We start from the raw sequence: 89658 nt of genomic DNA, 5'->3' as shown, positions 1-89658 counted from the left end.
GGTGTGTACAAGGCCCGGGAACGTATTCACCGCGGCGTGCTGATCCGCGATTACTAGCGATTCCGGCTTCATGCAGGCGAGTTGCAGCCTGCAATCCGAACTGAGAGAAGCTTTAAGAGATTTGCATGACCTCGCGGTCTAGCGACTCGTTGTACTTCCCATTGTAGCACGTGTGTAGCCCAGGTCATAAGGGGCATGATGATTTGACGTCATCCCCACCTTCCTCCGGTTTGTCACCGGCAGTCTCGCTAGAGTGCCCAACTAAATGATGGCAACTAACAATAAGGGTTGCGCTCGTTGCGGGACTTAACCCAACATCTCACGACACGAGCTGACGACAACCATGCACCACCTGTCACTTTGTCCCCGAAGGGAAAGCTCTATCTCTAGAGTGGTCAAAGGATGTCAAGACCTGGTAAGGTTCTTCGCGTTGCTTCGAATTAAACCACATGCTCCACCGCTTGTGCGGGCCCCCGTCAATTCCTTTGAGTTTCAACCTTGCGGTCGTACTCCCCAGGCGGAGTGCTTAATGCGTTTGCTGCAGCACTGAAGGGCGGAAACCCTCCAACACTTAGCACTCATCGTTTACGGCGTGGACTACCAGGGTATCTAATCCTGTTTGCTCCCCACGCTTTCGAGCCTCAGCGTCAGTTACAGACCAGAGAGCCGCCTTCGCCACTGGTGTTCCTCCATATATCTACGCATTTCACCGCTACACATGGAATTCCACTCTCCTCTTCTGCACTCAAGTCTCCCAGTTTCCAATGACCCTCCCCGGTTGAGCCGGGGGCTTTCACATCAGACTTAAGAAACCGCCTGCGCTCGCTTTACGCCCAATAAATCCGGACAACGCTTGCCACCTACGTATTACCGCGGCTGCTGGCACGTAGTTAGCCGTGGCTTTCTGGTTAGATACCGTCAGGGGACGTTCAGTTACTAACGTCCTTGTTCTTCTCTAACAACAGAGTTTTACGATCCGAAAACCTTCTTCACTCACGCGGCGTTGCTCGGTCAGACTTTCGTCCATTGCCGAAGATTCCCTACTGCTGCCTCCCGTAGGAGTCTGGGCCGTGTCTCAGTCCCAGTGTGGCCGATCACCCTCTCAGGTCGGCTATGCATCGTGGCCTTGGTGAGCCGTTACCTCACCAACTAGCTAATGCACCGCGGGTCCATCCATCAGCGACACCCGAAAGCGCCTTTCACTCTTATGCCATGCGGCATAAACTGTTATGCGGTATTAGCACCTGTTTCCAAGTGTTATCCCCCTCTGATGGGTAGGTTACCCACGTGTTACTCACCCGTCCGCCACTCCTCTTTCCAATTGAGTGCAAGCACTCGGAAGGAAAGAAGCGTTCGACTTGCATGTATTAGGCACGCCGCCAGCGTTCGTCCTGAGCCAGGATCAAACTCTCATAATAAAAGTTAGAACAATCTTGCGATTGTTAAGCTCAATTTGTTTGCTAGCATATTGCTTGCTTGTTAAAAATGTTTGTTGTCTTGAATTGAATCAAAACGCCTTACACATTTGGTTCGTCTATTCTTTGTTCAGTTTTCAAAGGTCTACGTTACCTCGCAGCAACTTTTATATCATAGCAAACTTTCGTTTGAATGTCAAGAACTTTTTTAAAAAAGTTCTTTAAGTTGTTTTGCTCGGTTGTTGTTGTCTGTTGTGACAACTTCTATATCTTATCATCTCGCTTGTTATTTGTCAACAACTTTTTTGTTGTTTTTTCAAACTTTTTTCGAGAGATTTGAAATCAAGAATTGTTATTTAATTATTGATTTCTGAATCGCTCAGCTGTGTGACTCGCCTTGCGACATGTAATAATATACCAAGATTTCAAGCATTGGTCAATCATTATTTTCACTTTTTTTAAACTTTTTTTCAATACCGATTATTCTTTCTTATCCGATTAGATAAAGTTCGTTTTTTTATCATATTACCCATTCTTTTTATTACTCATCTTCGATTTTTTTAGAAAAAAAGAATTGGTTTCAATTGTTTTTCTATTCTTTTTTATTTAATTTTTTGCGAATACAAAAAAAGATGCCCTTAAGGCATCTTTTTTTATCTCATTGTTGGGAATAATAATACATCACGAATTGATTGTGCATCGGTTAATAACATAACTAGTCGATCAATCCCAATACCTAATCCTCCGGTTGGTGGTAAGCCATATTCTAAGGCTTCGATGAAATCTTCATCTACTCCGTGTGCTTCATCATTTCCTTGTTCCCGTTCTTTTTCTTGTTCTTCAAAACGTTCACGTTGGTCAATCGGATCATTTAATTCTGTAAATGCATTAGCAAACTCTTTTCCGATAATAAATAGTTCAAAGCGGTCAGTGAAACGACCATCTTCTGGATTTTTCTTCGCTAATGGTGAAACAGCGACTGGGTGACCATAAATAAATGTTGGTTGTTGCAATGTATCTTCTACAAATGTTTCGAAAAATTCATTAATGATATGACCGACTGTCATCGCATCTGTAATTTCAACATTATGTTCTTTAGCCAACGCACGGGCTTCTTCTATCGTCATCTCTTGCCAAAAATCTACGCCCGTTTGTTCTTTGACCGCATCTACCATGTGTAGACGTTTGAAAGGACTTCCTAAGTCAACAGCTTGACCATCGTACGTGATATCAGTAGTTCCTAAGACTTTTTCCGCAGCATTACGAATAATTCCCTCTGTTAAATCCATCACATCTTGATAATCAGTATAAGCGGTATAAGCTTCTAGCATTGTAAATTCTGGGTTATGAGTGGTATCGATTCCTTCATTACGAAAGACACGACCAATTTCATATACTTTTTCCATGCCACCGACAATTAAACGTTTTAAATGTAACTCTAGGGCAATGCGTAAGTATAAGTCCATATCTAATGCATTATGGTGTGTGATAAACGGACGAGCAGCAGCTCCTCCTGCTTCGTTATGCAAGACAGGCGTTTCTACTTCGACATAGCCATTGCCATCTAGATAACGACGGATTTCGCTAATAATTTGACTGCGTTTCATGAAACGATCAAAACTTTCTTTGTTACTGATTAAATCCAAATAGCGTTGACGATAGCGTTGTTCCACATTCGTTAATCCATGGTATTTATCTGGCAATGGACGCAAAGCTTTAGTTAATAACGTAATTGTTTGAGCTTTAACAGTAACTTCCCCCGTATTGGTTTTCATTACTTGACCTGTCACACCAAAGAAGTCGCCTAAGTCAGCATGTTTAAATAGTTCGTAGGCTTCGTCTCCAACTTGGTCCTTCCGAACATAAATTTGAATTTGGCCTTCACGGTCTTGCAAATGGGCGAAACCAGCTTTTCCTTTACCACGTTTTGTCATCATACGTCCAGCAACGCTGACTTCTGTATTCATTTCACTAAGTTCTTCTTTTGTATGATTATCATATTGTTCATGAAGTTCTGCTGAATTATGAGTGCGATCGAAACGTTTACCGAAAGGATCAATCCCTTCTTCACGTAAAGCTTCCATTTTTTCGCGGCGCACGAGCATTTGATCATTTAAATCCTCTAAATGCGCTTGTTGTTCTTCTGCCATTGTTGTTCCTCCATTCTTGATTTTAACCTATCCTAATAATGCCACAGTAATTCGAAAAAAAGCAAGCCGAATTTTACTTTCGGCTTGAATTTTTTATTCTTCTATAGTAGTTACAGCAACTTTGGAAATTTTCTCTACAAAGGCATCCAGTAAATCGACAACTGCTTGTTGTGTTTCGACTTGGTTAATCGCAACTTTCACTTTGGCTGCTCGCGAGATTCCTTTTAGATAGTAAGAAGCATGTTGGCGAAACTCACGGACCGCAATTTTTTCGCCTTTTAAATCCACTAATCGTTGTAAATGAACTTTTGCAATATTGATTTTTTCAGCTGGTGAAGGCTCAGGCATCAATTCGCCCGTTTCCAAGTATTCTTTCGTCCGTTGAATCATCCAAGGATTGCCCAAAGCAGCTCGACCAATCATCACACCATCCGCTCCAACATATTCTAACATGCGTTTAGCATCTTCAGGCGTTTTGACATCGCCATTTCCCATAAAAGGAATGGTTAAATGCTTTTTCACTTCCTTTAAAACGTCCCAGTTGGCTGTCCCTTCGTACATTTGGACACGTGTCCGACCATGCATAGCAATTGCCGAAGCACCTGCTTGTTCGGCAGCCAAAGCGTTGTCTACAGCATATAGATGATCTTCATCCCAGCCTGTTCGCATTTTTACAGTGACAGGCAAAGAAACTGCCGAAGAGACTGCGTGAACCATCTCATGCACTTTATTCGGATCCAGCAACCATTTCGCACCAGCTTCAGCTTTAATTATTTTATTGACAGGGCAACCCATGTTAATATCAATAATCGCCGCTTGCGTATTTTCTTCCACAAACTTAGCAGCTTCCACTAATGTTTCTTTATCTCCACCAAAAATTTGTACACTTAAAGGATATTCTCGCTCATCAATATATAGCATTTCTAAGGTTTTTTTGTTTCTTAATTTAATCCCTTTATCACTAATCATTTCACAAACGACTAATCCTGCGCCAAATTCTTTTACAGTCACACGAAAAGCGGCGTTACTAATACCCGCCATCGGAGCTACGACAACACGGTTGGGGATTTCAACGTCTCCAATTTTCCACATAGTCTTTCCTCCTACTTTTGTTTCGTATTGCGAATCGCTTCATCGCGAAGTTCAATTAATTCTTCTTCACTATAGTGATATTTATTGTTACAGAATTGACAAACTGCTTCTGCTCCATGATCTTCATCAATCATCGCATTTAATTCATCGATCCCAACGGCAATCAAAGCGGTCGCAAATTTTTCTTTGGAACAGTCACATTTAAATTGTACAGGCATTTTTTCTAAAATTTCTACTTCGTCTTCTCCCAATAAGCGATACAAGACTTGTTCAGGTGTTTCTCCATTTTCTAGTAATTGTGAAATCGGTGGCACTTCCGCTAGACGCTGTTCAATAAAATCAATGGTACTTTCATCGGCACCTGGCATTACTTGAATCATAAAACCACCGGCTGCTTTCACAGATTCATCCGTGTCCACCAATACACCTAAAGCGATAGCTGAAGGAACTTGTTCAGAGACCGCCATAAAATATGTAAAGTCTTCACCGATTTCACCAGAAACAATAGGTGTTTGTCCAGAAAAGGTTTCTTTTAATCCTAAATCTTTAATGACTGTGAAAATTCCTTCGTTACCGACAGCGCCACGTACATCAATTTTACCTGTTGCATTCAACTTTAAGCTGACATGTGGATTTTTAATGTAGCCTTTTGTTTCTCCACGGCCATTACTATCGACAATAATAGCGCCAGCTGGGCCATTCCCTTGTACTTTTACAGTTAATTTATCGTCACCTTTTAAAGTCGCTCCTAGTAAAAGGGCTCCAATCAATGTGCGCCCTAACGCTGCGGTAGAAGAACTCCATGTATCATGTCTTCTTTGCGCTTCGCTAACAGTTTCAGTGGCACTGATGGCATATGCTCGAATTGAACCTTTATAGCAAAGGGCTTTTACTAAATAATCTTCCATTCTTTTTCCTCTTCTCTTGGTGCTTTTTTGTCCATTAGTCAGATAATACTAGGAATCAGGTGTTTTTTCAACCAAATAATCTTCCTTCTATAGAATATCTTAATATTATAGAAGGTGCAGTATTCGTCATCTCGACAAATACTGCACCTTCTACTAATTGGTTATTTATAACGATCTTCGTAGTTATTGCGATCATATTCAGAATTGGAATCTGAATCTTTTTTCTCTTCAGATTGGACTTCTTTTTCTGTTTGTTCGCTTTCTACTTTGACTTCTTCTGCTTCATCATGTAATTCTTTTTTCGCTTCTTCAAAGTCTTGCTTTTCTTCAACTTGTTTTTGCGCTTCTTTTTCTTCTAAAGCACGTTTTGCTTCTTCGAATGTTTGCGCTTCTTTTTCACTAGGATAGTCGCTGTCAGCACCTTCAGGCATTTTACCTGTTTCAAATAATGATTTGATTGCTTTTGCATCTAATGTTTCATATTCTAATAGTTTTTCAGCAATTAGTTTATGTTGTTCACGGTGTGCTTCGATAATTTCATGCGCTTTTGTATGAGCATCCATTAAGATACGGCGAACTTCCTGATCGATTTCAAACGCCACTTGTTCTGAGTAAGCTTTTGTTTGACCATAATCACGACCGACAAAGACTTGATGGTTTCCTTCATATTGAACAGGTCCTAATTTGTCGCTCATTCCATATTCCGTTACCATGCTACGGGCAATCCCTGTTGCTTGTTCAAAGTCATTTGAAGCCCCTGTTGATTGAACGCCAAAGATAATTTCTTCTGCTGTACGTCCACCAAGTAAGCCAACGATTTGTTCAAACATATCTTCTTTAGTCATTAAGAATTGATCTTCTTTTGGTAAAGCAATCATATAACCGCCTGCGCGACCACGAGGGATAATTGTTACTTTATGGACAACGCGGGCACGGCTTAAGACTAAACCAACAATTGTGTGTCCTGCTTCATGGTAAGCCACCATTTCGCGTTCTTTTTTATTAATCACGCGATCTTTTTTAGCTGGACCAGCAATTACGCGGTCTTCGGCTTCATCCACATCAGAAGCATCAATTTTTTTCTTGTTACGACGAGCGGCAACTAAGGCTGCTTCGTTTAAGACATTTTCTAAATCAGCACCAGCAAAACCTGGTGTTTGTTGTGCAACAACTTTCAAATCAACGTCATCAGCTAACGGTTTGTTTTTCGCATGAACACGTAAAATCGCTTCACGACCTTTGACATCTGGACGTCCTACCAAGATTTGGCGGTCAAAACGACCTGGACGTAACAACGCTGGGTCTAACACGTCTGAACGGTTCGTTGCAGCAATTACGATAACTCCTTCATTGCCATCAAAACCATCCATCTCAACTAATAATTGGTTAAGGGTTTGTTCACGTTCGTCGTGTCCGCCACCCATACCAGCACCACGTTGACGACCAACTGCATCGATTTCATCGATAAAGATAATCGCAGGCGCGTTTTTCTTCGCTGTTTCAAATAAATCCCGGACACGGCTAGCACCGACCCCGACAAACATTTCAACGAAATCTGAACCTGAGATTGAGTAAAATGGCACACCTGCTTCACCTGCTACGGCTTTAGCAAGTAACGTTTTACCAGTCCCTGGAGGTCCTTCTAATAGTACGCCCGCAGGAATCCGTGCGCCTAATTCAGCGAAACGACGTGGATCTTTTAAGAATTCCACTACTTCAACTAATTCTTGTTTTTCTTCTTCCGCACCAGCTACATCTGAGAAGCGGACACGGTTAGCTTTTTTATCGGCTTCTTTGGCTTTGGATTTACCGAAGTTCATCACACGGCCACCGCCGCCACCGCCTTGTTGGCTCATCATCATGTAGAAGAAGAAGAAAATAATCACTAATGGTAAGAAACTAAACAACAGTGACAACCAAGCACCACTTGTTGATTGTTCTTTGACAACTAGCTTCACCTTGTTATTTTGTGCCGCATCTTGAATGCCAGCTAAGGTTGTATCACTAGGTAAAACGGTTGTTGTGAAGCCTTTTGACGACGCTTGCGTTGAGCCCCACAATGACAGACCACCTGTGTCTTTCACTTCTTGTTTTTCTTTATACTGACCTTCAATCCGGTAAACCCCATTGGTTGGTTGAATGGTCATGTCTTTGACTTTTCCGTCTTCCAATTGTTGTTGGAAGGTTGAGTAATCGATGTCTGGCGATTGTTGGTTGTTATTTCCAAAAATGAAATAGACAACCATGACCATGGCAAGTACTACTAAGACGTAGTATAAACCATTTTTCATGCCATTATTCTTTTTGTTCATGCCTGTCCTCCTTATGCTCATCATTACAATTCATGTTATTCTTTTATCAATCCTGACCTTTACATTGTAACACAATTAATTCCTTGATAGATATTAATTTGATTCGTAAACTTCAGGTTTTAAAACGCCAATATAAGGCAAGTTGCGGTACGTTTCTGCATAGTCTAATCCGTAACCGACCACAAACTCATTGGGCACATCAAACCCTACGTAGTCAGCTTTAATGTCTACTACACGGCCTTCTGGTTTATCTAATAAGGTAACAATTTTCACAGATGCAGCTTTACGGTATCTAAACAAATCTACTAAATACGCTAATGTACGACCACTATCGATGATATCTTCTACGATTAAAATATGTCTACCTTCGACATTTGTGTCCAAGTCTTTGACAATTTTTACTTCGCCTGAAGAAACTGTCGCGTTGCCGTAGCTAGATACATCCATAAAGTCCAATTCTAAATAAGTATTGATTTCACGAGTCAAATCAGCCATAAATGGTACTGCACCTTTTAAAATACCGACCACTAAAGGATTTTTCCCTTGATATTCTTCTGTCAGTTGCTTGCCAAGCTCTGCAGACTTCGCAAGAATTTCTTCTTTGGAGATTAGGACTTTCTCAATATCTTTTTCTATCATAGTGCGCTCCTTTCAGCATTACTCCTTTGTCTTAAAAAGGAGTCTGTAGTGTATTTTATCAGTTTCTAAAGGAATACTCAAATAGGAATTTGCAAATTTTGGTACCCAAATGATTTCCTCTTGCTCATCCGTAATGACCCAAGCACTCTCTCTCGCTTCATTTGGCACTTTTTGATCAATAAAAACTCTGCTTAATTTTTTCGTAAACCCTGGTTTTAATGTAATCCGATCACCACTTTGGCGATGACGAACGGTCAAAGGTGTGGCTGTGGTCAACGGGATTGCCAACAACTGGCCCGCCCATTGATTAATCTCTTCAGGAAGAGGAAACGGTTTGTCTGTCGCAATTAATCCTAGCCACTCGGTTTCCGATAAATAAATCCCCGCACCAGGTACTAATAAATGTGTAACTTCTTCTCGCAGTGCAGCCTGTTTTTGTTCTAAGCACAGCCAATCGTAACTTTTAGCTAGTTGCCATTGCTGTTCTAACATAACCGAGCCTTGCGGTTGGCGTTCATCATTCAAAACTTTTAAAATTTGTGTCATCTGGCGTTGGTTTAACGAAACTCCTAACGGAACTAATGTTTTTTGGAAAAACGCAGTTAAAAAGAAGTGCTGGTACGCAGGCGTTTCTTTTAATAATCTCTTCAATGGAATGCGCCAGCCTTGTTGGGTCGGTTCTACGGCTTCAGATAATTGAGGCTCAATTTGTTCCTGAATAAATTCTTGGGCAAAACGTTGTTCATTACTAAAAGAAGCAATCTGATCTAAGAATTGCGGATTTTCCTGCTTCAATAGCGGCAAAACCTGATTACGGAGTCGATTTCTCAAATATTCATTGGTTTGGTTCGTTTCGTCCTCAAAATAAACGAATGCTTGGCGCTGTGCAAATTGATACAATTCTTCTTTTGGATAAATGAGTAACGGACGAATCAATTCCCCTGTCGCAAAAGGACGTCTCTCTTTAATGCCTGCGGAATGGGAAAAATTAGTTCCTCGAATCAGTTTCATTAAAATCGTTTCCGCTTGATCGTCTAGATGATGTGCCGTCATTAAGACCGCCGCACCTTCAATTTCCATGACTTCTTTAAAAAATTCATAACGAAATGTGCGCGCTTTTGCTTCTAAATTCCGTTGCTTTTCAAGGTCTTCCCAACGTGTTTCATAATACGTTAGCTCTCGCTGCTGACAATAGGTAGCGAGATATTGCGCTTCCTGTGCCGACGCTTCTCGCAATTGATGATTGACATGTGCAACAACCAATTGTAATTGTTCTTTTTCTGCCACCTGTTCCATTAACGTCAAAAGGGCCATGGAGTCTACACCACCAGAAACGGCGACCACGATTGTTTGATGCGGTTGCCAAAATCCTTGTTCTTTTCCTCGTTTATAAAACTGCCAAAACATTGTTCGCCCTTCTTTCTTCCTTAGAATAAAAGAGGAACCGAGAAATAACCCATTCGTTATCCCCAGTCCCCCTATTTGTTTGTGCTTAGCCGCGACGTCCGCCACGTCCGCCACGTTTGCCTTCAGTATTACGTTTTAATGAAGATAAACGGTCATCACTATCTTTCAAGAAAGAGCTCATCAATGAGTCAAAATCTTGTTTATTGTTATTGTTATTTGCTTGTGGTTTATTGAAAGGCTTTTTGCCCCCTGCGCGTGGATTACGGTCACGATTCTCATAATTGTTTTCACGACGTTGAAATTCACGTTTTGGTTGTTGCCCTTCTGCTGGCTCTTGTGCTTTACGGATCGATAAGCCAATTTTGCCGTCGTCACCAACTGAGGTTACTTTCACTGTTACTTCGTCACCTACTGTTAATACATCATGAATATCTTTAACGAATCCATTAGACACTTCACTGATGTGTACTAACCCAGTTTTTCCTTCTCCTAAATCAATAAATGCACCAAAGTTAGTAATCCCTGACACTTTTCCTGGCAATTTAGCTCCTACTTCGATTGACATAAAAAAATTGTTCCTCCTATTTTTTCCCTAATTATAATTGCAGTTTATTCAGCTGAAGACTTAGTTGTTTCAGTTGAAGACTGTGATTGACTATTTTTTTCTGAACTGCTCTTGCTTTCTTCCGCTCCAGAAGTCTGTGTTTTTTTCATTTGTTCTGGTGTGGGATAAATCTGTTCGCCTTCTTTTGAGAGAAGGAAACGGCTACGTGCTAATTTTGCCACATAATCATCATCTTTTAACAAAGCAACGTCTTTTTTTAAATCCTTGACCTTCTTATCAACTGCTACGGATTCAGCAATTGCATCTGCTCGTTCTTGTTTGAAAGCACCTAAGCGATGATAATCTTTCATCAATTGGATGCCAGAAAAGGCAAAAATAATGAAGGCCACGAGAAAAATCGCTGCCAAGCGTCTGCGTCTAAAAATCAATTGTTTCTGTTGTTTTTGGAATTCGACATACTGTTCTTTCGTGTAGTCATTTTCCAATGCCGCAACTTTCTTCGAGTTTTTTTCATTCTTTCCCATCGTCTCGCTCCACTCGCTTTGGATTGTCCGTTTTATTATACCAACATCTAAGAACCTTGTCTAATGTTAATTTCAGAGAAGTTAAAGAAAATCAAGCTTTTTTCTAAAATATTCTTTGCTTTTGAAATAACAGCGGTTGATTTATTAATTTTTTCAAAAGCGGCGCGTCTGTTTCATTAAAACGCTGAAAGGATGAAGCGCTTGGAATATTCATCTTTTCAATGAACTTGCCAAGCGCTCCATCCTCACCTGTTTATTCTTCAGAGACACGTGTTTCTGATTTTATTTCATACATTTTTGTGGCATCTTCTTTTTTCGTAGAGTCATTTAGTTGCAGGACTTCTACTTCTAAAATTCTGTTCCCAAATTGAATTTTGACAAGGTCACCAATCTTCACAGTACTAGAAGATTTGGCTAAGACTCCGTTGATTTGAATCCGGCCTTTATCAGCGACTTCTTTGGCAACTGTTCTTCTTTTAATAATGCGAGAAACTTTTAAAAATTTATCTAACCGCATCACATTCACCTCTTTTATTTTTTTTGTCTCATCCGTAAAATTTTTGCGCCATACGGTAAACTTAACCATTCACGTATCGTAAATAATTCTAACTTAATGATGGTGCTAATAAAAACTGTACCACCCACTGCAACGCCTAAAACTGTAACGAAAAACGCTTGACTTCGGTGATGCACACCTTGGAACAAGATGGAGATAATTCCTTGATAGACCAGCAATGACAGCATCATGATTGCTAAACTAAGCAACAGTTTTTTCAAAAAGTTTCGTTCTCGAACAAAACAATTAATCGCTGCATCCGATTGTCGGACTAAAACGAATAACGTCGCTAGTAACCCAAGAATAGTAGACCAACTAGCACCTAATGTTCCCCAACGAATGGTGAAAAAGCCTGTTGTCAGTAACTTCACTAATAAGCCCACACCAGCTGCCACTAAAGGACCTTTAAAACGATTGCGACTTTGTTCAATACTTTGGTAGGCCTGAATAATGGCCATAAAAGCGATGGATAAAACATACACCCCTAAAACATCGTTGCCTTTATAATCTTTAAAAAGCGTAAAGTTCATGTACGGCAATAACATCATCAGACCAATCGAAGCCGCCGATGCCAAGGTTGTGGTAAGACGCAAAAAGATTTTTGCAACTTGTAAAAATTGTTGACGGTCTTTTTTCATAAAATATTTTGTCAAACCTGGTAAAAAGGTCGAGCTTAAAGCTAAAGCAATTACCAACCCTAATTGAACTAGTGGTTGTCCTCTATCATAGACCCCTTTGTCCACTTTCGCAGCTAAATCAGAGAGCCCGAAAAGCATGAGGGCATTTTTTACTTTAAAGGAATCAATTAATTGAAATAGAATCAGAAAAGCACTATATAAAGAGACCAAACCACCCTCAATCATTAAACGTTTAAATAGTTCTTTAGTTTGAGGCATAATCTTCCATTGATGCAAGTATTCCGTACTTCCACTAAGAATTTTTCGATTGTAGTACCATAAGACAAGTACCGCTAAGATACCGCCAGCCAACGCACCACTCATGGCCACCGTCCCCGTTTGGTAAATGGAGCCACCAAAGTAATGATAGGACAACGCAGCTACTAGAATAACCCCGACACGCACAAACTGTTCCATCACCTGTGAAATACCACTAGGCACCATCAACAAATGACCTTGAAAATTCCCACGATAGAAAGAAAGAATTGGAACGAGTAAAAAGGTAAAGGAAACAACTTCCATTAATGGTTGGAGTGCAGCATCCCCCATACTAATAGCAATTTCTTGACTACCAAAGAAAAAGAAGGCCCAACAAGCAATCGCTAACCATAACACATAGGGATATAGTTGGCGCAACACTTGTTTTTGACTCCGAATATCTGGTTGTTCAGCAACAATTTTGGAAATAAATTGCGGTAAGCCTGACAATGCTAATGTCATCGCAATCCCATAGATTGGATAAACTTGCTGATACACGTAAAATCCTTCATCCCCTACAAAGTTCTGAAAAGGAACGCGATAAAACGCACTCAACACTTTTGCAATGAAGGAAGCAATGGTTAACACAACGGCACCTTGCATCATTCGTTGCATTTCTTTTTGTGCCATCTTCTAGGCCTCCTTTTAAAGGGAATCCGTTTCTTGCGAATGTTTGTATTTTTCTTGTCGCAATGCGGTTGTAAAAGTAGCAATTTCTTGAATCCAAACAGCTTCTTTACAATCTTTCGGCAACTTCAAGGAAATAGTCATTTGTTCTTTCTCAACTGCTAGATCCGCTTTTAAGCTGGTTGCCGATAACGCTTCAAACAACTGCTCCACAGAGTATGTTTTTGTGCCAATTTTACTTAACACAAACTTGACTTTTTGGTCGCGTTTACGAATACTTTCTAACAAGGCACGGTCGCCATCCATTTTGATACGGCCAGTGGTTAATAAATGCGCCACTTCGTCAGGATACTCTCCAAAGCGGTCTAACAAGTCCGCTTCTAATTCTTCGTACATATCCATATTTTCTAATTGACGAATCCGTTTATAAATTTCAATTTTTTGTCGTTCATCTGTGATGTACGTTCCTGGAATATAAGCATCAATGCCCAAATCAATTTCAACAGACGTTTTTTGGTCTTGGATATTTTTTCCTTGTTTACGAGCAACTGCCTCAGATAACATCTGTGAGTACATATCAAACCCAACCGAATCAATGAAGCCATGTTGTTGGGCACCAAGAAGGTTTCCGGCCCCTCGAATGGAAAGGTCACGCATCGCAATTTTGAACCCAGAACCTAATTCCGTAAAGTCTTTAATTGCTTCTAAACGTTTCTCACTAACTTCGTTTAGGATTTTTTGCTGTTCGTACATAAAATAAGCATAGGCCACTCGATTGCTACGCCCCACACGACCACGTAATTGATACAACGTAGATAAGCCCATGTAGTCCGCATTTTCTACAAACAAGGTATTAGCATTAGGAATATCTACTCCTGTTTCAATAATCGTTGTAGTGACTAATATATCATATTGTCCTTCAATAAAATCAAACAAAGTATTCTCGAGTTGTACTTCTGTCATTTGACCATGTGCATACGCAATTCGTGCATCTGGAACTAGTGCTTGTAACTCTTCAACTTTTCGTTCAATCGTATCTACTCGATTGTATAAATAAAAGACTTGACCATCTCGGGCCATTTCTCGCTCAATCGCTTCCCGAATCGCCCCAGGATTATTTTCCATGACATACGTTTGGATCGGATAACGATTCTCTGGTGGGGTTTCGATGACGGATAAATCACGGACACCTAACATCGACATATGAAGGGTCCTTGGGATTGGCGTTGCTGTTAACGTCAAGACATCCACTTGTGAACGCAATTGTTTTAGTCGTTCTTTATGTTTCACTCCAAACCGTTGTTCCTCATCAATAATCAACAAGCCTAAATCACTAAAGTTAATATCTTGCGACAATAAACGATGGGTACCAATCACAATATCTACTTGGCCATGTTTAATTTTTTCAATTGTTTCATTTTGCTGTTTTTTCGTGCGGAAACGACTTAATAAACCAATTTCTACAGGAAAGCCCTCAAACCGCTCTTGAATCGTTTCGTAATGTTGTTGCGCTAAAATAGTTGTTGGCACTAAAAAGGCAACCTGTTTATTGTTGCTAACAGCTTTGAAGGCCGCTCGTAAAGCCACTTCTGTTTTACCAAACCCTACATCGCCAACTAACAAACGATCCATTGGTCGAGATTTTTCCATGTCGTGTTTAATTTCGGCAGCACTACGTAATTGATCATCTGTTTCAGAATACGGAAAAGCCTCTTCAAATTCTTTTTGATACGCATCATCTGGCGGAAAAGCATAACCTTTTTCCGATTCTCTTGTCGCATAAAGTAAGATTAAATCATCCGCGATATCTTCAATTTTCGAAGCAACTTTTCGTTTGGTTTTCGTCCACTCACTGCCGCCTAGCTTGTTAATTTTCGGCGTTTTAGACTCGGAAGCAACGAACTTTTGAATCAAGTTCAATTGTGTTACTGGAATAAATAACTTGTCATCATTTTGGTACAAGATAGTCATGTAATCTTGATGAACCCCATCAACTTCTAAGGTTTCCATACCAATATATTTACCAATCCCGTGATTCGCATGAACGACATAATCGCCCGTTTTTAAGTCGCTATAACTTTTCAAACGTTCCGCATTAGAGATTGTTTGACGACGTGCCCGTTTTTTGGTCGTTGTATGAAAAATTTCTTTTTCCGTAATCGCCACGAGCTTGTTTTTAGGTAATTCAAACCCTGTTTGTAATGCACCTTGGACAATTTGGACATGCCCATCTAACAGCTGATCCCAATTGCTTACTACGCTAGGTATATCAAAGTCCTGAAATAGCTCTTCGACTTTTTGAATCCGTTCTTTCGTAGGAACAAAAACAACGACCGTTTGGTTTTGCTTTTGCCAACGGTCCACTTCCGCTTTTAGCAACGGCATTTGCCCGAAGAATTGTTGCATTGAACGATATTGAAAATTATGGACTTCTTGGAAACGAAGATTCCCCATTCCTTTTTGAAAAAGTGAAAAGAAGGTCGTATTTCGTGCAGTTTTTCGCAATTGATCATGAAAGTCTACGCCAAAAGTTTGTTCAGAAAACACGCGCATTTCTTCAATTTTCAGGGTTTGCCATTCCGCTTCCTCTCTAGCAATCTCTCGCTCCGTTTCCATCATACGAGAATAATCATCCACAAAAAGCAAACTATTTTCTGGTAAATAATCTAACAGCGTAGTTTTTTGTTGGTACAGAAAATCTGTATAATAGTGAGCATTTTCTGTAGGAATCCCTTGTTCCCAAGAAGACAGCAACTGACCAAAATATTCTTCTAAAAAATCGGTCTCCGTTTGATCTTTAGCTGTCGCTAAACGTTTTTCTAGAGCATCTTGTAACCTCATCATGCCATGATTCATATCTGACTTTGAGAACACTAAATCAGTCATTGGTGAAATCGTTACTTCTTCAAGATTTTCTAATGAACGTTGGGTATCCGCTTCAAAATAACGAATTGAGTCGATTTCAACATCAAACAGTTCCACACGAACAGGGTATTCGGCATTTAGCGGATAGACATCAATAATGCTTCCACGAATACTAAATTCGCCGGGTTTTCCGACCATCGATTGGCGTTCATAGCCCATTAACACTAAGCGTTGCGCGAGGATTTCAGGTTCTACTTCTGTCCCGATTTCCCAATGGAGTTGCGCATTTTGCCACGTTTCTTTCGTTGGCAAATATTTTCGTAGTCCAGCTACTGGCACGACCACAATTCCTGCATTCGCTGTCATCAGGAAATTTAACGCACTCACTCGATCTGCGCGCGCTTCTGGTGAAGAAAAGGCCATTTCGGCGGATAACACTTCATCTACTGGAAATAGATGAACTTGTTCTGAAGGTAAAATATTTAAAAAATCATCTACTAATTGATTGGCATAGTATAGGTTTGGGACCGCAATAACAATTTTTTGATGCGTCTTTTGTAAAGCGCCTGCCATCAGTAATGTTTTAGCAGAGCCTGATAACCCAGTAATTAGTTGGCGCGTTCCTGTTGTCATTAGTTGACTGCGCCATGATTTAGCAATTTCTGTTTGGCTAATTCGTTCGATAATATTCAAACAAGGGCCCTCCTTTCTGCTATTTTCCATTAAATTGATTCATTGTTTCAACAAACGTATGTCCTTCGCATGCATATAAAGCGGCATCGGCTGCTTTTTTTACAGCAAGTAACATCTCTTCGTGTGTTTCTTTGGGAAAAGTACTTAGTACATGGTGGATAACTGTATCATTTTTTGAGGGCCGACCAATGCCAATTTTAATTCTAGGAAAGACATTAGTTCCTAAATGGGCAATCAGACTTTTTATCCCATTGTGGCCGCCAGCACTACCTTTTTGCCGTAAACGAATTTTACCGACCTCTAAGTCTAAGTCATCATAAATAACAATCAAGTCTTCCTCATCTACCCCAAAGTAGGTCAACAACGGACCAACAGAGCGACCTGATTCATTCATAAATGTTAATGGTTTCACTAACAATACTTTCTCAGTCCCTATAAAAAACTCTGCAATATCTGCTTCAAAATTACTATTATTAAACGAAACATTCTGCCGATACGCAATTTCATCTAGCGTAATAAAGCCAATGTTGTGTTTTGTTTCTTTGTATTTACTACCGGGATTTCCCAGTCCTACGATTACTTTCATCTTTCATTCTCCTTGGATTATAAGCTTGCCAACACAAAATGGCTGGGAAGCGTATGCGCTACCCAGTTTTATTCATTATACCATAGAAATAAAAAAACTCGCAGTCTTTGAAGATTAAGAAAGATGTAAAAAAATTTTTTAGAAATTTAAATATGCGTAAGATAGTGAAATTACGCACATGTAAGAGCTACCATTTTGAAACAGGTCTGAAAACTGTATCATTTTTACAATCAAAGTTCGTGACATTTTTTACAAACCATGTTACTATCACTTTAGCAACAGGAAATAAAAACTCGTTGCTCACGAAAAAGAATGTAGAGGAAGGAATGGTACACATGACTGCAGCCGCAGGAAATAAAGATCACCAAAAAGTAATTTTAGTCGGGGACGGTGCCGTAGGTTCTAGCTATGCCTTTGCTTTAGTAACTCAGAATATTGCTCAAGAAGTTGGGATTATTGATATTAATGTACCAAAAACTGAAGGAGACGCGTTGGACTTATCTCACGCATTAGCATTTACTTCTCCTAAAAAAATCTATGCTGCTACTTATGACGATTGCCATGATGCAGACTTAGTTGTCTTAACAGCTGGCGCGCCTCAAAAACCAGGCGAAACTCGTTTAGACTTAGTTCATAAAAACTTGAAAATTAATAAAGAAATCGTTACAACAATTGTTGATTCTGGTTTCAACGGTATCTTCTTAGTTGCCGCAAACCCAGTTGATATTTTGACTTATTCAACTTGGAAATTCTCTGGCTTCCCGAAAGAACGAGTAATCGGTTCAGGAACTTCACTAGATTCTGCTCGTTTCCGTCAAGCAATTGCCGAATTAGTTGACGTTGATGCACGAAATGTCCATGCCTACATCTTAGGGGAACACGGAGATACAGAATTCCCAGTTTGGTCACATGCGAATGTCGCTGGCTTACAAATTTACGAATGGGTGAAAAATAATCCTGACGTCGATGAAGAAGCAATGGTTAATTTATTCTTCAACGTACGCGACGCTGCTTACACAATCATCGAGAAAAAAGGAGCTACTTTCTATGGAATCGCGGTGGCACTAGCGCGTATCACTAAAGCTATCCTAAACGATGAAAACTCTGTGTTACCATTATCTGTTTATTTAGAAGGTGAATATGGTCAAAACGATATTTATATCGGTGCACCAGCGATCATCAACCGCCAAGGAGTTAAACAAGTCATTGAAATTCCATTAACAGATGCTGAACAAGAAAAAATGGAAGCTTCTGCTTCTGCATTAAAAGAAGTTATTGAAACAGCTTTTGCTAAATTTGAAGCAGAAGAAGCAAAATAACTCCTTCTATAATATTCAATATTCGAAAATTAAAAACAACCAAGAGTGAACACTATTGTTACTCCGCTTTAAAGCCTGGTACAAAAATCCAAAGTGATTTTTGCACCAGGCTTTACTTTTAATTTGTTTTACTTTACTCATCACCCAATTTTTTCAAAAAATTATTGTTTTGTTTAGCTCTAAAAATAACAATAACCAAAAATAAGTTTATTATCTAAAATTCACTACACTACTTAATACAGTCCATCTGCTTCTTCTTTTGTCACAATGTAAATATTTTTCATTTGCGTATAAGCATCTAGCATTGATTTATGCGTTTCTCGACCAATTCCTGATTTTTTATAACCGCCAAATGGCGCGCCCGCAGGCAATTGATTGTATGTGTTGACCCACATCCGACCTGTCCGTACACCACGAGCAACCCGTAATGCCACATTGATATCTTGAGAAAAGACGGCGCCACCTAGGCCATATTCAGAATCATTAGCTAAACGAATGACTTCTTCTTCCGTTTCAAATTTAATCACTGTTGCAACAGGACCAAAGATTTCTTCTTGGGCCACACACATTGTATTCGTGCCGTTTGCTAATAACGTAGGAGCTAAAAATGCCCCCTTGTCTAGCCCATTTTCTGTTAAACGTTGCCCTCCAGTAATCAGCGTAGCTCCTTCCTTCACACCAATTTCGACATATTTTAAAATTTCTTCCAATTGATGCTCATTGATCTGAGCGCCCATTTCAACATCTTTTTCCCACGGGAAACCAACGTTCACTTGTTCAAATTTTTCCTTTAAAGCTTCTACAAATTGATCATAAATACCTGACTGAACGAACACACGAGACCCAGCACAACAAACTTGCCCTTGATTGAATAAAATCCCTAACTGCACGCCTTCTAATGCTCGTTCCCAATTAGCATCTTCAAAAATAATGTTGGCTGATTTTCCGCCAAGTTCTAAAGTGGCTGGAATTAGGCGGTCGGCCGCCGCTTTAGCGACAGTGTACCCCACCTCTGTTGAACCTGTAAAAGCTAACTTATCAAACCCTGGATGCGCCAACATATAATTTCCTGAATCAGAACCACGACCGGTGATTAAATTCACTACTCCTTTCGGCAAGACTTGATCAAAAATTTTAAACAATTCCAACAGACTTAATGATGTGCTCGAGGATGGATGAATCACAACAGTATTACCTGCTGCCAACGCTGGCGCTAATTTCCAAGCGCCCATTAATAAGGGGAAATTCCACGGAATAATTTGACCCACAACACCGATAGGTTCTTTCACAACAATGGATAACGTATCCTTATCAAATTCTTTGACAGACCCTTCTTCTCCACGAATCACACTAGCAAAATACCGAAAATGGTCTGCACTGGCAGGAACATCAATCGATTGCGTTTCCCGAAGCGGTTTTCCATTATCTAAAGTCTCCACCATAGCCAAATGTTCTTGATTTTCTTCAATCAAATCAGCAATTTTCAATAAAAGATTGCTTCTTGTTACAACATCAACATCTTTCCATGTCTGAAACGCTTCTTGAGCTGCTTCTACAGCTCGATCCACATCTTCATTTGTGGCATCAACAAATTCTGCTAATTTTTCGCCATTACTAGGATTGTAACTAGCAATCATTTTGTTACCACTACCTGTTGTCCACTCTCCATTAATATACAATTGATAGCTACTGGCAACTACTTGATTTATTTCTTTTTTACTCATTTAACCACCTCTTTTTTTATTTTTTGTATCCGCTTACAATTATAAGACATCTTTCACCTAAAAGTAAATGATTCTACCTAAAAAAAATATAGTTCTCGGCGACTGTTGCTAACTTATCCCGACCTGAAATCTCCTGGCAATAACTGAATGTATTAAACTTTATTGGAGAAACTTTTTGCCACAAAAAAAGCTAGCACTGAAGAATTAAAATTGCTTCTTCAGTGCTAGCTTTGATTTTTACAACTCATTCGTTCTTATTGACAAAGAGCTGATTTTTTTATTTATCCTTTGGAACGATATAGTTCATTAAATGTGTTTCATCGGCTGAGATTGTACGTGTCGAAACAACGTTTAATCCCTTCACGTTCATTTCAGAAATTAAGATGCTACCATCTTTAAAGACTTTTTCCACAAATGCGACATGACCATAAGTATTGTCTGCGCCTAAAACGCCAGCTGGGAAGGAAACCGCTGCGCCTGCTTTTGGTGTACGACTTACTTTGTACCCGCGTGCACGACCTGTTTCGCCCCAATCTTGACCATTCCCCATTGTTAAGTCCACACGTTTACCTAATTGCGTAATACGGTTGTAGACATATTGTGTACAGTTGCCCCAAGCATAACTATTAAAGGTGTCATAGTTTTTGCCATTATAGGCTGGGAAATTTGATTCCATTGGTTCAACGGTTGCTTTTTCTTTATCATAATAAGTTAAATCGTATGTTTTAATTAACGCATTTAATTTCTTATGATAATCTTTGTCCGTTGCGTATTTTCCTGTTAGGAAACGTGTCGCTTCTTTGTATGTTTTGGCTTCCGTTTTCCAGACACCATGATAGAAATCTTTATTGGAATCTAAACCATTTTTCAATAATTTCGCATAATCTTCCATTGATTCTTTATACGTTGGATATTGACGGAATTTTGCTTCTACTGTGTATAGGTTACCGAAACCATTGTCTTCATAGGTAATAAAAGAAACAGATTGACCTTTGTAATCGCCTTTAATACCAAACAAATTGTAGTTTGGTTTCTGGCTTAATTTACTATTGCCGCTGCCACTTTCTAAAATTGCTTGAGCAATCATCACACTAGCATATAAGTTTTTGTCCTTGGCCACTTTCCGAGCAGATTCACCGATTTCTTGAATAAACTCTTCTGTCTTCTTCGTTTTGCTGACCGTAAACGTCTCATCGTCTTCCACTAACCCAACCGTTTCATTTGTAACTGGTGGGACTATTTCAGGCTGCGGTGTTGACGCTGCTGGTTGTTCTACTGGCTTTTCAGCTGGCGCTGTTGGTGTCACTGGTTTCGCCGGCTGTTTTGATTCAGAAGTACTCGTGCCAGGTTTTGGCTGTTCTTTAGAAGAACTTGGTGTGGTCGACGGCGTGGTACTTGATTCAGTTGTACTTGTTGACGTAGAATCTGTGGTTGACTCTGTTGTACTCGTCGAGGTGGAGTCAATAGTCGATTCTGTCGTACTTGTGGATGTAGAATCCGTTGTGGAATCGGTCGTTTCGGTTCCTGACGTTTCCGTGGACTCCGTGGTTGCAGATTCACTTGATTCGGTTGAACTTTCTGTTTCAGTTGTTGATTCTTCTGTCGCTTCTGTTGTTTCACTAGTCGCTGTCGTTTCAGTGGCTTCAGCAGTTGTTGCTTCTGCGGTTGTTTCTGCGACAGAACTATTTTCAGCTACCAAGTTATTACCTTCTGCAAATGCACCTACTGGCATTGATGAACCTAAAAGTAATAAGGTAGAGAACAGGGCAAATTGTTTTTTCATACTCATTCTCCTTTTTTATTTTTCTCCATTTATTTTTATGTACCAACATATATAATTGACATAGTTATTGTTTAAATGGCTCCTTTTTTAATAGTATACTGTTTCATAAAAAATTTCTAGCAAAAAGTTAAAAAAATAGAAGAAAATTCACAAATTCTTCTATCTTTTTTGGTAATTTTCTAAGAAAAAAAAGAAAGGGCTTGAACAAACATCAATGTCCTCTCTTTTTCTCGTTATCCTTCAAACAAAATACTTTTTTTTCGAAGTGCCTCTTTGATTTCTTGGAAAGTTTCTTCGTCTGCACAGCGAATAGTATGCAGATGGACGCCTCCTGTTAAAACTGATAGTAATGTAGCATGCTCTTTTTGATACTTGTCCATAAATTTATCAATATCTTTCTCTGATTGAATGCGTAAACTGCCAATTAATTCCCCATAAAGCGGATGTGCAATACTCACATCTACCACTTCTCCACCTTTGGCAACAATGACTGACAATTCTTCTCTCGTTTGTTCAGGCGTATGTTGACAAGCAATTTTCCGCTCAATTCCTTCTAAAGGTTGTTCCAACATATACCCTCGAGCTGTTGCGACAATTTCGACCCCTGTCGCCCGTAATAGAGCGACATCTCCTACAATAATTTGTCTGCTGACATCAAAAGCTTTTGCAAAACGAGTGGCACTAATTGGCTTTTCGGTCTCTCTTAATCTTTTAACAATCGCTCTTCTTCTGATTTCTCCATCCACAACCTTCGCCTCACTCTCCTAAATGTTTTTCTTGGAAACGTTTAGAGGCGTCCATAATTCCCTGGAAAGTCTCAGATAATGTTTCTTCATAATCGGCATTTTCAACATGATTCAGAATAGTTTCTAATACTTGTTGTTCTCTTTCAGAATCAAAAACCGCATGACCTGCTTTCTTTTTCACTGCAGCAATCTCTGCGACGACATCCATCCGCTGTTCTAATAAACGGACCAGTTCCTTATCGATTTGGTTAATCTTTGCTCGTTGTTGTTCTAAAGAAGTTGTTGGGGCGTCATCTTCAGTCAATTCTTTAATTATCCGTGCTGGATTACCTGCGATCACACAGTTTTCTGGGAACGATTTGGTCACAACAGCACCTGCTGCCACCACTACATTATCACCTAATGTTACGCCAGGAAGGACAATCGCTCCACCGCCAATCCAAACATTGTTGCCAATGATAATTCGTTTCCCTGATTCCATTCCGCTATTACGCTTGGCTGCTTGTAATGGATGCTCGGCTGTATAGAGTTGCACATTGGGGCCAAACATACAGTTATCGCCAATTTCAATTGGACAAACATCTAAAAAAACGTTATTAAAATTGGCATAGAAATTTTTTCCCACAGAAATGTTGTAGCCGTAATCAAATTGAATCATCGGTTCGATGTACGTCCCGACACCCACTTTTCCAAATGTTTCTTCTATTAATTGACGACGAATATAAGTGTCTGGTTGTTGGTTAATTAACGCCATTTGTTCACGGGCTTTTTTGCGATCGGCCACTAATTCAGGATCTGAGGCAAAATATAGTGCACCTGCGATCATTTTTTCTTTTTCTGATTTAAATTCTTCCATTCCGTTACTCCTTTATCGTTAATTCTGCAAATATCGTTTCGGCTTTCGCTTCTAAAAAATAATAAGGTTGTTGTAAAAATAGCGGCGTTTGATTAATGGCTAAAATAGCTGCCGTTGGTTGTTTATAATGAATCAAATCGCAAAATGGATGCACTTGAAAACTCGTGCCGACAATCACGATTAAGTCGGCAGAAGTAACGGCCTGAATGGCTTTTTCGATTGCCTCTTCGGATAAGCCTTCTTCATACAAAGTAATAGCTGGACGGATTTGTCCATGACAGTCTGCGTGCCGATCACTAAGTAAATAGTCTTGCCAAGGAACCGTTGTACCACAAGTTTGGCAATAACATTCATATAAATTACCGTGAAAGTCCACCACTTCTTGGCTACCTGCTTTTCGATGAAGCCCATCAATATTTTGTGAAACAATTTTTCCCCGTTTCATTTGCTCTAATTGTGCCATTTTCTGGTGAATGATATTAGGTTGTGCGTCTGGATGATAGAGCGTTTTAACGAATTGATAAAACTTTTCTGGCTCTGTTTTTAAGCAAGTCCGGCTCAATAAGTATTCCGGTTGCTGGATTCCTTGATAGACACCTTTTAAGGAACGATAATCTGGCACACCTGAGGCTGTCGAGATACCCGCACCTGTTAAAAATGTGATTTTTTGTTGGGTTGCCAACCAATGAATTGCCTCGGCTTGCGTGATATCTTGCATATCGATTCAGCTCCTAATCTTCTATATTATAACGTATTTTAACATTAGCACCAAAAGTTTTTCCACTTTTTGAAAACTTCTTACCTATATATTGATTTATCTTGAAAGAGTTTGTGACAAATTTCTCAACTCGTGGTAAAATATGCATGAGTAAAAGTGAGGTGAAACAACAATGGTCGCATTTATTATTTATTGGGCTGCAATTATTGCCTGCATCGCTTGGGGCGTTTTAAGCATTTGGTTCTCTGTTTTTTATCTTTCTCGTAAAGAAAACGGAAATCTTTGGGCTTTTGCGTTCTTCAACGTTATCGCTATTATCGCCTTAGCAATTGTTTTATTAGTTTACAAAACTTGGGATTTCGGTATCTTAACTTACTCAAGTCTAATTTATACAATTTTAGCTTCTTTAGGTGTATTGACTGTTCTTCAAGCTATTTTAGGTCATGAACCAAAAGCTGTCAAAGCTTAAGTAAAAAGCAACTGTTCCTTTAGGAATGGTCGCTTTTTTCGTATTAGTTTCTATTTCGTAGGGAAAATGTTACGCTAATTTCATGGTGTTTGTGTCCTCTTGATAAATTCCTTTGCTGGAACATATTGACTTTCTTCTGGATTTATCCTAAAATTAATAACTGAATTTAATAACTGAATAGTGCCTCAAAAAAGAGGTAGAGGTCGCGGTTTTTATTACGCTTATGGAGTGAGAGGACACTGGGAAGCAAGTTTAGGATCAATCGCCGAAATGCATAACGGAGCCTCTTCTGTTGTGTGTTGGGACGTAAGTTAAGAGCTTGCGGACTGTCTTAGTAGTGATGCTAAGTTGTGCTATGTTTCGTTGAGGAATTTTTTTCGACATTACCTAGCGACCTTACATCTGTTTGGTTGTTTTTTTGTATTCAAAAATAGGTTGTGACAGAAGTATTCTCCTTTAAAAAGACAGAATCGCTTTTGCTCAGCTGATTATCAAAGCTTGTTGATTGAAAAAAGACAAAACGATCAATCAGACAAGAAATTTAAAGGAGAGAAAAAGATGAACAAAAAAGTTTTTTCATTCAGTCTACTACTTGTCACGCTATTTTCGTTACTTGGCATGACAACCAACGCTTCGGCGGAGGAAAATGGTGAATTTCGTGTCGGCATGGAAGCTGGCTACGCCCCTTTTAACTGGTCACAGAAAAATGACGCACATGGCGCAGTGCCTATTCAAGGCAACTCTTATGCAGGCGGCTATGATGTTCAAGTTTCTAAAAAAATTGCCGATGGTTTAGGTCGTAAATTAGTAATCGTCCAAACCAAATGGGACGGCTTGGCGCCCGCCTTACAATCTGGAAAAATTGATGCCATTATCGCCGGAATGAGCCCAACCGCTGAACGAAAAAAAGAAATTGCTTTTACAAACCCTTATTATGAATCACAATTTGTCGTAATTGTAAAAAAAGATGGCAAATACGCTAATGCAAAAAGCTTGAAAGATTTAGCTGATGCTAAAATTACGGCTCAACTAAATACATTCCACTACGGATTAATTGATCAAATTCCAAATGTCAATAAACAGCAAGCAATGGATAACTTTTCAGCTATGCGAACAGCACTTGCTTCTGGCATGATTGATGGGTATGTTAGTGAACGCCCTGAAGGCATAACAGCAACTAGTGTCAATAAAGAATTAAAAATGTTAGAATTTCCAAAAGAAAATGGCTTTGATGCTAGCGCTGAAGACTCACAAGTAGCAGTCGGCATGCGTAAAGGCGATCCTGACATTGAAAAAGTAAACAAAATTTTAGCAGGTATTTCTCAAGATGAACGGACAAAAATTATGGACCAAGCAATCAAGGATCAACCTGCAGCAACAGATAGTGATGAACAAAAAACAGGACTTATTAACGATTTCAAAAATATTTGGAATCAATATGGCGACATGTTTTTACGTGGTGCTGGTTTAACGCTATTTATCGCGTTAATTGGGACGGTCGTCGGAACAACCCTTGGTTTACTAATTGGTGTCTTCCGTACAATTCCAGATTCTGAAAACCCAGTCGCTCGTTTCTTCCAAAAATTAGGAAATTTAATTCTTTCTATTTATATTGAAGTTTTCCGTGGTACACCAATGATGGTTCAAGCAATGGTTATTTTCTATGGTTTAGCTCTAGCTTTTGGCATCTCTTTAGACCGAACAGTGGCCGCACTATTTATCGTTTCTGTGAATACTGGTGCCTATATGTCTGAAATTGTTCGCGGAGGTATTTTCGCAGTAGATAAAGGACAATTCGAGGCAGCACAAGCGATTGGGATGACCCATGGACAAACAATGCGTAAAGTCGTTATTCCCCAAGTATTACGTAATATTTTACCTGCAACAGGGAATGAATTTGTCATTAATATCAAAGATACGGCCGTGTTAAGTGTTATCGGTGTCGCAGATTTATTCTTCCAAGGGAATGCTGCTTCTGGCGCAAACTTCCAGTTCTTCCAAACCTTTACAATTGTCGGCATCATGTACTTGGTAATGACTTTTGTGATTACACGAATCTTACGTGTTGTGGAACGTAAAATGGATGGCCCTTCTGCTTACGTTAAAGTAGAAGAATTAACTGAAGAAGGAAAAGAAAGCTAGGAGGCAAACAAATGAGTGCAATTATTGAAATTGAACATTTACGAAAAAGCTTTGGCGAAAACGAAGTATTAAAAGATATCAATATGAACGTCAATAAAGGAGAAGTTGTCACCATTATCGGTTCTTCTGGTTCTGGTAAATCAACGTTACTACGTTGTATTAATTTGTTAGAAAAACCAACAGATGGCAAAATCATCTATAATGGTAAAAATGTTTTAGAACGTGGTTATAGTTTGCCCAAATATCGGACCCATTTAGGTATGGTTTTCCAATCATTCAATTTATTTAATAATATGAATGTCTTAGAAAATTGTACTTCTGGTCAGATGACTGTCCTAAAAAGAAACAAAGAAGAAGCCAAAAAAATTGCCTTAGAAAATTTAGAAAAAGTTGGCATGGCTCGTTTTATTGATGCCAAACCTGCTCAATTGTCTGGTGGACAAAAGCAACGGGTAGCCATTGCTCGAGCATTATCAATGGATCCAGATGTTTTACTTTTCGATGAACCAACTTCTGCATTGGATCCTGAAATGGTTGGCGAAGTGCTAAAAACGATGAAAAATCTTGCCCATACAGGGCTAACAATGGTGATTGTAACACATGAAATGGAATTTGCGCGGGACGTATCCGATCGTGTTATTTTCATGGATAAAGGTGTCATTGCCGAAGAAGGGACCGCTGAAGATATTTTTATCCATCCAAAAGAAGCTCGGACAAAAGAGTTCTTACATCGGATTTTAACGAAAAACTAGTAAAAAAGAGGCAGTCATTCTGGTTAGAGTGACTGCCTCTTTTGTTATTTTTTGTATTGACGAATCATTGGCGGTTCATAGGAATCAATAAATGCACCAATTTCTTCTAAGGAATCTGAAATGAAAATTTTAGCTCGATCCGCTTCTGTTAAGAAACTAGTTTCTACCATTTTATCAAAAAAAGCAGCTAATAAATCATAGTAACCATTCACGTTGTATAAAATACAAGGATTCATATGTTCACCGACTCGGCCCCAAGAGATCACCTCGCTAATTTCTTCTAGCGTGCCGGGCCCACCGGGTAAAGCTAAATATACATCTGCCAATTCAATCATCTTTTTCTTACGCGCATGCATATCGCTAACTGTATGCATCTTTGTAATGCCATTATGTGCAATCTCCCGCTCCATTAAAAAAGTGGGCATAACACCAATTACCTCTCCACCTTCTGCTAAAAGCGTGTCAGCCACCGTACCCATTAGACCAACATTGCCACCGCCATAAACTAGATCATAGTGATTTTCTTTCATCCAAGCGGCTAACGCTACTGCAGCTTGCTGATAGATTGGCTCATTCCCCAGACTGGCGCCACAATATACTGCCATTTTTTTCACAAACATACCCTCCATTTAGATAGATTCTTTTTTACCATCTATCCTCTGGTAGCTATGGTAGCATATTTTGATTTTCTCGAAAAGGTGCAGCCATTTTTCTTTTCGTTTTAAAAGTATTTGAATTTTCAGACAATAAATGCTATAGTCTTTTTATATTTTAAAATTTCAGAAAAAGGAGCCCTATTATCTTGTCTACCTCACTCACTATTCGCTTAGTTGCCGAAGCCGATTGGCCCGCATTACATGCCTTGGACCAAATCATTTGGACAAAAAAGAATACCCCTGCCGAGATACAACCACTCTCGCTTGCGGCATATCAAGAAAAAATGAAAGATGAAACGATTTTTGTTGCCATCAGCGGACAACAACTCGCTGGATTTATTGAAGTCCATCCGCCCACTTCGTTAGCAGCTCATCAAAAACAATGGCTACTAAGTATTGGCGTTTCGCCAGATTTCCAAGGCCAAGGGATTGGTGGTTCTTTGTTGTCGTATGTCAAAGAGATGGCCCAGATAAGCGGGATTCATAAGCTGAGTTTGCGAGTAATGGCTACCAATCAAGAAGCCATTCGATTCTATGAAAAACATGGTTTTGTGCAGGAAGCACATTTTAAAGAAGAATTTTATATAAATGGACACTATTGTGATGATTATCAGTATGCTTATTTCATAGAAAAATAAGAAAACCAATGTTTTCTATAAAAACTGGTTGCTCTCTGTTTCTTCTTCTGTTATTTTAAATAATAAGACAATATTAAGGAGTGTGAATCTATGCAAAAAAAGTTAGTTTGGCGTGATTATCTATACGTTGGTTCAATGTTATTCGGTTTGTTTTTCGGTGCTGGAAATTTAATTTTCCCTGTACATATGGGACAAGAAGCGGGGGCTTCCGTCTTTTTAGCAAACTTGGGCTTCTTAGCCACTGGAATTGGCTTACCTTTTCTTGGTGTCATTGCTATGGGTGTTTCTAAAAGTTCAGGTGTTTTTGACTTAGCTTCTCGGATTAATCGTCGTTATGCTCTTATTTTTACCTTACTATTATATTTAACGATTGGTCCTTTCTTTGCTTTACCAAGGTTAGCAACTACTTCTTTTGAGATTGGTCTTGCACCATTTGTCCCTAAAGACTTGCAATGGCTGGTTCTTGCTGGTTTTTCCGCATTATTTTTCTTAGCTGTTTGGCTCTTCTCTAGAAAGCCAAGTAAAATCTTAGATTATGTGGGTAAATTTTTAAATCCGTTATTTTTAGCATTGCTAGGAATTTTGATTGTTTTAGCCTTTGTAAAACCATTAGGTCATGTGGCCAGTGCCGCTGTTGGTGAAAATTATATTTCAAGTCCTTTTTTTAAAGGATTTACAGAAGGTTATAATACGTTGGATGCTTTAGCTTCATTAGCTTTTGGGATTGTTGTCGTTTCCACTTTACGAAATATGGGCGTCGAAAAACCAGGAGATATCGCTAAAGGAATGATTAAATCAGGTGCTTTCAGTGTTGTATTGATGGGGATTATCTATACCTTACTTGCTTATATGGGAACAATGAGTATCGGGGCTTTTCCAATCAGTGAAAACGGCGGGATTGCCTTAGCCCAAATTGCTAATTACTATTTAGGCCTACCAGGGAGTATTTTACTGGCTTTTATCGTAGTTCTTGCTTGTTTAAAAACTGGTATCGGCTTAAGCACAGCCTTTTCTGAGACTTTTGAAGAAATGTTTCCGAAAGTTTCCTATCAAAAATTCTTGGCAATTGTTGTTATTTTACCAGCTATTTTTGCAAATGTCGGCTTAACCAACATCATTCAATTTGCCGTTCCAGTCTTGATGTTCCTTTATCCATTGGCGATTACTTTAATGCTTTTGGTAATCATCAGTCCTATTTTCAAACATCGACGGGAAGTCTATCAAGCAACGACCTATATCACATTGATTGCTGCTGTTTTAGATGCATTAAATAGCGCGCCTACCTTTATCAAAGATACGGCGTTTGTAACAACGCTTTTAGAAAAAGCCGGCCAATACTTACCATTGTTCACTATTGGCATGGGCTGGGTCGTTCCAGCAACGGTTGCTTTTCTAATTAGTTGGGTTTGGGTCATGATTTCTAAAAAAGATCCTATTCTTGATTAATTATTACTAAAACGGCACTAGAAAAATGCGGAAGCGCATCTTTTCTAGTGTCGTTTTTATGTATATTCGTTGTACCAAACTCTTGACTATGGTAAATTGAAGTTACCAACAAGTACTGGAGGAAATTGCCCATGTTAGTTACAACAACCGAGAGAATTAGCGGTCAAGAATATGAAATTATTGGAGAAGTTTTCGGGTTAACCACACGTTCTAAAAATATGTTTAAAGATTTAGGTGCTGGACTAAAAAGCGTAGTTGGCGGTGAAATCAAAGGTTACACTGATATGCAACGAGAAGCACGCGACCAAGCAATCGAACGTTTAAAAGCAGAAGCCTCTAAATTAGGTGCAGATGCCGTTGTGATGATGCGTTTTGATTCTGGCACAATTGGCACAGATATGCAATCTGTCGTGGCTTACGGAACAGCTGTTAAATACATCTAAATTTTGCAACTAAAAAGACGCAGACCTTTTCTTGTAAGTGTAGCGACCCCAAAAAGTTAGACTTTTTATAGAGTGGATTTTTCCACTCTATTTTTTATGCAGTTTTTTGATTGAATTGTCGAAATTCTACTGGGCTTTTCCAGTTAAGTTTTTCTTTGATTCGGTGATGATTGTAATAATAAATGTAGTTCTCAATTGCTTCTCTCAATTCATTTTGACTTTGATAGATTTTTCCATAGTACACTTCTTGTTTTAGGATACTGAAGAAATTCTCCATAGGAGAATTATCTAAACAGGTTCCTTTTCGAAACATACTTTGAAAGATATTATTGTCCTTTAATGTTTGTATATAGACATTCATTTGATAAGCCCAGCCTTGATCAGAGTGAAAGGTGCGCCGATAGGGACAATCATTTGTTTGAGAAATTGCTTCTTTCAGACCTTCCATAACTGTTTTACCATTTGGTTGAGTAGAAAGGCTATAGCTTAGAATTTCACTATTATACATATCCATAAATGGATCTAAGTATAGTTTTTTCTGACGAAAGATGCCTGCGTTATCTGCTTCAAAGTACTTAAATTCAGTTGTATCAGTTGTAATTTTTTGATGAGGAACAGAGGTTTTAAATCGGCGACGAATCAAATTTTTAGCGATTTTACCAACGGTTCCTTTATAGGAATTATATTTTCTGGATTTCTTAGTAAAAGCTTTGACTTGTAACTTTAACTTTTGTATTAATCGCTGGACTTTCTTTTTATTCACTTGAAATCCACGTCGTTTCAATTCTTGGGTCATCCTTCTATAGCCATAATGTTGATGTTTTTTACGAATCGCTTGAATTTCTTCTTCAATGATTTGTGTTGAAGCTGTTCTGTCGAGGCGTTTTTGCCAGTACATGTAAGTAGATTTTGGAAACCTTAGGGTTTCCAAAATATCTTTTAATCGAAAGTGTCTTCGGAGACTGTGAATGATTCGTGCGATTCGTTCATTTTTTGTTCGTCCTCTAAACGCAGTCTCCTCAATTCTTTTAAATAGGCATTCTCAATTTTTAACATTCTATTTTCTTTTTCTAGTTTCTCTACTTGAGATCGTTCACTTGGTAATGGTTGGCTTTCCTTTTGTTTCTTCTTAGGCATGGTAGGTGGACGTCCTTTCTGTTTAGAGAGTCCTTCTATACCAAACTTCTGATACGTTCTAAGCCAATTCGCAATCAATGATGGATTGTTCATTTTTAGAAGATTAGCTACTTCTTGATAGGACAACTCTGTTGTTAAATATAACTCTATCGCATCTAGCTTAAATTGAACAGAGTAATTCTTATTTTTTTGACTGCGAAGTAGGCCTTCTTCACCAAGTTCTTTATAGGCATTTATCCATTTGCTTATTTGAGAACTATCTTTAAACCCATACTTCTTTGCGAGAAACCTTAGACCTCCTTGACCAGATAAGTAGTCATGAACAAGTTTAAGTTTAAGTTTAAATTCAAAACTGTATTTTGCCATACAAAAAAACCCCCAAAAGTTAGATTTCTAGGTCTAACTTTTGGGGGTCGGCTCAAAGGTCTACGTCTTTTTATTTTTCATATTTCACTTCTGCTAAATACAATCCTTCTGGATGAGCAGTCGGACCTGCTAAATTTCGATCTTTGGCTGCGATAATTGCTGGAATCGCGGTTGGTTCCAGCCGCCCATTGCCGATTTTCAATAGCGTACCAACTAAAATCCGAATCATTTTGTACAAGAAACCATCGCCCCGAAAAGTGAATGTTAATTCATCCCCCGTTTCATTGACATGAACACTGGCTTCATGAATAGTTCGGACTTTATCTTCTACTGAACTTCCTGAGGCACAGAAAGAGGTAAAATCATGGGTACCTAATAAATCAGGTAAAGCTTGTTGGATTTTTTCGAGATCAATGGGATACGGAAAATAACTGGCATAAAAACGTCGAAATGGACTTCGTGGTTTGCCAATGTCCACTTTAAATTGATAGGTTTTTTCGATCACGTGATAACGTGCATGAAAGTCTTCTGAAACACGTTCCACGCTTCGCACAGCAATGTCTTCGGGTGTTTGTGTGTCTAACGCAAAGCGCATTTTTTCCAACGGACGTTCCTGCGGATAATCAAAGTGAATCACTTGGCCCATTGCATGAACACCTGCATCTGTTCGTCCTGAACCAAAAACCGTCACGGAGCGTCCGTTATTCATGCGTGCTAACGTTTTTTCTATTTCTTCTTGAACGGTACGCTCATTAGGCTGCTTTTGAAAGCCATGAAAATGAGTGCCATCATAGGCAATGATTGCTTTATAGCGGGGCATAATTTTTCTTCACCTTTTCTAAGTTCTTAATACAAATAAGCCAATGGTTAACAAGACAAAGCCAAACATTACTATTGTATCTCGTAGGTGCCAATGAAGAATGCGGTATTTCGTCCGTCCTTCACCGCCTTGATAACCTCTTGCTTCCATGGCAGTCGCTAAGTCTTCCGCACGATTAAAACTACTTACGAAAAGCGGAATCAAAAGTGGAACAATAGCTTTCATTTTTTGAAGTAAGTTTCCTTCACCAAAATCAACACCACGGGCACGTTGGGCATTCATAATCTTTTCCGTTTCATCCATTAATGTTGGGACAAAACGTAAGGCAATTGATAACATCAATGAAACTTCATGAACTGGAAATTTCACCACACGAAGTGGGCGTAACAAATATTCAATCGCATCTGATAACTCTAATGGTGCCGTCGTTAAAGTTAATAACGTTGACATGAAAATAATTAAAACAAAACGACAGAAAATAAATAGCCCATTCGTCACACCAAACTGGGTAATGGAAATAATTCCCCACTGAAAGTACACCTCTCCCCCTTGTGTAAACAAGGTTTGAAGAGCCACAGTAAACAGAATTAGCCATAATAATGGCCGAACACCGCGGATAAAGAAGCGGGCGCTGATTTTTGATAATGAAATAGCAAAAGCAGTAAAGGCTGCTATTAAAACATAACTCTGCCAATTATTTGCTAAAAAGATAATTCCAATAAAATAAAAACTAGCTAATAATTTTGCACGCGGATCTAAACGATGGATAAAAGAATCGCCTGGAATATAACGCCCAAAAATCAATTTATTCATCATTTTGCCTCACCTGCTTCCTGCATTTTTTTCAGAAGCTGATCGGCTAATTGATCGGCCGTTAATGGTAATTGCTCAAAAGAAAAGCCTTTTGCCACTAATTTTTCAGCAAATTCGGCTGCAGTTGGCACGCCTAATTGTTTTTCTTTCAGCCATTGTGTCTCTTGAAACACTTCTTGTGGTGCTCCCGCTCGGACGATTTGTCCTTTTTCTAAAACAATCACATGATCTGCGTAATTAGCCACGTCATCCATCAAATGTGTCACTAAAACGATGGTCATATTATGTTCCTTATGCAGACGACTAAACATCTCCATCATTTCTTTACGACCCTTAGGATCCAAACCAGCGGTCGGTTCGTCTAATACTAAGACTTCTGGTTCCATCGCTAGCACACCAGCAATTGCGACACGGCGCATTTGGCCACCTGATAACTCAAACGGAGAATGTTGTAAGTATTTTTCATCTAAGCCGACTAAATCAAGCATTTTCTTAGCTAACTTTTTCGCTTCTTCGTCTGAAACACCAAAATTTTTCGGTCCGAAAGCGATGTCTCGCTCCACTGTTTCTTCAAACAATTGTGCTTCTGGAAATTGAAAAACGATCCCAACTTTTTTACGAATTGGTTTTAAATTCTTATTATCAGTTTCTGGCGTAATCACACGCTCTCCAATTGTCACTTGGCCTTTAGTTGGTTTCACCAAAGCATTCAAATGTTGTAATAACGTTGATTTGCCACTGCCAGTATGTCCGACAATCGCTGTATAAGAGCCGTCTTGAATCGTTAAATTAATATCGAATAATGCCCGTTGCTCAAAAGGAGTATTGGGTTGGTAAGTAAAATCTACTTGTTTAAAACGGATGTCCATAACCAATCCACCATCCCTTCTTCTGTTAAATAATTCGTTGGCACAACAACGCCACGCTCTTTCAAAGCTACTTTTAATTTTTCAGGAAACGGTAAATCCAAGCCCATTTCAACAAGCGCTTCTCCTGCAGAAAAAATCTTTTCTGGTGTTCCTTCGTTTGTCAATTGTCCTTGGCGCATCACTAAAATACGATTCGCATTAGCCGCTTCATCAATATCGTGGGTAATAGAAATAACTGTTAAATTGCTTTCTTCTTTAATCTTTTGAATGGTAGCAATCACTTCTGCACGACCTTCTGGATCTAACATACTTGTCGCTTCGTCTAAAATAATAATATCTGGTCGCAAAGCAACCACACCAGCAATAGCTACTCGTTGTTTTTGGCCGCCAGATAGCCGAGCAGGTTCTCGCTTGGCAAAATCTAACATACGAACCCGTTCTAATGCATCGTGAACACGTTCGACCATTTCATCACGCGGAATACCTTGATTTTCTAAACCAAAAGCCACATCGTCTTCGACTGTTGAACCGACAAATTGGTTATCTGGATTCTGAAAGACCATTCCTACCATACACCGGATATCCCAGACGTTTGCTTCATTTAATTCTTTGCCGCCAACTTTGATAGTCCCAGCAGCTGGCAGTAACAGACCATTGATCGTTTTGGCTAACGTTGATTTACCAGAACCATTATGGCCAATAATAGCGACCCATTCGCCTTGTTGAATGGAAAAAGACACATCTTTTAAAGCGGGAGAAGCATCTTCTGGTTGATAATTAAATTGGATATTATTTAGTTCAATGATTGGTTGCATCGCGTACTCCCTCAATCTATTTATTCTTTCTAACACTACCAAAAAAGTAGCGTTTTTTCAATCATCTGTTCTGATTCTTCACACTATTTTTTATTATACCAAAAGAACGGTCATTATGGGAGCTCTTATCTGTCTTGACAGGTCTATTTTTCATAAAAATAACTTCTTGTTCTCATAAAACAAGAAGTTACTGATTTTCTTTTAAAAATGCGTCTTCAAATATTCAAACGCATATTGGGCATATAACTCAGCACCCATTGCCATCGCATCTTCATCAATATTGAAACGACCATGGTGATGTGCCCATTCCGTATCTTTCTCTGGATTACCACTTCCCACTAAGGCAAAACAACCAGAAGCATGTTCAGTATAATAACTGAAGTCTTCACCACCGGTTGTCGGCTCTTCTTGTCTTAAGGCCGCTTCACCAAAATTTTCCTTAATTAGTGTTTGAGCAAACAAGGCATCTTGCTCATCATTAATCACTGGCAACGTTCCATATTGATAATCTAACGAAGCCGTCCCACCGTAAATAGCGGCTGTTTGTTCCGCATAGCGTTGCAGCGCCTGTTCTACTCGATTACGCGTTGCTACACTAAAGCAACGAACCGTTCCTTCTAAACGTGCATTCTCAGCAATCACATTAAAACGGGTCCCCACATCCATCCGTCCAATCGTGACAACTACTGGATCTAAAGGATCTGTCTCCCGAGAAACAATCGTTTGCAGATTCATCACGAAAGAAGAAGCTATGACTGCCGCATCAATACAAGCGTTTGGCATGGCACCATGGCCACCACGGCCTTTAAAATCAACAGAAAAAATATCTGCGGATGCGAAACTTGAGCCCACTCGACACGAAGCGGTTCCTACAGGCATTTGTGACCAGATATGTAAGCCAAATACATCATCAACACCGGTCATTGCGCCTTGCGCAACCATTGCTTTAGCACCTTGCGCATTTTCTTCAGATGGTTGAAAAATTAACCTTACTGTTCCCTGAAGTTCTTCTTGGATTTCTTTTAATACTTTAGCTGCTGTTACTAACATCGCGGTATGGGAATCATGCCCACATGCATGCATCTTGCCAGCTTCTAAAGATTTATAAGCTAAATCTTCATTTAATTCCTGTACAGGTAAGGCATCCATATCCGCCCGCAGCGCAACCACTCGGCCTGGTTTGCCGCCCACAATTTCAGCAATTAAACCCGTCGGTTCTGTTTTGCGATAAGTAATTCCTAATTGATCAAGAACTGCCGCGACTTTTTCTGTCGTTCGAAATTCTTCAAATTGTAATTCTGGATGTTGGTGTAAATCCCGTCGAAAAGCAATCATTTCTTGTGCATGCTGCTTGACTAGTGCTTTGATTTTTTTCATACTTACGCCCCGTTTCTACAAACTTAATAAAATACTTGAAAAAATACCCGCTAAAATAACCGAAACAATGGTGACTGTTACGAAACCTGCCACTAACATCGGTGGCATTAAATGGCTCGTTAAAGCTGCCTGTTCTTGTTCATCTTCTGTCAATGATTGAATCACTTCATTCGTAATAATATAATCGGCTGGAAAGCCATATAAAGCTGTCAACGAAACAGCGAATGCCATCTCTTTACTCACACCTAATACACGACCAACAATTGCTGAAAAGATGTACATCCCGATAACACCAATCACAATAATCCCAATCATTGGTAAAAATAAATCCATCAACATTTCAGGTGTGGCTTGTTTTAAGCCATCAAAGACAAAAAGCATTAACCCTAAAATCGCAAAACCAAAGCTATTTGCTTTCTGCAATGGTTGCTTTTCTAAAAAGCCTAAAGACGTTGCAATCACGCCAAAACATAAACACAGCACAAAAGGACTAATCGTCACAAACGGTGCCGTCCACACAGAAACATAATAAGCGAGTGTGGCAACTAAGGCTAAACGTAAAATTCGTGAATAATCTGTATGATATCGTTTGGGTACTTTTTCAAATAGTTTAGGCACATCTGGTTCTGCTCCTGTTTCTTGCCCCTCTTGTTCATGAACTGGCTGCCATGTCCCTGCTCGATATTCTTGAAGCTTCCGCTTTCCTTCTTTTTTTAGAACAATTGAAGTTAAGGGATAACCAGCAAACCCTTGAATGACATAAATTAAAATTGCCAAAACTGAAAGTGAGGCTAAACCAGCTGATTGAGCCGCTTCTGACATTACTAATGAAGAAACTAAACCTCCTACTAACGGCGGGATTGCAACTAAAACTGTTTTTAAGTCAAAAACAAAAGTCCCTACAGCTAATAACAAGGCAATAATCCCCAGAATACCTGACAAAGCAATCACAATCGTTTTCCATTGATTAACCAATTCTTTAACAGAGAGCAGAGTGCCCATATTAGTAATCAACAGATACATTAATAAAGTGGCAACCACTGTAGGAATCCCTGCCACTTCCACAATATTTTGTGGAAAAATAGTCCAATAACCAAAAATAAATAAAACACCACAAACAAAAACAGATGGAATCCAAGCTTTTGTTTTGATAGAAACTACATCACCAATGTATAAAATAACCATCAGCAACGAAAAAGCAAACATTTGCGACATATAATTCCCCCTTCTACTAACTCAGATTATTTAATTATCTGAAAATTCCAATTAATAACCAGTATAACAAACCGCAAAAGCTTCCGCAATGCTTTTAAGAAACAAAAAAGCTTTGAGAAAACAGCGTTTTCCCAAAGCAAAAAAAAAAATCACCTTTATATGATGAGTGCTCCCCTGCTAAAGCCATCTTTAGCAGGGAAAGCAGAGCTAGACTCGGAGTCGCCTCCAACATCATAACACTCTAAAAGAAACATCTATAAAGTGATCGGTTTATTAATTATTTAACAAATTCGATAACTACCATTGGTGCTGCATCGCCGCGTCTTGGTTCTGTCTTCAAGATACGAGTGTAACCACCTTGGCGTTCCGCGAAACGAGGTCCTAAATCGTTAAATAGCTTTTGTAAAGCTGATTCAACAACGATAGACTCATCTTCTTCACGAACACTAGCAACTTCATTACGAACGAAAGTAGCTGCTTGACGACGTGCATGAAGATCTCCACGTTTACCTAAAGTAATCATTTTTTCTACAGTTGAACGTACTTCTTTCGCACGAGCTTCAGTAGTTACGATGCGTTCGTTGATGATTAAATCAGTTGTAATATCACGTAGCATAGCTTTACGTTGGCTTGATGTGCGTCCTAATTTACGGTAACTCACGTTGGGTTCCCTCCTTCGTTTCTGTTCTCACGAGCCACTGCTGTTAAGCAGGACTGGAAACTTCGTAAAAGTCTTAATCGTCCTTACGTAATCCTAATCCTAGATCATGCAATTTAAGTTTTACTTCTTCAAGAGATTTACGACCTAAATTACGTACTTTGATCATTTCTGGTTCAGATTTGTTTGTAAGTTCTTGTACAGTATTAATGCCTGCACGTTTTAAACAGTTATATGAACGAACTGATAAATCAAGTTCTTCAATCGTCATTTCTAGCATTTTCTCTTTTTGAGTTTCTTCTTTTTCCACCATGATTTCAGCGTTTTTCGCTTCGTCAGTAAGGTTTACAAAGATATCTAAATGCTCAGTCATGATTTTCGCAGCTAAACTTAGTGCTTCTTGAGGAATGATTGAACCATCTGTCCATATTTCCATTGTTAATTTGTCGAAATCATCACGACGACCAACACGTGTATTTTCTACTTGGTAGTTAACACGACGAACGGGTGTGTAGATGGAATCAACTGGAAGTACACCGATTGGCATATCTTCTTTTTTGTTTTCGTCTGCTTGAACATAGCCACGACCAGGTTTCACTGTTAAGCGAGCATGGAAAGTAGCTCCTTCAGCAACACTACAGATAACTAAATCTTTATTTAGGATCTCAACATCACTGTCCACGATAATATCGCCGGCAGTCACGGTAGCGGGTCCTGTAATATCGATCTCAAGGGTTTTCTCTTCTTCAGCATATAATTTCAATGCTAAGCCTTTAATATTCAAAATAATTTGTGTTACGTCTTCTCGTACACCTGGAATGGTTGAGAATTCGTGTAAAACACCATCGATTTGAATATTCGTAATTGCAGCTCCTGGTAAAGAAGACAATAAAATACGACGTAGAGAGTTACCTAAAGTAGTTCCGTAACCGCGTTCTAATGGTTCAACGACGAACTTACCATAATCTCTATTTTCATCAATTTTTTCGATTCTTGGTTTTTCAAATTCAATCATTCTTATCTATACCCCTTTCAAAACGAAAAGTGTCTTGTTCAATGACGTTCCTAATTCAAACTCAGAATGAGTGGCGCTCATTAAACACGACGGCGTTTTGGAGGGCGGCATCCATTATGAGGAACTGGAGTCACGTCACGAATTGCAGTCACTTCTAAACCTGTTGCTTGTAATGAACGAATTGCTGCTTCACGTCCAGAACCAGGTCCTTTAACTGTTACGTCTACAGTTTTAAGTCCATGTTCCATTGCCACTTTAGTTGCGGCTTCTGCAGCCATTTGAGCGGCAAAAGGAGTTGATTTTTTGCTTCCTTTAAAGCCTAATGATCCTGCTGATGACCATGCTAATGCATTACCATGTGTATCAGTAATCATTACGATTGTATTGTTGAATGTAGAATGGATATGTGCTACACCTGATTCTATATTCTTTTTGACACGGCGTTTACGACTAACTTTTTTTGCTGCCATGAAGTTCTAACCTCCTTCACTTAGGAATTATTTTTTCTTGCCTGCTACTGTTTTAGTAGGGCCTTTACGAGTACGTGCATTATTTTTCGTGTTTTGTCCACGAGTTGGTAATCCACGACGGTGACGGATTCCACGGTATGAACCGATTTCCATCAAGCGTTTGATGTTTAAGTTCACTTCACGACGAAGATCCCCTTCAACTTTTAACTTATCAATTTCCGCACGAATCGCATCTGTTTGTTCGTTTGTTAAATCACGTACACGAACATCTTCAGATACGCCAACGTTTGCTAAAACTTTTTTAGCTGTAGTGTTACCAATACCATAAATGTAAGTAAGAGAAACTACTACACGTTTGTCACGAGGGATGTCTACTCCTGCAATACGAGCCATTATTCGTTACACCTCCTAATTATCCTTGACGTTGTTTATGTTTTGGATTTGCTGGGCAAATAACCATAACACGTCCTTTACGGCGAATTACTTTACAATGTTCACACATTGGTTTTACTGATGGTCTTACTTTCATGATAATACCTCCTGTGGTTTTACGGAGTACAATTATTTAAAGCGATAAGTAATACGGCCACGCGTTAAATCATACGGTGATAATTCAACTGTTACTTTGTCACCAGGTAAGATACGGATGTAGTGCATACGGATTTTACCTGAAACAGTAGCAAGAACTTGGTGTCCATTTTCTAGTTCGACTTTAAACATTGCATTCGGCAAAGTTTCGACGACTGTACCTTCGACTTCAATCATATCTTCTTTTGCCACGCACAGTACCTCCTTGTACTTGTTTCGCGTTTTCACACGATAAAACGGCGGAAACTCCAGCTCCCACCTAGAAATTCTCAACTAACTTCGTTATTCATTTTGATGTCACAAAACTGTAGAAGTCGGACTGATATATTCTACCATATTTAGTTATGTTTTGGCAAGAGAAACTGAATACAACAACAGGGTTAAACTGCGGACAATTGGAAATTAGTTTTCGTCAATGATTTTTTTCACATCAGAAAAAACAGTATCGATTTCGCGATTGCCATCGATTGTATGCATCAAGCCTTGTTCTTTATAGAAAGCCAAGATTGGTGCGCTACTTTCAATGTTGACTGCCAAACGATTTTTAACCGTTTCGGGCTTATCATCTTCTCTTTGGTAGAATTCATGTCCGCCACAGCGATCACAAGTGCCTTCAACTTTTGGCGGGTTGAATAATTTATGATACGTTGCGCCACATGTGCGACAGATGAATCGTCCAGCTAAACGCTCGATTAATACATCTTCTTCTACATGGATGTCAATGACAGCATCAATTTTTTTGTTTAATTCTTTAAGCATTGTATCTAATGCTTTTGCTTGATCCAGTGTACGTGGGAAACCATCTAATAGGAATCCTTTGTCTGTGTCTGGTTCAGCAAGGCGTTCTTTAACAATTCCGTTTGTTACTTCGTCAGGAACCAGTTCACCTTTATCGATATAAGATTTCGCTTCTAGGCCCAAGGCAGTTTCATTTTTCATTGCTGCACGGAACATATCTCCAGTAGAAATATGTGGAATGCCATACGTATCAATGATTTTTTCTGCTTGGGTGCCTTTACCTGCTCCAGGTAATCCCATTAAAATGAGGTTCATATATTCTCCTCCTAATTTTAAAGACCGGCTTATGAAGCTAGCCATATGTGAGAATGGTGCTGAGGTAAAACCTCAACACTCGATTCTTACTTATTGATAAAGCCGACATATTGACGTTTCATCATTAATCCTTCTAATTGTTTCGTTGTTTCTAATGCAACCCCGATAACGATTAGTAAACTTGTTCCACCTAAACCGATTGATTGAGGTAAGTTCCAAACCATTTGCGCAATGATTGGAAGTAAAGCAACAAGTCCTAGGAAAATTGAGCCGACAACACTTAATCTCATTAACACGCCAGATACATATTCTTCTGTACCTTTACCTGGTCGCACGCTTGGAATGTAGCTTCCTTGTTTTTGTAAGTTTTCCGCTAATTTCTCAGGGTTTACTTGAACAAATGCATAGAAGAATGTAAACGCAACGATTAGGACAGTATAGATGATTGCCCCTGGAACTGTGTTATAACTGAAGATTTTTGTCATAATGTCATACCAATTTTCACCAGCGAATTTTGATGAGAAAGCTTGTAAAATGGCATTTGGTGTTGCAATTAACGAGCTGGCAAAGATAACTGGAATAACCCCAGCAGCATTTACTTTTAACGGTAAATAACTACTTGTTGGTGCACCAGAAACACGTTTTGTATATTGGATTGGAATCTTACGTTCTGCTTGTTGGAAGAACGTTACGACTGTAACAATCACCAAAATAGCAATAACTAAGATTGCAATGAAAATAACAGATTGCCAAATACGAGAAGACTCGATATTGACGAAGTAATCTTCATAGATTTCTTTGACTGCTCCTGGCAAACGAGAAATAATCCCGGCAAAGATAATCATTGAAACACCATTTCCGATTCCTTTTTCTGTAATTTGTTCACCCATCCAAGTCACAAACATCGTCCCAGCAGTTAAAATAACCGCAATCATCACAAAGGTACCTAAGGTTGGATTGTTGACAATCCCAGTTTGACTTAAGCTATTAAAACCAGCAGTGATCCCCATTGACTGAGCCACACCCAAGACAATCGTTAGATATCTTGTTGCTTGATTTAATTTCTTACGCCCAACTTCCCCTTGTTTTGACCATTCTACAAATCTAGGTACAATATCCATTTGCAATAGTTGAATAATAATAGAGGCTGTAATGTATGGCGAAACCCCCATCGAGAAGATAGAGAAGTTTTGCATGGCACTACCACTCACCATATTCAACATATTCAAAAAGGGTAAGCTACTTAAATCAGACAATCCCTTTGCATTCACCCCGGGCACAGTAATGTGCGCACCTAGGCGAAATACAAACAAGATTAAAACTGTAAATAAGATTTTTGATCTAATGTCTTTGACTTTAAAGGCGTTCTTTAATAGCTTGAACAATTAGATCACCTCGATTGAACCACCAGCAGCTTCGATAGCTTCTTGTGCTGATTTCGAGAATTTAGCTGCTTTCACAGTTAATTTTTTCGTTAACTCACCATCTGCAAGAACTTTGATTCCCGCTTTTTCGTTTTTAACGATTCCTGCTTCTTTTAGGACAACAGGAGTTACTTCTGTTCCATCTTCAAAACGGTTTAAAGTATCTAAGTTCACAACAGCGTAATCTTTACGATTGATGTTTGTAAACCCACGTTTTGGTAAACGACGGAATAATGGAGTTTGACCCCCTTCAAATCCTAAACGAACACCACCGCCTGAACGGGCTTTTTGCCCTTTTTGTCCACGGCCAGCTGTTTTACCATTACCAGATGAAGTACCACGTCCAACACGGTTACGTACTTGGCGTGAGCCCTCAGCAGGTTTTAATTCATGAAGTTTCATAGGTTTGGCACCTCCTTAAGCAATCTTCTATTACAAATCTATAAATCTTAAACTTCTTCTACGTCCACTAAATGTGAAATAGTGTTAACCATACCTTTGATTGCTTCATTGGCAGGTTTTGTAACAGTACTATTCACTTTACCTAAACCTAACGCTTTAACTGTAGCACGTTGGTTTTGAGGACGTCCGATAACACTGCGTTTTAAAGTAATTTTTAATTCAGCCATTATTTTTGTCCTCCTTAACCGATAATTTCTTCTACAGATTTACCGCGAAGTGCTGCCACTTCTTCGGCACGTTTTAATTGTTTTAGACCTTCAACAGTTGCGCGAACAACGTTAATAGGTGTGTTTGAACCTAGTGATTTAGATGTAATATCTGCTACACCAGCTAATTCCAATACGGCACGAACTGGTCCACCAGCAGCTACCCCAGAACCTTCTACTGCAGGTTTCATAAGGATACGGCCGCCACCGAATACGCCAATTACTTCGTGCGGGATAGTAGAACCAACCATAGGCACTTCAACTAAGTTTTTCTTCGCGTCTTCGATTGCTTTACGGATAGCTTCAGGTACTTCTTGTGCTTTACCAGTACCGAAACCAACGTGTCCGTTTTTGTCACCGACAACAACTAAAGCTGCGAAACGTAAACGACGTCCACCTTTAACAACTTTTGTTACACGGTTGATCGCTACAACGCGGTCTTCTAATTCCAAATGTTTTGGATCAATATAAACCATGAATGGTGTTCCTCCTTCTCCTAAAATTCTAGTCCATTTTCACGAGCAGCTTCAGCTAAAGCTTGCACGCGGCCATGGTAAAGGTATCCACCACGGTCGAAGACTACTTTTTTGATGCCTTTTTCAGCGGCACGTTCAGCAACTAGTTTACCAACAGCTGCAGCTGTTTCTGTTTTTGTTCCACCTGAAATTTCTTTATCCAAGGCAGAGGCACTTGCTAGCGTCACACCCGCTACGTCATCAATGACTTGCGCGTAGATGTTTTTGTTAGAACGGAAAATGTTCAAGCGTGGGCACTCAGCAGTACCAGAGATTTTGTTACGTACACGACGATGTCTCTTTTGACGTGTTTTGTTTTTATCTGGTTTTGTAATCACAATTTTCACCTCTTTGATTTAATGTTTACTACTAATATTTCAAGCAGTCAGCAGATTACGGAAAAGAGAAGCTGGCAGACAAGACAAAAGCATTTTATTGGAAAAATCCCATAAAATGACAGTTGCTTGTTGTTGACTTCTGTTTTCTACACAGCTGTTATTATTTACCAGTTTTACCTTCTTTACGGCGTACAAATTCACCAACATAGCGAATCCCTTTGCCTTTATAAGGTTCTGGAGGACGAACGCCACGGATGTTAGCAGCTAATTCACCAACAACTTCTTTGTTGATGCCTTTAACGATAACTTGTGTGTTCGCAGGTACTTCAAATGTTACGCCTTCTGGTGCTGTCATTTCGACAGGATGAGAATAACCAACGTTTAAAGTTAATTTGTTGCCTTGTACTTGGGCACGGTATCCGACCCCGATAAGTTCAAGTGCTTTTTGGAAACCTTCAGAAACACCAACAACCATGTTGTTGAAGTTTGCACGAGTTGTTCCGTGGATTGTTTTCATTTCTTTTGAATCGTTTGGACGAGTGAATGTCACTTCGTTTCCTTCGATGTTCATTTTGATATCAGAAGAAAATTCGCGTGTTAATTCACCTTTAGGTCCTTTAACTGTAATGTTGTTTCCGTCTTGCTTGATTTCAACACCAGCAGGAAGAACAACAACTTTATTACCAATACGGCTCACTTAGAGACACCTCCTTGTGTATTTTTTAGAATTACCATACGTAGGCGATTACTTCGCCGCCGATATTTTTCGCTCTAGCTTCTTTGTCAGTAATTACACCCTCTGATGTAGAGATGATTGCAATTCCTAGACCGTTTAATACTTTTGGTACTTCGTCAGCTTTTACGTATGCACGTAAACCTGGTTTAGAAATACGTTTTAAGTTTGTGATAACACGTTCTTCGTTTTTACCATATTTTAGGAAAACACGGATTACGCCTTGTTTGTCATCTTCGATGTATTCTACGTCGCGGATAAATCCTTCACGTTTCAGGATTTCTGCGATATCACGTTTGATTTTTGAAGCAGGTACTTCTAAAGTTTCATGTTTAACCATGTTCGCATTACGAATGCGAGTTAGAAAATCTGCAATTGGATCTGTCATGACCATTGAACTATTTACCTCCTTTATGCGAGTTTACTTGTTTACCAGCTAGCTTTCTTCACGCCGGGAATTTGACCTTTATAGGCAAGTTCGCGGAAGCAAATACGGCAAAGATGAAATTTACGATAAACTGAATGTGGACGTCCACAACGTTCACAACGAGTATAAGCTTGTGTTGAATGTTTAGCAGGACGTTTGTTTTTAGCAATCATTGATTTTTTAGCCACGTAGTTCGCCTCCTTATATTATTTTTGGAATGGCATACCTAATTGTGCCAACAATTCGCGAGACTCTTCGTCAGTGTTCGCTGTTGTAACAATTACGATGTCCATACCGCGTACTTTATCTACTAAATCATAATCAACTTCTGGGAAGATTAATTGTTCTTTAATACCTAAAGTATAGTTACCACGACCATCGAAAGCTTTTTTGCTGACACCGTGGAAGTCACGTACACGAGGTAAAGAAACTGTTACTAATTTATCTAAAAATTCGTACATTCTTTCGCCGCGTAGCGTTACTTTCGCACCGATTGGCATTCCTTCACGTAAACGGAATCCAGCGATAGATTTTTTAGCTTTTGTGATAAGTGGTTTTTGACCAGTGATTAATGCTAATTCTTCAACAGCTTTGTCTAAGTTTTTAGCATTTGATACTGCATCACCCACACCCATGTTGATAACGATTTTATCAACTTTAGGTGTTTGCATAACTGAGCTGTAATTAAATTTTTCCACCAATGATGGTGTTACTTCTTTAATATATTTTTCTTTCAGGCGGTTCATTCAGTAAGCCCTCCTTCCGCAATTTTTATTTATCTAAAACTTCACCTGTTTTTTTAGAAACGCGGACTTTTTTGCCGTCGACTTCTTTAAACGCAACTTTAGTAGCTTCTCCGTTTGAAGGATCAATCACCATTACATTAGAAACATGAATTGGCGCTTCCACTTCAAGGATTCCACCTTGTGGGGCTGCTTGGTTTGGTTTTTGGTGTTTTTTAACGACGTTGACACCTTCAACGATAACTTTATCTTGTTTAGGAAACGCTGCTAAGACAACGCCTTCTTTGTTTTTATCTTTACCAGTGATAACTTTTACTTTATCGCCTTTTTTAACAAACATTACTGTTTCGCACCTCCTTTAACGTGGGCTCGAGATTATAATACTTCTGGTGCTAGAGAAACGATCTTCATGAAGTTGTTTTCACGTAATTCACGTGCAACTGGTCCGAAGATACGTGTTCCGCGTGGGCTTTTATCGTCACGGATAATTACCGCAGCATTTTCATCAAATTTGATGTAAGAACCGTCAGCACGACGAGCGCCAGATTTTGTACGAACGATAACGGCTTTAACTACTTCACCTTTTTTAACAACCCCACCTGGCGTTGCTTGTTTGACAGTAGCAACAATAACGTCACCGATGTTAGCAGTTTTACGACCAGATCCGCCTAGGACTTTGATCGTTAAAATTTCACGTGCGCCAGAATTATCAGCGACTCTTAAACGACTTTCTTGTTGGATCACGATGTGTATCCCCCTTTCAGATTTTGTGCTTCAATCTATTAGGAAATTCTCGTTTTATTAGATAATAACTGCTTCTTCGACTACCTCTAGTAAACGGAAACGTTTTGTAGCTGATAATGGACGAGTTTCCATGATTTTTACGATGTCTCCAACTTTCGCTGTGTTGTTTTCATCATGCGCTTTATATTTTTTAGAATATTTCATACGTTTGCCATAGATAGGGTGGTTTTTCTTTGTTTCAACGACAACTGTGATTGTTTTATCCATTTTGTCTGATACCACGCGACCTTGGTAAACTTTACGTTGATTTCTTTCTTCAGTCATACGCGTTTGGCCTCCTTCCACTATTAGTTAGCTTGTTCACGCAATACTGTTTTGATGCGTGCAATCGATTGACGTACTTCTTTAATACGTGCAGTGTTTTCTAATTGACCTGTTGCTAATTGGAATCTTAAGTTGAACAATTCTTCTTTTAATTGTTTTTCTTTATCTAGCATTTCGGCAGTGGTTAATTCTCTGATTTCTTTAACCTTCATTCGATTCACCACCCATTTCCTCACGTTTTACGATCTTAGTTTTTACCGGCAATTTGTGAGATGCAAGACGAAGAGCTTCACGAGCTACTTCTTCAGGAACGCCTGCGATTTCAAACATGATTTTACCACGTTTAACTGGTGATACCCAGCCTTCTGGTGCCCCTTTACCTTTACCCATACGTACGCCGATAGCTTTACTTGTGTAAGACTTGTGAGGGAAAATTTTAATCCATACTTTCCCGCCACGTTTCATGTAACGAGTCATTGCAATACGGGCTGCTTCGATTTGACGGTTAGTAATCCAGTGAGATTCAGTTGCTTGTAAACCCCATTCACCAAATGCTACTTCTTTTCCGCCTTTAGCTTCACCGCGCATTTTTCCGCGGAATTCACGACGGTGTTTTACACGTTTAGGTACTAACATGATTATTTCCCTCCTTTCTCAGTGTTTTTTTTCGTTGGAAGAATTTCTCCACGATAGATCCACACTTTAACTCCTAGTTTTCCGTAAGTAGTGTCCGCTTCTTCCCATGCGTAATCAATGTCCGCACGTAATGTGTGAAGTGGTACAGTTCCTTCAGAGTATCCTTCTGAACGAGCGATATCCGCACCGTTTAGACGACCTGATACTTGAGTTTTGATTCCTTTAGCGCCAGCACGCATTGCGCGTTGGATGGCTTGTTTTTGAGCACGACGGAAAGCAACACGGTTTTCTAATTGACGTGCAATTCCTTCGCCTACTAATTTTGCATCTAAATCTGGTTTTTTGATTTCAACGATGTTGATGTGAACTCGTTTGCCAGTTAATTTGTTTAATTCTTTTCTTAGGTTTTCGACTTCAGATCCGCCTTTACCGATAACCATACCTGGTTTAGCTGTGTGAATTGAAATGTTAACACGGTTTGCAGCGCGTTCGATTTCAATTGTAGATACAGCAGCATCAGCAAGTTTTGTTGCGATAAATTTACGGATTCTTAAATCTTCGTGTAAGAATTCAGCATACTCTTTTTCAGCATACCATTTCGCATCCCAGTCGCGGATGATGCCTACACGCATTCCAATTGGATGTACTTTTTGACCCACTGATTGTCCCTCCTCTTAAATGTTTAAGCTCTGTTTTCATAAAGAAAACAGCCTATTTCATGAGACTTATTTCTCTGTTACAACTACTGTGATGTGACTAGTACGTTTGTTGATTGGTGAAGCTGAACCTTTTGCACGAGGACGGAAACGTTTCATTGTTGGTCCTTCGTTAACAAATGCTTCAGATACGACTAAGCTTTCAACGTCTAAGTCAAAGTTGTTTTCTGCGTTAGCAACTGCTGACATTAAAACTTTTTCAATGATTCCAGCAGACTTGTTCGGTGTGAATTTCAAGATTGAAATTGCATCCGCAACGCTTTTCCCTCTGATAAGATCGATTACTAAACGTGCTTTACGAGGTGAAGTGCGAACTGTTTTTGCAGTTGCTTTAGCTGATGTAATTTGTTCTGACATTTGCATATCCTCCCCTCAAAATTAGCGTTTAGTTTTTTTATCGTCAGCAACGTGGCCACGATAAGTTCTAGTTGGTGCAAATTCACCTAATTTATGTCCTACCATGTCTTCTTGAATGTAAACAGGGACATGTTTCCGTCCATCATATACAGCGATTGTGAAACCTACGAATGATGGAAAAATTGTAGAGCGGCGAGACCAAGTTTTAATTACTTTTTTCTTTTCGGCACCTTGTTGTGCTTCGACCTTTTTCATCAAATGATCATCGACGAAAGGTCCTTTTTTTAAACTACGACCCATGGTGAACCTCCTCTCAAAATGTACGACACATGGTCAAAAAAATTATTTAGTACGACGACGAACGATAAGTTTGTCTGATTTAGCTTTTTTATTACGTGTTTTGTATCCAATTGCTGGTTGACCCCATGGAGATACTGGCGCTTTACGTCCAATTGGTGTTTTACCTTCACCACCACCGTGTGGGTGATCGTTAGGGTTCATTACGCTACCACGAACAGTTGGGCGTTTACGCATCCAACGAGAGCGGCCAGCTTTACCAATGTTGATTAATTCGTGTTGTTCGTTACCAACTGAACCGATTGTTGCACGGCAAGTTGCTAAGATCATACGAACTTCGCCAGAGTTTAAGCGGATTAATACGTATTTGCCTTCTTTACCAAGTACTTGCGCGCTTGTTCCAGCTGAACGGATTAATTGTCCACCTTTACCAGGTTTCATTTCAATGTTGTGGATAACTGTACCAACTGGAATGTTTTCCAATGGTAATGCGTTACCTACTTTAATATCTGCTTCTGGACCAGATACTAGGCGCATGCCTACTTCTAATCCTTTTGGTGCTAAGATGTATGCCTTAACCCCGTCTTCGTAATGAACTAACGCGATGTTAGCAGAACGGTTTGGATCGTACTCGATCGTTTTAACAACCGCTGCGACGTTATCTTTATTACGTTTGAAGTCAATCACACGGTATTGACGTTTGTGACCGCCACCTTGGTGACGAACCGTAATGCGACCGTTGTTGTTACGACCGGCATTGTTTTTTAATGGCTGTAACAATGATTTTTCTGGTGTTGAAGTTGTGATTTCAGCGAAATCAGAACTTGTCATGTTACGACGGCCATTTGTGGTAGGTTTGTACTTTTTAATCGCCACGTCTTATTTCCCTCCTACGTTGATATTGTTCAGGACTGCTTATTCAGCAGCTTCGAATAATTGAATTTCTTTTGAATCTTCAGTTAATGTAACGATCGCTTTGCGACGTTTTTTTGTATAACCTGCATATTTACCCATGCGTTTGAATTTTGGACGCACGTTTAAGATGTTTACGTTTGCTACTTTAACATCGAATGCTGATTCAACAGCTTGTTTTACTAAAGTTTTGTTTGCGCGAGTGTCCACTTCGAAAGTATATTTCTTTTCGTCCATAGCTAACATGGATTTTTCAGTGATCACTGGGCGTTTGATTACGTCTAGTAATTCCATTATGCAAGCACCTCCTCAATTTGAGTAAGAGCTGTTTGTGTTGCCAAGACTTTGTTAGCTGACACAACATCTAACACACTAACGTTATCAGAAGTTACTACAGAAACGTTTGGTAAGTTACGAGCTGATAAAGCTGCAAAGTCGTTACCATTTTCTAAAACAACTAATACTTTAGTATCGATAGACAAGTTAGCAAGAACTTGTTTGAATTCTTTTGTTTTTGGTGCATCGAAGCTTAAACCTTCTACTGCTACCAAGTTATTTTCAGCAACTTTGTCTGATAATACAGATTTCATTGCTAAGCGACGAACTTTTTTAGGAAGTTTGTAGCTGTATGAACGCGGTGTTGGTCCAAAGACTACGCCACCTCCACGCCATTGTGGTGAACGGATTGAACCTTGACGAGCACGACCAGTTCCTTTTTGACGCCATGGTTTGCGGCCACCGCCACGAACAGCGCTACGGTTTTTAACTGCGTGTGTTCCTTGTCTTAATGAAGCACGTTGCATGATGATTGCATCATAGACAACACTTTCATTAGGTTCGATTCCGAAGATTTCTTCATTTAAAGTGATTTCACCGTTTTGAGTTCCATCTTGTTTGAATAATGCTACATTCGGCATTCCTTAGTTCCTCCTTTCCCTACACTTATTTAGCTTTCACAGCTGATTTGATTGTGATTAAAGATTTTTTCGCTCCAGGAATGTTTCCTTTGATTAAGATAACATTTCTTTCTACGTCCACTTTAACAACTTCAAGGTTTTGAATTGTTACGCGGTCGCCACCCATACGGCCGGCTAGTCGTTTATTTTTAAATACACGGTTAGGCGCTACTGGACCCATTGACCCAGGACGACGGTGATAACGAGAACCATGAGACATAGGTCCGCGGCTTTGGCCGTGACGTTTGATTGCCCCTTGGAATCCTTTACCTTTCGTAGTACCTGTAACATCAACAACGTCTCCTGCTTGGAAAACATCTACTTTGATTTCTTTACCTACTTCATATTCTCCTAGCTCAACATTCTTGAATTCTTTAATGAAGCGCTTAGGAGCCGTGTTTGCTTTTGCAACATGACCTTTCGCAGGTTTGTTTGATAAAACTTCACGTTTGTCTTGGTAACCAACTTGGATAGCTTCGTATCCGTCAGTTTCAACAGTTTTTACTTGTAAAACTACGTTTGGCGTAGCTTCAACTACTGTTACTGGAATTAATTCACCAGACTCAGTAAAGATTTGTGTCATTCCCACTTTTTTCCCTAAGATTCCTTTGGTCATGAGTACACCTCCATCTTAATTTTATAGTTTGATTTCAATATTAACACCAGACGGTAAGTCAAGCTTCATTAGAGCGTCAACTGTTTTTGGTGTTGGGTTCACAATGTCAATTAGACGTTTGTGAGTACGCATTTCGAATTGTTCGCGAGAATCTTTGTATTTATGAGTCGCACGAATAACTGTGTAAAGTGAGCGTTCTGTTGGTAATGGAATCGGACCTGATACGTCAGCTCCAGTTCTTTTTGCTGTTTCCACAATTTTATCCGCTGATTGATCTAAAATACGGTGTTCATACGCTTTTAAACGGATACGAATTTTTTGTTTTGCCATCTTGTTCCCTCCTTCGCCTATTTTAAAAGTAGACATAGCTCCACGAAAATTTATCCGGCATGCTCGTTCATGGCAAAGCGTCCGAGCGTGTCGCAACCTCTCGCTTCACAGCCGGCAAATCAAATCGTTGATCTACCAATGCTTTTTACACTCCTGTAAACAGCACCTTTTTGATTATACTATGAAAGGATAGTGTTAGCAAGGATTTTCTGCGTTTTTTTGAAAGAATTTTTTCTTGTTTTGAAAAGCATTTGTTTTGTTTTTCAATTCTTTTCATTCTATTTTTATAAAAAAAAGAATTTGGGATTCCTTTTTTACCAGAATCTCAAATTCTTTCTTTTTTATTCTATTAACCAATCCGGCGCATTGGAATATCATTGTTATCTGGATGAACCAATAAATATTGAATAACATCAATATTGCTTGCTTGGAATGAGGCTGCACATGCTTGCAAATATAAGTCCCACATTCGATAGAAGCGCTCCCCTTTTTCGTCAACAATTTCTGCTTCTATATTATGGAAGTTTTTTGTCCAATGTTCCAACGTCAATTGATAATCTCTGCGCAAACTTTCCAAGTCAATCACTTGCAAGTCATTTTCTGTCATATGACCGACTAGCTCAGTGACACCAGGAATATAGCCACCAGGGAAAATATAACGATTAATCCAAGCATTTTTAGCCCCACCTTGTTGGCGACTGATACCATGAATCAACGCCGTACCTTTAGGCGCTAAGTTTCGTTGAACGACGTCAAAATATTCATGTAGATTTTCTGCACCGACATGTTCAAACATCCCAACACTCGTAATATGGTCAAAAGACTCTCCTTTTAAATCACGATAATCCATCAATTTGACAGTCATTCGATCTTGTAGGCCTTCTTTTTCTATAATATGGCGAATATGATGAAATTGCTCTTCACTTAATGTAATCCCAGTTGCTTTGGCTCCATATTCTTTCACCGCAGTTAAAATTAACGTGCCCCAGCCGCAGCCAATATCCAGTAAAGTGTCGCCCTCTTTGATAAACAATTTATCTAAAATATGATGCACTTTATTCACTTGCGCTTGTTCTAATGTATCTTCAGGCGTTTTAAAATAAGCACATGAATATGTCATTGTTTGGTCAAGCCATTTTTTGTAAAAATCATTTCCTAGATCGTAATGGCTGTGAATATCCTCTTGCGAGCGTTTTTTTGAATGACTTTCTTTAGGAAGCCATTTAATAAATTTAGCATTGTGTAAAAAGCTATCCTTTTGGTTATACACATCATAAATCAGTGCTTGGATATCGCCTTCGATTTCAATTTTGCGATCCATGTAGGCTTCCCCTAAAGTTAACGAAGCGTTATTCAGTAAATCCTTCACAGGAATTTTTTCATTGAATACAATTTTAAAAACCGGATCCCCCGACCCTTGCCCATACTCTTTGACGGTACCATCCCAGTATGTGACTTGTGTCTTTTTTGAAAAAGACCATTTAAACAGTTGACTGTACGTTTCTTTTTCTAACATTGCATTCCCTCCATTAAATACCATTTGAAGCCAAAATAAAAAGGAGTAGCTTTCGGTAGTTCGTCAAAACAAACACCACAGTCCGTTCTAAACTGAAGCACAGAAAAGTTAACACCCCTTCTATGTTCCGCTTCTTTTTTTGCAATTACAGTTCTATTCTACTCCTCTTTTAAAAATTTGAACATTCTTTTAACGTAATACCTACTATTGTTATTCTTTATCACAAAAAAACTAGAGCCAGTCCTTGACAGACTCCTCTAGTTCTAAACATTATGCTTTCTTACGCATCCGTTGTTCCGCATGGGTGTATGCACCATGCCACACGTGCCCCACATAAGGATTAACTTGAATACCGTGTTTAATCGCCGCTGCTACAAATTTTTTTGCTAAAGTTACTGCTTCTAACACCGAATAACCTTTCGCCAAGCCAGCTGTGATCGCCGCTGAAAAAGTACAACCTGCACCATGATTATAATCAGTAGGATATAATTCATTTTCCAAAAGATGCGCGGTGTGACCATCGTAAAACAAGTCCAGTGCTTTTTCACCAGCTAAGCGATGTCCCCCTTTAACCACGACATGTTTGGCTCCCATTTGTACAATTCGTTTTGCCGCTTCTTCCATCTCCGCCACGGAAGAAATTTCGCCTAAACCAGATAAGATGCCCGCTTCAATTAAATTAGGCGTAGCAACTAATGCTAATGGCAGTAAATCGTTTTTTAGGCCTTCCACACTTTTGGGTTGCAGAATTTGTGCCGTTCCCTTACAAGCAATGACTGGGTCAATCACGACTTTTTGAATTTTTTCTTGTTTAATGTATTTGCTAGCCATTTTAATATTTTGTTCATTGCCCATCATCCCTGTTTTCAAGGCCGCTACTGGACCGCCTGCAAAAACCGAAATCAATTGTTTTTCTAAGAGCGTTTCTGGCAATTCAGTTACTTCATGTGACCAGCCTGTCGTAGGATCCATCGTCACAATCGAGGTTAAACTTGAAAATCCAAAAACTCCATACTCTTCAAATGTTTTTAAATCTGCTTGAATCCCTGCCCCTCCAGTTGAATCGGAGCCTGCAATCGACAATACTTTTTCCATTAAATCACCTAACCTTTTTCTCCAAGTATACTGAAGAAACAAGTCTGCTAAAACAGCCAATTGGCTTATTTTTTAGCCAGCCAATTTCTAAACAAAAAAAGACCAGAGAATAAATTCTCTGGTCTTACGTCCGAATACCCCAGTTTTTCACGCTGGTTAAAACTATAGTTAAAAAGTTAATTATTTAACGATTTCAGTAACAACGCCTGAACCTACAGTACGTCCGCCTTCACGAATAGAGAAACGAGTTCCGTCTTCGATAGCGATTGGGTGAATTAATTCAACGTCCATAGCAACGTTATCACCAGGCATTACCATTTCAGTACCTTCTGGCAATTCTACAACACCAGTAACGTCTGTTGTACGGAAGTAGAATTGAGGACGGTAGTTAGTGAAGAATGGAGTGTGACGTCCGCCTTCTTCTTTTGATAATACGTATACTTCAGCTTTGAATTTTGTGTGTGGAGTGATTGTAGCTGGTTTAGCTAATACTTGTCCACGTTCGATATCTTCACGTGCTACACCACGTAATAAAGCACCGATGTTGTCGCCTGCTTCAGCGTAGTCTAATAATTTACGGAACATTTCAACACCTGTAACAGTTGTTTTAGATGTTTCGTCTTTAATACCAACGATTTCAACTTCGTCACCAACGCGAACTTCACCACGTTCAACACGGCCTGTAGCAACAGTACCACGTCCAGTGATTGAGAATACGTCTTCGACTGGCATCATGAATGGTTTGTCAGTATCACGTTCTGGAGTTGGGATATATTCGTCAACTGCAGCCATTAATTCTAAGATTTTTTCTTCATAAGACTCGTCGCCTTCTAAAGCTTTCAAAGCAGAACCTGCGATAACTGGAACATCATCGCCTGGGAAATCGTATTCTGATAATAAGTCACGAACTTCCATTTCTACTAATTCTAATAATTCTTCGTCATCAACCATATCCATTTTGTTTAAGAATACAACGATGTATGGTACACCAACGTTACGTGATAATAAGATATGTTCACGTGTTTGAGGCATAGGACCATCAGCAGCAGAAACTACTAAGATAGCTCCGTCCATTTGAGCAGCACCAGTGATCATGTTTTTAACGTAGTCCGCGTGTCCTGGGCAGTCAACGTGTGCATAGTGACGAGTTTCAGTTTCATATTCGATATGAGAAGTGTTGATTGTGATTCCACGTTCTTTTTCTTCTGGAGCGTTATCGATAGAATCGTAGCTTTGTGCTTCCCCGCCACCGTGTTTTGATAATACAGTAGCAATTGCAGCTGTTAATGTAGTTTTACCATGGTCAACGTGTCCGATAGTACCAATGTTAACATGGGATTTAGAACGGTCAAATTTTTCTTTTGCCATTTTGAATGTTCCTCCTAAAAATATAAATTTTATTGTTTGTTTTATATGTGATAGACGTTACTAAAAATCGTCTGATCATCATAAGCTATTTTACACGAAATCTTGAAAAAAGGATAGTTCTAAAAACAAACCTTTTATTCTCAAGGAAAATTATGCGTTGCCGCCGTTTTTCTTGATGATTTCTTCTTGAACAGACTTAGGTACGTCTTCATAGTGGTCAAATACCATCATAAATGTACCGCGTCCTTGTGTTGCTGAACGTAATGTTGTAGCATAACCAAACATTTCAGCTAAAGGTACCATCGCATTAACGATTTGAGAGTTACCGTGTGCTTCCATACCTTCAACACGTCCACGACGACTTGTTACGTGTCCCATGATATCACCTAAGTAATCTTCAGGAACAGTAATTGTAACTTTCATCATTGGTTCTAAAATAACTGGGTTTGCATTTTTAGCCGCAGCTTTCAATGCCATAGAAGCAGCTACACGGAAGGCCGTTTCATTTGAATCGACATCGTGGTATGAACCATCGTAAAGTTTTGCTTTGATATCAACTAATGGATAACCAGCAAGAACACCGTTGTTCATAGAGTCTTCTAACCCTTTTTCAACTGCTGGGATGTATTCACGAGGAACCACACCACCGACAATTGCGTTTTCAAACTCGAAGCCTTTACCTTCTTCATTTGGTGTAAATTCAACCCATACGTGACCGTATTGTCCTTTACCACCAGACTGACGAACGAATTTACCTTCTGCTTTAGTCGCAGCACGGAATGTTTCGCGGTAAGATACTTGAGGAGCACCTACGTTAGCTTCAACTTTGAATTCACGTTTCATACGGTCTACTAAAACGTCTAAGTGCAATTCACCCATACCAGAGATAACTGTTTCACCAGTTTCAACGTTTGTTTCAACGCGGAATGATGGATCTTCTTCAGCAAGTTTTTGTAGAGCCACGCCCATTTTATCTTGGTCAGCTTTTGATTTAGGTTCAACAGCGACTTGGATAACTGGATCAGGGAATTCAATAGATTCAAGAATAACTGGTGCATCTAATGCACATAATGTATCACCAGTTGTTGTGTCTTTCAGACCAACAGCAGCAGCGATATCACCAGAGTACACTTTGTCAATTTCTTGACGAGTGTTGGCGTGCATTTGTAGGATACGACCGATACGTTCTTTTTTGCCTTTTGAAGCGTTCAATACGTATGAACCACTTTCAAGGACACCAGAATAAACACGGAAGAAAGTTAAACGACCTACGAATGGGTCAGTCATAACTTTAAATGCTAATGAAGCGAAAGGTGCTTCGTCATCAGCTGGACGAGTTGTTTCTTCGTCTGTTTTAGTATCGATCCCTTTGATAGCATCGATATCTAATGGAGATGGTAAGTAATCAAGAACAGCGTCCAACATTAATTGAACCCCTTTATTCTTGAATGCTGAACCAGCTAATACAGGGAAGAACTCAACGTTGATTGTTGCTTGACGGATACCAGCGACTAATTCTTCTTCAGTGATTTCTTCACCTTCAAGATATTTCATCATTAAGTCTTCGTCAGTTTCAGCAACAGCTTCAACTAATTTTTCGCGCCATTCTTGCGCTTTTTCTAAATAATCTTCAGGAATATCAGTTTCTTGAATATCTGTTCCCAAATCATTTGTGTAGATTTCAGCTTTCATTTTAATCAAGTCAATGATTCCAGTGAAGTCTTCTTCAGCTCCGATTGGAATTTGAATTGGATGAGCGTTTGCTTGTAAACGATCATGTAATGATTCTACTGAATAGAAGAAGTCCGCACCGATTTTATCCATTTTGTTACAGAATACAATACGAGGAACTTTATATTCAGTCGCTTGACGCCAAACAGTTTCTGTTTGAGGTTCTACACCTGATTGAGAGTCAAGAACTGTTACCGCACCATCTAATACGCGTAGAGAACGTTGTACTTCAATTGTGAAGTCCACGTGTCCTGGAGTATCGATGATATTTACACGGTAGCCTTTCCACTGTGCAGTTGTCGCAGCGGATGTAATCGTGATACCACGTTCTTGTTCTTGTTCCATCCAGTCCATTTGTGAAGCACCTTCATGGGTTTCACCGATTTTATGGATTTTACCAGTGTAGTACAAGATACGCTCAGTTGTTGTTGTTTTACCAGCATCAACGTGGGCCATGATACCAATGTTACGAGTTTTTTCAAGTGAAAATTCTCTTGCCATTTTGTATGTTTACTCCTCTCTTTATTTAAATCGATTGTAAATTGACTTTCTGCTGCCACTTTACGCGACAGACAGAGAGGATCTTACCAACGATAATGAGCAAATGCGCGGTTTGCGTCTGCCATTTTGTGTGTGTCTTCGCGTTTTTTAACAGAAGCGCCAGTGTTGTTAGCAGCATCCATGATTTCTTTCGCTAGACGTTCTTCCATTGTGTGTTCACCACGTAGACGTGCGTAGTTAACTACCCAACGTAAACCTAAAGTTGTACGACGTTCTGGACGAACTTCAACTGGTACTTGGTAGTTAGAACCCCCAACACGACGTGCTTTAACTTCAAGAACAGGCATAACGTTTTTCATTGCTTGTTCAAAAACTTCCAATGGATCGTTACCTGTAGATTCTTTGATGATATCAAATGAATTATAGATAATGTTAGCAGCAATCCCGCGTTTACCGTCAACCATTACACGGTTGATTAAGCGAGTTACTAATTTTGAGTTATAAATTGGATCTGGTAAAACATCACGTTTTGCAACAGGACCTTTACGAGGCATCCGTAACTCCTCCTTCCGAAATATGATTTTTCAAGTTGTTATTGTCTTATTATAATTAAGCTTTAGGACGTTTTGTACCGTATTTAGAGCGGCTTTGTTTACGGTCGTTAACACCGGCAGTATCAAGCGCACCACGAACGATATGGTAACGTACCCCTGGTAAGTCTTTTACACGTCCACCACGTAATAATACCACGCTGTGTTCTTGTAAGTTGTGACCGATACCTGGGATATAAGCTGTAACTTCGATTAAGTTTGACAAACGAACACGGGCATATTTACGTAAAGCTGAGTTCGGTTTTTTAGGTGTCATCGTACCCACACGTGTACAAACTCCACGTTTTTGCGGAGAGTTAACGTTTGTTTGAGTTTTCTTAAAACTGTTATATCCTTTGTTTAAGGCTGGTGAATCAGATTTTTCTACTTTAGATTTACGAGGTTTACGTACTAATTGGTTAATTGTAGGCATTCCTTGTTCTCCTCCTTCCTTACTTCGCTTCTAGTTCCACACATCCAGGTGGTTCTTTTTTCGCGATAAAAAATAATGCAATCTCTGCACTCTTTATCAAATATGCTTTGATAGACAGTCAGCACGTCCCTATAAGGAACCTGTAGATAAAGCACCTTTGTTAGGATACCACGATAAGTATCAGCTGTCAACCCTCTTCTTTCGCCTTTCGAAAAAAAGCTTTTCCTTCTATTAAACGCACTTTTCCTTTAAAAATTTTTATGACTTTTTCAAAAACTTTCTATCTTTTTTAGTTAAATAACGGTACAATATCTTTGACTATTGAAGGGGGCGGAAAACAGCGATGAATCTGAAACAAATGGTAGGAATCGAAGCTGCAAAATATGTAGAAGACGGCATGATTGTCGGTTTGGGTACTGGCTCAACAGCAAAATTTATGGTAGACGAAATTGGTCGTCGCGTAAAAGAAGAAGGATTGTCAATCGTGGGGGTTACTACTTCAAAAGAAACAGAGAAACAAGCCTTAGCCTTGGGCATTCCTTTAAAGGGTATTGATGAGGTTCCGTATGTGGATCTTACGATTGATGGCGCCGATGAAATCAGCGCTGATTTTCAAGGAATCAAAGGCGGTGGCGCTGCCTTACTTTTTGAAAAAATTGTGGCCACTTATTCAAAGAAATGTATTTGGATTGTGGATAAATCAAAAATGGTGGACGATTTAGGGGCTTTCCCACTTCCTGTTGAGGTTGTCCCTTATGGCAGCTGCCAACTAGTGCATTTATTTGAAGAAAAAGGCTATCACCCAGCACTTCGTCTAAACGCTGCTGGCGAAACATTAATAACAGATGGAGGCCACCATATCATCGATTTGCATTTAGAAAAAATTACAGATCCAGAAGCTTTAGGTTCTTATTTAGACAACTTGGTTGGCGTCGTCGAACACGGCTTATTTTTAAATATGGTTTCTATGGTAATCGTCGGTTATGAAGATGGACCGAAAACCTTACATGTTCCCGCACGTTAAGAATGTGTGAAAAAAGATTATTTATATAGGAAGGATAATATATGAAACGAATTGGTTATGCACGCACAACTATTATTGAAGACGATTTAAAAAATCAACTAACCACTCTCCAATCGTTTGGTTGTGATGATATTTTCCAAGAGCCATTTGATCCTCAAGCGGAGATCAGTGTCTTAGACGAAGTCGAAAAACTTCTTTCTGCTGGGGATACACTTATTGTTTGTAAATTGCACCATTTAGGTAAAACAACCCGCCAATTAACAGACTTTATGAAAATGTTAAAGGAAAAACAAGTTGATTTTGTCAGCATTTCAGAAGGAATTGATACTCACCTTCCAACAGGTGAAGCCTATTTCCAATTAATGGAGAGCTTATCTGCGATGGAATGTGCACTAATTAAAGAACGAACACTCGTCGGGCTCCACAAAGCTCGTGAAAACGGAAAAGTAGGTGGACGTCCAAAAATCGATGGACGCACCGTCCGCAAAATCCGTGCATTATATTACGAAAACAAAGAAACCATCCAATTTATTTCTAATAAATGCGGCGTTTCGGTGGGCACTTGTTATAAGTACATCAATTTACCTGAGACAGATGTCGAACGGCTGTATTCCTAAGAATAAAAAAGAAGTCCTTCAGATGGGGCTTCTTTTTTGATTCGATTTCACTCTAATTTTTCAGCAACTTTCACGTTTTTTTACTATTTTCCATTGGAAATCTTGCGCAAAACGGTGTACAATAAACGTGGAAATCTTATTTTCAGAAAACTAAACTCAAAGGAGAGCTTATACATGCCAAAATTAGTTTTTTCTCGTCATGGACTTAGCGAATGGAATGCCTTAAACCAATTTACTGGATGGGCTGACGTAGATTTAGCACCTGAAGGTGTTGAAGAAGCAAAAGAAGGCGGCCGTAAAATTAAAGAAGCAGGCATCGAATTCGACGTTGCTTATACTTCTGTTTTAACTCGTGCCATCAAAACTTGTAACTATTTACTAGAATACTCAGATCAATTATGGGTACCTCAAATCAAATCTTGGCGCTTAAACGAACGTCACTATGGTAAATTACAAGGACTAAACAAAAAAGAAACTGCTGAAAAATACGGAGACGAACAAGTCCACATCTGGCGTCGTTCTTACGATACTCTTCCTCCATTAATGGAAGCAACAGATGAAGGTTCTGCAGCAAACGACCGTCGTTATGCAATGTTAGACCAACGCGATATTCCTGGTGGCGAAAACTTGAAAGTTACTTTGGAACGTGCATTACCATTCTGGCAAGATGAAATTGCGCCAGCTTTAAAAGACAACAAAACTGTCTTAGTAGCGGCTCATGGTAATTCATTACGTGCTTTAGCTAAACACATCGAAGGCATTTCTGATGAAGATATTATGGATCTTGAAATCCCAACAGGTAAACCATTAGTTTATGAATTAAACGATGATTTAACTGTGAAAGAAAAATACTACTTATAAGAACTTGTTTCTTATTAACAAAAGCGGTTTGCCAAGGCAAACCGCTTTTTTATGGATTAAATAAATTGACTTTCGGTTAAACAATCTTTATAAATCGCTACTATATCCGCTGCATACAATGGTACATAAGCCTTTTCGGCAATTGCACTATGGGCCACAGCTTGTTGTGCCATTTCTTCAAATTTATCTGCTTCGATGCCAACTTCTGGTAATGTCATTGGAATGCCACAAGCCACAAAGTAATCATACAATGCTTGAATACCTTTTTTCGCTGCTACTTCCTCCTCTTGTTCGACTATTCCCCAAACATTTCGAGCAAATTGCGCAAACTTGCCTACGGTTTGTTCAGACAAAACATAATTCATCCAACGAGGCGTTAAAATTGCTAAACCAATCCCATGCGTAATGTCATAAAACGCACTTAATTCATGTTCCATTGGGTGACAAGACCAAACACCTTGTTTGCCGCGCCCTGTTAAACCATTTAAGGCTAAACTACTTGCCCACATTAAATTAGCACGTGCATCATAATCTTCTGGATTTTCTAAAGCAATAGGACAATTTTTGATAACCGTTCGCATTAAGCCTTCTGACACAAAATCTTGGACATCCGTGCCTGTCGAAATACTAAAATAGTTTTCAATCAAATGACTGAAAATATCCGCTGAGCCAGCTGCTGTTTGATTTTGAGGAACCGTAAAAGTATTCGTTGGATCCAAGAACGAAACTTTTGGAATCATATTCGGACCACCAAAGCCTAATTTTTGATTGGTTTCTAAGTTAGAAATGACAGCACCTGCGTTCATTTCACTACCTGTCGCTGCTAAAGTCAAGATGGTCACGATTGGTAAAGCAGGACCTGTATACCCTTTTCTGGCTGCAATAACTGTCCAGATATCTTCTTCCGAATAAAAGCCCGCAGCTATTGCTTTGGAACAGTCAATGGTTGAACCACCGCCAACTGCTAAAATAACATCGACTTGGTTTTCTTTACACAACTCAATTCCTTTTCTAACGGTTTCAATGCGCGGGTTTGGTTCGACACCGCTCAACTCAATCAGTGTATGCCCGTTTTTTTGGGCCAAATCAGTAATTTGTTGGTACAAGCCATTACGTTTGATACTACCACCACCATAAACAAGTAAGACATTTTTGCCAAATTGATCTAACACAGCAGGTAATTCGTCTAAACGATCTTTCCCAAAACGGATGTCTGTTGGTACATAAAAATTAAAGTTTTCCATTCTTTCATCCTTCATTCAATGCTCTTACGCATTTATCATACTATTTTTTCAAAAATCCGCCAATAAAAAAGCCGAGCAAATGACAGTTGCTTTCACAACGATCGCTTGACCCAGCTTTCGATTCTTTTTTATAACGAATCGCTTGTTTTGATTAACAAATAAAGAAAATAAGGCGCACCGATGATCGCAACAATAATCCCTGCAGGCATTTCTCCATTGCCAGGCAATAGCCGACCAATCGTATCACTAACCAATAAAAGTAAACTCCCAAACAACGCCGCCAATGGCAATACCTGTTTTTGTTGCGTAAAACCACATTTGCGAGCAATATGTGGCGCAAGTAAACCTAAAAAATTAATTCCCCCTGTAACGGAAATCGCTGAAGCCGCCAACATCACCGCTAACAGCAGCGAAACGATTCGTTCTTTTTTCACAGCAATACCTACAGAAATAGCTGTTTCGTCCCCCAATTGTAAAATATCCAACAGACGATGACGCTTCATCGCAAAAAAGAACCCGATGACTAGCCAAGGCAACAAAGCGCCCACAAAGAACCAATTACTGCCCCAAATACTGCCTGCTTGCCACATTGTAACAAAACGGTACTTTTCAGTGTCAATTTTTGATGTAATTAATAAGGTGAGTGCTGAAATACCCGTACTCAAAATGACACCCGCTAAGACCATTCGAACTGGCGTCAATCCTAAACGATGATGATACGCGATTACCAAAATCCCAACAGCCGCTAGCAAGCCGCCAACTAAGGCCACAAGCGGAAGTGCAAACGTCGTGATACTTGTCGTCTCAACAAAACTAATAAACAAAATCACTGCCAAACCCGCACCCGCATTAATGCCTAAAATCCCAGTATCTGCCAACGGATTCCGAGTAATTCCTTGAAGAATAGCGCCGCTTAAGCCTAAAGCTGCGCCCGCAAGGACCGCTAGCACAATCCGTGGTAACCGAAAATCCCAAACTAACAGTTGTTTGGCCTGACTTCCCTGTCCCAAAAGAAGGGCTTTTAAATCCATGACGGAAACAGATAATTCCCCTTGCGTTAAACTGATACAAGCAGTTAGGATAATCCCAACTATTAAGACAGCCACCCAACGGGACACTTTTTTCTGTGTCATCCTAGTTGCCCTCCTTTACGAAATAAATAAAGAAAGAATGGGATGCCAATTAAGGCCGTGATAATCCCAAATGGTGTTTCAAAAGGCGGATTCACCATTCGAGCGATTAAATCTGCCACCAAAACGAGGAGCGCACCGCCTAACGCCGAGAACGGAATCAAGCGACGGTAATTTTCTCCAGAAACTGTTCGCATCACATGAGGCACCACCAAACCAACAAAACTGACCGAGCCAACCAGCGCCACAGACAATCCTGATAAAAGCAAAATCGTTATACTGGCGAACAACCGAATACGCTGCGGATTTCGCCCTAAACCAATTGTTGCATCATCGCCAAACCGTAAAATAGTCACCGACGGACTAATCAGAATTGCTAATGCAAATGCACCCAGAAAGATAGGGACGACTATTTTTAATTGTGCCCAAGAAATAACGCTGACACCGCCAAGAAACCAAAACGTTAACTCTTGACTCAAATTGAACTGAATGGCTAAGAATTGACTAAATGATAAAAAAAGGGCACTAATACCAGCTCCCACCAAGGTCAGACGCATGGGGCTTGCTCCTCGAATTGAATGATTAGAAAGATAATAAATCAGTGCCACACTCACGCCGGCACCAAGAAAAGAAACAACTAAAAGCCACCAATAACTTGCCTGAGGGAGGAAAGCAAAAACAAGCGCTAAGCCCAAGCCAGCCCCAGCATTGATACCCAGCAAGCCAGAATCTGCCAATGGGTTTTGCGTAATCCCTTGCGCTAACGCACCACTCACCGCTAAACTTGCTCCCACAAAAGCGGCGCCTAAAATCCGCGGCAACCGAACCGTTTGGATGACTTGATGCGCTTGATTGGTCGCATCGAAGTGCGTAAAAGATTCAATAATCGTTTGAATCGAAACCGACGTCGCACCAAACATCAGCGACAGAAGCATTGTCCCCAGTAGCAAAAAAAGACAGACAAGTAACACTTGCCATTGGTGTCTATAAAATCCGCTTATGCCTTTCATCCATCCAGCTCCATTTCCATCAACTCATAAGAAAGCACTAGTGGCCGCTGTGTCTGACTATGATAACTAATTTCTGCTTGAATAGCGAAAACATCTGCTAAGCCAGTAACAGTAATCACTTCTTGCGGTTGTTCCCTCATTGATAATCTTTCCCTCTTTCATCGCAATCACGCGATCAGAAAAACGAGAAGCTAAATTAATATCATGAATCGTCATCACGATAGTTTTCTGATGTTCTTGATTAATTCGTTTTAACACATTTAAAATTTCTAGCTGATGCGCTGGATCCAAATAGGTGGTCGGTTCATCTAAAATTAAAATATCCGTATCCTGTACTAGCGCCATAGCAATCCAAACCCGTTGGCGTTGTCCACCTGATAAAATCGCCACAGACTCTCTAGCTAATTCAGTTAAGCCTGTTAATTCTAATGCCCATTGTATGTACTCTTGATCTTCTGTGGTGACACTTTTCCAGCCCGATTGATATGGATACCGCCCAAAAGAGACGAGGTCAAAAACAGATAAATCGATTGTATTTTCTGGCGTTTGTGATAAAATCGCTAGTTCTTGCGCCACTTCTTTTGAAGAAAAATGTTGAAGTTCTTGGTTCTTAATGAACACCTTGCCTTTCTCGGCTGGCAAAATACGCGCAAGTGTTTTTAACAAGGTCGATTTGCCACAACCATTTGGTCCAATAATACTTGTAATAGTTCCCGCTTCAAATGAACAGTTCAGCGCTTCACTAATCACTTGACGACCATCTTGACGACCATATCCTGTAGTTAAGTCCTCTGCCTCTAAATAATTCATAACCATTCCTCTTTAATTTTTCTGTCGTTATTTTACATTTATTGAGAATCGTTCTCACTCATTGTTCCTTGATTATAAAAGACCCTTCCTTAAAAAGCAATGTTTCTTCCAATCAAAAAACGAATTATCTAAAAAATGCAACTTATTTGCTCAAAAAAGCAAGCGATGATTGACAAACGGTCGTTTTTAACTGATAATGAGAATCGTTATCAACTAAAAATAAAGGAGTTACACAATGAAACTTTTAAAAAAGACGGTCCTAATTGGTACCACCCTTCTTCTTGGTTCATTCTTACTCGCAGCTTGTGGTAATACGAATAAAGAAGCCAACAACGCTGACAAAACACATGAAGTAACAGATACCTTAGGCAATAAAGTAACCGTCCCCGCGAAACCCAAACGGATTATTGCGAGCTATTTAGAAGATTATCTAGTTGCATTAGGAGAAAAACCAGTGGCACAATGGACAGTTGGACAAGGCAGCATTCAAGATTATTTAGCGAAAGAATTGGAAGATGTCCCCACTATTTCCTATGACTTGCCATATGAAGCGGTTCTAAAATTTGAACCTGACTTATTATTAATCAGTTCATCTGCTCTAGTTGAAGGCGGTAAATACAAAGAATACAGTAAAATAGCGCCAACTTATGTGGTCAAAAATGGCGAAAATGTCACCTGGCGTGATCAATTGGAAGATATTGCCACTGTTTTAGATAAAAAAGAACAAGCGAAAAAAGTGTTAGAAGATTATGATACCTTAACCAAAGGCGTCCAAGAAGACCTTGGCAAAAAAGATGCTGGCAAATCTGCGGCAGTCTTATGGGTAACCAACAACCAAGTCTTTATGGTTAGCGATAATCGCTCAAGCGGAACCGTGCTCTATCAGGACTTAGGCCTCCAAGTTCCAAAATTAGTGGAAGAAATTTCTAAAAATGCTACTGCGGATTGGAATCAAGTTTCTTTAGAAAAATTAGCTGAGCTTGACGCAGACCATATTTTCCTTGTAAACAGTGATGAATCAGCACCTCTTTTCCAAGAAGCAATTTGGAAGAACTTACCTGCTGTGAAAAATAACCAAGTTCATACCTATGATAAAAAAAGTAGTTGGTTATACAACGGACCTATTGCGAATACCCAAATTGTTGAAGATGTAAAAAAAGCGCTCTTAAATTAAAAAAAATGCTTGGATGATTGTTTTCATCCAAGCATTTTTTTTAATTAGCAATTGCCGTTTCTAAGCCAACTTCAATCATTTCATTAAACGTCGTTTGGCGTTCTTCTGCCGTTGTTTCTTCGCCTGTCACCAAGCTATCACTCACCGTCATAATCGCCAATGCTTCTACATCAAATTTTGCTGCTAAATAATATAACATTGCCGCTTCCATTTCAATCGCTAATACCCCGTATCGACCTAAACGAAAGACATCATCTAAGCTATCTTTGTAAAAAACATCATCTGACAATACGTTACCAACATGGGTAGTAAAGCCTTTTGCTTTGGCAATTTCGTAAGATTTGAGTAAAAGATCAAAGCTCGCAATTTGTGGAAAATCATATTTAGGAAAATCATTGCGAATCGCGGAAGAAGGCGTCGCTGCTGCTTGTGCGATAACTAATTCACGAACGTTGACTTTTTCTGAAATAGAACCACACGTACCAACACGAATTAACTTCTTCACATCGTAAGAGTTAATTAACTCATGGGCATAAATACCTGCTGAAGGCATCCCCATCCCTGTTCCTTGGACCGAAACACGCTGTCCCTTATACGTTCCTGTGTAACCTAACATCCCACGAACTTGATTATAGCAGACAGGATTCTCCAAAAAAGTTTCCGCAATATATTTTGCTCGGAGGGGATCCCCTGGTAGTAAAATTTTATCGGCAATTTCACCTGGTTTTGCTTCGATATGCACACTCATTCTGGTTTACTCCTTTTTTTATAAAGCTGCTAGTGTTGCTTTCACTAACTCTTTGAATTGTCCTTTAACGCGTTCAGTTGTTTCAACTACTTCTGCATGATTTAAACTACTTTGCATACCAGCTGCTAAATTCGTAATACAAGAGATACCTAGTACTTTCATGCCACTATGCACAGCTACAATAACCTCCGAAACAGTTGACATGCCAACTGCATCCGCACCCATCGTCCGTGACATCCGAATTTCTGCAGGCGTTTCATATGTCGGGCCAGAAAAGCCCATATACACGCCTTCTTTTAAATCAATATTTTGTTCCGCAGCCACTTTTTTTGCCACTTCCCGATATTCTTGCGTGTAAGCATGACTCATATCTGGAAAACGCGGCCCGATTTCTTCATCATTTTCACCAATTAACGGATTATCGCCTGTAAAATTAATGTGGTCATTGATTAACATCAAATTCCCCGGTGTATATGTTTCATTTACGCCACCAGCTGCGTTGGTTACAATCATTGAATGAATGCCTAAAGCAGCCATCACACGAACAGGATAAGTGACCGTTTGCATCGAATGTCCTTCATAATAATGAAAACGTCCTTGCATCGCCAAAACTTTTTTTCCAGAAAGCGTTCCGTAAACTAATTGTCCAGCATGTCCAACGACTGTTGAAACAGAAAAATGGGGAATTTCAGAGAAAGGAATAGCAATCGCATCGGTTATTTCATTAGCTAATTCACCTAACCCTGAACCTAAGATTAGACCGAAGTCTGCTTGTTGCACCCCTTTTTCTTTCAAAAACTCAGTTGTTTCGTTTAAATGATTCGTTAACGTTGTCATGTGTTGCCTCCTCGAATTATTGTAATTGATTTAAAAAGCTTTGACCGTTTTCCGTTGCAGGAACTTCAAAGTTTTCAGCAATCGTTGCTGAAATATCTGAATAAAATCCTTGTGGCAAGCTGCCTTGTTTTGTCATTTTTTTACTATAAGCCAATAAAGGCACATATTCACGTGTGTGGTCTGTTCCTGGGAAAGTTGGATCATTCCCGTGATCTGCTGTAATTAAAAGCAAATCATCTTCGGCCATAGCTGCCATAATCTCTGGCAAACGACCATCAAAATCTTCGATGGCTTTTGCATAGCCCTTCACATCACGACGGTGGCCATACAGCGCATCGAAATCCACTAAGTTAGTAAAACTTAAACCTGTGAAATCTTTGTTCATGACCGTTAATAATTGATCCACCCCATCCATATTGCTCTTCGTGCGGATAGCTTCAGTAATTCCTTGTCCATTAAAGATGTCGTTAATTTTCCCAACAGCGATCACATCATTGCCGTTTTCTTTCAACGAATCTAAAACAGTATGGCCAAAAGGATCTAAAGCATAGTCATGACGGTTACTGGTTCGAGTGAAATTACCTGGTTCACCAACATACGGGCGGGCGATAATCCGACCAATCATATAAGGTTCGTCTTTCGTAATGTCACGAACATATTGACAAATTTTATACAATTCTTCTAATGGAATAATGTCTTCATGCGCCGCAATTTGTAAAACAGGGTCTGCTGAAGTATAAACAATTAAATCCCCAGTTTTCATTTGATGTTCGCCATAATCATCAATGACTGCTGTCCCGCTATATGGTTTGTTACAAACAACTTTTCGCCCAGAAAAATCTTCAATTTGTTTCAGCAATTCTTCAGGAAAGCCATTTGGGAATACCCGAAAAGGTTTTTTGATGTTCAAGCCCATAATTTCCCAGTGACCGGTCATAGTATCTTTTCCAACAGAAATTTCTTCTAATTTGGTGGCATAGCCATCGTGGTCTGCCACTGCTTTGACACCTGTTAAAGGAGCAATAGTTCCCAATCCAAGTTTTTCTAAATGAGGAATGGTTAGTTCCGCTTCTTTGGCAATATGACCCAGTGTATCACTGCCGACATCTCCAAATTTTTCAGCATCTGGTGCTTCACCAATACCGACTGAATCTAGTACGATTAAATGAACACGTTTAAACACACTTGCTTCCTCCTCTAAGGTCGTAAATACGTCAAGAATGACAATTATTTTACGCTAGCCTTTTAAATAGTCTCGAGAATCAAACAGAACAATCTATTTATTCTCAGCTCTTCAATTATACCATGAATCCGCTATTATTGCCTGAAAGAGCATTAAAATTTTCACTGATTCCTTCGATTTTAGCGGTTCTTAAGGTCCGTTAAAAGAAGAGTATCATCATGCTCTTCTTTTTACTGATGTTCACGAGTTACGCGCTTAATTATCGTTAAGAAAAAAGACCTTCGTCATAGATTGACGAAGGTCTTTTTTCTTATTTCGTTTTGACGTAATTTTTCCCGTTCGCTTTTGGTCCCGATGATTTTCCGAAGAACACAACTAGGACTAAAATGGTCAATACGTATGGTGCTGCTTGTAGATAAACTTTTGGAATTTCTGAAATAATTGGTAGGTTTTCCCCAGCAATACTTAAGTTTTGCGCAAAACCAAAGAATAAGGCTGCGCCCATTGCCCCAAGTGGATTCCATTTACCAAAGATCATTGCGGCCATTGAAATAAACCCTTGTCCTGCAATTGTGGTAATCCCAAAACGACCCGCAATACTTTGAGCAAAGACAGCTCCGCCCATACCGCCTAAGAAGCCGGATAACAAGACGCCAGAATAACGCATTAAGTAGACATTAATTCCCAATGTATCTGCAGCTTGTGGATGTTCCCCCACAGAACGTAACCGTAAGCCAAAACGTGTTTTATAAATGACAAACCAAGCTAAAATCGCAATCAAAATTGCTACGAAAGCTGGTAAAGAGGTTTTTGCAAAGAATAGTTCACCAATCACTGGAATTTTTGACAATCCTGGGAAAGAAAAATAGCCAAATGATTGTGTAATCATATCTGTTTGTCCTTTTTGATAAATAACTTTTACTAGGAAAACCCCTAGCGCCGGTGCCATCAAGTTAATGACAGTACCACTGATAATATGATCTGCTCGTAAGTTAATAGTTGCAACGGCATGTAAGAGAGAAAAGACAATCCCGACAACGCCTCCTACTAAACAAGCAATCCATGGTGTCGCCGCGCCAAATGTATCAGCAAACGTCAAGTTAAAAACGACCGAACTGAAAGCGCCCATTACCATAATACCTTCCAAACCAACATTAACCACACCACTTCGTTCTGAGAACGTTCCGCCTAATGCTGTCAAGATGAGCGGAGTTGCATACACTAATGTTTGCGTGATGATTGAGGAAATTGTTGCTAAATCCATTAGATGTCTCCCCCCTCTTGATTGTTTTTGTCTGGCGCCGCTTCAATTGTTTCTACAATCGCTACTTCTTTTTTACTACCAGACGCTTTTGCTAACAAGAAACGAATTAAATAACTAATTCCCACAAAGAAAATAATCGCTGCAATAACAACATCAACTAATTCGGTTGGTACACCAGCTATCAACGGCATTCCTTGTCCACCAAGTTTTAACATTCCAAACAGTAATGCGGAAAGTAAAATCCCGATTGAACTACCTGCTCCTAATAGAGACACGGCCATACCATCGAACCCAATGCTCAACGATGTGTTTTGAATAAAGAAGTTTTGGAAAGTCCCCAATCCTTGGACCGCACCACCTAAACCAGCCAGCGTTCCTGAAATCATCATGGATAAAATAATCGTTCGCTTGCTGCTCATTCCAGCATATTCAGAAGCAAATGGGTTTAACCCCACCGACCGAATTTCAAAACCAAGCGTTGTTTTTTTCATCAAGAACCACACAAGAATAAGGAAAATGAAGGCCAAGAAAATGCCGATGTTCAAACGAGAGCCATCACTGATACTTGTTAAAAACGGTGAGCGTAATGATGCATTCGCACCAATCATTTTAGTGATCCCTTTGTTCGCCATAATACTTGGTTTCATGACATTATTAGCAATATGATTTCCTGTGTATAATAAAATATAATTCAACATAATCGTAACAATAACTTCACTCGTCCCAAAATAGGCACGCAAGAAACCTGGAATGGCTGCTGCTAAAGCCCCTGCAACCGCGCCAACAATAATCGCCACCGGCAACGCAATCATCCGGGGTGCATCAGGCATGGATAAAGCGACCCAAATACTAGCCACCCAACCACATAAGGCTTGTCCAGAAAGCCCGATATTAAAGAATCCAGCCGAATTTGCCACCGAGAATCCTAAAGCGGTAAAAATCAACGGTGCTGCGGTTACAAAAATCTCACCAATACTTTTCTTTCCTTGGAAAGCTGTTTCAAACATCGCTTGATACCCAGCCACTGGGTCATAGCCAAAGATAACCATAATAATTGCCCCTAAGAGGAAACCCATAATAACAGATAACACAGGGACTAAAATATTTCTTATTTTTTCAGAACGATTATTCAACAGTTTCACCTGCCTCTACTTTTGATAACTCAGCACGGGCTTCTTCCAATGAGTAGCCAGCCATTAACAAGCCCAATTCATTTTCTGTCGTTTCTTTCGGATCAACAATTCCGACGATTTCCCCCGCATGAATAACAGCGATACGATCAGAAACGTTTAAAATTTCGTCTAATTCAAAACTTACTAATAAAACAGCTTTATTTTTATCTCTTTGTTCAATTAGTCGACGATGAATGTATTCAATAGCTCCGACATCTAAACCGCGTGTTGGTTGAGAAACAATCAACAAATCTGGATCGCGGTCAACTTCTCGGGCAATAATCGCTTTTTGCTGATTCCCACCTGAAAGCGCCCGAGCTGGTACTAATTCATTAGGAGTCCGTACATCATATTCTTCAATTAATTCACGGGCATGTTTGTTAATCATTCGATAGTTTAAAATACCTGTTGAACTGTATGGTTTTTGGTAATACGTTTGTAGGCCAATATTTTCAGCCAATGTCATCTCTAATACCAAACCATATTTATGTCGGTCTTCAGGAACGTGGGCGACACCCATTTCCGTAATTTCCCGAGGTTTGCGATTAGTAATCTCTTTTTCATTCAAATGAATGGAGCCTTTTTCGACTTTCGTTAATCCTGCTAAGGCTTGGATTAATTCTGTTTGTCCATTGCCATCAATCCCCGCAATCCCAACAACTTCCCCTGCTCGGACATCTAAGCTAAGATTTTTCACTGCATCTAAGCCGCGGCTTTCTTTCACTACTAAATCTTTAATTGATAAAATTGTTTCTTTCGGTTGCGCTGGTTTTTTCTCTGTTTTGAAAGAAACAGAACGTCCCACCATCATATCGGCTAACTGTTGCGAAGAAACGTCTTTCACATTGACGGTGCCAATACTTTGCCCCCGGCGAATGACCGTACAACGGTCTGCCACTTTTTTAATTTCATCTAACTTATGTGTAATTAAAATGATCGATTTGCCTTCATCGGTTAGTTCTTTCAAAATAATCATTAATTCATCAATTTCTTGTGGCGTTAATACTGCGGTTGGTTCGTCAAAAATTAAAACGTTCGCACCGCGATATAAGGTCTTTAAAATTTCAACCCGTTGTTGCATACCTACAGAAATATCGCGAATATAGGCATTGGGATTTACATCCAACCCGTATTGCTTAGACACTTCTTCAATCTCTTTTTTCGCTTTTTTCCGGTCTAAAATACCGCCATGGGTAGGTTCACTACCTAAGATAATATTTTCAGTCACAGTAAAGGCTTCAACTAACATAAAATGCTGATGGACCATTCCGATTCCTAAACGATTGGCTGCAGTAGGACTTGTAATGTTGACTTTTTCGCCATTCATATAAATCTCACCTGAGGTCGGTTCCAATAGCCCTGATAAGATATTCATCAAGGTCGACTTGCCTGCACCATTTTCACCTAGCAGTGCGTGGATTTCACCAGGTTTTACTTGTAAATCAATTTGGTCGTTGGCTTTGAACGTCCCAAATTCTTTGGTGATTTTACGCATCTCAATTACGTTTTCTTCTTGAGACAAGGTCTATTCACTTCCTAACAAAATTATATTGGCAATACTTTAGAGGGTAATTTTGACCCTTAACTAAGTAGTCGAAGAACCTCAACTATTTAGTTAAAAATCCAAACATCATAAAGGGTTTCCTTGGCAGCCGTCGCTGCCAAGGACCACTTCATTTTTAGAAGGAACAATAATGAGCCCTTCTTTTTTCATTTAGGAGCTTAAATTATTCTGGTTTTTCTGGGACTTTTACGTCACCTGAGATTACTTTATCTTTTGCTGTTTTAACAGCTTCTTTTGTTTTGTCGTTTAAATAGCCGTCTGTTAAGTCAACGCCACCATCTTTTAATCCATAAACTAAATGTTCGCCACCAGGGAATTTGTCTTCTAACGCACGGTTGGCAATATCTTGAACCGCTGTGCCGACACCTTTAAGGGTTGAAGTTAACGTGAAGTTGTCTTCTTTGCCGTCTTTTGTTTTGTACTTGCCATCAGCATCTTGATCGCGGTCAACACCGATTACCCAAACTTTGTCGCCAGAACCTGATTCATTCAAGTCTTTTGCTTCTTGGAAGACCCCTTGTCCAGTAGCACCAGAAGCATGGAAGATGATATCAACGCCATTTTGGTACATTGCAGCAGCTAAAGCTTTCCCTTTGGCAGGATCAGCAAATGAAGCCGCATATTTTGTATCAACAGTAATTTCTTTACCTAATTCTTTCGCAGCATCAGCCACACCTTTTTCAAAACCAGCTTGGAAACGGTCAATTACGACCCCTTCTTCACCACCAACAAAACCGACTTTGTTCGTTTTTGTTTCGTTTGCAGCAGCAACACCGGCTAAATAAGCTGCTTCATTATCTCTAAATGTTGCAGAAACGACATTCTTTTTGCCATCGATTTGATCATCGATTAAAACAAAGTTTGTATCAGGGTTGGCATCTGCTGCAGAAGAAATTGCATCTTTTAGCAAGTAGCCAATACCAAAGATTGTGTTGAATTTACTTGATACCGCTTGGTCAATATTTGTTGTATAGTCAGCTGCATCATTCGATTGAATATATGCATACCCTTTTGAACCTTCTGGTAAATCATGTTCTTTACCCCAAGCTTGCAATCCTTCCCAAGAAGATTGGTTGAACGACTTGTCATCCACGCCGCCTGTATCTGTAATGATTACAGCACTATGCGCTGCATCCCCTTTGCCACCGCCGCTTTCAGCGGTTTTGCCTTTGCCACCACCACATGCTGCAAGTGAAACTGATAAACCTAATGCAATCAAACTAAAACCGAATAATTTTGCTTTTTTCATTTCTGTAAAGCCTCCTAAAAATAGTTTAATGTATTTAAACAACTAAGTTGTTTCTAAGGTTGGTCTGGGACTTTTACGTCACCAGAGATGATTTGTTCTTTGGCTTCTTTAACTGCCGTTTTGGCTTGATCGCTTAGGGCTTCTGTTGTTAAATCAACACCGCCATCTTTCAATCCATAAGTTAAATGTTCGCCGCCAGGGAATTTATCTTCTAATGCAAGATCAGAGATTTTTTTCACAGCAATATTTACCCCTTTAATGGTTGAAGCTAACGTTAAGTTATCATCCTTGCCATCTTTGGTTGTATATTTACCGTCTTCGTTTTGGTCACGGTCAACACCAATCACCCAAACTTTATCTTTTGAACCTGTTTCATTTAGCGCTTTGGCTTCTTGGAAGATTCCTTGTCCTGTAGTCGCCGCTGCGTGATAAATAATGTCGGCACCTGCTTGATACATAGAAGAAGCTAAGGCCCGTCCTTTTGAAGCGTCTGCAAATGTCCCTGCATAAGTAGACGTAATTTGAATATCTTTTCCTAATTTTTTGCCAGCATCTGCTACACCTTTTTCAAAACCAGCTTGGAAACGGCCAATAACAGGTCCTTCAACCCCGCCGATAAATCCTACTTTGTTGGTTTTCGTAGTGTTAGCTGCTGCCACACCTGCTAAATACGCAGATTCATTATCTCTAAATGTTGCAGAAGCGACGTTGTTTTTCCCATTAACTGTATCGTCGATTAGAACGAAATTCGTTTCTGGGTTGGCGTCCGCTGCATCTACTACTGCATTTTTTAGTAAATACCCAATGCCAAAAATCATTTTAAATTGACTTGAAATGGCTTGGTCAATGTTTGATGTATAATCAGATGCTTCATTTGATTGAATATACGCATACCCTTGAGGTCCTTCTGGAAGTTTGTGCTCTTTGCCCCACTCTTGCATTCCTTCCCACGCAGATTGATTAAAAGATTTGTCATCAATGCCGGCTGTATCTGTGACCATTACGACACTATGTTGTGGATCACCTTTTGTGTTGGCGTTCTTTTTGCTATTGCCGCCACATGCAGCTAACCCAATGGTTAAGGCAACTGCTGCCAATCCTAGACCTAAAAATTTTACTTGTTTCACTTTCCGAAAAGCCCCCTACTATTTTATCTATTATTTCATTCGCATTTATGCTATTGAAATCTACTTTGAGCCCAACGAAACCTTATGTCCTTTTTTAAAAATCTTTATCTGTAAATGAATAGGGCAATAATGCCTCAACTGTCATTGTTTTAGTCGCGCCATCTTTACCAACTAGCGTGACCGGCATTTGTGGATCAAAGAATTCAGCCATTACTTGACGACAAGCGCCACATGGAGAAATGGGTGCCTCTGTATTACCTGCTACAACTAAATGTTGGAAGGTCCGTTCATCTTCTGAAATGGCTTTAAAAACCGCCGTTCTTTCTGCACAATTTGTTAAACCAAAGGAGGCATTTTCAATGTTGACTCCTTGATACATTTTCCCGTCTGTAGTCACTAAGCAAGCGCCCACAGGAAAGTTAGAATACGGTACATAGGCGTGTGCCAATGCTTCTACGGCACAATCAAGCCATTCTTGTTTTACTGTCATCTTTTTCGCCACACCTTCGTTTAATTTGAAATACGAATTAATACCCTTCGCCAGTTACGCCAGAAACAATTGCTACACCCGTACTTGCACCGATGCGTGTTGCCCCCGCTTCAATCATTGCTAACGCTTCTTCTGCATTATGCACGCCACCGGAAGCCTTAACGCCCATGTCAGGACCAACTGTCTCACGCATTAAACGAACGTCTGCTACTTTAGCGCCTCCTGTTGAGAAGCCAGTAGATGTTTTAACGAAATCGGCACCTGCTTCTTTGGCTAATTCACAAGCTTTAACTTTTTCTTCGTCTGTTAATAATGCTGTTTCAATAATCACTTTGACTAACGCTTTTCCTTTGGCTGCATCTACTACGCCTTGAATGTCTTGACGTACGTGATCGTATTGTTGTGATTTTAATGCACCAATATTAATCACCATATCCACTTCATTCGCACCATTTTTAATCGCATCAGCGGCTTCATATGCTTTAACTTCTGGTGTATTTGCCCCCAAAGGAAAGCCAATAACGGTACACACAGCGACGTCGGTATCTGCTAATTGCTCGCTAGCAAAAGCGACCCAACAAGGATTGATACATACAGAGAAAAAGTTGTACTCCTTAGCTTCGTCAATAATTTTTTGGACAGCAGCTTCTGTCGCTTCTGGTTTCAAAATAGTGTGGTCAATCATGCGGTTTAATTCCATGATGAGAATTCCTCTTTTCTTATTGTTTTATTCCGTAATAATATCGTGAATCAAAATAGGCTCTTCGCCGGTTGGTCCAATTTCAATGTTTTTATAAAGCAATTGTTCGACTTCTGTCACGTCTTCACGATTGGCATAAATAGTTAGTAATGATTCGCCTTTTTCAACTGGGCTCCCTACTTTTTTGTGAAGTTTCAAGCCAACTGCAAAATCAATCGTATCTTCTTTCGTAGCACGACCAGCGCCCAGCAACATTGCGGCAACACCAATTTCATTGGCAACGATTTTTTGTACCACGCCTGTTTCTTTGGCAGGTAAATCAAATTGATAAGTTGCGGTTAATAATTTTTCTGGCTGGTCAACAACGGAACTGTCGCCGCCTTGATTTTCAATCATTTCTTTAAATTTTGCGAGTGCTCGACCGCTTGTTAATGCTTCTTCTAATAAAGCCCTTGCTTCGTCTAACGTATCGGCTTTTTTAGCTAAAACGACCATCTGACTTCCTAAGACATAGCACATCTCCACTAAATCTTCTGGTCCATTTCCTTGCAAGGTCTCGATTGCTTCAACGATTTCTAAACTGTTTCCGATGGCCTCCCCTAAAGGTTGTGACATGTCTGAAATCACTGCCATCGTTTGGCGATTTGCCAGTTTCCCAATGCGAACCATTGTTTCCGCTAATCGACGAGCACTTGCTAGGTCTTTCATAAAGGCCCCTTCACCAGTAGTCACGTCTAAGACAATCGCATCTGCCCCTGCGGCAATTTTTTTACTCATAATGGAACTTGCAATTAATGGAATTGAGTCAACAGTGGCGGTCACATCACGTAACGCATAAAGTTTTTTGTCTGCTGGTGCTAGATCACCTGACTGACCAATTACTGCCACTTTTGTATCGTTAACCAATTGAATAAAACGTTCTTCTGTCAATTCAACTTTAAAACCAGGAATCGCTTCTAATTTATCCAACGTACCGCCCGTGTAGCCTAAGCCACGACCAGACATTTTTGCTACATTGACCCCGACACTAGCAACTAATGGCGCTAAAATAAGCGTTGTAGTGTCGCCTACGCCACCTGTAGAATGCTTGTCGACTTTGATTCCTTCTATAGAAGAAAGATCCACAATTTCGCCTGAATGGACCATTGCTAACGTCATTTGTGTAATTTCTTCGTCTGTCATATCTTGGTAAAAAACAGCCATTAAAAAGGCACTTACCTGATAATCTGGAATTGAACCATCTGTGTATCCGTTGATAATAAATTGAATTTCTTCGCTTGTTAGTTGATGCCCGTCACGTTTCTTTTCAATAATGTCTACCATTCTCATGAATTCGTTCCCTCCGATTTCCCGATAATGTATTATACAACAAAATCGTTCAGCTTTAAACCATTTAGTAAACCAGTTTACTATTATTTTTTCTTTTGAAAACGCAAACAACACGAACATTATATTTCTAAGCTGTTTTTTAAATCGGTTTTGTGCTTTTTCTAGCAATAAACGTCGCATCGAAAACTTTATTCGGAACTTTCCCTGTTGGATCTGCAATAGCTTCCACCAAAAATTTTGCTGCATAATAGCCAATATCAAAACTCGGCTGATAGACGGTTGTTAAACTCGGCACCAAATATTCGGAAATTTCCAAGCCATCAAAACCAACCACCGAAATATCGTCAGGAATTTTCTTGCCCGCTTCTTCAATGGCTTGATAAGCTCCCATCGCCATTTCATCATTGCCACAAAAAATTGCTGTGATTTCTTCATTTTTCAAAACTTCTTTTGCCGCAGCATAGCCGCCATGCAAGTTCAATTCCCCAGCACAAACATAATGCGGACGAAAAGGTAAATTGTTGTCCTGTAACGAATGCTGATACGCCGTCACTCGTTCCGTTAAACGATAATAGCCGGCACTTTCACGCAACATGCCAATATGCTGATGCCCTTGTTGAATCAAATGATGGACCGCTTGATAAGCACCTTCGTACTCTTTAACGATTAATCGTCCACTATCTCGTGGATTAATCCCACGATCGACAAGAATGACAGGAATCGGATGTTCTCGTCGGTCTTTTAAAATATGATTTTCTGGCAAAACATTCGGCGTGGCAAAAATAATGCCATCTACCGACCGATGAATCAGCTCGCTAACATATTGCATCGCTTGTTCGGAATCATGCTTTGAATTGCATAACAAAATCATGTAGCCTAACGAATTTAAATATGTTTCCACACCTTCAATCACTTTTGAGAAAAAGAAATCCGTCACATCTGGCACAATCATACCAATGGTTTTGGAATGACGGTTGATTACATTCGAAGCAAAGTAATCTGGCTTGTAATGATTTTCAGCGACTACCGCCAACACCTTGTTACGGGTTTTTTCACTGAAACGACTCCCTTTATTATTCAGAATTTGTGAGACGGTTGTGACAGAAACACCAGCCATATCAGCAATTTCTTTAATCGTTAGTTTCATCGCGCCCCTCCCAACGTCTCCTTTTGCATTGACAGACATTTGTAGACATGTTACAGTCTTCAAAATACTTATCGAATCTTTTACATTTTAACAAAAAAAAGACAAAAGAAATAGACTAAAAAGATTAAAAAACAAAAGAAAATGGAGGCTATTTTTTTCATGGAAGAATCCCGTGTCCGTCAATTACCAAAAATCGAGCTGCACTGTCACTTAGATGGGTCGATTTGACCAACCACTTTACGCACCATTGCTGAAAAACAAAACATTCCATTACCCCAAGACGAACAAGCCTTGAAAGAGTTAGTGGTTGCCCCTGAAAAATGCACCGATTTGAATGATTATTTAACTCGGTTTGACTTCGTGCTCACCTGTCTACAAACAGCTGAGGCTTTGCAAGCAGCGGCGTATGACGTGATTAGCCAAGCTGCCGAAGATGGCGTGGCATACATAGAGGTGCGTTTTGCGCCTTCCCAACATACAGAAAAAGGCTTACGGTTACCTGAAATCGTGACTGCTGTTTTAACTGGCTTAAAACAAGGCGAAGAAGATTTTGGTGTAAAAAGCAATGCACTGTTATGCGGCATGCGGCATGATCAACAACAAGCCATAGAAAAAATCGTTCACTTAGCGCATGATTTCAGAGAGACAGGCGTTGTCGGCTTTGATTTAGCTGGCAATGAAGTCGATTTCCCTCCATACACATTTGAAGACGTATTAGCTTTAGCCAACCAATTGTCAATTCCATTAACACTCCACGCTGGGGAATGCGGCTGTGGCAAAAATGTCGCTGATGCTGTCACTTTAGGTGCTACTCGGATTGGCCACGGTATTGCTTTGAAAGATACACCCGAATACTTGGCGCTCTTAAAAGAAAAAAAGGTTCTTTTAGAAATGTGTCCAACTAGCAACTTCCAAACAGGCACCGTCAAAACATTGGCTGAATACCCTTTTCAACAATTTATAGAGGCTGGCTTAGCCGTCTGCATCAATACCGATAATCGCACTGTTTCAGATACTACGTTAACGAAAGAATTCATGAAATTGGCCACTTGGTATCAATTAAGTTATGACGAAATGAAGCAACTCACTAAAAATGCGCTTGCAGGTGCTTTTTTATCGCCAGACGAAAAAAAACTGTTGAACCAAAAAATTGATCAAGCGTATCTATTCTAAAAAAGAACCGCCACTAAAGTGGCGGTTCTTTTTTACTCTGCTTCTTTAACACTTCGTAAAATATAATAGCCTTTGTCTTTTGTCACAATTTCAACATTGCCAAATACTTCAGCCATTTTCTTTTCTGCACTAGGTGCACCTTGTTTCTTTTGAATAACCACCGTTAGTGTGCCACCAACTTTCAACAACGGAAAAGCCCCTGTTAAAATGCCATGGACAACTTTTTTGCCTGCACGAATGGGCGGATTGCTAACAATCGCCGCGTAGGTCGTTTCGTTTAAGGTTTCATACACATTGGAAGAATGGATATCCACAGTAGTAATTTGGTTGCGTTGGGCGTTCATTTGAGCTAGCCCAACTGCCCGTTGGTTGACATCCACCATTTCCACCAGTCGACCAGTCGCCGCTGCTAAGGACAACCCAATTGGTCCATAGCCACAACCAACATCTAACAAACGGCCTGCTGGTAAATTTTCCCATTCAAAGGCATCAATCAACACACGAGAACCATAATCCACTGTTCCTCTTGAGAAGACCCCGCTATCGGTCGTAAACTGAAAGGTCCGACCACGTAATGGAAAAGACCAGCTTTCTAAATCATGTGCTAATTCTGGATTTTCTGTATAATAATGATTCGCCATTTTGTTCTTCCTATCTATGCTTGTTTTGGTTTTAGTCTACCCTTTATTTCTCGAACAATCAAGGCACCTAATAATTCATAGCCTACTTGTGAAAAATGCAAACCATCTGCTTGTAAAAATTCATCCGTTCCAGGATAAACAGTCATCGCTTTATACAAATCAATAACTGGCAAGTTATGTGCCGCTCCGACTTCTTGTGCAACCTTGACCAATTCCTTGATACGCGTTTGTGGACGTTCTGGACGTCTGCCACTATCCGCATATGGTGGTGTAATTAAAATCACCTTTTCTGAACCAATTTCGTGAATCATTGTTTCAAGGTTTTCTCTAAACGTGGCTACTGTTATATTTCGATCCAGTGACGCATCATTGGCGCCAAAGAAAATCACCACTTCATCAGGTTTCTCAATTAGTACTTCTTTATTTAATCGTTTTAAACCATCCTCTGTTGTATCGCCAGGCATTCCAGCATTAATAACAGCCACTTCTTCTAGACCCATCGCAGCAATATCCCGTTTCACTAAGTCAACAAGAACAGGTGAGACGGCTTCGTCTAAATAACCAGCAGTAATGCTATCACCAAATAATACAATTTTTCTCATGGCTTTTCCCCTCTTTTCTAACAGTTTTCTCTTTTCATGATACCATTTTCATCATAAATTGGCGAAGAAGGGAATTCTTTTGTAAAATCCTGTGTTTCCCTTGTGAAATTATGGTAAAATGTACAAAGATTGAACAGGGTTTGGTGGAGGAACAATGGACGATAAAATGAATTACTACCCAATTTCCAGAGAAGAATGGCATGGGTTTTATCATGACGGCAAAGCACCGTTAACCGAAGCAGAATTGGATAACATTAAAAGTGTGAACGACCAAATTTCACTAAAAGATGTACAAGAAATTTATGTACCCTTAACGCATCTTATTCATTTGTACATGAAAGAATTTGAATCGCTAACACTTAGCAAAGGATTATTCCTACATGAATATGTCTCTGTACCACCATTCATCATTGGAATTGCCGGCAGTGTCGCCGTTGGTAAAAGCACCACCGCTCGTCTTTTGCAAAGAATTCTGGCCCGAACGTTTAAACGAAGAAACGTTCAACTCATTACAACGGATGGATTTTTGTATCCCAATAAAGTGTTAGAAGAACAGGGAATGATGGACCGAAAAGGGTTTCCTGAAAGTTATGACATGGAAAAGCTAATTAATTTCTTAAACGAAGTCAAAAGCGGCAAAGACGAAATTAAAGCACCCGTCTATTCTCACAGTGTCTACGATGTTATCGAAGGCGAATATGAGTTGATTCAACAACCAGATATTTTGATTGTTGAAGGCATTAACACATTACAGTTGCCCGCCAATCAACAAATTTATGTGAGTGATTTTTTTGATTTTTCTATTTTTGTGGATGCCGATCCAGCCTTAATTGAAAAATGGTACCTAGAACGTTTTGGGGCCTTATTAGATACGGCTTTCTTAGATCCTAATAATTATTATTACCAATATGCAATTGGCAAACGAGAAGATGCTTTCGCCATGGCACGGAATGTTTGGAAAACCGTGAACTTGCCGAACTTGGAGGAATATATCTTGCCAACGCGCGGACGTGCGGACATTATTTTGCATAAAACGGAAAATCATTTGATTGACCAAATCTATCTACGTAAATATTAAGGGTTGACGAGCTAAGAAATATCCTGTATCTTTTGTAGAAATATCCTTGAAAATTTTCAGCAGAATGCATGACTTTCAAGGAGTAAAATGTTTTAATAAGTATAGCTAGACAAAGAAGAGTACGGAACAAAAGTGAACCACTTTTTAACCGCCTGATTTTCGGCTGTTTAAAAGTAGCCCTGCGGAATTAAGCCAAAATTTTCTAAAAATCGTAAAACAATTTTTGAAAATCCTCTCTTAATTCTTGGTGCTGACCACTTTTTAACCGCCTTTTCTTTAGATAAATTTAAATGGATAAGGGGTAATAGACGTGACTAACGTTGCCGATTTGACATCTGTCGAAAAAATTATTGTTTTAGACTTTGGTAGTCAGTTTAACCAATTGATTACTCGTCGTATTCGTGAATTTGGCGTATTCTCTGAGTTATTAAGCCACCGAACTACGGCAGAAGAAATTCGCAAAATCGCGCCTAAAGGAATCATCTTCTCAGGTGGACCAAACAGCGTGTATGACAAAGATGCTTTTAGCATTGATCCAGAAATTTATGAGTTAGGAATTCCCATTCTTGGCATCTGCTACGGTATGCAATTAATGACTCATAACTTAGGCGGAAAAGTAGAACCTGCTGCAAACCGTGAATACGGAAAAGCAGAATTAGAAATCCTTGGTGATGCGACATTATTCCAAGGAACACCTGCGAAACAAACCGTTTGGATGAGCCACGGTGATTTAGTAACAGAAATCGCTCCTGGATTCGAAAAAGTTGGGACAAGCAACGACTGTCCAATCGCTTCTATCGAAGATGCCAACCGCAACTTCTACGGCGTACAATTTCACCCAGAAGTTCGTCATTCAGAATATGGTAACGACTTATTACGTCACTTTGCTTTTGATGTGTGTGGCTGTACTGGTGACTGGAGCATGGAAAACTTCATCGATATGGAAGTCGCTAAAATCCGTGAACAAGTAGGCGATAAAAAAGTCTTACTTGGTTTATCAGGTGGCGTTGACTCAAGTGTTGTCGGCGTGCTTTTACAAAAAGCCATTGGCGACCAATTAACTTGTATCTTCGTTGACCATGGATTATTACGTAAAGGTGAAGCAGAACAAGTAATGGAAAGTTTAGGCGGTAAATTTGGCTTAAACATTATTAAAGTAGATGCGAAAGAACGCTTCTTAAGTAAATTAGCAGGCGTTTCTGACCCTGAACAAAAACGTAAAATCATCGGTAACGAATTTGTGTATGTTTTTGATGACGAAGCAACTAAACTTGCTGGGGAAGAAGGCGTTTCATTCCTAGCACAAGGAACTCTTTACACAGACGTCATCGAATCTGGTACAGAAACTGCGCAAACAATTAAATCACATCACAACGTTGGTGGTCTTCCTGAAGACATGCAATTTGAATTAATTGAACCTTTAAATACATTATTCAAAGACGAAGTTCGTGCCTTAGGAACTGAACTTGGCATGCCTGATGCAATCGTTTGGCGCCAACCATTCCCAGGACCAGGATTAGGTATTCGTGTGCTTGGTGAAATTACAGAAGATAAATTACAAATTGTTCGTGATTCAGATGCTATCCTACGTGAAGAAATCGCAGCAGCTGGCTTAGATCGTGACATTTGGCAGTACTTTACTGTCTTACCTGGCATCCGCTCAGTAGGCGTTATGGGTGACGGCCGTACCTACGATTACACAGTCGGTATCCGTGCTGTGACTTCTATCGACGGCATGACCGCTGACTTTGCTCGTATCCCTTGGGATGTTTTACAAAAAATCTCTGTGCGCATCGTGAACGAAGTTGCACATGTAAACCGTATCGTGTACGATATTACTTCAAAACCACCTGCAACTGTGGAGTGGGAATAACAATCAACCCGCTAGAAAACCTATTTTATAGGTGTTTCTAGCGGGTTTTCTTTTGTGTTATCACACTTTCCTCCCACCATTCTCCGTTTTTCCTTTGCTCCACCGCCCTCAAAGTCCTATAATTTAATCATAAGAATAGTGGCTATTAATAAAATTCATCAATTAAAAGGAAGCGATTTCAACATGTCAAAAGCAACTTTTCTTAAGTATGGTTTTGTTGTCCTCTTCATAGGAATTTTTTTACTTCGTGCCCAAAAATTTATTTCTGAGCCCCTTTCGTACCTTTTTTCGGGTATTCTTTTGCTTATTGTTGCGTATTTAATACTCGTGAAAAAAATGAACTTTTTCTCAAGTTTGCTTACTGTTACCGATCAACCTTCTTCTACCCAACAACGATTGGGTCAAATCTCTGGTTTTGTCAGTTTATTGATTGGTTTACTTCTGGTAATTCTTAGCTTCATTTTCTTTCTCCAACTTTGATTCCCCCTTGACTCTCCCTTCACTCTTGGCTATGATTACCTTAGCAAGTACAATGGTGTACTGTAAACAGTCGAGCAACGGCGCTCAAAAAGATTGGCTTTCGTGCATTCTTTTTGAGCGCTTTTTATTTTTAGAAAGTAGGGAAATTGAATGGAAAAAATGTACCGCAGTCCGTATGAAGCGTACCCGTATCTATCTTCTAAACCAGAAGATTTACGATGTGATTTTGAATTAATGACTGATGAATTAGCCTCGATGACAGGTCTTCTACGAGGATATGTGCAACAATTAGACGTCCCTGAACAGCCTGCACTAACAGAAGAACTAGCTAAAATTTGCGAGTTAATCTACCATGTCAATCCAACGACCCGAACAAAATTAACAGTCACAGAGGAAGAAATAGCTTGGCTTTTGGAACGTGTCAATACTATGAATGAACTGACATACGAAGAAAATCGTCCTTTTGTTTTACCGATGGGCACAATCTGTTCCTCTTATGCACACATTTTAAGAGCCAAAGCCAAAGATATTGTTCGTTTACTTTATCGCATGGACTATGGTGGTAAAAAAATTGATCCGCAGCTGTATGATGTAGTCAACTTACTCTCAGGTTACTTTTTCATGTTAGCTTTGTATCTAAATCAGCTCGAAAATGGTGAAGAAGTCCCCTTTGTTTCTCGCAACTATTCTATTTAATTTGGAGGAAGATGATGAATTCATTACCGATACTTGAAAAAGCAGTGGGCGCGATCACGCTGCTTTCCGAAGAACAACAAAATGCCGAATATGAAGGCTTTTTATGCCAAGTTAATGAATCGCAACAACTTATACGCAGTCGCTTAGCCAAAAAAACGCCGAAAAAAGAAGGCTATTTTGTAGCCTTTTGGGAAAAAAATCAACAAAATCAGAACGAAGCCTTTGATGCAACGGAAGCCCCTGAAATGTTAGCAATTGTCATTTCTGATCAAGAAAAGCAAGGTCTCTTTCTTCTGCCGAAAGAATGTTTAATCCAACAAAAAATTCTCAAAACGCACCAACAAAAAGGCAAAATGGCAGCCCGTTTTTATCCTTCTTGGTGCCAAAACCTTAATCAAACCGCGAAAAAAACACAAAAATGGCAACTAGCTTACTTTACTGATTTATCTAAATACTAAAAACGTCAGCTGGCTTCAGAAGCCAGCTGACGTTTGTTTCTTCTACTGTTTAACCAATTGGTGGCGTACCTTCTGCGTTCCCAGCAATCGCTTCGATTTGAATCTGGGCACCTTTTGGTAAATCCGTCACACCAATCACTCTTCTGGCAGGCGTGCCTTCAGGGAAGTACGTTTGGTAGACGTCATCTACTGCCGCCAGCTCTTCAATCTCTTTCACAAAAATATTCACTTTCACCAGATCAGCTAAGCTGTGATCCACGCTTTCAATAATCGCTTTGATGTTTTCTAAACATTGCGTCGTTTGTTCCTTGATTCCGCCAGCGACTAACGCATTTGTTTTAGGGTCCAATGTTAGCTGAGCTGATAGATGGTTGTAATGAGAAAAAGCAACAGTTTGTGTCGAAAATGGACACTTCGGTGCGTGATCTGTATTATTTGCTTCAATAATTAATCCATGTCGATCTTCAATCGCTTGTGGTGGTGTACCATCTCCATGAGAAACCACCGCTTCTACTTGCACCGCCGCGTCCATTGGTAAATCAGCAACAGTAATCACTGTTCGTGCTGGCATATAATTGACCGTGCGCGCAATTCCTGAATCTGGGAAAAAAGCGGCATATACTTGATTGACAGCTTCCAACTTAGATAAATCTTTTAAATAAATGTTGACCTTCACAATATCATCAAAAGGCACATCAATACTGGTTAAAATGGCTTTTATGTTTTTCAAACATTGTTTTGTTTGCGTTTTAACACAGCCAACCACAACTCTGCCCGTTTGAGGATCTATAGGCAATTGTGCAGACAGATTGTTATAGTGAGAAAACGCGACCGTTTGACTGGCTAGAGCATCAATTGGTGCCTGAACCGTCTGATTCGTTAATTTAATTAAATCCCCAGCTTGAGGCGCATTAGGGATAGTTCCTTCCCCATTTGAAACAAGTGCCTCCATTTGAACAGAAGCGCCTAACGGCAAATCTGCGACGGCGACCACTGTTTTAGCTGGATAATAATGGGTAAAGAAGGCCGCATAGACCTCCTCAACTGCGGCAACATCCCGCATATCTTTGACAAAAATGGTCATTCTGACAATGTCACTCATCACATGGTTGATACTTTCAACAACCGCTTGGATATTTTTCAAGCATTGTGTCGCTTGGGACCGAATGCCACCTTCTACCAATTGTCCAGAGGTTGGCTCAATAGGTAACTGTGCTGACAAATGATTATAGTGGGAAAATGCGACTGTTTGGGCTGCGAGAGGATGCTTTGGTGCACGCTCTGTATTTCTTGCTAAGACGATATTTTCATTACTCATAACTCTACTCCCTTTTTTAGCATTCCAACAAAAATGATTCCGCTTACATTTTCAAGCGTTAAACTTCCAACAAGATCCTTTTTATTTTTCTGCTTTTCTATTAATGGTGATAGCTTTCCACCACCACTTCTTTCAGTCTACAATAAGAACAGGAACATTTCAATAAGGCATTCCTAAATTGATTGTTGGCACTCAAACAAATCTTCTTCCGTTAAAGAAGACTGGCACGAATCAAGCTTGATTCGTGCCAGTCTTTATAGATAACTCGTTAGCTTTAACTAGTTTTATTTAACCACCATATACTCACGATAATTCTCCGAGAACGTATCCATTAGCGTATAAATTCGTTCAAAATCATAGTCACGACGAGGGTCATCATACCAAACACATTGAATACTTCCAATAATTGGAAGATTTGGGCTACCTGCTGGCACATCTGTAAATGCTTTTTTCGACATATTTGCTAAAGCATCGTCATATTGATAAATGCCAGAATCAACATTGCCAGCGACCCAATACCACGCATC

94 protein-coding genes, 1 rRNA gene, 4 pseudogenes and 1 riboswitch (2 of these 100 only partly in view) are annotated in these 89658 nt (G+C 39.6%); of the genes and pseudogenes, 17 read left to right on the top strand and 82 right to left on the bottom strand.

Annotation, left to right across the window (positions count from 1 at the left end):
• The 13 genes from IGJ63_RS00975 to pth all read right to left on the bottom strand — a co-directional run.
• Positions 1–1418, bottom strand: a 16S ribosomal RNA gene (locus IGJ63_RS00975) (it extends 143 nt beyond the left edge of the window).
• A 650-nt stretch (positions 1419–2068) separates the two neighbouring features.
• Positions 2069–3565, bottom strand: a complete 1497-nt coding sequence (gene lysS / locus IGJ63_RS00970) for a lysine--tRNA ligase (RefSeq protein ID WP_002359372.1) — start codon at positions 3563–3565, stop codon at positions 2069–2071.
• A gap of 93 nt (positions 3566–3658) precedes the next feature.
• Complete coding sequence (gene dusB, locus IGJ63_RS00965; RefSeq protein WP_002356263.1) at positions 3659–4657, bottom strand: tRNA dihydrouridine synthase DusB; 999 nt, start codon at positions 4655–4657, stop codon at positions 3659–3661.
• Between the two features lie 11 nt (positions 4658–4668).
• Positions 4669–5565 (bottom strand): Hsp33 family molecular chaperone HslO, encoded by an 897-nt coding sequence (gene hslO, locus IGJ63_RS00960; RefSeq protein WP_101732083.1) that lies wholly within the window; start codon positions 5563–5565, stop codon positions 4669–4671.
• Between the two features lie 161 nt (positions 5566–5726).
• Positions 5727–7877: an ATP-dependent zinc metalloprotease FtsH gene (gene ftsH, locus IGJ63_RS00955; RefSeq protein ID WP_010783049.1), complete on the bottom strand. Its 2151-nt coding sequence runs from the start codon at positions 7875–7877 to the stop codon at positions 5727–5729.
• A 93-nt stretch (positions 7878–7970) separates the two neighbouring features.
• Complete coding sequence (hpt, locus tag IGJ63_RS00950) at positions 7971–8516, bottom strand: hypoxanthine phosphoribosyltransferase (RefSeq protein WP_002356260.1); 546 nt, start codon at positions 8514–8516, stop codon at positions 7971–7973.
• A gap of 18 nt (positions 8517–8534) precedes the next feature.
• A complete protein-coding gene (gene tilS / locus IGJ63_RS00945) occupies positions 8535–9923 on the bottom strand; it encodes a tRNA lysidine(34) synthetase TilS (protein ID WP_101732084.1) in 1389 nt (462 codons plus the stop codon).
• 85 nt (positions 9924–10008) lie between these two features.
• Entirely contained in the window at positions 10009–10488 is a 480-nt protein-coding gene (locus IGJ63_RS00940) for a S1 domain-containing RNA-binding protein (RefSeq protein WP_002356258.1), read from the bottom strand.
• Positions 10489–10532: 44 nt separating this feature from the next.
• Entirely contained in the window at positions 10533–11012 is a 480-nt protein-coding gene (locus IGJ63_RS00935; RefSeq protein WP_002356257.1) for an FtsB family cell division protein, read from the bottom strand.
• A 253-nt stretch (positions 11013–11265) separates the two neighbouring features.
• Complete coding sequence (locus IGJ63_RS00930) at positions 11266–11529, bottom strand: RNA-binding S4 domain-containing protein (protein ID WP_002356255.1); 264 nt, start codon at positions 11527–11529, stop codon at positions 11266–11268.
• Positions 11530–11543: 14 nt separating this feature from the next.
• Positions 11544–13133, bottom strand: coding sequence for a putative polysaccharide biosynthesis protein (locus tag IGJ63_RS00925; RefSeq protein WP_002419124.1), 1590 nt, complete (start codon positions 13131–13133; stop codon positions 11544–11546).
• A gap of 15 nt (positions 13134–13148) precedes the next feature.
• Positions 13149–16688, bottom strand: coding sequence for a transcription-repair coupling factor (gene mfd, locus IGJ63_RS00920; protein WP_010714993.1), 3540 nt, complete (start codon positions 16686–16688; stop codon positions 13149–13151).
• 19 nt (positions 16689–16707) lie between these two features.
• Entirely contained in the window at positions 16708–17274 is a 567-nt protein-coding gene (pth, locus tag IGJ63_RS00915) for an aminoacyl-tRNA hydrolase (protein WP_002361556.1), read from the bottom strand.
• A 335-nt stretch (positions 17275–17609) separates the two neighbouring features.
• Here pth and IGJ63_RS00910 point away from each other — a divergent pair, with 335 nt between their 5' ends.
• Positions 17610–18593, top strand: a complete 984-nt coding sequence (locus IGJ63_RS00910) for an L-lactate dehydrogenase (RefSeq protein ID WP_002356251.1) — start codon at positions 17610–17612, stop codon at positions 18591–18593.
• Between the two features lie 233 nt (positions 18594–18826).
• Here the strand turns inward: IGJ63_RS00910 and IGJ63_RS00905 are convergent, their stop codons facing one another.
• From IGJ63_RS00905 to IGJ63_RS00885, 5 genes are all read right to left on the bottom strand, one after another.
• A complete protein-coding gene (locus IGJ63_RS00905; protein WP_033625612.1) occupies positions 18827–20317 on the bottom strand; it encodes an aldehyde dehydrogenase family protein in 1491 nt (496 codons plus the stop codon).
• A gap of 277 nt (positions 20318–20594) precedes the next feature.
• Positions 20595–22106, bottom strand: coding sequence for a glucosaminidase domain-containing protein (locus IGJ63_RS00900; RefSeq protein ID WP_438745800.1), 1512 nt, complete (start codon positions 22104–22106; stop codon positions 20595–20597).
• 227 nt (positions 22107–22333) lie between these two features.
• On the bottom strand, positions 22334–22846 hold the full coding sequence (locus tag IGJ63_RS00895) for a transcription repressor NadR (protein WP_101732085.1): 513 nt from the start codon (positions 22844–22846) through the stop codon (positions 22334–22336).
• Positions 22847–22856: 10 nt separating this feature from the next.
• A complete protein-coding gene (locus IGJ63_RS00890) occupies positions 22857–23702 on the bottom strand; it encodes a chorismate mutase (protein ID WP_010823379.1) in 846 nt (281 codons plus the stop codon).
• 4 nt (positions 23703–23706) lie between these two features.
• On the bottom strand, positions 23707–24420 hold the full coding sequence (locus IGJ63_RS00885) for an NAD-dependent protein deacylase (RefSeq protein ID WP_438745798.1): 714 nt from the start codon (positions 24418–24420) through the stop codon (positions 23707–23709).
• 172 nt (positions 24421–24592) lie between these two features.
• Between IGJ63_RS00885 and IGJ63_RS00880 the strand changes: the two genes are divergently transcribed.
• The 3 genes from IGJ63_RS00880 (at position 24593) to IGJ63_RS00870 (ending at position 27783) form a co-directional block, all read left to right on the top strand.
• Positions 24593–24889, top strand: coding sequence for a hypothetical protein (locus IGJ63_RS00880; protein WP_101732087.1), 297 nt, complete (start codon positions 24593–24595; stop codon positions 24887–24889).
• Between the two features lie 189 nt (positions 24890–25078).
• Positions 25079–25253, top strand: a riboswitch (Lysine riboswitch).
• 194 nt (positions 25254–25447) lie between these two features.
• Entirely contained in the window at positions 25448–27031 is a 1584-nt protein-coding gene (locus tag IGJ63_RS00875) for an ABC transporter substrate-binding protein/permease (RefSeq protein WP_101732088.1), read from the top strand.
• Positions 27032–27042: 11 nt separating this feature from the next.
• On the top strand, positions 27043–27783 hold the full coding sequence (locus tag IGJ63_RS00870; RefSeq protein ID WP_002376401.1) for an amino acid ABC transporter ATP-binding protein: 741 nt from the start codon (positions 27043–27045) through the stop codon (positions 27781–27783).
• A gap of 44 nt (positions 27784–27827) precedes the next feature.
• On the opposite strand, the gene IGJ63_RS00865 is transcribed toward IGJ63_RS00870, so the two are convergent.
• Entirely contained in the window at positions 27828–28412 is a 585-nt protein-coding gene (locus IGJ63_RS00865; protein ID WP_002383869.1) for a TIGR00730 family Rossman fold protein, read from the bottom strand.
• Positions 28413–28585: 173 nt separating this feature from the next.
• Here IGJ63_RS00865 and IGJ63_RS00860 point away from each other — a divergent pair, with 173 nt between their 5' ends.
• From IGJ63_RS00860 to IGJ63_RS00850, 3 genes are all read left to right on the top strand, one after another.
• Complete coding sequence (locus IGJ63_RS00860) at positions 28586–29077, top strand: GNAT family N-acetyltransferase (RefSeq protein WP_002376398.1); 492 nt, start codon at positions 28586–28588, stop codon at positions 29075–29077.
• 90 nt (positions 29078–29167) lie between these two features.
• Positions 29168–30523, top strand: a complete 1356-nt coding sequence (gene brnQ / locus IGJ63_RS00855) for a branched-chain amino acid transport system II carrier protein (protein ID WP_002383868.1) — start codon at positions 29168–29170, stop codon at positions 30521–30523.
• Between the two features lie 131 nt (positions 30524–30654).
• Entirely contained in the window at positions 30655–30966 is a 312-nt protein-coding gene (locus IGJ63_RS00850; protein WP_002381365.1) for a heavy metal-binding domain-containing protein, read from the top strand.
• 94 nt (positions 30967–31060) lie between these two features.
• On the opposite strand, the pseudogene IGJ63_RS00845 reads toward IGJ63_RS00850, so the two are convergent.
• From IGJ63_RS00845 to rpsL, 43 genes and pseudogenes are all read right to left on the bottom strand, one after another.
• Positions 31061–32469 (bottom strand): annotated as a pseudogene (locus IGJ63_RS00845) (IS3 family transposase).
• A 70-nt stretch (positions 32470–32539) separates the two neighbouring features.
• Positions 32540–33289 carry a tRNA pseudouridine(38-40) synthase TruA gene (truA, locus tag IGJ63_RS00840; protein ID WP_002376397.1) on the bottom strand — a complete coding sequence of 250 codons (750 nt, stop codon included), beginning with the start codon at positions 33287–33289 and terminating at the stop codon, positions 32540–32542.
• A gap of 18 nt (positions 33290–33307) precedes the next feature.
• On the bottom strand, positions 33308–34105 hold the full coding sequence (locus IGJ63_RS00835) for an energy-coupling factor transporter transmembrane component T family protein (protein ID WP_002373841.1): 798 nt from the start codon (positions 34103–34105) through the stop codon (positions 33308–33310).
• Positions 34102–34971 (bottom strand): energy-coupling factor ABC transporter ATP-binding protein, encoded by an 870-nt coding sequence (locus tag IGJ63_RS00830; protein WP_002381364.1) that lies wholly within the window; start codon positions 34969–34971, stop codon positions 34102–34104. The genes IGJ63_RS00835 and IGJ63_RS00830 overlap by 4 nt, the downstream gene beginning before the upstream one ends.
• A complete protein-coding gene (locus IGJ63_RS00825) occupies positions 34947–35786 on the bottom strand; it encodes an energy-coupling factor ABC transporter ATP-binding protein (protein ID WP_101732089.1) in 840 nt (279 codons plus the stop codon). The genes IGJ63_RS00830 and IGJ63_RS00825 overlap by 25 nt, the downstream gene beginning before the upstream one ends.
• A gap of 201 nt (positions 35787–35987) precedes the next feature.
• Positions 35988–37163: a M20 family metallopeptidase gene (locus IGJ63_RS00820; protein ID WP_002359353.1), complete on the bottom strand. Its 1176-nt coding sequence runs from the start codon at positions 37161–37163 to the stop codon at positions 35988–35990.
• A gap of 15 nt (positions 37164–37178) precedes the next feature.
• Positions 37179–38378: a hypothetical protein gene (locus IGJ63_RS00815; RefSeq protein WP_202573291.1), complete on the bottom strand. Its 1200-nt coding sequence runs from the start codon at positions 38376–38378 to the stop codon at positions 37179–37181.
• 26 nt (positions 38379–38404) lie between these two features.
• Positions 38405–38610: pseudogene (locus IGJ63_RS00810) on the bottom strand (hypothetical protein).
• Between the two features lie 45 nt (positions 38611–38655).
• On the bottom strand, positions 38656–39039 hold the full coding sequence (rplQ, locus tag IGJ63_RS00805) for a 50S ribosomal protein L17 (RefSeq protein WP_002356228.1): 384 nt from the start codon (positions 39037–39039) through the stop codon (positions 38656–38658).
• Between the two features lie 73 nt (positions 39040–39112).
• A complete protein-coding gene (locus tag IGJ63_RS00800) occupies positions 39113–40051 on the bottom strand; it encodes a DNA-directed RNA polymerase subunit alpha (protein ID WP_002356227.1) in 939 nt (312 codons plus the stop codon).
• Between the two features lie 80 nt (positions 40052–40131).
• Complete coding sequence (gene rpsK / locus IGJ63_RS00795) at positions 40132–40521, bottom strand: 30S ribosomal protein S11 (protein WP_002356226.1); 390 nt, start codon at positions 40519–40521, stop codon at positions 40132–40134.
• Between the two features lie 27 nt (positions 40522–40548).
• Complete coding sequence (gene rpsM / locus IGJ63_RS00790; protein WP_002356225.1) at positions 40549–40914, bottom strand: 30S ribosomal protein S13; 366 nt, start codon at positions 40912–40914, stop codon at positions 40549–40551.
• A 19-nt stretch (positions 40915–40933) separates the two neighbouring features.
• Entirely contained in the window at positions 40934–41050 is a 117-nt protein-coding gene (gene rpmJ, locus IGJ63_RS00785) for a 50S ribosomal protein L36 (RefSeq protein ID WP_002288710.1), read from the bottom strand.
• A gap of 32 nt (positions 41051–41082) precedes the next feature.
• Positions 41083–41301, bottom strand: coding sequence for a translation initiation factor IF-1 (gene infA / locus IGJ63_RS00780; protein WP_002356224.1), 219 nt, complete (start codon positions 41299–41301; stop codon positions 41083–41085).
• Positions 41302–41511: 210 nt separating this feature from the next.
• Complete coding sequence (locus IGJ63_RS00775) at positions 41512–42162, bottom strand: adenylate kinase (RefSeq protein ID WP_002356223.1); 651 nt, start codon at positions 42160–42162, stop codon at positions 41512–41514.
• Between the two features lie 86 nt (positions 42163–42248).
• Positions 42249–43547 carry a preprotein translocase subunit SecY gene (gene secY / locus IGJ63_RS00770; protein ID WP_002359350.1) on the bottom strand — a complete coding sequence of 433 codons (1299 nt, stop codon included), beginning with the start codon at positions 43545–43547 and terminating at the stop codon, positions 42249–42251.
• Positions 43548–43988 carry a 50S ribosomal protein L15 gene (rplO, locus tag IGJ63_RS00765; RefSeq protein ID WP_002356221.1) on the bottom strand — a complete coding sequence of 147 codons (441 nt, stop codon included), beginning with the start codon at positions 43986–43988 and terminating at the stop codon, positions 43548–43550.
• A gap of 47 nt (positions 43989–44035) precedes the next feature.
• Positions 44036–44215: a 50S ribosomal protein L30 gene (gene rpmD, locus IGJ63_RS00760; RefSeq protein ID WP_002356220.1), complete on the bottom strand. Its 180-nt coding sequence runs from the start codon at positions 44213–44215 to the stop codon at positions 44036–44038.
• Between the two features lie 14 nt (positions 44216–44229).
• Complete coding sequence (gene rpsE, locus IGJ63_RS00755) at positions 44230–44730, bottom strand: 30S ribosomal protein S5 (protein ID WP_002356219.1); 501 nt, start codon at positions 44728–44730, stop codon at positions 44230–44232.
• Between the two features lie 20 nt (positions 44731–44750).
• Positions 44751–45107: a 50S ribosomal protein L18 gene (gene rplR / locus IGJ63_RS00750; protein ID WP_002356218.1), complete on the bottom strand. Its 357-nt coding sequence runs from the start codon at positions 45105–45107 to the stop codon at positions 44751–44753.
• Between the two features lie 160 nt (positions 45108–45267).
• Positions 45268–45804, bottom strand: coding sequence for a 50S ribosomal protein L6 (gene rplF / locus IGJ63_RS00745; RefSeq protein WP_002356217.1), 537 nt, complete (start codon positions 45802–45804; stop codon positions 45268–45270).
• Between the two features lie 31 nt (positions 45805–45835).
• The gene (rpsH, locus tag IGJ63_RS00740; RefSeq protein WP_002356215.1) at positions 45836–46234 is read right to left on the bottom strand and encodes a 30S ribosomal protein S8; all 399 of its coding nucleotides are present in this window, start codon (positions 46232–46234) and stop codon (positions 45836–45838) included.
• A 35-nt stretch (positions 46235–46269) separates the two neighbouring features.
• Positions 46270–46455, bottom strand: a complete 186-nt coding sequence (locus IGJ63_RS00735) for a type Z 30S ribosomal protein S14 (RefSeq protein WP_002356214.1) — start codon at positions 46453–46455, stop codon at positions 46270–46272.
• An 18-nt stretch (positions 46456–46473) separates the two neighbouring features.
• Positions 46474–47013, bottom strand: coding sequence for a 50S ribosomal protein L5 (rplE, locus tag IGJ63_RS00730; protein ID WP_002356213.1), 540 nt, complete (start codon positions 47011–47013; stop codon positions 46474–46476).
• 25 nt (positions 47014–47038) lie between these two features.
• Positions 47039–47350, bottom strand: a complete 312-nt coding sequence (gene rplX / locus IGJ63_RS00725; protein ID WP_002356212.1) for a 50S ribosomal protein L24 — start codon at positions 47348–47350, stop codon at positions 47039–47041.
• A 35-nt stretch (positions 47351–47385) separates the two neighbouring features.
• Positions 47386–47754: a 50S ribosomal protein L14 gene (rplN, locus tag IGJ63_RS00720; RefSeq protein ID WP_002356211.1), complete on the bottom strand. Its 369-nt coding sequence runs from the start codon at positions 47752–47754 to the stop codon at positions 47386–47388.
• Between the two features lie 57 nt (positions 47755–47811).
• The gene (rpsQ, locus tag IGJ63_RS00715; RefSeq protein ID WP_002359348.1) at positions 47812–48078 is read right to left on the bottom strand and encodes a 30S ribosomal protein S17; all 267 of its coding nucleotides are present in this window, start codon (positions 48076–48078) and stop codon (positions 47812–47814) included.
• A 23-nt stretch (positions 48079–48101) separates the two neighbouring features.
• Complete coding sequence (gene rpmC, locus IGJ63_RS00710) at positions 48102–48290, bottom strand: 50S ribosomal protein L29 (RefSeq protein WP_002383858.1); 189 nt, start codon at positions 48288–48290, stop codon at positions 48102–48104.
• Entirely contained in the window at positions 48280–48714 is a 435-nt protein-coding gene (gene rplP, locus IGJ63_RS00705) for a 50S ribosomal protein L16 (RefSeq protein WP_002356208.1), read from the bottom strand. Before rplP ends, rpmC begins: the two co-directional genes overlap by 11 nt.
• A 2-nt stretch (positions 48715–48716) precedes the next feature.
• A complete protein-coding gene (rpsC, locus tag IGJ63_RS00700; protein ID WP_002356207.1) occupies positions 48717–49373 on the bottom strand; it encodes a 30S ribosomal protein S3 in 657 nt (218 codons plus the stop codon).
• 66 nt (positions 49374–49439) lie between these two features.
• A complete protein-coding gene (rplV, locus tag IGJ63_RS00695; RefSeq protein WP_002356206.1) occupies positions 49440–49787 on the bottom strand; it encodes a 50S ribosomal protein L22 in 348 nt (115 codons plus the stop codon).
• Positions 49788–49808: 21 nt separating this feature from the next.
• Positions 49809–50087, bottom strand: a complete 279-nt coding sequence (gene rpsS / locus IGJ63_RS00690; RefSeq protein WP_002356205.1) for a 30S ribosomal protein S19 — start codon at positions 50085–50087, stop codon at positions 49809–49811.
• Between the two features lie 42 nt (positions 50088–50129).
• Entirely contained in the window at positions 50130–50960 is an 831-nt protein-coding gene (gene rplB / locus IGJ63_RS00685) for a 50S ribosomal protein L2 (RefSeq protein WP_002356204.1), read from the bottom strand.
• Positions 50961–50999: 39 nt separating this feature from the next.
• Positions 51000–51290, bottom strand: coding sequence for a 50S ribosomal protein L23 (locus IGJ63_RS00680; protein ID WP_002356203.1), 291 nt, complete (start codon positions 51288–51290; stop codon positions 51000–51002).
• Positions 51290–51913, bottom strand: coding sequence for a 50S ribosomal protein L4 (rplD, locus tag IGJ63_RS00675; RefSeq protein WP_002356200.1), 624 nt, complete (start codon positions 51911–51913; stop codon positions 51290–51292). The genes IGJ63_RS00680 and rplD overlap by 1 nt, the downstream gene beginning before the upstream one ends.
• A 25-nt stretch (positions 51914–51938) precedes the next feature.
• Positions 51939–52568 (bottom strand): 50S ribosomal protein L3, encoded by a 630-nt coding sequence (gene rplC, locus IGJ63_RS00670; RefSeq protein ID WP_002356199.1) that lies wholly within the window; start codon positions 52566–52568, stop codon positions 51939–51941.
• Positions 52569–52589: 21 nt separating this feature from the next.
• Positions 52590–52898 (bottom strand): 30S ribosomal protein S10, encoded by a 309-nt coding sequence (gene rpsJ / locus IGJ63_RS00665; RefSeq protein ID WP_002389727.1) that lies wholly within the window; start codon positions 52896–52898, stop codon positions 52590–52592.
• Between the two features lie 349 nt (positions 52899–53247).
• Positions 53248–54414 carry an SAM-dependent methyltransferase gene (locus tag IGJ63_RS00660; RefSeq protein ID WP_002391607.1) on the bottom strand — a complete coding sequence of 389 codons (1167 nt, stop codon included), beginning with the start codon at positions 54412–54414 and terminating at the stop codon, positions 53248–53250.
• A gap of 270 nt (positions 54415–54684) precedes the next feature.
• The gene (gene thiD / locus IGJ63_RS00655; RefSeq protein ID WP_033600598.1) at positions 54685–55509 is read right to left on the bottom strand and encodes a bifunctional hydroxymethylpyrimidine kinase/phosphomethylpyrimidine kinase; all 825 of its coding nucleotides are present in this window, start codon (positions 55507–55509) and stop codon (positions 54685–54687) included.
• A gap of 180 nt (positions 55510–55689) precedes the next feature.
• Positions 55690–56877, bottom strand: coding sequence for an elongation factor Tu (gene tuf, locus IGJ63_RS00650; protein WP_002356194.1), 1188 nt, complete (start codon positions 56875–56877; stop codon positions 55690–55692).
• Between the two features lie 150 nt (positions 56878–57027).
• Entirely contained in the window at positions 57028–59109 is a 2082-nt protein-coding gene (gene fusA / locus IGJ63_RS00645) for an elongation factor G (RefSeq protein ID WP_002356192.1), read from the bottom strand.
• Between the two features lie 83 nt (positions 59110–59192).
• A complete protein-coding gene (gene rpsG, locus IGJ63_RS00640) occupies positions 59193–59663 on the bottom strand; it encodes a 30S ribosomal protein S7 (protein ID WP_002356191.1) in 471 nt (156 codons plus the stop codon).
• A 55-nt stretch (positions 59664–59718) separates the two neighbouring features.
• Complete coding sequence (gene rpsL / locus IGJ63_RS00635) at positions 59719–60132, bottom strand: 30S ribosomal protein S12 (protein WP_002356190.1); 414 nt, start codon at positions 60130–60132, stop codon at positions 59719–59721.
• Positions 60133–60475: 343 nt separating this feature from the next.
• Between rpsL and rpiA the strand changes: the two genes are divergently transcribed.
• The 3 genes from rpiA (at position 60476) to gpmA (ending at position 62634) form a co-directional block, all read left to right on the top strand.
• A complete protein-coding gene (gene rpiA / locus IGJ63_RS00630; RefSeq protein ID WP_002383851.1) occupies positions 60476–61156 on the top strand; it encodes a ribose-5-phosphate isomerase RpiA in 681 nt (226 codons plus the stop codon).
• Between the two features lie 41 nt (positions 61157–61197).
• The gene (locus IGJ63_RS00625) at positions 61198–61773 is read left to right on the top strand and encodes a recombinase family protein (RefSeq protein WP_438745794.1); all 576 of its coding nucleotides are present in this window, start codon (positions 61198–61200) and stop codon (positions 61771–61773) included.
• Positions 61774–61947: 174 nt separating this feature from the next.
• The gene (gene gpmA / locus IGJ63_RS00620) at positions 61948–62634 is read left to right on the top strand and encodes a 2,3-diphosphoglycerate-dependent phosphoglycerate mutase (RefSeq protein WP_002359343.1); all 687 of its coding nucleotides are present in this window, start codon (positions 61948–61950) and stop codon (positions 62632–62634) included.
• A gap of 56 nt (positions 62635–62690) precedes the next feature.
• Here the strand turns inward: gpmA and IGJ63_RS00615 are convergent, their stop codons facing one another.
• From IGJ63_RS00615 to IGJ63_RS00600, 4 genes and pseudogenes are all read right to left on the bottom strand, one after another.
• Positions 62691–63893, bottom strand: a complete 1203-nt coding sequence (locus IGJ63_RS00615) for an iron-containing alcohol dehydrogenase (RefSeq protein WP_438745792.1) — start codon at positions 63891–63893, stop codon at positions 62691–62693.
• 113 nt (positions 63894–64006) lie between these two features.
• Positions 64007–65011 carry a FecCD family ABC transporter permease gene (locus IGJ63_RS00610; protein WP_010816253.1) on the bottom strand — a complete coding sequence of 335 codons (1005 nt, stop codon included), beginning with the start codon at positions 65009–65011 and terminating at the stop codon, positions 64007–64009.
• Positions 65008–66018 (bottom strand): FecCD family ABC transporter permease, encoded by a 1011-nt coding sequence (locus IGJ63_RS00605; RefSeq protein WP_002367634.1) that lies wholly within the window; start codon positions 66016–66018, stop codon positions 65008–65010. Before IGJ63_RS00605 ends, IGJ63_RS00610 begins: the two co-directional genes overlap by 4 nt.
• A pseudogene (locus IGJ63_RS00600) lies at positions 66015–66834 on the bottom strand (ABC transporter ATP-binding protein). Before IGJ63_RS00600 ends, IGJ63_RS00605 begins: the two are co-directional and overlap by 4 nt.
• A 229-nt stretch (positions 66835–67063) precedes the next feature.
• Between IGJ63_RS00600 and IGJ63_RS00595 the strand changes: the two are divergent.
• The gene (locus tag IGJ63_RS00595) at positions 67064–68002 is read left to right on the top strand and encodes an iron-hydroxamate ABC transporter substrate-binding protein (RefSeq protein WP_101732091.1); all 939 of its coding nucleotides are present in this window, start codon (positions 67064–67066) and stop codon (positions 68000–68002) included.
• 40 nt (positions 68003–68042) lie between these two features.
• On the opposite strand, the gene deoD is transcribed toward IGJ63_RS00595, so the two are convergent.
• From deoD to IGJ63_RS00535, 12 genes are all read right to left on the bottom strand, one after another.
• Positions 68043–68750 (bottom strand): purine-nucleoside phosphorylase, encoded by a 708-nt coding sequence (gene deoD / locus IGJ63_RS00590; RefSeq protein ID WP_002359338.1) that lies wholly within the window; start codon positions 68748–68750, stop codon positions 68043–68045.
• Positions 68751–68768: 18 nt separating this feature from the next.
• A complete protein-coding gene (locus IGJ63_RS00585) occupies positions 68769–69587 on the bottom strand; it encodes a purine-nucleoside phosphorylase (protein ID WP_002356180.1) in 819 nt (272 codons plus the stop codon).
• A gap of 16 nt (positions 69588–69603) precedes the next feature.
• Positions 69604–70770, bottom strand: coding sequence for a phosphopentomutase (deoB, locus tag IGJ63_RS00580; RefSeq protein ID WP_101731882.1), 1167 nt, complete (start codon positions 70768–70770; stop codon positions 69604–69606).
• A 310-nt stretch (positions 70771–71080) separates the two neighbouring features.
• Complete coding sequence (locus IGJ63_RS00575; protein WP_002356172.1) at positions 71081–72034, bottom strand: ABC transporter permease; 954 nt, start codon at positions 72032–72034, stop codon at positions 71081–71083.
• Positions 72034–73167, bottom strand: coding sequence for an ABC transporter permease (locus IGJ63_RS00570; protein ID WP_002356171.1), 1134 nt, complete (start codon positions 73165–73167; stop codon positions 72034–72036). The genes IGJ63_RS00575 and IGJ63_RS00570 overlap by 1 nt, the downstream gene beginning before the upstream one ends.
• Entirely contained in the window at positions 73160–74728 is a 1569-nt protein-coding gene (locus IGJ63_RS00565) for an ABC transporter ATP-binding protein (RefSeq protein WP_002383844.1), read from the bottom strand. Before IGJ63_RS00565 ends, IGJ63_RS00570 begins: the two co-directional genes overlap by 8 nt.
• A 205-nt stretch (positions 74729–74933) precedes the next feature.
• Complete coding sequence (locus IGJ63_RS00560) at positions 74934–76019, bottom strand: BMP family lipoprotein (protein WP_002356169.1); 1086 nt, start codon at positions 76017–76019, stop codon at positions 74934–74936.
• A 53-nt stretch (positions 76020–76072) separates the two neighbouring features.
• Positions 76073–77146, bottom strand: coding sequence for a BMP family lipoprotein (locus IGJ63_RS00555; RefSeq protein ID WP_101731884.1), 1074 nt, complete (start codon positions 77144–77146; stop codon positions 76073–76075).
• 94 nt (positions 77147–77240) lie between these two features.
• Complete coding sequence (locus tag IGJ63_RS00550) at positions 77241–77636, bottom strand: cytidine deaminase (protein ID WP_438745788.1); 396 nt, start codon at positions 77634–77636, stop codon at positions 77241–77243.
• 37 nt (positions 77637–77673) lie between these two features.
• On the bottom strand, positions 77674–78336 hold the full coding sequence (gene deoC, locus IGJ63_RS00545; protein ID WP_002419408.1) for a deoxyribose-phosphate aldolase: 663 nt from the start codon (positions 78334–78336) through the stop codon (positions 77674–77676).
• Between the two features lie 27 nt (positions 78337–78363).
• A complete protein-coding gene (locus IGJ63_RS00540) occupies positions 78364–79665 on the bottom strand; it encodes a pyrimidine-nucleoside phosphorylase (protein ID WP_010816250.1) in 1302 nt (433 codons plus the stop codon).
• 139 nt (positions 79666–79804) lie between these two features.
• Entirely contained in the window at positions 79805–80812 is a 1008-nt protein-coding gene (locus IGJ63_RS00535) for a substrate-binding domain-containing protein (protein WP_101731886.1), read from the bottom strand.
• Positions 80813–80953: 141 nt separating this feature from the next.
• Here IGJ63_RS00535 and add point away from each other — a divergent pair.
• A pseudogene (add, locus tag IGJ63_RS00530) lies at positions 80954–81985 on the top strand (adenosine deaminase).
• Positions 81986–82017: 32 nt separating this feature from the next.
• Here the strand turns inward: add and IGJ63_RS00525 are convergent.
• Both IGJ63_RS00525 and IGJ63_RS00520 read right to left on the bottom strand, forming a co-directional pair.
• Positions 82018–82626: a class I SAM-dependent methyltransferase gene (locus IGJ63_RS00525; RefSeq protein WP_002356162.1), complete on the bottom strand. Its 609-nt coding sequence runs from the start codon at positions 82624–82626 to the stop codon at positions 82018–82020.
• A gap of 14 nt (positions 82627–82640) precedes the next feature.
• Positions 82641–83228, bottom strand: a complete 588-nt coding sequence (locus IGJ63_RS00520) for an SGNH/GDSL hydrolase family protein (RefSeq protein ID WP_002356161.1) — start codon at positions 83226–83228, stop codon at positions 82641–82643.
• A 154-nt stretch (positions 83229–83382) separates the two neighbouring features.
• On the opposite strand from IGJ63_RS00520, the gene coaA reads away from it, so the two are divergent.
• The 5 genes from coaA to IGJ63_RS00495 all read left to right on the top strand — a co-directional run bounded on the left by coaA (position 83383) and on the right by IGJ63_RS00495 (position 87813).
• Positions 83383–84306, top strand: coding sequence for a type I pantothenate kinase (gene coaA / locus IGJ63_RS00515; RefSeq protein ID WP_002361524.1), 924 nt, complete (start codon positions 83383–83385; stop codon positions 84304–84306).
• A gap of 310 nt (positions 84307–84616) precedes the next feature.
• Positions 84617–86179, top strand: coding sequence for a glutamine-hydrolyzing GMP synthase (gene guaA / locus IGJ63_RS00510; RefSeq protein WP_101731887.1), 1563 nt, complete (start codon positions 84617–84619; stop codon positions 86177–86179).
• Between the two features lie 138 nt (positions 86180–86317).
• The gene (locus IGJ63_RS00505) at positions 86318–86659 is read left to right on the top strand and encodes a hypothetical protein (protein ID WP_002383834.1); all 342 of its coding nucleotides are present in this window, start codon (positions 86318–86320) and stop codon (positions 86657–86659) included.
• Positions 86660–86809: 150 nt separating this feature from the next.
• A complete protein-coding gene (locus IGJ63_RS00500) occupies positions 86810–87355 on the top strand; it encodes an ATP:cob(I)alamin adenosyltransferase (protein WP_002383833.1) in 546 nt (181 codons plus the stop codon).
• Positions 87356–87369: 14 nt separating this feature from the next.
• Entirely contained in the window at positions 87370–87813 is a 444-nt protein-coding gene (locus IGJ63_RS00495; protein WP_010816961.1) for a MepB family protein, read from the top strand.
• Between the two features lie 49 nt (positions 87814–87862).
• Here IGJ63_RS00495 and IGJ63_RS00490 read toward each other — a convergent pair whose 3' ends face one another.
• Together IGJ63_RS00490 and IGJ63_RS00485 are read right to left on the bottom strand one after the other, a co-directional pair.
• Positions 87863–89131 carry a RidA family protein gene (locus tag IGJ63_RS00490; RefSeq protein ID WP_101731888.1) on the bottom strand — a complete coding sequence of 423 codons (1269 nt, stop codon included), beginning with the start codon at positions 89129–89131 and terminating at the stop codon, positions 87863–87865.
• A gap of 284 nt (positions 89132–89415) precedes the next feature.
• Positions 89416–89658 carry the 3' portion of an EndoS/ChiA family endoglycosidase gene (locus IGJ63_RS00485; protein WP_101731889.1) on the bottom strand. It continues 2265 nt past the right edge of the window, so the window shows 243 of its 2508 coding nt (coding positions 2266–2508); its start codon lies off the right edge, out of view; its stop codon occupies positions 89416–89418.

It is taken from the genome of Enterococcus sp. DIV1375a (assembly GCF_051712205.1).
Taxonomy (GTDB): Bacteria; Bacillota; Bacilli; order Lactobacillales; family Enterococcaceae; genus Enterococcus; species Enterococcus faecalis.
This window is presented reverse-complemented; position numbering and strand designations above follow the sequence as displayed.

Bases quoted from the DNA above. Each gene is read 5' to 3' on its own strand.
- lysS (WP_002359372.1), bottom strand. From the start codon at position 3,565: ATGGCAGAAGAACAACAAGCGCATTTAGAGGATTTAAATGATCAAATG.
- dusB (WP_002356263.1), bottom strand. From the start codon at position 4,657: ATGTGGAAAATTGGAGACGTTGAAATCCCCAACCGTGTTGTCGTAGCT.
- hslO (WP_101732083.1), bottom strand. From the start codon at position 5,565: ATGGAAGATTATTTAGTAAAAGCCCTTTGCTATAAAGGTTCAATTCGA.
- ftsH (WP_010783049.1), bottom strand. From the start codon at position 7,877: ATGAACAAAAAGAATAATGGCATGAAAAATGGTTTATACTACGTCTTA.
- hpt (WP_002356260.1), bottom strand. From the start codon at position 8,516: ATGATAGAAAAAGATATTGAGAAAGTCCTAATCTCCAAAGAAGAAATT.
- tilS (WP_101732084.1), bottom strand. From the start codon at position 9,923: ATGTTTTGGCAGTTTTATAAACGAGGAAAAGAACAAGGATTTTGGCAA.
- IGJ63_RS00940 (WP_002356258.1), bottom strand. From the start codon at position 10,488: ATGTCAATCGAAGTAGGAGCTAAATTGCCAGGAAAAGTGTCAGGGATT.
- IGJ63_RS00935 (WP_002356257.1), bottom strand. From the start codon at position 11,012: ATGGGAAAGAATGAAAAAAACTCGAAGAAAGTTGCGGCATTGGAAAAT.
- IGJ63_RS00930 (WP_002356255.1), bottom strand. From the start codon at position 11,529: ATGCGGTTAGATAAATTTTTAAAAGTTTCTCGCATTATTAAAAGAAGA.
- IGJ63_RS00925 (WP_002419124.1), bottom strand. From the start codon at position 13,133: ATGGCACAAAAAGAAATGCAACGAATGATGCAAGGTGCCGTTGTGTTA.
- pth (WP_002361556.1), bottom strand. From the start codon at position 17,274: ATGAAAGTAATCGTAGGACTGGGAAATCCCGGTAGTAAATACAAAGAA.
- IGJ63_RS00910 (WP_002356251.1), top strand. From the start codon at position 17,610: ATGACTGCAGCCGCAGGAAATAAAGATCACCAAAAAGTAATTTTAGTC.
- IGJ63_RS00905 (WP_033625612.1), bottom strand. From the start codon at position 20,317: ATGAGTAAAAAAGAAATAAATCAAGTAGTTGCCAGTAGCTATCAATTG.
- IGJ63_RS00900 (WP_438745800.1), bottom strand. From the start codon at position 22,106: ATGAGTATGAAAAAACAATTTGCCCTGTTCTCTACCTTATTACTTTTA.
- IGJ63_RS00890 (WP_010823379.1), bottom strand. From the start codon at position 23,702: ATGGAAGAATTTAAATCAGAAAAAGAAAAAATGATCGCAGGTGCACTA.
- IGJ63_RS00885 (WP_438745798.1), bottom strand. From the start codon at position 24,420: ATGCAAGATATCACGCAAGCCGAGGCAATTCATTGGTTGGCAACCCAA.
- IGJ63_RS00880 (WP_101732087.1), top strand. From the start codon at position 24,593: ATGGTCGCATTTATTATTTATTGGGCTGCAATTATTGCCTGCATCGCT.
- IGJ63_RS00875 (WP_101732088.1), top strand. From the start codon at position 25,448: ATGAACAAAAAAGTTTTTTCATTCAGTCTACTACTTGTCACGCTATTT.
- IGJ63_RS00870 (WP_002376401.1), top strand. From the start codon at position 27,043: ATGAGTGCAATTATTGAAATTGAACATTTACGAAAAAGCTTTGGCGAA.
- IGJ63_RS00865 (WP_002383869.1), bottom strand. From the start codon at position 28,412: ATGGAGGGTATGTTTGTGAAAAAAATGGCAGTATATTGTGGCGCCAGT.
- brnQ (WP_002383868.1), top strand. From the start codon at position 29,168: ATGCAAAAAAAGTTAGTTTGGCGTGATTATCTATACGTTGGTTCAATG.
- IGJ63_RS00850 (WP_002381365.1), top strand. From the start codon at position 30,655: ATGTTAGTTACAACAACCGAGAGAATTAGCGGTCAAGAATATGAAATT.
- truA (WP_002376397.1), bottom strand. From the start codon at position 33,289: ATGCCCCGCTATAAAGCAATCATTGCCTATGATGGCACTCATTTTCAT.
- IGJ63_RS00835 (WP_002373841.1), bottom strand. From the start codon at position 34,105: ATGATGAATAAATTGATTTTTGGGCGTTATATTCCAGGCGATTCTTTT.
- IGJ63_RS00830 (WP_002381364.1), bottom strand. From the start codon at position 34,971: ATGGACATCCGTTTTAAACAAGTAGATTTTACTTACCAACCCAATACT.
- IGJ63_RS00825 (WP_101732089.1), bottom strand. From the start codon at position 35,786: ATGCAACCAATCATTGAACTAAATAATATCCAATTTAATTATCAACCA.
- IGJ63_RS00820 (WP_002359353.1), bottom strand. From the start codon at position 37,163: ATGAAAAAAATCAAAGCACTAGTCAAGCAGCATGCACAAGAAATGATT.
- IGJ63_RS00815 (WP_202573291.1), bottom strand. From the start codon at position 38,378: ATGTCGCAAATGTTTGCTTTTTCGTTGCTGATGGTTATTTTATACATT.
- IGJ63_RS00800 (WP_002356227.1), bottom strand. From the start codon at position 40,051: ATGATTGAATTTGAAAAACCAAGAATCGAAAAAATTGATGAAAATAGA.
- rpsK (WP_002356226.1), bottom strand. From the start codon at position 40,521: ATGGCAGCAAAAAAAGTTAGTCGTAAACGCCGTGTCAAAAAGAATATA.
- rpsM (WP_002356225.1), bottom strand. From the start codon at position 40,914: ATGGCTCGTATTGCAGGAGTAGACATCCCTCGTGACAAACGTGTAGTA.
- rpmJ (WP_002288710.1), bottom strand. From the start codon at position 41,050: ATGAAAGTAAGACCATCAGTAAAACCAATGTGTGAACATTGTAAAGTA.
- IGJ63_RS00775 (WP_002356223.1), bottom strand. From the start codon at position 42,162: ATGAACCTCATTTTAATGGGATTACCTGGAGCAGGTAAAGGCACCCAA.
- rplO (WP_002356221.1), bottom strand. From the start codon at position 43,988: ATGAAACTTCATGAATTAAAACCTGCTGAGGGCTCACGCCAAGTACGT.
- rpmD (WP_002356220.1), bottom strand. From the start codon at position 44,215: ATGGCTGAATTAAAAATTACTTTAAAACGCAGTGTTATCGGACGTCCT.
- rpsE (WP_002356219.1), bottom strand. From the start codon at position 44,730: ATGGTTTATATTGATCCAAAACATTTGGAATTAGAAGACCGCGTTGTA.
- rpsH (WP_002356215.1), bottom strand. From the start codon at position 46,234: ATGGTCATGACAGATCCAATTGCAGATTTTCTAACTCGCATTCGTAAT.
- rplE (WP_002356213.1), bottom strand. From the start codon at position 47,013: ATGAACCGCCTGAAAGAAAAATATATTAAAGAAGTAACACCATCATTG.
- rplX (WP_002356212.1), bottom strand. From the start codon at position 47,350: ATGTTTGTTAAAAAAGGCGATAAAGTAAAAGTTATCACTGGTAAAGAT.
- rpsQ (WP_002359348.1), bottom strand. From the start codon at position 48,078: ATGACTGAAGAAAGAAATCAACGTAAAGTTTACCAAGGTCGCGTGGTA.
- rpmC (WP_002383858.1), bottom strand. From the start codon at position 48,290: ATGAAGGTTAAAGAAATCAGAGAATTAACCACTGCCGAAATGCTAGAT.
- rplP (WP_002356208.1), bottom strand. From the start codon at position 48,714: ATGTTAGTACCTAAACGTGTAAAACACCGTCGTGAATTCCGCGGAAAA.
- rplV (WP_002356206.1), bottom strand. From the start codon at position 49,787: ATGTCAGAACAAATTACATCAGCTAAAGCAACTGCAAAAACAGTTCGC.
- rpsS (WP_002356205.1), bottom strand. From the start codon at position 50,087: ATGGGTCGTAGTTTAAAAAAAGGACCTTTCGTCGATGATCATTTGATG.
- IGJ63_RS00680 (WP_002356203.1), bottom strand. From the start codon at position 51,290: ATGGAATTACTAGACGTAATCAAACGCCCAGTGATCACTGAAAAATCC.
- rplD (WP_002356200.1), bottom strand. From the start codon at position 51,913: ATGCCGAATGTAGCATTATTCAAACAAGATGGAACTCAAAACGGTGAA.
- rplC (WP_002356199.1), bottom strand. From the start codon at position 52,568: ATGACCAAAGGAATCTTAGGGAAAAAAGTGGGAATGACACAAATCTTT.
- rpsJ (WP_002389727.1), bottom strand. From the start codon at position 52,898: ATGGCAAAACAAAAAATTCGTATCCGTTTAAAAGCGTATGAACACCGT.
- IGJ63_RS00660 (WP_002391607.1), bottom strand. From the start codon at position 54,414: ATGTTAGAAAAAGAAACGTACAGTCAACTGTTTAAATGGTCTTTTTCA.
- thiD (WP_033600598.1), bottom strand. From the start codon at position 55,509: ATGGAAAAAGTATTGTCGATTGCAGGCTCCGATTCAACTGGAGGGGCA.
- tuf (WP_002356194.1), bottom strand. From the start codon at position 56,877: ATGGCAAAAGAAAAATTTGACCGTTCTAAATCCCATGTTAACATTGGT.
- fusA (WP_002356192.1), bottom strand. From the start codon at position 59,109: ATGGCAAGAGAATTTTCACTTGAAAAAACTCGTAACATTGGTATCATG.
- rpsG (WP_002356191.1), bottom strand. From the start codon at position 59,663: ATGCCTCGTAAAGGTCCTGTTGCAAAACGTGATGTTTTACCAGATCCA.
- rpsL (WP_002356190.1), bottom strand. From the start codon at position 60,132: ATGCCTACAATTAACCAATTAGTACGTAAACCTCGTAAATCTAAAGTA.
- rpiA (WP_002383851.1), top strand. From the start codon at position 60,476: ATGAATCTGAAACAAATGGTAGGAATCGAAGCTGCAAAATATGTAGAA.
- IGJ63_RS00625 (WP_438745794.1), top strand. From the start codon at position 61,198: ATGAAACGAATTGGTTATGCACGCACAACTATTATTGAAGACGATTTA.
- gpmA (WP_002359343.1), top strand. From the start codon at position 61,948: ATGCCAAAATTAGTTTTTTCTCGTCATGGACTTAGCGAATGGAATGCC.
- IGJ63_RS00615 (WP_438745792.1), bottom strand. From the start codon at position 63,893: ATGAAGGATGAAAGAATGGAAAACTTTAATTTTTATGTACCAACAGAC.
- IGJ63_RS00610 (WP_010816253.1), bottom strand. From the start codon at position 65,011: ATGACACAGAAAAAAGTGTCCCGTTGGGTGGCTGTCTTAATAGTTGGG.
- IGJ63_RS00605 (WP_002367634.1), bottom strand. From the start codon at position 66,018: ATGAAAGGCATAAGCGGATTTTATAGACACCAATGGCAAGTGTTACTT.
- IGJ63_RS00595 (WP_101732091.1), top strand. From the start codon at position 67,064: ATGAAACTTTTAAAAAAGACGGTCCTAATTGGTACCACCCTTCTTCTT.
- deoD (WP_002359338.1), bottom strand. From the start codon at position 68,750: ATGAGTGTGCATATCGAAGCAAAACCAGGTGAAATTGCCGATAAAATT.
- IGJ63_RS00585 (WP_002356180.1), bottom strand. From the start codon at position 69,587: ATGACAACGTTAACGAATCATTTAAACGAAACAACTGAGTTTTTGAAA.
- IGJ63_RS00575 (WP_002356172.1), bottom strand. From the start codon at position 72,034: ATGGATTTAGCAACAATTTCCTCAATCATCACGCAAACATTAGTGTAT.
- IGJ63_RS00560 (WP_002356169.1), bottom strand. From the start codon at position 76,019: ATGAAAAAAGCAAAATTATTCGGTTTTAGTTTGATTGCATTAGGTTTA.
- IGJ63_RS00550 (WP_438745788.1), bottom strand. From the start codon at position 77,636: ATGACAGTAAAACAAGAATGGCTTGATTGTGCCGTAGAAGCATTGGCA.
- deoC (WP_002419408.1), bottom strand. From the start codon at position 78,336: ATGGAATTAAACCGCATGATTGACCACACTATTTTGAAACCAGAAGCG.
- IGJ63_RS00540 (WP_010816250.1), bottom strand. From the start codon at position 79,665: ATGAGAATGGTAGACATTATTGAAAAGAAACGTGACGGGCATCAACTA.
- IGJ63_RS00535 (WP_101731886.1), bottom strand. From the start codon at position 80,812: ATGAAACTAACGATTAAAGAAATTGCTGATATGGCTGGTGTTTCTGTC.
- IGJ63_RS00525 (WP_002356162.1), bottom strand. From the start codon at position 82,626: ATGGCGAATCATTATTATACAGAAAATCCAGAATTAGCACATGATTTA.
- IGJ63_RS00520 (WP_002356161.1), bottom strand. From the start codon at position 83,228: ATGAGAAAAATTGTATTATTTGGTGATAGCATTACTGCTGGTTATTTA.
- coaA (WP_002361524.1), top strand. From the start codon at position 83,383: ATGGACGATAAAATGAATTACTACCCAATTTCCAGAGAAGAATGGCAT.
- IGJ63_RS00500 (WP_002383833.1), top strand. From the start codon at position 86,810: ATGGAAAAAATGTACCGCAGTCCGTATGAAGCGTACCCGTATCTATCT.
- IGJ63_RS00495 (WP_010816961.1), top strand. From the start codon at position 87,370: ATGAATTCATTACCGATACTTGAAAAAGCAGTGGGCGCGATCACGCTG.
- IGJ63_RS00490 (WP_101731888.1), bottom strand. From the start codon at position 89,131: ATGAGTAATGAAAATATCGTCTTAGCAAGAAATACAGAGCGTGCACCA.